The sequence below is a fragment of the Neisseria perflava genome, from assembly GCF_024170405.1.
GTDB classification, from domain to species: domain Bacteria; phylum Pseudomonadota; class Gammaproteobacteria; order Burkholderiales; family Neisseriaceae; genus Neisseria; species Neisseria perflava_B.
Map to the genome: position 1 here is coordinate 1 of NZ_JALJYC010000004.1, position 108965 is coordinate 108965.

97 protein-coding genes, 2 tRNA genes and 1 other RNA gene are annotated in these 108965 nt (G+C 51.4%); 57 read left to right on the forward strand and 43 right to left on the reverse strand.

The features are described 5' to 3' along the window. Nucleotides 1–58 precede the first annotated feature (58 nt). The 5 genes from J2T37_RS02230 to ruvB all read left to right on the forward strand — a co-directional run bounded on the left by J2T37_RS02230 (nt 59) and on the right by ruvB (nt 4285). On the forward strand, nt 59–1141 hold the full coding sequence (locus J2T37_RS02230) for a virulence factor TspB C-terminal domain-related protein (protein ID WP_253353570.1): 1083 nt from the start codon (nt 59–61) through the stop codon (nt 1139–1141). Between the two features lies 1 nt (nt 1142). Further along, nucleotides 1143–1454, forward strand: coding sequence for a DUF2523 domain-containing protein (locus J2T37_RS02235; protein ID WP_253353571.1), 312 nt, complete (start codon nt 1143–1145; stop codon nt 1452–1454). Nucleotides 1455–1458: 4 nt separating this feature from the next. Continuing rightward, nucleotides 1459–2610, forward strand: a complete 1152-nt coding sequence (locus J2T37_RS02240; RefSeq protein ID WP_253353572.1) for a zonular occludens toxin domain-containing protein — start codon at nt 1459–1461, stop codon at nt 2608–2610. 286 nt (nt 2611–2896) lie between these two features. Further along, the gene (locus tag J2T37_RS02245) at nt 2897–3208 is read left to right on the forward strand and encodes a hypothetical protein (RefSeq protein WP_253353663.1); all 312 of its coding nucleotides are present in this window, start codon (nt 2897–2899) and stop codon (nt 3206–3208) included. A gap of 45 nt (nt 3209–3253) precedes the next feature. Continuing rightward, the gene (gene ruvB, locus J2T37_RS02250) at nt 3254–4285 is read left to right on the forward strand and encodes a Holliday junction branch migration DNA helicase RuvB (protein ID WP_253353573.1); all 1032 of its coding nucleotides are present in this window, start codon (nt 3254–3256) and stop codon (nt 4283–4285) included. Between the two features lie 76 nt (nt 4286–4361). On the opposite strand, the gene gss is transcribed toward ruvB, so the two are convergent. Together gss and J2T37_RS02260 are read right to left on the reverse strand one after the other, a co-directional pair. After that, nucleotides 4362–6263 carry a bifunctional glutathionylspermidine amidase/synthase gene (gene gss / locus J2T37_RS02255; RefSeq protein WP_253353574.1) on the reverse strand — a complete coding sequence of 634 codons (1902 nt, stop codon included), beginning with the start codon at nt 6261–6263 and terminating at the stop codon, nt 4362–4364. Nucleotides 6264–6441: 178 nt separating this feature from the next. Then, on the reverse strand, nt 6442–8757 hold the full coding sequence (locus J2T37_RS02260; RefSeq protein ID WP_253353575.1) for a TonB-dependent receptor: 2316 nt from the start codon (nt 8755–8757) through the stop codon (nt 6442–6444). A 265-nt stretch (nt 8758–9022) separates the two neighbouring features. Between J2T37_RS02260 and J2T37_RS02265 the strand changes: the two genes are divergently transcribed. From J2T37_RS02265 to J2T37_RS02285, 5 genes are all read left to right on the forward strand, one after another. After that, the gene (locus J2T37_RS02265) at nt 9023–10792 is read left to right on the forward strand and encodes an ABC transporter ATP-binding protein/permease (protein WP_253353576.1); all 1770 of its coding nucleotides are present in this window, start codon (nt 9023–9025) and stop codon (nt 10790–10792) included. Between the two features lie 87 nt (nt 10793–10879). Continuing rightward, on the forward strand, nt 10880–12184 hold the full coding sequence (locus J2T37_RS02270; protein ID WP_253353577.1) for a DUF2130 domain-containing protein: 1305 nt from the start codon (nt 10880–10882) through the stop codon (nt 12182–12184). Between the two features lie 9 nt (nt 12185–12193). Then, on the forward strand, nt 12194–12799 hold the full coding sequence (locus tag J2T37_RS02275) for a hypothetical protein (protein WP_253353578.1): 606 nt from the start codon (nt 12194–12196) through the stop codon (nt 12797–12799). 9 nt (nt 12800–12808) lie between these two features. Further along, entirely contained in the window at nt 12809–14056 is a 1248-nt protein-coding gene (locus tag J2T37_RS02280; protein ID WP_253353579.1) for a multifunctional CCA addition/repair protein, read from the forward strand. Nucleotides 14057–14119: 63 nt separating this feature from the next. Continuing rightward, the gene (locus J2T37_RS02285) at nt 14120–14407 is read left to right on the forward strand and encodes a hypothetical protein (RefSeq protein WP_253353580.1); all 288 of its coding nucleotides are present in this window, start codon (nt 14120–14122) and stop codon (nt 14405–14407) included. 59 nt (nt 14408–14466) lie between these two features. Here J2T37_RS02285 and grcA read toward each other — a convergent pair whose 3' ends face one another. Continuing rightward, on the reverse strand, nt 14467–14856 hold the full coding sequence (grcA, locus tag J2T37_RS02290; RefSeq protein ID WP_253353581.1) for an autonomous glycyl radical cofactor GrcA: 390 nt from the start codon (nt 14854–14856) through the stop codon (nt 14467–14469). A 233-nt stretch (nt 14857–15089) separates the two neighbouring features. Here grcA and earP point away from each other — a divergent pair, with 233 nt between their 5' ends. Together earP and efp are read left to right on the forward strand one after the other, a co-directional pair. Further along, the gene (gene earP / locus J2T37_RS02295) at nt 15090–16253 is read left to right on the forward strand and encodes an elongation factor P maturation arginine rhamnosyltransferase EarP (protein WP_253353582.1); all 1164 of its coding nucleotides are present in this window, start codon (nt 15090–15092) and stop codon (nt 16251–16253) included. A 35-nt stretch (nt 16254–16288) separates the two neighbouring features. Then, on the forward strand, nt 16289–16849 hold the full coding sequence (efp, locus tag J2T37_RS02300) for an elongation factor P (RefSeq protein ID WP_253353583.1): 561 nt from the start codon (nt 16289–16291) through the stop codon (nt 16847–16849). A 227-nt stretch (nt 16850–17076) separates the two neighbouring features. Here the strand turns inward: efp and rpe are convergent, their stop codons facing one another. Next, complete coding sequence (gene rpe / locus J2T37_RS02305; RefSeq protein WP_253353584.1) at nt 17077–17754, reverse strand: ribulose-phosphate 3-epimerase; 678 nt, start codon at nt 17752–17754, stop codon at nt 17077–17079. A 288-nt stretch (nt 17755–18042) separates the two neighbouring features. Here rpe and J2T37_RS02310 point away from each other — a divergent pair, with 288 nt between their 5' ends. Further along, the gene (locus tag J2T37_RS02310) at nt 18043–18474 is read left to right on the forward strand and encodes a Spy/CpxP family protein refolding chaperone (RefSeq protein ID WP_253353585.1); all 432 of its coding nucleotides are present in this window, start codon (nt 18043–18045) and stop codon (nt 18472–18474) included. 82 nt (nt 18475–18556) lie between these two features. Here the strand turns inward: J2T37_RS02310 and J2T37_RS02315 are convergent, their stop codons facing one another. Both J2T37_RS02315 and J2T37_RS02320 read right to left on the reverse strand, forming a co-directional pair. Further along, a complete protein-coding gene (locus tag J2T37_RS02315) occupies nt 18557–19423 on the reverse strand; it encodes an ATP-binding protein (RefSeq protein ID WP_253353586.1) in 867 nt (288 codons plus the stop codon). 26 nt (nt 19424–19449) lie between these two features. After that, nucleotides 19450–20061: a riboflavin synthase subunit alpha gene (locus tag J2T37_RS02320; protein WP_253353587.1), complete on the reverse strand. Its 612-nt coding sequence runs from the start codon at nt 20059–20061 to the stop codon at nt 19450–19452. Between the two features lie 254 nt (nt 20062–20315). Here J2T37_RS02320 and J2T37_RS02325 point away from each other — a divergent pair, with 254 nt between their 5' ends. Then, complete coding sequence (locus J2T37_RS02325) at nt 20316–20807, forward strand: acyl-CoA thioesterase (RefSeq protein WP_301286335.1); 492 nt, start codon at nt 20316–20318, stop codon at nt 20805–20807. Between the two features lie 48 nt (nt 20808–20855). On the opposite strand, the gene radA is transcribed toward J2T37_RS02325, so the two are convergent. Beyond that, nucleotides 20856–22235 (reverse strand): DNA repair protein RadA, encoded by a 1380-nt coding sequence (radA, locus tag J2T37_RS02330; RefSeq protein ID WP_253353588.1) that lies wholly within the window; start codon nt 22233–22235, stop codon nt 20856–20858. 113 nt (nt 22236–22348) lie between these two features. Then, the gene (locus J2T37_RS02335) at nt 22349–22669 is read right to left on the reverse strand and encodes a helix-turn-helix domain-containing protein (protein ID WP_253353589.1); all 321 of its coding nucleotides are present in this window, start codon (nt 22667–22669) and stop codon (nt 22349–22351) included. Between the two features lie 237 nt (nt 22670–22906). Here J2T37_RS02335 and J2T37_RS02340 point away from each other — a divergent pair, with 237 nt between their 5' ends. After that, nucleotides 22907–23491: a glycosyltransferase family 25 protein gene (locus J2T37_RS02340; RefSeq protein ID WP_253353590.1), complete on the forward strand. Its 585-nt coding sequence runs from the start codon at nt 22907–22909 to the stop codon at nt 23489–23491. 107 nt (nt 23492–23598) lie between these two features. Here the strand turns inward: J2T37_RS02340 and J2T37_RS02345 are convergent, their stop codons facing one another. Together J2T37_RS02345 and J2T37_RS02350 are read right to left on the reverse strand one after the other, a co-directional pair. Beyond that, the gene (locus tag J2T37_RS02345) at nt 23599–25080 is read right to left on the reverse strand and encodes a S41 family peptidase (protein ID WP_253353591.1); all 1482 of its coding nucleotides are present in this window, start codon (nt 25078–25080) and stop codon (nt 23599–23601) included. Between the two features lie 264 nt (nt 25081–25344). Beyond that, a complete protein-coding gene (locus J2T37_RS02350; protein WP_253353592.1) occupies nt 25345–27117 on the reverse strand; it encodes a peptidoglycan DD-metalloendopeptidase family protein in 1773 nt (590 codons plus the stop codon). Nucleotides 27118–27268: 151 nt separating this feature from the next. Here J2T37_RS02350 and J2T37_RS02355 point away from each other — a divergent pair, with 151 nt between their 5' ends. The 3 genes from J2T37_RS02355 to ruvX are packed head-to-tail and all read left to right on the forward strand — an operon-like array spanning nt 27269 to nt 28834. Beyond that, nucleotides 27269–27817 (forward strand): CreA family protein, encoded by a 549-nt coding sequence (locus J2T37_RS02355; protein ID WP_253353593.1) that lies wholly within the window; start codon nt 27269–27271, stop codon nt 27815–27817. Between the two features lie 8 nt (nt 27818–27825). After that, the gene (locus J2T37_RS02360; RefSeq protein WP_253353594.1) at nt 27826–28368 is read left to right on the forward strand and encodes a YqgE/AlgH family protein; all 543 of its coding nucleotides are present in this window, start codon (nt 27826–27828) and stop codon (nt 28366–28368) included. After that, on the forward strand, nt 28361–28834 hold the full coding sequence (gene ruvX / locus J2T37_RS02365) for a Holliday junction resolvase RuvX (RefSeq protein WP_253353595.1): 474 nt from the start codon (nt 28361–28363) through the stop codon (nt 28832–28834). Before J2T37_RS02360 ends, ruvX begins: the two co-directional genes overlap by 8 nt. Before the next feature lie 75 nt (nt 28835–28909). On the opposite strand, the gene ssrA is transcribed toward ruvX, so the two are convergent. Next, nucleotides 28910–29271, reverse strand: a transfer-messenger RNA (tmRNA) gene (gene ssrA, locus J2T37_RS02370). Nucleotides 29272–29558: 287 nt separating this feature from the next. Here ssrA and J2T37_RS02375 point away from each other — a divergent pair. After that, nucleotides 29559–30062 (forward strand): DUF1841 family protein, encoded by a 504-nt coding sequence (locus J2T37_RS02375; protein WP_253353596.1) that lies wholly within the window; start codon nt 29559–29561, stop codon nt 30060–30062. A gap of 41 nt (nt 30063–30103) precedes the next feature. Here J2T37_RS02375 and radC read toward each other — a convergent pair whose 3' ends face one another. Then, entirely contained in the window at nt 30104–30781 is a 678-nt protein-coding gene (radC, locus tag J2T37_RS02380; RefSeq protein WP_253353597.1) for a RadC family protein, read from the reverse strand. 420 nt (nt 30782–31201) lie between these two features. Between radC and J2T37_RS02385 the strand changes: the two genes are divergently transcribed. From J2T37_RS02385 to J2T37_RS02400, 4 genes are all read left to right on the forward strand, one after another. Further along, the gene (locus J2T37_RS02385; RefSeq protein WP_253353598.1) at nt 31202–32326 is read left to right on the forward strand and encodes an ABC transporter ATP-binding protein; all 1125 of its coding nucleotides are present in this window, start codon (nt 31202–31204) and stop codon (nt 32324–32326) included. Between the two features lie 16 nt (nt 32327–32342). Continuing rightward, nucleotides 32343–33320, forward strand: a complete 978-nt coding sequence (locus J2T37_RS02390; protein WP_253353599.1) for an ABC transporter permease subunit — start codon at nt 32343–32345, stop codon at nt 33318–33320. Next, on the forward strand, nt 33320–34210 hold the full coding sequence (locus J2T37_RS02395; RefSeq protein ID WP_253353600.1) for an ABC transporter permease subunit: 891 nt from the start codon (nt 33320–33322) through the stop codon (nt 34208–34210). Before J2T37_RS02390 ends, J2T37_RS02395 begins: the two co-directional genes overlap by 1 nt. A 96-nt stretch (nt 34211–34306) precedes the next feature. Then, a complete protein-coding gene (locus J2T37_RS02400; protein ID WP_253353601.1) occupies nt 34307–34873 on the forward strand; it encodes a peptidylprolyl isomerase in 567 nt (188 codons plus the stop codon). Between the two features lie 97 nt (nt 34874–34970). Here J2T37_RS02400 and J2T37_RS02405 read toward each other — a convergent pair whose 3' ends face one another. Continuing rightward, nucleotides 34971–35393: a DUF4124 domain-containing protein gene (locus tag J2T37_RS02405; protein ID WP_253353602.1), complete on the reverse strand. Its 423-nt coding sequence runs from the start codon at nt 35391–35393 to the stop codon at nt 34971–34973. 12 nt (nt 35394–35405) lie between these two features. Further along, nucleotides 35406–35594, reverse strand: a complete 189-nt coding sequence (locus J2T37_RS02410; RefSeq protein ID WP_253353603.1) for a hypothetical protein — start codon at nt 35592–35594, stop codon at nt 35406–35408. A 102-nt stretch (nt 35595–35696) separates the two neighbouring features. Between J2T37_RS02410 and J2T37_RS02415 the strand changes: the two genes are divergently transcribed. The 3 genes from J2T37_RS02415 to glyA all read left to right on the forward strand — a co-directional run bounded on the left by J2T37_RS02415 (nt 35697) and on the right by glyA (nt 39820). Then, complete coding sequence (locus J2T37_RS02415; protein ID WP_253353604.1) at nt 35697–37325, forward strand: ABC-F family ATPase; 1629 nt, start codon at nt 35697–35699, stop codon at nt 37323–37325. A gap of 252 nt (nt 37326–37577) precedes the next feature. Then, nucleotides 37578–38369: an NAD(+) synthase gene (nadE, locus tag J2T37_RS02420; RefSeq protein ID WP_253353605.1), complete on the forward strand. Its 792-nt coding sequence runs from the start codon at nt 37578–37580 to the stop codon at nt 38367–38369. A 200-nt stretch (nt 38370–38569) separates the two neighbouring features. Beyond that, nucleotides 38570–39820 carry a serine hydroxymethyltransferase gene (glyA, locus tag J2T37_RS02425; protein WP_253353606.1) on the forward strand — a complete coding sequence of 417 codons (1251 nt, stop codon included), beginning with the start codon at nt 38570–38572 and terminating at the stop codon, nt 39818–39820. 169 nt (nt 39821–39989) lie between these two features. Here the strand turns inward: glyA and J2T37_RS02430 are convergent, their stop codons facing one another. Beyond that, on the reverse strand, nt 39990–40964 hold the full coding sequence (locus tag J2T37_RS02430) for a tRNA dihydrouridine synthase (protein ID WP_253353607.1): 975 nt from the start codon (nt 40962–40964) through the stop codon (nt 39990–39992). A 96-nt stretch (nt 40965–41060) separates the two neighbouring features. Between J2T37_RS02430 and J2T37_RS02435 the strand changes: the two genes are divergently transcribed. The 6 genes from J2T37_RS02435 to trpD all read left to right on the forward strand — a co-directional run bounded on the left by J2T37_RS02435 (nt 41061) and on the right by trpD (nt 47234). Beyond that, entirely contained in the window at nt 41061–42014 is a 954-nt protein-coding gene (locus J2T37_RS02435; RefSeq protein ID WP_253353608.1) for a nucleoside hydrolase, read from the forward strand. Between the two features lie 89 nt (nt 42015–42103). After that, nucleotides 42104–43663 (forward strand): glycosyltransferase family 2 protein, encoded by a 1560-nt coding sequence (locus J2T37_RS02440; protein WP_253353609.1) that lies wholly within the window; start codon nt 42104–42106, stop codon nt 43661–43663. Nucleotides 43664–43857: 194 nt separating this feature from the next. Continuing rightward, a complete protein-coding gene (locus tag J2T37_RS02445; protein WP_253353610.1) occupies nt 43858–44619 on the forward strand; it encodes an endonuclease/exonuclease/phosphatase family protein in 762 nt (253 codons plus the stop codon). A gap of 307 nt (nt 44620–44926) precedes the next feature. Further along, nucleotides 44927–45259, forward strand: a complete 333-nt coding sequence (locus J2T37_RS02450; protein ID WP_253353611.1) for a hypothetical protein — start codon at nt 44927–44929, stop codon at nt 45257–45259. Nucleotides 45260–45294: 35 nt separating this feature from the next. Then, nucleotides 45295–45879: an aminodeoxychorismate/anthranilate synthase component II gene (locus J2T37_RS02455; protein WP_253353612.1), complete on the forward strand. Its 585-nt coding sequence runs from the start codon at nt 45295–45297 to the stop codon at nt 45877–45879. A 317-nt stretch (nt 45880–46196) separates the two neighbouring features. Continuing rightward, nucleotides 46197–47234, forward strand: a complete 1038-nt coding sequence (trpD, locus tag J2T37_RS02460) for an anthranilate phosphoribosyltransferase (RefSeq protein ID WP_253353613.1) — start codon at nt 46197–46199, stop codon at nt 47232–47234. 76 nt (nt 47235–47310) lie between these two features. Here the strand turns inward: trpD and J2T37_RS02465 are convergent, their stop codons facing one another. Then, nucleotides 47311–48399: a metallophosphoesterase gene (locus J2T37_RS02465; RefSeq protein WP_253353614.1), complete on the reverse strand. Its 1089-nt coding sequence runs from the start codon at nt 48397–48399 to the stop codon at nt 47311–47313. A gap of 136 nt (nt 48400–48535) precedes the next feature. Between J2T37_RS02465 and J2T37_RS02470 the strand changes: the two genes are divergently transcribed. Together J2T37_RS02470 and recB are read left to right on the forward strand one after the other, a co-directional pair. After that, entirely contained in the window at nt 48536–49438 is a 903-nt protein-coding gene (locus J2T37_RS02470) for a Dyp-type peroxidase (RefSeq protein WP_253353615.1), read from the forward strand. A 448-nt stretch (nt 49439–49886) separates the two neighbouring features. After that, nucleotides 49887–53537 carry an exodeoxyribonuclease V subunit beta gene (gene recB, locus J2T37_RS02475; protein WP_253353665.1) on the forward strand — a complete coding sequence of 1217 codons (3651 nt, stop codon included), beginning with the start codon at nt 49887–49889 and terminating at the stop codon, nt 53535–53537. A 374-nt stretch (nt 53538–53911) separates the two neighbouring features. Here recB and J2T37_RS02480 read toward each other — a convergent pair whose 3' ends face one another. Next, entirely contained in the window at nt 53912–54130 is a 219-nt protein-coding gene (locus tag J2T37_RS02480; RefSeq protein ID WP_253353616.1) for a YdcH family protein, read from the reverse strand. Between the two features lie 225 nt (nt 54131–54355). On the opposite strand from J2T37_RS02480, the gene J2T37_RS02485 reads away from it, so the two are divergent. From J2T37_RS02485 to J2T37_RS02515, 7 genes are all read left to right on the forward strand, one after another. Continuing rightward, nucleotides 54356–55105 carry a nitroreductase family protein gene (locus J2T37_RS02485; RefSeq protein WP_253353617.1) on the forward strand — a complete coding sequence of 250 codons (750 nt, stop codon included), beginning with the start codon at nt 54356–54358 and terminating at the stop codon, nt 55103–55105. After that, nucleotides 55092–55451 carry a hypothetical protein gene (locus J2T37_RS02490; protein ID WP_253353618.1) on the forward strand — a complete coding sequence of 120 codons (360 nt, stop codon included), beginning with the start codon at nt 55092–55094 and terminating at the stop codon, nt 55449–55451. The genes J2T37_RS02485 and J2T37_RS02490 overlap by 14 nt, the downstream gene beginning before the upstream one ends. A 54-nt stretch (nt 55452–55505) precedes the next feature. After that, on the forward strand, nt 55506–55892 hold the full coding sequence (gene gloA2 / locus J2T37_RS02495; RefSeq protein ID WP_253353619.1) for an SMU1112c/YaeR family gloxylase I-like metalloprotein: 387 nt from the start codon (nt 55506–55508) through the stop codon (nt 55890–55892). Between the two features lie 119 nt (nt 55893–56011). Further along, nucleotides 56012–57922 (forward strand): ATP-binding cassette domain-containing protein, encoded by a 1911-nt coding sequence (locus tag J2T37_RS02500; RefSeq protein WP_253353620.1) that lies wholly within the window; start codon nt 56012–56014, stop codon nt 57920–57922. Nucleotides 57923–58151: 229 nt separating this feature from the next. Beyond that, nucleotides 58152–58889 (forward strand): methionine ABC transporter ATP-binding protein, encoded by a 738-nt coding sequence (locus J2T37_RS02505; RefSeq protein ID WP_253353621.1) that lies wholly within the window; start codon nt 58152–58154, stop codon nt 58887–58889. Nucleotide 58890: 1 nt separating this feature from the next. Beyond that, on the forward strand, nt 58891–59577 hold the full coding sequence (locus J2T37_RS02510) for a methionine ABC transporter permease (RefSeq protein ID WP_253353622.1): 687 nt from the start codon (nt 58891–58893) through the stop codon (nt 59575–59577). A 107-nt stretch (nt 59578–59684) separates the two neighbouring features. Further along, nucleotides 59685–60599, forward strand: a complete 915-nt coding sequence (locus J2T37_RS02515; protein ID WP_253353623.1) for a MetQ/NlpA family ABC transporter substrate-binding protein — start codon at nt 59685–59687, stop codon at nt 60597–60599. Nucleotides 60600–60651: 52 nt separating this feature from the next. On the opposite strand, the gene J2T37_RS02520 is transcribed toward J2T37_RS02515, so the two are convergent. Further along, entirely contained in the window at nt 60652–61554 is a 903-nt protein-coding gene (locus J2T37_RS02520) for a LysR family transcriptional regulator (RefSeq protein ID WP_253353624.1), read from the reverse strand. A 199-nt stretch (nt 61555–61753) separates the two neighbouring features. Here J2T37_RS02520 and J2T37_RS02525 point away from each other — a divergent pair, with 199 nt between their 5' ends. From J2T37_RS02525 to J2T37_RS02540, 4 genes are all read left to right on the forward strand, one after another. After that, the gene (locus tag J2T37_RS02525; protein WP_253353625.1) at nt 61754–62851 is read left to right on the forward strand and encodes a 4-oxalomesaconate tautomerase; all 1098 of its coding nucleotides are present in this window, start codon (nt 61754–61756) and stop codon (nt 62849–62851) included. A gap of 231 nt (nt 62852–63082) precedes the next feature. Beyond that, nucleotides 63083–63919: a shikimate dehydrogenase family protein gene (locus J2T37_RS02530; protein ID WP_253353626.1), complete on the forward strand. Its 837-nt coding sequence runs from the start codon at nt 63083–63085 to the stop codon at nt 63917–63919. Nucleotides 63920–64185: 266 nt separating this feature from the next. After that, entirely contained in the window at nt 64186–65526 is a 1341-nt protein-coding gene (locus J2T37_RS02535; RefSeq protein WP_253353627.1) for an MFS transporter, read from the forward strand. A gap of 228 nt (nt 65527–65754) precedes the next feature. Continuing rightward, nucleotides 65755–67626 carry a bifunctional sugar phosphate isomerase/epimerase/4-hydroxyphenylpyruvate dioxygenase family protein gene (locus tag J2T37_RS02540; protein ID WP_253353628.1) on the forward strand — a complete coding sequence of 624 codons (1872 nt, stop codon included), beginning with the start codon at nt 65755–65757 and terminating at the stop codon, nt 67624–67626. Nucleotides 67627–67854: 228 nt separating this feature from the next. Here J2T37_RS02540 and J2T37_RS02545 read toward each other — a convergent pair whose 3' ends face one another. Further along, a complete protein-coding gene (locus J2T37_RS02545) occupies nt 67855–69645 on the reverse strand; it encodes a 2-isopropylmalate synthase (RefSeq protein ID WP_253353629.1) in 1791 nt (596 codons plus the stop codon). 264 nt (nt 69646–69909) lie between these two features. Here J2T37_RS02545 and J2T37_RS02550 point away from each other — a divergent pair, with 264 nt between their 5' ends. Further along, complete coding sequence (locus J2T37_RS02550; protein ID WP_253353630.1) at nt 69910–71034, forward strand: methyltransferase; 1125 nt, start codon at nt 69910–69912, stop codon at nt 71032–71034. Between the two features lie 74 nt (nt 71035–71108). On the opposite strand, the gene gtfA is transcribed toward J2T37_RS02550, so the two are convergent. The 5 genes from gtfA to guaB form a co-directional block, all read right to left on the reverse strand. Further along, nucleotides 71109–72557 carry a sucrose phosphorylase gene (gene gtfA, locus J2T37_RS02555; protein WP_253353631.1) on the reverse strand — a complete coding sequence of 483 codons (1449 nt, stop codon included), beginning with the start codon at nt 72555–72557 and terminating at the stop codon, nt 71109–71111. A 259-nt stretch (nt 72558–72816) separates the two neighbouring features. Continuing rightward, nucleotides 72817–74697 carry an excinuclease ABC subunit UvrC gene (uvrC, locus tag J2T37_RS02560; RefSeq protein WP_437179430.1) on the reverse strand — a complete coding sequence of 627 codons (1881 nt, stop codon included), beginning with the start codon at nt 74695–74697 and terminating at the stop codon, nt 72817–72819. A gap of 105 nt (nt 74698–74802) precedes the next feature. Continuing rightward, nucleotides 74803–75075 (reverse strand): cell division protein FtsB, encoded by a 273-nt coding sequence (gene ftsB / locus J2T37_RS02565; RefSeq protein ID WP_253353633.1) that lies wholly within the window; start codon nt 75073–75075, stop codon nt 74803–74805. 21 nt (nt 75076–75096) lie between these two features. Beyond that, nucleotides 75097–76383: a phosphopyruvate hydratase gene (gene eno, locus J2T37_RS02570; RefSeq protein ID WP_253353634.1), complete on the reverse strand. Its 1287-nt coding sequence runs from the start codon at nt 76381–76383 to the stop codon at nt 75097–75099. A 347-nt stretch (nt 76384–76730) separates the two neighbouring features. Continuing rightward, nucleotides 76731–78194: an IMP dehydrogenase gene (guaB, locus tag J2T37_RS02575; protein ID WP_253353635.1), complete on the reverse strand. Its 1464-nt coding sequence runs from the start codon at nt 78192–78194 to the stop codon at nt 76731–76733. 208 nt (nt 78195–78402) lie between these two features. Between guaB and J2T37_RS02580 the strand changes: the two genes are divergently transcribed. Further along, on the forward strand, nt 78403–78840 hold the full coding sequence (locus J2T37_RS02580) for a DUF4124 domain-containing protein (RefSeq protein ID WP_253353636.1): 438 nt from the start codon (nt 78403–78405) through the stop codon (nt 78838–78840). A gap of 269 nt (nt 78841–79109) precedes the next feature. On the opposite strand, the gene J2T37_RS02585 is transcribed toward J2T37_RS02580, so the two are convergent. From J2T37_RS02585 to J2T37_RS02605, 5 genes are all read right to left on the reverse strand, one after another. Continuing rightward, a complete protein-coding gene (locus J2T37_RS02585) occupies nt 79110–80432 on the reverse strand; it encodes an anaerobic C4-dicarboxylate transporter family protein (protein ID WP_253353666.1) in 1323 nt (440 codons plus the stop codon). A 262-nt stretch (nt 80433–80694) separates the two neighbouring features. Beyond that, nucleotides 80695–81570 (reverse strand): DMT family transporter, encoded by an 876-nt coding sequence (locus J2T37_RS02590; RefSeq protein ID WP_253353637.1) that lies wholly within the window; start codon nt 81568–81570, stop codon nt 80695–80697. Between the two features lie 167 nt (nt 81571–81737). Continuing rightward, nucleotides 81738–82097 (reverse strand): DUF4870 family protein, encoded by a 360-nt coding sequence (locus J2T37_RS02595; protein ID WP_253353638.1) that lies wholly within the window; start codon nt 82095–82097, stop codon nt 81738–81740. 22 nt (nt 82098–82119) lie between these two features. Next, complete coding sequence (ybaK, locus tag J2T37_RS02600) at nt 82120–82605, reverse strand: Cys-tRNA(Pro) deacylase (RefSeq protein ID WP_253353639.1); 486 nt, start codon at nt 82603–82605, stop codon at nt 82120–82122. A 42-nt stretch (nt 82606–82647) separates the two neighbouring features. Next, nucleotides 82648–83205: a hypothetical protein gene (locus tag J2T37_RS02605; RefSeq protein ID WP_253353640.1), complete on the reverse strand. Its 558-nt coding sequence runs from the start codon at nt 83203–83205 to the stop codon at nt 82648–82650. A gap of 78 nt (nt 83206–83283) precedes the next feature. Here J2T37_RS02605 and J2T37_RS02610 point away from each other — a divergent pair, with 78 nt between their 5' ends. Then, nucleotides 83284–83634, forward strand: a complete 351-nt coding sequence (locus J2T37_RS02610) for a RidA family protein (RefSeq protein ID WP_253353641.1) — start codon at nt 83284–83286, stop codon at nt 83632–83634. Between the two features lie 116 nt (nt 83635–83750). After that, on the forward strand, nt 83751–84611 hold the full coding sequence (ygfZ, locus tag J2T37_RS02615) for a CAF17-like 4Fe-4S cluster assembly/insertion protein YgfZ (protein ID WP_253353642.1): 861 nt from the start codon (nt 83751–83753) through the stop codon (nt 84609–84611). 56 nt (nt 84612–84667) lie between these two features. Here the strand turns inward: ygfZ and J2T37_RS02620 are convergent, their stop codons facing one another. Together J2T37_RS02620 and ypfJ are read right to left on the reverse strand one after the other, a co-directional pair. Then, nucleotides 84668–85513, reverse strand: coding sequence for a 23S rRNA (adenine(2030)-N(6))-methyltransferase RlmJ (locus J2T37_RS02620; protein ID WP_253353643.1), 846 nt, complete (start codon nt 85511–85513; stop codon nt 84668–84670). 107 nt (nt 85514–85620) lie between these two features. Further along, a complete protein-coding gene (gene ypfJ, locus J2T37_RS02625; RefSeq protein ID WP_253353644.1) occupies nt 85621–86484 on the reverse strand; it encodes a KPN_02809 family neutral zinc metallopeptidase in 864 nt (287 codons plus the stop codon). A gap of 168 nt (nt 86485–86652) precedes the next feature. Between ypfJ and J2T37_RS02630 the strand changes: the two genes are divergently transcribed. The 3 genes from J2T37_RS02630 (at nt 86653) to hpnC (ending at nt 89171) form a co-directional block, all read left to right on the forward strand. Further along, on the forward strand, nt 86653–87150 hold the full coding sequence (locus tag J2T37_RS02630; protein ID WP_253353645.1) for a YbhB/YbcL family Raf kinase inhibitor-like protein: 498 nt from the start codon (nt 86653–86655) through the stop codon (nt 87148–87150). Nucleotides 87151–87269: 119 nt separating this feature from the next. Continuing rightward, entirely contained in the window at nt 87270–88049 is a 780-nt protein-coding gene (locus J2T37_RS02635; protein WP_253353646.1) for a ferredoxin--NADP reductase, read from the forward strand. Nucleotides 88050–88355: 306 nt separating this feature from the next. After that, nucleotides 88356–89171, forward strand: a complete 816-nt coding sequence (gene hpnC, locus J2T37_RS02640) for a squalene synthase HpnC (RefSeq protein WP_253353647.1) — start codon at nt 88356–88358, stop codon at nt 89169–89171. A gap of 321 nt (nt 89172–89492) precedes the next feature. On the opposite strand, the gene J2T37_RS02645 is transcribed toward hpnC, so the two are convergent. The 6 genes from J2T37_RS02645 to metX all read right to left on the reverse strand — a co-directional run bounded on the left by J2T37_RS02645 (nt 89493) and on the right by metX (nt 95746). Beyond that, the gene (locus J2T37_RS02645) at nt 89493–89999 is read right to left on the reverse strand and encodes a hypothetical protein (protein ID WP_253353648.1); all 507 of its coding nucleotides are present in this window, start codon (nt 89997–89999) and stop codon (nt 89493–89495) included. A 441-nt stretch (nt 90000–90440) separates the two neighbouring features. Next, complete coding sequence (locus J2T37_RS02650; protein WP_253353649.1) at nt 90441–91298, reverse strand: ATP-dependent nuclease; 858 nt, start codon at nt 91296–91298, stop codon at nt 90441–90443. Between the two features lie 101 nt (nt 91299–91399). Continuing rightward, nucleotides 91400–92374 carry a class 1 fructose-bisphosphatase gene (locus J2T37_RS02655; protein WP_253353650.1) on the reverse strand — a complete coding sequence of 325 codons (975 nt, stop codon included), beginning with the start codon at nt 92372–92374 and terminating at the stop codon, nt 91400–91402. A gap of 191 nt (nt 92375–92565) precedes the next feature. Further along, nucleotides 92566–93843, reverse strand: a complete 1278-nt coding sequence (locus J2T37_RS02660) for a NupC/NupG family nucleoside CNT transporter (RefSeq protein ID WP_253353651.1) — start codon at nt 93841–93843, stop codon at nt 92566–92568. Between the two features lie 185 nt (nt 93844–94028). Next, on the reverse strand, nt 94029–94610 hold the full coding sequence (metW, locus tag J2T37_RS02665; protein ID WP_253353652.1) for a methionine biosynthesis protein MetW: 582 nt from the start codon (nt 94608–94610) through the stop codon (nt 94029–94031). Continuing rightward, nucleotides 94607–95746 carry a homoserine O-succinyltransferase MetX gene (metX, locus tag J2T37_RS02670; RefSeq protein WP_253353653.1) on the reverse strand — a complete coding sequence of 380 codons (1140 nt, stop codon included), beginning with the start codon at nt 95744–95746 and terminating at the stop codon, nt 94607–94609. Before metX ends, metW begins: the two co-directional genes overlap by 4 nt. A 229-nt stretch (nt 95747–95975) precedes the next feature. Here metX and J2T37_RS02675 point away from each other — a divergent pair, with 229 nt between their 5' ends. The 4 genes from J2T37_RS02675 (at nt 95976) to pnuC (ending at nt 101341) form a co-directional block, all read left to right on the forward strand. Then, the gene (locus J2T37_RS02675; protein WP_253353654.1) at nt 95976–96176 is read left to right on the forward strand and encodes a protein MIGRI; all 201 of its coding nucleotides are present in this window, start codon (nt 95976–95978) and stop codon (nt 96174–96176) included. A gap of 258 nt (nt 96177–96434) precedes the next feature. Beyond that, entirely contained in the window at nt 96435–98681 is a 2247-nt protein-coding gene (locus J2T37_RS02680; RefSeq protein ID WP_253353655.1) for a TonB-dependent siderophore receptor, read from the forward strand. Nucleotides 98682–98790: 109 nt separating this feature from the next. Further along, nucleotides 98791–100518, forward strand: coding sequence for an ABC transporter ATP-binding protein/permease (locus J2T37_RS02685; RefSeq protein WP_253353656.1), 1728 nt, complete (start codon nt 98791–98793; stop codon nt 100516–100518). A gap of 100 nt (nt 100519–100618) precedes the next feature. Further along, nucleotides 100619–101341 (forward strand): nicotinamide riboside transporter PnuC, encoded by a 723-nt coding sequence (pnuC, locus tag J2T37_RS02690; RefSeq protein WP_253353657.1) that lies wholly within the window; start codon nt 100619–100621, stop codon nt 101339–101341. Between the two features lie 72 nt (nt 101342–101413). On the opposite strand, the gene J2T37_RS02695 is transcribed toward pnuC, so the two are convergent. Together J2T37_RS02695 and ilvA are read right to left on the reverse strand one after the other, a co-directional pair. Then, complete coding sequence (locus J2T37_RS02695; RefSeq protein WP_253353658.1) at nt 101414–102931, reverse strand: cation:proton antiporter; 1518 nt, start codon at nt 102929–102931, stop codon at nt 101414–101416. A gap of 476 nt (nt 102932–103407) precedes the next feature. Beyond that, the gene (gene ilvA, locus J2T37_RS02700) at nt 103408–104934 is read right to left on the reverse strand and encodes a threonine ammonia-lyase, biosynthetic (protein ID WP_253353659.1); all 1527 of its coding nucleotides are present in this window, start codon (nt 104932–104934) and stop codon (nt 103408–103410) included. A gap of 366 nt (nt 104935–105300) precedes the next feature. Between ilvA and J2T37_RS02705 the strand changes: the two genes are divergently transcribed. Next, nucleotides 105301–106710 carry a D-alanyl-D-alanine carboxypeptidase family protein gene (locus J2T37_RS02705; RefSeq protein ID WP_253353660.1) on the forward strand — a complete coding sequence of 470 codons (1410 nt, stop codon included), beginning with the start codon at nt 105301–105303 and terminating at the stop codon, nt 106708–106710. Between the two features lie 183 nt (nt 106711–106893). On the opposite strand, the gene J2T37_RS02710 is transcribed toward J2T37_RS02705, so the two are convergent. The 4 genes from J2T37_RS02710 to J2T37_RS02725 all read right to left on the reverse strand — a co-directional run bounded on the left by J2T37_RS02710 (nt 106894) and on the right by J2T37_RS02725 (nt 108946). Beyond that, nucleotides 106894–107466: a 50S ribosomal protein L25/general stress protein Ctc gene (locus tag J2T37_RS02710; protein ID WP_253353661.1), complete on the reverse strand. Its 573-nt coding sequence runs from the start codon at nt 107464–107466 to the stop codon at nt 106894–106896. Nucleotides 107467–107605: 139 nt separating this feature from the next. Then, the gene (locus J2T37_RS02715; protein WP_253353662.1) at nt 107606–108595 is read right to left on the reverse strand and encodes a ribose-phosphate pyrophosphokinase; all 990 of its coding nucleotides are present in this window, start codon (nt 108593–108595) and stop codon (nt 107606–107608) included. A 188-nt stretch (nt 108596–108783) separates the two neighbouring features. Next, nucleotides 108784–108859: transfer RNA gene (locus tag J2T37_RS02720), tRNA-Gln, on the reverse strand. Between the two features lie 11 nt (nt 108860–108870). Then, a tRNA-Gln gene (locus J2T37_RS02725) sits at nt 108871–108946 on the reverse strand. Nucleotides 108947–108965: the final 19 nt, after the last annotated feature.

Below are 108965 nucleotides of genomic sequence, written 5' to 3' on the forward strand. Positions count from 1 at the left end.
ATTAGCTTGTTTTGCTTATAAGGGCTCAGTCGACTTTTTTTCATGGGATTTATTCTAAATGATTTTGAATAAATCTAGTTATCTAGTACAGCCCCAAAATCAATCAGGAGATTTAACTGGTCGTCTGTGTAAGCAAAGTGGTTTGGGTACAACGGGATTTGTGTTTTGTAATGACCAAAAGAAAGCTGCCGAATCGGGTGGGCAATACTGTTTATATTCTCAACCATCGGGAAAAGGATATTCGGTTGATACCTGTTCCGATTGGGAAAAAAAGAAAAAAGAAGAAGAGCAAAAAAAAGCAATAGAAGAGGCGATTAAATCAGATTCAAAAACTTATTATTACGCAAATGGCATTTATGTCAAAAATGGAAAAGAATTATGTATAGCTTACGCAGCTTTTGTTGGTAAAGAAAATCACGGTGCTTCATCCTCTGGAAGTTCTTTTATTTGTGGCGTTTCTACGACGGTTGGCACTAGAACGACTGTTCATCAAGAGCTTCAATCTGATACGGCTATTCGCGTAACTCTTGCCGGTGCATTAGCTAAATATTCAGGCGATAACGGCGGTTGTACAGCCTATTTCAGCGGCGAAAATACAATTTCTTGTCTAAAAGATTCTTCCGGTGTCGGCGGAGATTCGTCCGGCGAAGAATCATCAGATTCAGAATCCGAAAAACCAAAAGAAGAAGAACAAGAGCAGGAAGAAGATAATCCCGTGGTCAACATGTTGGCCAATCTCTACAACATGATGAAAGAAGAAATGACGGGTTTAAAGAACGCTATAACTTCTAGCTCTTCGGGCGGAGGCAGTGCCGGAAGTGAGAACGGTTCGAAAAACGGTTCAGAAAATGGAAGTGATGAAGGCTCTGAAACGGGTGCGGAAAACGCTACTGGCGATTCGGATTATGGTGTTTTAGACGGTGTTTCAAAATCTGAATATTCCCGTGGCGGAGTTTTTCAAGAATCAGGTTCATGCCCTTCCCCTATTCCGCTGAATTTCAGCGTTTTAGGCTATGGCGTGGCTACTGAATTCTCGTTTGAACATGTTTGTACGGTGGTGGCAAAACTTCGCCCATTGATGATTATGTTCGGCTATTTGGTTGGTGCAACCATGATTACCAAAGCATTAAGGAGTTCTTGATATGCCGTGGATAGCCTCACTTGTAGCTTCTTTAATTTCCGCTTTAGGGCCATTCATAAAGGACATTTTTTTAAAAATTCTTGTCGCGCTGGGTGTTTCTCTGATAACGCATGAGGGCATTGATATTGTTGTTGAAAATCTCTTTTCAAAAGCAAATGAATATCTTGGCGAAATGGATAGTGAATTTATAGGGCTTTTTCTTTTAAGCGGTATTGGTCATGCGATAAATACCGTGATTGGTGCAGCAAATTTTGTTATCTCGTGGAAAATCACATCAAAAACTTGGACGTTTTTAGCAAGTAAGAAAGGGTAGAAAAATGATTACTTTGATTACTGGTTCTCCGGGTTCGGGTAAAACTTTGAGCATGGTTTCAGAAATTAAAAACAAAATTGATAAAGAATGGCAAGGGCGTAAGATTTTCACGGATGGCATTCCTGAGCTGACAATTCAAACTGAGCCGATTCCAGAAGGTCATTCTATCCATTATATGCATGTTTGGCTTAAATGGCCTGAAAATCATGGTTCGATTGTGATTATTGATGAAGCGCAGCGCGTATTTCCGCCCCGCTCTTCCAATCAGAAAGCTAGTGAGCTTGTCGAATGGATGCATATTCATCGCCATGCCGGGGCGGATATTTATCTAATCACTCAAATGCCTACCCGCATTGATAAACAAGTTCGCGATTTAGTCGGGGTGCATTGGCATATCCATCAGAATAGATTGGGTATGCGTCTTAAATTTTATTGGGACTATTGCGCAAATAATCCAAAATCTGAATCGAAAAATGGTCAAGTTTCCCCTTATAAATTCGATAAATCCGTTTTTGGTCTGTACAAGTCCGCTGATGTCCACACTAAAATTAAAAAGCCCAAATCAAGAGTGCTTTTCATCGTTCCCGTGGCCGTGGTCGCTTTAGCGATTTCATCGGCGTTTTCGCTGAAATTACTCAAAGGCAATCAGTCCGCGCCTGAAACTGTGGCCGAGGCTAAAGAAGACGTTAAAAAAGGGGCGGAAAAAGGCTCGGCTAAAGCTGCCGAATCCTTGGCCTCATCGCTGAAAAAAGATGAAAACCGCTCCCTAACGCCCGAACATTTTAAGCCCACGATACCCGATAAAGTCGAATCAAAGCCTATTTATGATAGTGTGAGACAGGTAAAAACCTTTGAATATCCCGTTGCCTGTGTCGATTCGGGGGCAAAATGCAACTGCTACACTCAACAGGCCACGATAATCAGCGAAATAGACGTTAAAACCTGCAAGCAATACGTTGATAAGGGTTTGCCCTTCAATCCCTATAAGCAGCCCGAACAGGAGCGTTATCACGCAAATAACGGCACAAATGCCGTTGTTTCCGCTCAGGCACAAACCCAAGACAATCAAGTCTTGGTAATGGGTGGGCAAAGCCAGCAAAATTTAATGTATGACAATCGTGTTCCGGTCGATTCATACGGTACTCCAACTAACTAAGAAAGGGAAAAATCATGAAATTCTATCTAGTCGCATTCGGTGTGGGCGCATTGGGCGCAATACTCTATATGTTGATTTTTGGCATACCTGCATTTTAAAAAAACAAGGCCGTCTGAAGTTCAGACGGCCTTAATTTCCTTCAGGCTGGGGGTTGGGGCAAAGCCCCGCAGGGTTGGCCTTATGTAACGTAACCGGCATATTATGCGAACTATGATAACCATACAGTAAGAAGCATTATCCGCTATAATATGCGCTATATTTAGTAACTAAACCAAATGTCTAACTGATTATGCTGCAAACCGATTTGCTTCTCCATAAAATTACCAATGAAGATTATCAGCGGATGATTATTCAGAACAGCCTTTCATTTGGCGCTGGAGAATTTAAGCTGTTAAACGAAATTTTATCCGGTTTTGAATTTGATGTTATTCAGGCACAGGCGTTGGCTCAGGCGGTTATGCAGCAAACGCGGTTTTATCCTAATGCTTATCATATTGACAGCGACGATGAAGATATGACCGGCATATGCCCGCATTGTATCAATCCGCCTATGCCGCCATTGCGTGATTATTTAGCCTGGCGCGAATTACGCGGCTAGCTAGTTAGCTAGGCCGTCTGAAATTTTATATTTTGAAAAATTTTTATGTTACAAACAGATAACCTGACTTCTGCGCAGTCCCAGCGGATTATTACGGCGCAAAGTATGTCTTCGCAAGAAGAATTATTAGAACGGGCTTTGCGGCCGAAAACGCTGGATGATTATATCGGCCAACCTAAGGCCAAAGAACAGCTGGCTATTTTCATTCAAGCGGCCAAAAAGCGTGGCGAGGCTTTGGATCATACGCTGCTGTTTGGCTCGCCGGGGTTGGGTAAAACCACATTGGCGCACATCATTGCCCGCGAACTGGGTGTGAATTTGCGCCAAACCAGCGGCCCGGTATTGGAGCGCGCCGGTGATTTGGCCGCCCTTCTGACCAATCTTGAGCCGCATGATGTTCTTTTCATTGATGAAATCCATAGGCTTAGCCCTGTGGTAGAGGAGATTCTCTACCCTGCCCTTGAGGATTATCAGCTGGATATTATGATTGGGGAAGGCCCTGCTGCACGCTCGGTAAAAATTGATTTGCCGCCGTTTACGCTGGTGGGCGCAACGACGCGGGCCGGTATGCTTACCAATCCGCTGCGTGACCGTTTTGGTATTGTCTCCCGCTTGGAATTTTATGAAAACAAAGATTTAGCTACTATTGTCAGCCGGTCTGCGCAGCTGTTGCAGCTGGATATGGGTGAAGAAGGTGCGATGGAGATTGCTAAGCGCAGCCGTGGCACGCCGCGTATTGCTAACCGCCTGCTGCGGCGTGTACGCGATTATGCTGATGTAAAAAGTAACGGCATGATTGATGCACACGTTGCGGATGCGGCGTTGAGTATGCTGGATGTGGATGGTCGTGGCTTGGATGTGATGGATAGAAAGTTTTTGGAAGCGATTTTGCACAAATTCAGCGGCGGCCCGGTCGGTTTGGAAAATGTGGCGGCAGCCATCGGCGAATCAACCGATACGATTGAAGATGTGATTGAGCCATATTTGATTCAGCAAGGATTTTTACAGCGCACGCCGCGCGGCCGGATGGCTACTGAACGCGCTTATCTGCACTTCGGATTGAAAATGTCTGAATAAATATTTTCCTTTTAATTTAATCAGATAATCAAGGCCGTCTGAACTTCAGACGGCCTTGTGCTTGGATGTGTTTCAGCTAAGATTCATCAGATGATAAAAAATCTTCATCTTTCAAAACGCGCAAGGGCTGCATGTCGCTGCTGCCGATGATAATCCGGCTGGAATCGGAGCGCAGGCAGCTGCCGCCGTAATGTCCGCCAACGGTAAAGGTGCAAACTTGTACATATTGGTCTTCTACCTTCGGCAGACACCAAAGCTGCTGATACACCTGTTCCTGATTGGAAAATTTGCCTTGGGTAACGTCTAATTCGTTGGTGCATTCGCCGACAAGGGTAACGTTATCGCCCCGGCGGCCGTTAATCGGTTTTTTCGCATAGCCTTTTGCAATCAGGCTGTCGGTAAGCTCGAAACTGGCTTCCAGCAGATAACGGTGGTTGGGGAACAGCTTCCACAATACCGGCAAAATGGCTTTATTGCTGGGAATGGCCGTCCACAGCGGTTCGTAAACCAAAACTTCCGGCCGTAACAATACATCAATCAGGCGCACGGTATCGCCGGGATAGCCGGTACGGATGGGTGGTGCTACCTCATGCCCGGTCGAATCTTCGCGCAACTGCTCCAGCATGGTTTCCCACGCCCAGGTTTTCCATACGGTCAATACCTGATTTTCGTCGTCGTCTTTCAGACGGCCACGACTGTCCCAATGCAGCCCTTGTGTACCATGAATGATTTTGGTGTGCACACCGGCTTTTTCCAGCGCCGATTGCATAAACATCGAATGGTAATCTTCTTCGGAATCATGGTCTTGCAAGATATGTACCAAAGGCGCATGGGTACGGTGTTTCCAACAATCGGTCAGCGCGTCGCGCAAATCTGCGCCTGGGTCTTCTCCTGCGGTCAAACCGCCCGCCTTCGCCCATTTGCCCAATATTGCCCCCGCCTCCGCATGGCAGGAAGCGGAATCGGCATTGTATTCATACACTTTCAAACCGCGCCCATCCATACAAAAATCCAAACGGCCGCTGATGGTTTGATGACGGCGGTTTTGCCACGATAAGCGCAGGCGCGGCCATAATAATTTAGGAATATTAAAATATTTCAATAAATTATCATCTTTCAAGACGCAGTCTGTTGCATGTAGATACATCAAATGCACTTCATTGGTGGCGCGGATGAGCTCGTGTTTGGCGCTTTCCGAGATGGTGAAATAGCGGTAAGGGTTGGTACGGCTGACTTGATGCCCTTGCATGGCGGTCACAAAAAGTTTTTCAAACGTATTGCTTTCATTCAGCCATTTGCCGTCAAATTGGCCTTGGTTTGTCAAATGCCCGGCGTGGATTTGCAGCAGCTCGGGCGCGGCAACAGGCTGCGGCAGGCTGTACTCGGTATCAGCCGTTTGAATCATCCAGCCGAGTATGATGGTATTGTCAAACGTATCATGCAAAGTATAGCCGTCTGCAACCGTCATCGGCAGTTCGCGCGTCCATTGCTGGCCGCTGGGCAAACGGGAATGGATAACATTTTGTTCGGCAATGCGGATTTTGTCGTCGAATACCTCGGTAATCACTGCTACATGGCCGGTACGCTCAAATTCACCGCCCTCGTCCCAAATCAGCAGCGCCCCGGCTTGCGGTTTTTTACGGCTGCCGTTGGCAAAAGCCTGCAACGGCACCAGAGCATCATTAACGACCTGGCGCAGGAAGCGTAACGAGAAAATCTCGTAAGCCATGCCCACGTCGGTAAACACCATACCGTGATTCAAATACAGATAGCGGCGGGCAAACTCAACACATTGCCATTTATAACCCATGTATTCGCTGCCCAAATAACTGCGGAAAGCTGCGTCGTCAGGATATTCTTGCCGATCAACTGTATCATAATCGGAAGAATAAATTGCAATGCCCCCGGGCGCATAACCCAACAGGCTGCCAAAGGGGTCATGGGTATAGATATTGGGAGAAATTTCAGATTCGGACATGATGGCATACACTATTTGATAATAAGTTAATAAGCAGTATATGCCTAAGCGCTCAGGCTGTCGAATACTCTGTCTGCCGGCTAATTGAACCGCCTCATTATCAAACCCCTACCCAAGACATAAAAAAATGCCGTCTGAAAATTTCAGACGGCATCGCATGTATCAGAGTCAGCAGGAATCAGAATTCCAATTCGGCTTTCAGCCAGAAAGTACGCGGCATACCCAATACGGCGAAGCTGCGGTCGAATTGGCCGCGCTGTACCTGCCAATAGGCTTTGTTAAACAGGTTTTCTACGGCAGTGCTGACGGTCAGCTTGTTTTTATTGCCCAGCTTGGTGGTGTAGCGTGCGCCGACATCAACCAAGGTATAAGACGGGAAGGCGTATTTTTTCTGCGTATCTTGGTAAGATTTGCCGAAATATTGTACACCACCGGTCAAGGTCAGGCCGTTTACCCACGGCGTATCCCATTCGACACCGGCGCGGGCAATCACGTTCGGGTTGGCAACCTGTACGCCGGTAACCAAATTATCCGCAGCATTTGGGTAATCATATACACGCGACTGCAAATACATAAAGCTCAGGTTCGGGCGTAAAGTATTGTTCAGCAGATTGCCATATACGTTGAATTCAACACCTCGGCTGCGTTCTACGCCTTGCTCGTCACCTGCTGATGCGCCGGAAGCGGTAAAGTCGGTACCTGCATATTTTCCGGCAGAGTAATCCCAGCGGGCGGAATTATGCGAACCGCGCCAGTAACCCGGACGGCGGATTTGGAAGGCATTTAAAGTCGTCACCACATCGCCCCAGTTCTTACGCACGCCGATTTCAAACTGGCGGCTGACGCGCGGCTTGGACATGGTTGTATTACCGTCATCGTCGGTTGAAATATCAGCCGGCTCTAAATCTTCCATGTAGTTACCGTAGAATACCAGATCAGGCTGCGGTACATAGGCCATCATTACCATCGGACTGAAACGGTGGGCTTTACCGGTTTCATGCTGCCAAGTGCCGCTATTGTATTTGTCGGTATAAGACACCCATTGGTAACGACCGCCGAGGGTCAGGCGGTATTTATTGTCCGCAAAACCCAAAGTATCAGAAACAGCCAAGCTGCTGACCTTAATGGCAGCATCCAAGGTAGTGGGCATTGTGGTCGGGATGGTCGGATTGTAAGCGGCCAGTTGCTCTGCGATACTGGTCGAACCGTAAGGCGTAATGGTTTTACTGCTACTGGAGGCGCTTTGCGCACTTTGCAGGGTTGTGCGGTTACGCACGATACGGTCAAATGCCGTACTCCAGTTGTGGCTGACCGGTCCGGTGTTAAATTCGCCACGCGCAGTCAGGTTCATGCTCAAGGTGCGGAAATATTGGTCGGTAAAGCGCGATTGGCCGGTGGTATATTGCGAACCATCGCAGCTGTTGCCATTGGAAGCTGCTGTTTGGTTTGCATTGTAACAGGCTGTCGGTGAGATCAACGTGCCATAATAACGCGCTTTGTTGTAGCCGATACCGCCTGAAATCTGTACCGGCGCATCCAAATCATACTCAAAAGTCATCATATGCGTTTGGCTGACGGTATTCTGCCAGTTCCAACCCGGCAACAGATTGGTATCGCCATCAGGCGCGTCAAACAGGCGGCCTTGGGCGTTTTGAATGTCCTGGATACGCGCACGGCCGCCGCTGGTTTTACGTTTGGCGTATGAGGTATCGAAAGCGACACGCAATTTTTCGCCGCGATAATCGGCATTCAAAGCATATTCGTTGTTATTTTCTTTGTAATCATCGCGCGGGGTGTCGCCGACGCGCTTTTTACCGTTGACGCGAACGCCCCACTCTTTGTTTTCGCCGAAGCGCTGCCCCAAATCAAACGTACCTTCTACGCGGCTGTCGGTATAATAGCCGACACCGATTTTACGGTTGCCCTCATCGCTGGCTTTTTTGGTTTCGATATTTACCGAACCTGATACCGCACCTTCCGGATCCATGCCGTTTACGGCAGTGGACGCGCCCTTAATCAACTGCGCCGAAGCCACGTTGACGCTAGACGTACCTTGCGTACCGTACATACCGGCCAAACCGTTGACGCTGAATTGACGGGCGTCTAATTGATAACCGCGAAAATACAGGCCGGTCAGGGTATTGGATTCACCGCCGAATTGCCACACAGACGCATCTTTTTTCGCAATCGCGTCCACCAATGTGCGTGCACCTGAATTGTCGAGCGCTTTTTCATCATAGTTAACCACGGTAATCGGCGCGGTAAACGCATTGGCCTTACCCAGCAGGCTCAGGTTGACGCGGTCGCGCAAATCGCCGTCGCTGGCAATGGAATATGAGCGGGCGGCATGCGCAATTTTTTTATCGCCTTTCACTTCAACCTGTTTGAGCTCGGTTTGGTTGGTTGTTTCAGCGGCGGTTGCAGCGGTATCGTCCTCAGCATAGGCAAATGCGCTGAGAATCAGCAGCGGCATCAGGGCTAGTTTGCTTTTCATGTCGTATTCTCTTCTGATGATTTTTTGTTGGGTAAGGTAAAAAAGTACAAAGTAATTTTGTGTAACGATTATATTTGATAACATTCGGCTTTGCCATAAAATGCGGTTAATAATGATTCTTATCGCTAAGGCATTCGCGAAAATGCAACATCGGCGCAACAAACCGCCACACCCTTAAATACCCCTGTCATTTTTGACTGTTTTGACTTTTCAGACGGCCTCAACATGCCGCTAACGACACTTTAAAAATAAGACCCCGCATATCATGGAAAAATGGCAGATTGAGCTTTACGGTACACCGCTTTGGCTGGCGCAGACGCTTTTGGGCGTGTTGCTGGTTTTGGCGGTGGTGCTGTTTTTTGCAGCCAAAACACATTTCGGGCGCGAGTTCAAATATATTTTGAAGCTGTGCCTGACCCGCCGCAGCAGCGGAAAGATTCTGGCTGCCGTGGTGTTGATGATTGTTTTACTGCTGACCGAAGTGCGGCTGAACGTATTGAGCACGTTTATGTCCAACGGCCTGTACAGCTCCATGCAAGATATGAAAATTGCCGCATTTTGGCAATTTGCAGTATTAAATGCCGGCGTGGTCTTGCTGCGCACGTTTAACGGCGTCATCAACGATTTTCTCGATCAGGGCTTGGCGATTAAGTGGTCGGAAAAGCTTAATGCAGTTTTGGTGTCGCGCTGGCTGGCGGATAAAAATTACTACCGCCTGCAAATGCGCCGCCATGCGCCGGACAATATCGACCAGCGTATCCAGCAGGACGCGCAAGACTTTATCAAATCGACGATTGAATTTGTGCGCGGTATGCTCAATTCGGTGGTGTCGTCGCTGGAATTTGCTTTTGTCTTGTGGGGCTTGGCGGGGATTTTAACCATCTTCGGCTTCGATATTCCGCGCGGAATTGTGTGGTTTGTGTTTATCTTTGTGATTTTGGCGACCTTCATCGCCATGTGGATTGGTAATCCGCTGATTCGTTACAATTATGAAAACGAAAGGCTCAACGGCGATTACCGCTATTCGCTGATTCGCGTGCGCGACCATGCCGAAAGCGTGGCGTTTTACCACGGCGAGGCTTGCGAGCAGCAGCAGTTGGGCGAACGCTTCAAGGCGATTATCCGCAACCGCTGGCGCATTGCGCGGCAAAGTGTGGGCTTGAGCGGGTTTAACGATATATTCAGCAACGGTATCCAGCTCTTGCCGATTATTTTGCAGGCGCCGCGCCTGTTTGCCGGACAGATTAAAATCGGCGATATTCAGCAGACGGTACAAGCGTTTGCGCGTTTGCAAAAAGCGCTGTCATTTTTCCGCCTGTTTTACGAAGATTTCACCGCCTACCGCGCGCGCTTGGAGCGTTTATACGGCTTTTTGTTGAGCACGCAAGACAAACACATCGCGCAAACGCCTAATATCAGCGAGATTTCAGACGGCCTTAAGCTGGATAATGTCACGCTCTACCGCCACAACGGTGAAATCCTGCTCGGCGGTATCTATATCAACGTCAAAAGCGGCGATTCGCTGCTGATTAAAGGGCCGAGCGGCTGCGGCAAGACTTCGCTGCTGCGTTCGCTGGCGGGGCTGTGGCCGTTTGGCTGCTCCGGCGATATTGCCAAGCCGCCGCGCGATGAGATTTTATTTGTGCCGCAGCGCCCTTACACCCCGCAAGGCAGCTTGCGCGAGGCGATTTGTTATCCGCATATCCAAGCGTCGCAGGAAGAATTGGCAGATGCCATGCGCAGTTGCCGCCTGAATTATCTGATTGCGCGTTTGGATAAGGTCGATGACTGGCAAAACAAACTCTCGCCGGGCGAATTGCAGCGCGTTGCTTTCTGCCGCGCCCTGCTCTCCCACGCCAAAGTGGTGCTGCTGGACGAAGCCACATCCGCGCTGGACGAGCCGACCGAGGCCATGCTCTACCGCGCCATCCGCGCCAAACTGCCCAACAGCATTATCGTCAGCATCGGCCACCGCAGCAGCCTGAATGCGTTTCACAATGTATTTTTGGATGTAGGCGCAGTACGCTGCGATTGATAAGGGCAAAGGCCGTCTGAAAAGCAAACAGCATTTTCAGACGGCCTTTCTGCTAAAATAAGCCCACACATTATCAGGAATACCGTCATGCACGAAATCAAATGCCCGCACTGCCACACCGCCTTTACCGTCAACGAAGCCAGCTATGCCGACATTCTCAACCAGGTGCGCACGCAGGAATTTCAAAACGAAATCCGCGAGCGTTTGGCGCAGAGTCAGGCGCAGTTCCAAAGCGAGCTGCGTTTGGCCGAAACCCAAGCGCAGCAGCATTTGGAGCGCAAACTGGCGGAGAAAAACCGCGCCATTGATGATTTGGTCAACCAACTCAAACAACACGAAACCGGCAGCCGCTTGGCAGTCAGTGAGGCCGAAGGCCGTCTGAAAGCGAAACTGGCCGAACAAGAAGCCGTCATCGCCCAGCTACGCGCCCAGGCGCAATCGCTGGCGGCAAGCAAAGACATGGAGAAAAAGCTGGAAGTTACCCAAGCCGTTGCCGAAAAAGACCGCCTCTTGGGAGATTTGAACGCGCAACTGGCATTGCAGGCCAAAGAGCGCGAATTGGAAAAGCAAAACCTGCGCGAGCGCTACGAAACCGAATTGAAACAAAAAGACGAAACCATCGCTTTTTATAAAGATTTCAAAGCGCGCCAGTCCACCAAAATGATCGGTGAGAGCTTGGAAATCCATTGCGAAACCGAGTTCAACCGCATCCGCACCACTGCCTTCCCGCAGGCGCAGTTCGGCAAAGACAACGACGCGGCAAGCGGCAGCAAAGGCGACTATATCTACCGCGAATGCGATTCAGACGGCAACGAAATCATCTCGATTATGTTTGAGATGAAAAACGAAAATGACGAAACCGCCACTAAAAAGAAAAACGAACATTTTTTCAAAGAATTAGATAAAGACCGCAACGAGAAAAAATGCGAATACGCCGTGTTGGTATCACTCTTGGAAGCCGACAGCGAGCTGTATAACAGCGGCATTGTCGATGTGTCGTATGCCTATCAGAAAATGTATGTCGTGCGCCCGCAGTTTTTTATTCCGCTGATTTCCCTGCTGCGCAACGGCGCGCTCAATTCCTTGAAATACAAGCAGGAAGTGGCGCAAATGCGTGCGCAGAATATCGACATCACCAATTTTGAAGAAGATTTGAACGCCTTTAAAGAAGGCTTTGCCCGCAATTACGACTTGGCCAGCCGCAAATTTCAGACGGCCATCGACGAAATCGACAAAATCATCAGCCATCTGCAGAAAACCAAAGAAGCGCTGCTGTCCTCGGAAAACAACCTGCGCTTGGCGAATAACAAGGCTTCGGATTTGACCGTGAAAAAACTGGTAAAAAAGAATCCGACCATGAAAGCGGCGTTTGAGGCGTTGGAGAAAGAATAAGAAAATATTATGTCTTACAAAAATTCTTCATGTGCTTTTTTTACCATTGCTAGAAAATTCCTATCATTAGCTCAAGTCTGTACTGATGAGTTGATAAAAGAAAGAAATCCTTTCTGTATAGTTTCTGATAGGCTCCTATCTAGCAGTGATATAGAACGGGCAACTAAATGGTCTGATAGGGTCGTTTCTATTCCCATACTATTTAATTTTTATCATGGTTTAGAATTAACCATTAAAGGTTGCTTATGCCTTCAGTTGCAAAAAACTGAAATTAAAGGTCATAAATTTTCTGAGCTTATTGAAAAGCTTAATAAAGATTTAATTGGAGAAAATTTATTTTCTTTGATTACAAAGTACACAATTAACCTTAAAGAAACTACACTTCTAGATCCAAATATAATTTTGGAATTTTTAAACGAAAATGAGATAGATATTGATTCATGGTATGAAGCATTAAAGTATCCTTCTGGCAAGGAAGGTCATAGTTTTAATCATATTGCGTTGAAATATGGGAGCAAGAGAACCTTGCCATTTTGGGAACAACTATCTAGTGATATTGACAAATTAAAAGTCTTATCTGGAGAATATTTTCATCTGCACACCCATCAACCATAAGGAATCCCCATGCAAATCTATCTTGTCGGCGGCGCGGTGCGCGATGCCCTGCTCGGATTGGAAGTGAAAGACCGCGATTGGGTGGTGGTCGGCGCTAATGCCGAAACCATGACGGCGCAGGGTTTTCAGCCGGTCGGCCGCGATTTTCCCGTGTTTCTGCACCCTAAAACGCATGAAGAATACGCCCTTGCCCGTACCGAGCGCAAAACCGCCAAAGGCTATGCCGGTTTTAGTTTTCATGCGGATGAAAGCGTGACGTTGGAGCAGGATTTGCTGCGCCGCGATTTGACGATTAATGCCATGGCGCAGGATTCAGACGGCCGCATTATCGATCCTTTCGGCGGACGGCAGGATTTGGCCGACGGCGTGTTGCGCCATGTTTCGCCTGCGTTTGCCGAAGATCCGGTCAGAATTTTGCGCATTGCCCGTTTTGCCGCGCGTTACGGCTTTGTCGTGGCGCCGGAAACCATGACGTTGATGAAACAGATGGTTGCCGACGGCGAAGCGGATGCGTTGGTGGCCGAGCGGGTGTGGCAGGAGCTGGCGAAAGGTTTGATGGAGCGGCAGCCGCGCCGTATGGTTGAAATTTTGCGGGAATGCGGCGCGTTGGCGGTGATTTTGCCGGAAGTGGACGCGCTTTTCGGCGTGCCGCAGCGTGCGGACTACCACCCCGAAATCGACAGCGGCATTCATACGCTGATGGTGCTGCAACGCGCAGCCGATATGGGCTTAACCCTGCCCGAACGCTATGCGGCGCTGTTGCACGATTTGGGCAAAGCGCTCACGCCGCCGGATATTCTGCCCAAGCATTACGGCCATGATGTCAACGGCGTGCCGCTGGTGCGCGGGGTGAACGGGCGTTTGCGTGCGCCCAAAGCCTGCGCGGAGCTGGCGGAATTGGTGTGCCGCTGGCATATCCTGTTCCATAAGGTCGGGCAGCTGAAAACCGCTACGGTATTGAAAATTTTGAAACAAACCGATGCTTTCCGCCGCCCCGAGCGTTTTCAGACGGCCTTAAATGTCTGCGTGGCCGACCAGCAAGGCCGTCTGAATTTTGAACAGGTGCCCTACCCGCAGCGTGCGCACTGGCTCTCGTTGCTGGCTGCCGCCAATACGGTGGACTCGGGTGCGATTGCCGCCGAATACCGCGCCATGAACCAAGCGCATTTGATTGCGGAAAAAATCGACGCCGCCCGCCGTGAGCAGATGGCGCCGGTGCAAAAAGCCTATCAAGCGGCATTACAAAAAAACAAATAGGCCGGATTTACCCTGTTTGTCCGTTGCGACTATAATATGCCCTTTCCTTCCCTGACCTCAAACATGACCACCGATTCCAAACACCTGCTTATCCGCTGGCTGATTGTCTGCCTGATTCCGCTGATTACCCTGCTGGCGTTTGTCGTGTTTCCGCCTGCCGACCATACGCAATATCTGATTAACGGCATTATTCTGGCTTGCGAAGCGACGTTTTTATTCAAATTCGTTTTGTTTGACGTGATTAAATTTCATTTGAAACAAGACGGCGTAATGAGACGTAAAACGGCGTGGCAGTTTGCACCGATTGTGGTGTTGATTGTGTATCTGTTCCATTATTTTGGCGCGTTTTAAATACAAAAATGCCGTCTGAAAATATTTTCAGACGGCATTTCTAAAGCGGTAATTAAAAATTACAGGCTTTTTGTGAAGGTACGGGTAATTACGTCGCGTTGTTGTTCCGGAGTCAGGGAGTTGAAACGAACAGCGTAGCCTGATACGCGGATGGTCAATTGCGGGTATTTGTCAGGGTTGGCAACTGCGTCTTCCAAAGTTTCGCGAGACAATACGTTGACGTTCAGATGTTGGCCGCCTTCTACTTTCGGACGGACATTTACATCCAACGGGATTTCTTTGTAAGATACTTCGCCCAAATCGGCAAAAGCAACCACGGCATCGGCAGCGTAGCCGCTGGCTTCAGGAGCCACCAGGCAACGCGCTTCTTGAGTGGCGTCGTCCAACAACCAGAATGAGTTCAACAAAGCTTCGTTTGCTGCGTGTGTAATTTGAATACCTTTAATCATCAGTATCACCTTTCTCTTTCATTTTGTGGGAAAAATCATTTATCGTGAGTATTGTAGTACCCTGCTCTTGAAAAATAGTTGACTTAAATCAAATTACGAAAAGCTACAAGTCCTCTATTCAAGATATTGTCTCCATTGGGAAAATATCAAGCGTTCGTGTACAATTCTTTACCCATCTGCTTTGGCGGTTTTTGCCGCTTTTCCCGTTCCCTATTTTATTATCGCCATTTTGTATGCCGACTTCTCCTTCCTCTGCGCCCTTTATCTGCTGGATTTTTTGTAATGTTATCGACAATTACGGCGACATCGGCGTGTCTTGGCGCTTGGCGCGAGCCTTACAGCACGAATTGGGTTGGCAGGTTTATCTGTGGCTGGACGATAGCGCCGCATTACAGGCCATCAGCCCTGATTTGCCTGCCCTACCCTGCGTTCATCAGGGTATTGCCGTGCGCCGTTGGCGGGCGGATTTTGCCGAAGATTTGCATGATTCGGGCACGCCGGACGTGGTTATCGAAACCTTCGCTTGCGATTTGCCGGATAATGTCTTGAATATTATCCGCCGCGTCAGCCCCTTATGGCTGAATTGGGAATACCTCAGCGCGGAGGCAGCCCATGAGCGCCTGCACCTAATGCCCTCGCTGCAAACCGGTGGGGGGCAGAAATATTTTTGGTTTATGGGTTTCAGCGAAGCCAGCGGCGGCCTGCTGCGGGAAGCGGATTTTTTAGACGGCCTTAGCGACAACGACCGCGCTACGCTATGCCAAACGCTGCAACTGCCGCCGAAAACCGCACCTGAATGGCTGCTGTTCGGCTACCGCAGCCCGATGTGGGGGCATTGGCTGCGCATGTGGCAGGAATACGGCCAGCCTGTTACCTTACTGCTGGCCGGACACCAAATCGCTGACAGCCTGCGCGATGACGGCCTGATTCCCGCAGATGCCTTGCTGCAAAACGGCGACCGTTTTCAGACGGCCTGTGTCACGCTGATAAAGATTCCGTTTGTGCCGCAACAGGATTTTGACAAGCTGCTGCAACTGGCCGACGGCTGCATTATTCGCGGCGAAGACAGCTTTGTTCGCGCCCAATTTGCTGCCAAACCGTTTTTCTGGCACATCTACCCGCAAGAGGAAAATGTGCATTTGGACAAGCTGCATGCCTTTTGGCAGCGTGTGCAAGCCTTTTATCCGCCCGAACTGTTTGCCGCCCACCAAGCCTTATCGGATGATTTGAACGGCGGCCGACTTCTCTCCGACAAAGAGCGTTTGCAAGCCTGGACAGCGCTGATGAATCAACATGCCGAGTGGCGGCAGAGTGTGGCAGAATGGCAGAAATTTCTGTTTGCCCAGCCCTCCGCGTTGGAAAAACTAGCCAACTTTGTCGAAGATACGCTAAAATAGCGCGTTATTTTTCACAGATTCAAATGGACCAGAATATGAAAACAGCACAAGAACTGCGCGCCGGCAACGTATTTATGATTGGCAGCGACCCGATGGTCGTACAAAAAACCGAATACATCAAAGGCGGCCGCAGCTCTGCCAAAGTCAGCATGAAACTGAAAAACCTGCTGACCGGCGCAGCCAGCGAAACCATCGTAAAAGCCGACGACAAATTCGACGTGGTGATTTTGGCGCGTAAAAACTGTACTTACAGCTATTTCGCCGATCCGATGTACGTCTTCATGGATGAAGAGTTCAACCAATACGAAATCGAAGCCGAAAACATCGGCGACGCCCTGAAATTCATCGTGGACGGTATGGAAGACGTTTGCGAAGTGACTTTCTACGAAGGCAACCCGATTTCTGTCGAACTGCCGACCATCATCGTGCGCGAAGTGGAATACACCGAGCCTGCGGTTAAAGGCGATACTTCCGGCAAAGTGATGAAAACTGCCCGTTTGGTCGGTGGCGCGGAAATCCAAGTAATGGCTTATGTGGAAACCGGCGACAAAATCGAAATCGACACCCGTACCGGCGAATTCCGCAAACGCGCTTAATCGTTTGATTTTAACGATTTAAAAACAAGGCAGTCTGAAAATTTTATATTTTCAGACGGCCTTGCTGTATGTAAGAATCACTAAAACAGTCTAATTACGGGTTCATGGCTAATAACCTTTGAAATGCATACAAGTATCAGGTGGCTGAGCGTAGTCGAAGCCTCAAGCAGGGCTTCGACTACGCTCAGCCACCTGTATGTAAAATACAATTTCTCAGCTATATCTGCCTACACTTTTGCCAATTCCTGCCGCATGGCGTCAATCACCGCTTTGTAGTCCGGCTGGTTGAAAATTGCCGAACCTGCCACAAACGTATCCGCGCCTGCCGCTGCAACCGCAGCGATGTTGTCGGTTTTGATGCCGCCGTCCACTTCTAAGGCAATGCGGCGGCCGCTTTTGGCTTCATATTCGTCTAACAGCGCTCGCACCCGGCGGATTTTTTCCAGCGTATGCGCAATAAAGCTCTGCCCGCCGAATCCCGGGTTCACCGACATCAAAAGCACCATGTCCAAACGGTTGAGCACGTTTTCCAATACGCTGACCGAAGTGGCCGGATTGAGTACCAAACCAGCCTGACAGCCTGCGTCTTTAATCAGGCTCAAGCTGCGGTCAACATGGCGGCTGGCTTCGGGATGGAACGTGATGATGTCAGTTCCCGCTTTGGCAAAAGCCTGAATCAAATCGTCCACCGGCTCCACCATCAAATGCACATCCACCGGCACGCTCGCATACGGTTTCACCGCCGCGCAGACCATCGGCCCGAAGGTCAGATTGGGTACATAATGGTTGTCCATCACATCAAAATGAATCAAATCGGCGCCGGCGGCAATCACCGCGCTGACCTCTTCGCCCAAGCGGGCGCAGTCAGCGGATAAGATACTGGGCGCAATGCGGTAAGTGGTCATTGAAAATCTCTCCGTGTGGTATGGGTATGGTTTGCGTGGCAAGCGGATTATTTTAACCTAAATTGCCACACTTCGGCGGAATATGAATGGATAATCTGCTGTTGCCTGTCTGAGCATTTATGAAGGAAATGGTGTAAATCATGATAGTAACCATATGAAACATAAGCGGTCATTCAATCAAAATAATATGCAATTTGAAAGTAATTAACAGAAGTTAACTTGCCTGATACTGCCTTTCACATGCTTATCCGTTATATTGTACTACCGTGCCGAAGACTAGGAATCGTTGTGTCTGCCGTATTAAAATCGCCGTTTTTTATCCAACTGCTGATCGCCTTGCCGCTGCTGCTCTCTTGGTGCGGGCTGACCCAGGCAGCGCCCCGCCCTCAGTTGGATGATTTTTACCCAAACTGCGACATCCGCCAGCTAAATTTGAGTCAAGACCAGCACAATGCCTTGCGCCGTATCCGTACAGAATACAAGCAGGCCAGCGACCGGGCTTCGCGCAAGACCCAGCGTACCGACCGTACCCGCCGCCAAAGCATCATTAAAATTTTGGCAAACGACAGCTTCGATCAGAATGCCGCACGGGATTATGTCGAGAGCCGCTATTTGTCCAGCATGGATTTTGCCGTTGAGGAATTGGCCATCCAACACCGCTTTTATCATATTCTCAACGGTTCCCAGCGTCAGCAGTGGCTGTCCAACTGCTTGCGCTAAACGGTATCGGATAATAAAAAAAGCACTTCTTTATGGAAGTGCTTTTTTTATTATGGCAGCCAAGGCCGTCTGAATTATCCCGTTAATCCAAAATCCGCTGCTCCGGCAGATGCCCTGCCCAATCGCAGGCAAACTGCCAAGCCGAACGACCGGAACGGTTGCCGCGCATTTGCGCCCACTGCAAAGCAGCTTTACGCGCCGTATCGTCAAATTCAACGCCGAAATCATCCAGCCAGTTGTTCACAGCCTGTAAATAATCGTTTTGGTCGAAAGGATAGAAACTCAGCCACAAGCCGAAACGGTCGGACAACGAGATTTTCTCTTCAACGGCTTCTTTTTGATGGATTTCGCCGCGAATGCCCGTTGTGCCTGCATTTTCATCCATGTATTCCGGCATGAGGTGGCGGCGGTTGGAGGTCGCATAGACCAAGACGTTGGCGCATCGTTGCGACAAACCGCCGTCTAATGTGGTTTTCAAGGCTTTATAAGTTTCATCGCCCGTTTCAAAAGACAAATCATCGCAAAATACGATGAATTTCTCCGGACGGTTTTCCAATAATGACAGCAGCGAAGGCAGGCTGACCAAATCCGTTTTGTCCACCTCAATCAGGCGCAAACCCTGATCTGCATATTCGTGCAACAAGGCTTTCACCAAAGAGGATTTGCCGGTACCCCGCGAACCGCTCATCAACACATTATTCGCCGGACGTCCGGCCAGAAACTGCTCGGTATTGCGTTTGAGCCGCTCGACCTGCGAGCCGACTCCGGCCAGTCTATCGATGGGAAACGTATGCGGGTTGGGCAGGCTTTCCAAAATCCCCCGCCGACCAACGCTTTGCCAACGGTAAGCCAGCGCGTTCCAATCGGTTGCGCCCTGCTCGCCCGGCAGCAGCAAATCCAAGCGGTTTAAGACCGAATTTGCTTTTTTTAAAAATTTTCCTAATTTCATGCTTATCCTTTCAGACGGCCTGACCGTTATTTTTGAGCCGCCATCAAGCGCATTACCGTATCTACAACCGCTTGCGTTTGCGGATCGATTTCGATGTTGACTTCGTCACCGGCCTTGCGGCTGCCGAACAGTGTCCGCTGCAAGGTTTCCGGAATCAAATGCACATTAAATTCGGTATCGGTCACTTCGCCGATGGTCAGGCTGCAACCGTCCAAACCGACAAAGCCTTTGGTCAGAATATACGGCTTAAGCTCGGCAGGCAAAGCAAACCATACCGTGCGGTTGAATTCGCTCTCTTCAATCCGGGTAATCGCAGTCACCGCCATGATGTGCCCGCTCATCAAATGGCCGCCGATTTCATCGCCGATTTTGGCCGCGCGCTCCAAATTAACTGAATCACCGGCTTTCAGACGGCCTAGATTGGTTTTTGCCAGCGTTTTCGCCATCAGATCGAAGCTGACGCGGTTGCCGTCAATCCGGGTAATGGTCAGGCAGCAGCCGTTGTTGGCAACCGAAGCGCCGATTTGCAAGTCATCAGCCATCTCGCTAGGCAGTTCGACAATATGGGTACGAAAATCAGATGATGGCGATTCTACGGCTGTAATGCGCCCCATCCCTTGTACGATACCGGTAAACATGATTTTTTCCTGTCATCACATATATATCTAGAATGCGGGTATTGTAACACTTTCTATCAAAAGGCAGAAAAGCGCTTCTAAATCGGGTAGAATGACTACACTCCGCTACAAATATAGTCGTTTCGTTAATTTGAAACAAGGCAGCAAGCCGCAGCAACGCTGTATCAAGCTAACGGGACGGCTATATTAAATAAATCTATTGAAAAAGAGCAATAGATTCAATAAAATCATGCCACATATCGAAAGAAAAAATCATGGAACAACGACACCACCATCTCCCCTCACACGAGCTCGTCATGTCCGAATTGATGATGCCCACCAATTCCAATTTCAGCGGCAATGTTCACGGCGGCGAACTGCTGCGGCGTCTCGATCAGGTCGCTTATGCCTGCGCCAGCAGTTACAGCGGGCATTACTGCGTAACCCTTTCCGTTGATAAAGTCTTGTTTAAAGAGCCAGTTCACATTGGGGAATTGGTCACTTTTTACGCCTGCGTCAATTACACCGGCCGCACCTCAATGGAAATCGGTATCCGCGTCGAAGCCAAAAACATCCGTACCGGCGAAGTGCGCCATACCAACAGCTGCTACTTTACGATGGTCGCCATCGACAACGGCAAGCCGGTGCCCGTGCCGCCGCTGGAAATCAAAAACGAACGCCAGCGCTGCCGCTATGAAAAAGCCAAGCAACGCCGTGCGGCCGGTTTGCAAAATCAAAACCCCTGCTCTGAAACGCCAAAAGCGTAGCAGCAGTCAAATTAACAAAGGCCGTCTGAATTTTCAGACGGCCTGATTTCAATTATCTACATTACGGCAAACATCAATCGCCTCTTGCAAACTGGCGACCCCGAAAATCTCCAAACCTGGAAATTCGTTGCGATGGCGCGGTAAATTAGCTTTGGGCACGATGGCGCGTTTGAAGCCGAGTTTTTCCGCTTCTTTCAAGCGCTCCTGCCCACGCGCCACGGGGCGCACTTCGCCGCTCAAACCGATTTCGCCAAAAGCCACCATTTTTTCCGGCAGCGGGCGGTTGCGGAAGCTGGACAACATCGCCAGAATCACCGCCAAATCCGCCGCCGGTTCGCCGATTTTGACCCCGCCGACGGCGTTTAAAAACACATCCTGATCGAAGCAGGCAATGCCGCCATGCCGGTTTAACACCGCCAGCAGCATGGCAAGGCGGTTTTGCTCGAGGCCGACGGTCAGGCGTTTGGGCGTAAAGCCGTGCGCATCATCCACCAACGCCTGAATTTCCACCAACAGCGGGCGCGAACCTTCTTGCGTAACGAGTACGCACGAGCCGGGCACGTCATCGCGGTAGCTGGCGAGAAAAATCGCCGACGGATTGGACACACCTTTCAAGCCGGCTTCGGTCATGGCAAATACGCCTAACTCGTTGGCTGCGCCGAAACGGTTTTTAATCGCGCGTATCATGCGGTAGTTGGAATGCTGATCGCCCTCGAAATACAAAACGGTATCCACCATATGCTCCAGCACGCGCGGGCCGGCGATGGCGCCATCTTTGGTCACATGCCCCACCAAAATCATGGAAATACCCATCTGCTTGGCCATGCGCGTCAGTTGCGCCGCGCATTCGCGCACCTGCGATACCGAGCCGGGCGCAGACGTGATTTGATCGGAATACATGGTTTGAATCGAGTCGATAACCACTACTTGCGGTTCGTGCTGCTTCAATGCCGTCTGAATCGCCTCCATGCGGATTTCCGCCAGAAGGTTCACGCCTTCCGTGGGCAGGTCCAACCGCTGCGCACGCAAGGCCACCTGTTGCGCCGACTCCTCGCCCGATACATACAATACCTTGCGCGTTTGCGCCATTTTCGCAATGGTTTGCAGCAGCAGCGTGGATTTACCGATGCCGGGATCGCCGCCGAGCAAAATCACCGCACCGTCCACCAGCCCGCCGCCCAGCACGCGGTCGAGTTCGCCCATGCCGGTCGGATTGCGCGGCACTTCGGCAGCGGTGACTTTTGCGAGCGACTGCACTTGCGAGGTATCCGCCGCCCACGATTGGAAACGCGCGTTTTTCGGCTCAGGAGCGGCAAGGCTCTCCTGCAAGGTGTTCCATTCGCCGCAATGCGGACATTTGCCCTGCCATTTCGGGGCGGTGCCGCCGCATTCGGTGCATTGGTAGAGGGTTTTCGGGGCTTTGGCCATTGGGTTTTCCGATAGGGTTTTTCTGTAAGCAGGCTATTATACGGCAAAGGCCGTCTGAAAAATATTTTCAGACGGCCTTTGCTTATTCTGTTTTTAATCTTTCCACCATCATTTCAACCATGCGAATCATCAGCATTCTGTCTTCCGCATCCAGCGATTGAAATCAGCGAATCGACATAACCGCTTTGGTCTTGCGTTCGTGGGCTGCTTTCTCCGAGTAAATCGGAAGCGGAACAATTGAAAATCTCCGCCAACTCGATCAGTCGCATGACATTGGGCATGATAATTCCGCGTTCGATACGGGAGATGGTTTCATTACCTATTTCTAATTTTTCTGCAATTTGCTCTTGAGTAAAGCCACTTTTCTGCCGTTGTCGGGCAATCGCTTTGCCGATGGCCTTATTGATGTCTTGGGTTTTTAAATGATTCGTCATAGCTCGCTCCATAAACTGCATGGTCGGCTACTTACTTATTTTGATTAAGGACTTTTAAATACGATAATTAGTCATTTAAATACGAATTTAAATATTATTAGGCGTGAAAAGTCTTATGATTAAAACATATGTGATTACCTTGTCAACAGAGCAGGCGCGCAATCGACATATCTGGGCAGAGTGCGATAAATGCGGGTTAAATCCTTTGCTTCTTGAAGCAGTAGATTTGAGACAGAAGTGAGGCAACTATCGGCATTGCCTTCACATAAACCAAAGAGGAAGCGGCGATGGCTTTCTAAAGGAGAGGTTGGGTGTGCATTAAGCCATCAAATGGCATATCAGCATATTTATAACAGTAATGAAAAATATGCTTTGATTTTGGAAGATGATGCGGAATTTATTGCCTCTCCCTTAGAAATTCTTGATGAGACTGTGTTGGATAGTATATTGATACAATATGAATTTGATGTATTGCTGATTGGTTATGTGAAAAAGAAACAACAGGAGCTGAAAGATTATTTTGATTGTGTCCCGATTAAAAAACGAGCAGAAATTACTTTATCCGATAGCAAATTGCAGTTTGGTACTCCGTGGGCTCAATACGCTTCGGGAACAGTCGCATATATCGTGACAAAGAGAGGCGCTGAAAAACTCATGGCTGCGAATGCAGTACCTTGTGTGACGGCTGACGATTATCTGTATTTTGAGCAATTTTACGGTGTTCGCGTATTGCATTATCGTCCGACTTTTGTTTTGGAATCAGATGATTTTAAAAGTACGTTAGGTAATGATAGGATTAAGAAGAAAAAATTTGGTCATTGATTTGTCCGCATAGTAAAAGGTCGGCTGAAAAATTTTGCAATGAATTATGTAGGATTAAAATAGCAAATGCCGTCTGAAATTTTCAGACGGCATTTTATCGGGTGTAATTACTCTTTATCGGTGGTGCTTTCTTTTTTCGGCGCAGGTTTCTTCGCCGCCAAGCCTAAAGATTTCTGCCATTCGGCCGGATTTTTTACCAGCTCCAAGGCTTTGCGCAGTTGGTCGTCTTTGGCTGGATTCGGAATACGGCGGGACGAAAGGTCTTCGTCTTTATCCTTGCTGTTTTTACCGGACTTGGCTTTGTCGGCGGCCTTTTCCGCTGCGGGTGGCGCGTTGTCGGTGTCGATTTTCCCGTTAACGTCTTCGCCGCCCAGCGGGTTGCCGATATGACCAATCAGGTCAGCCTCGCGGCTTTCATACAGGCGGTCTTTGTCTTTCACTTCCACATCCGGCACAATGCCCTGCGCCTGAATCGAACGGTCGTTCGGCGTGTAATATAAAGCGGTGGTCAGTTTGACCGCGCTGCCGTTGGACAGCGGAATCACGGTTTGCACCGAGCCTTTGCCGAAGCTTTGCGTACCGACAATCACGGCGCGTTTGTGGTCTTGCAGCGCACCGGCCACAATTTCGGAAGCAGAAGCCGAGCCGGAGTTGACTAAAACGGTCAGCGGGACGGTTTTCAGCTCTGCGGGCAGACCGTCGAGAGGATCTTTACCGGCCGCCATCATGTAATCTTCCGGCGTGGCTTTCAAAACCATACCGGCTTTGCCGTCGCGCCCTTTGGTGCTGACGACATTCGAGCCGCTCGGCAGGAAGGCGGCGGATACGCCGACGGCGCCGGTCAGCAGGCCGCCGGGATCGTCACGCAAATCCAAAATCACGCCTTTGAGCGGGCCTTTGTTTTGTTTTTCCAGCGCTTGCGCGGCTTCTTTCACGCTTTCCACGGTACGTTCTTGGAACTGGCTGACGCGGATGTAGCCGTAGCCCGGCTCGAGCAGGTGGGAACGCACGCTTTTGACTTTGATGATGGCGCGGGTCAGGTTGACGATAATGGGTTTGTCGGCATTTTTGCGCGACAGGGTCAGGGTGATTTTGGTACCCGGTTTACCGCGCATTTTTTTCACGGCTTCGCTGACGGTCATACCGCGCGTGGCAACATTGTCGATTTTGACGATGAAGTCGCCGCTTTTCACGCCCGCACGGTCGGCCGGCGTATCTTCAATCGGCGAAATCACTTTGATAAAGCCGTCTTCCTGACCGATTTCCATGCCCAAACCGCCGAACTCGCCGCTGGTGGATTCTTTCAGCTCGGAATAGCCTTTTTTGTCCATGTATTCGGAATGCGGATCGAGGTCGGCCACCATGCCTTTCATGGCGCCTTCAAACAGCTCGGCATCGGATTTGTCTTGGTAGTAGTTGGCTTTGATTTGGCCGTACACTTCCGCCATGGTGCGGATGGACTGCACCGGCAGGGATTCTTTGCTGCTGTCTTTATCGGCGGCGAAACTTTGTACGCTCAAGCTGAGGGCAACTCCGCTGAACGCGCCCAAGGTGTAGAGTGCGACTTTTTTCAAAGTGGATTTTGACATTGTGGCTGGCTTTCTCTCTTTATTTAAAAGCGTTTTTCAGACGGCCTTGCCTTATTGGGGGCAAGGCCGTCTGAAACTTTATGCGATTCGGCGCGTGGAAACAACCGTTTCAAAGTAAAAAATTGCTAGGGTTGTGGTATCAGTGTGTAGGGTGGGCAACTTAGTTGCCCACTATTTCCAAAATAAAGTGGAGGAGAATATGCGGTGGGCAACAAGTTGCCCACCCTGCGTATCTAGGATATTCCCATTCCAATTCCAAGCGTATCAGCTGATCCACGACAAGGGATTCATATTTTGGCCGTGGTAGCGGATTTCAAGATACAGGCCTTCGCCCGCATCGGGCAATGAGCCGCTGACGCCGATTTTGTGACCCTGTCCGACATTATAGCCTTTGGCAACAGTGATTTCGCTCAGGCCGGAATACACGCTGACATAGTCGTCGCCATGATCGACCACCACCACATTGCCGTAGCCTTCCAAGCTGCCGGCATAGACTACTGTACCGGCGGCAATGCTACTGACCGCCGTTGGCGCGGTTTGGTAAAACACGCCTTTCCAGACATCGCCGCCACTGCGCGGTTGACCGAACAAACCGGAGAGCAAGCCGTTAACCGGTTTTTTCAGACGGCCTTGCATGCGGCTGAAACTGTTGGGGCTGCTGATGGCAACATAATTAGCCGAAGTCGGCGCTTGCAGTTTCATGTCGTCTTCGGTCAGATTGGACATGGCGGCGCGTTCTTCTGCCGCTTTTTGCTCGGCGGCTTTGGCTTTACGCGCTTTTTCGGCTGCAGCCAAACGCGCTTCGGCGGCTTTTTTGCGCTGCTCGGCTTCTTTTTTACGTTGCTCGGCTTTTTGTTTGTCGAGGTCGCTTAAAAGATTGTTCAGGCGTTGCTCGTCGTCTTTACGCTTGCCGGCTTGTTTGGCTTCTTTTGCCATTTGCGCGTTTTGACGGCGGCTTTCCGCTTGTTCGGCAGAATTGTTGACGCCTTGTTTTTTTAAGGCCGCTTGCGCGTTGCTTTGCAGTTTTTTCAGATAACCCAGTTCGGCATTGATTTTGCGCTCTTGCGCCGCAAGCTGATTTTGCTGCTTGCCTAAGTCTTTGACCACTTGCTCATTGGCCGCGTTGATGTAGCGGGTATAGCGCAGGAAACGGGTTTTCTGGCCGGGCTCGGCATTTTTCAAAAACAGCGCCACGGCGTTGGGCTGGCTGTTTTTATAATTGCCTGATACAAAGCGGGAAATTTGCGCACGGGTATTGGAAACTTCGGCTTTCAGACGGCTTAAGTCGGTATCCAATTTTTGCAGCTTCGCCCATGCGTCGCGCTGCTGGCGGTTGATGTTTGCCAAGCTCAGGCGGGTTTGCTGCAATTCTTTCAGATTGGCGTTGACGCGCACCAAAAAGCCTTCGGTGCGTTTGTTTAACGCCTTTTTCTCTTCCAAATCGTTGGTAGCGGCGCTGACGGCGGCACGCAGTTCGTCTGAATCCGAACTAGCAGCGGCAGATTTTTTTGCAACGGATTTTTTCTCCTTCGCCTCATCGCCATCTTTGGTCTTGCTCTTGGCGCGGCTGTTTTTTACCGTTTGCTTTTTGTTGTCGTCATCAGCGACTTTGTCAGCAGCTTTGGCTTTGCTTTTCCCGGCTTTCGTTTCTGACTTGGTTTCTGCGGTTTTGTTCGCTTTAGGCGCCGCTGCATTTTTTTTGCTTTTGCCGGTTTTGCTGTCGTTCTGTTCTTCGGTGGCAGCTTTGGCTTTAGTGTTTTTATCTTTCAGCGACGTTTTATCTTTATTACTGCTTTTGCTTTCTTTGCTACTCTTGGCGCTTTTCTTTGTGTCGTCTTGGCCGTCTGAATCTTTTTTACTGCTTTTGGCTGTCGCTGCTTTTTTACTGCTTTCTTTCGGCGCAGCTTCCGCAGCGGCTTTTTTGGTTTTCACCGTTTTTTTAGCCGCAGCCGCCTTTTCTTTCGGCGTATCGTTGGCTGCGAAAGACGGTACGGAAAAACACAGCATCAGGGCGAGTAAGAGGGGTTTGTAACGCATGGCAGGGTCTTGAAATAGAAAAAAGGCAACAAGGCGTGATTATACCTGTTTGTCAGGCCGTCTGAAAACGATATTCGCAATGCTTGCAATTTGGGCAGACAGGCTTTATATATAAAGGCACTCATCTTCTTTTTTCCAACAGGATTCCATCATGCAAAAAATCTGGGCAGTCGCAGCGGCGGCTTTGTTATTGGCAGCGTGCGGCGGTAATGAAGCCGACAAAATCGGCCGCGCCAGCACCGTATTCCATATGCTCGGTAAAAACGACCGTATCGAAGTCGAAGGCTTCGATGATCCGGATATGCAGGGCGTATCCTGCTATATTTCCTACGCCAAAAAAGGCGGTTTGAAAGAAACCGTAAATTTGGAAGAAGATGCCAGCGACGCTTCCGTGTCCTGTGTTCAGACGGCCAATATTATCCGCTATAACGAAGCAGCCGTTACCAAACCGAGAGAAGTGTTCAAACGCAGCGCCAGCGTCGCGTTTAAGAGCCAGCAGATTATCCGCTACTACGACCCGAAACGTAAGGCATTTGCCTACTTGGTGTATAGCGACAAAATTGTTCAGGGTTCGCCGAAAAATTCTTTAAGCGCCATCTCTTGTTTCAACGGCACCAGTGCTGACAGCAAAGAAGCGGCCAGCCTGCCCAACAGCCAAATCCACGGCTCATGCATTATTGAAACCACTCCAGCAAAATAAGCAGATCTATGAATCTTACCAACCATTTCCTGATTGCCATGCCTGATATGGACGATCCGTTTTTTACCGACAGCGTTGTGTATATATGCGAACACAACGATGACGGCGCTTTAGGCATTGTCATCAACAAACCCTCCCCGATTACCATGGACATGATTTTTGCCGCCTCCGGCCGCAATATCCCGCAGCGCATGCAGCATGACAGTGTAATGATGGGCGGGCCGGTACAGATTGACCGGGGATACGTGTTGCACACGCCTATCGGCGATTGGCAGAACAGCATGATTGTCACCGACGACATTGCCCTGACCTCATCCCGAGATGTGATTGAAAATATTACCGAAAACGTAGATAAGGCATTGGTCAGTATCGGCTATTCCAGCTGGCGCAAAGGCCAGTTAGAGCGCGAGTTGGCCAACAACGGCTGGCTGACCGTTCCTGCCGACGAGCATATTTTGTTTGATGTTCCTTACGAACACCGTTATGCCGCCGCCTTTGCTAAACTGGGTTTCAGCCCCAGCGCACTGGCCGCAGGAGCCGGACATGCTTAAAGCAGTACGCGGCACTACCCTTGCTTTTGATTTCGGCGAAACCCGTATCGGCGTCGCGCAAGGCGATGCCGAACTTGGCATTGCACACCCCTTGGCAACAGTAACCGGCAACAGTAACGAAGCCAAATTCGAAGCCATCGCCAAATTGGTAAAAGAATGGCAGCCCGCGCAATTTGTGGTCGGGCTGCCCACGCATACCGACGGTACGGAGCACGAATTAACCCGCCTCAGCCGCAAATTCGGCCGCCGCTTGAACGGACGCTTTAATCTGCCCGTATATTGGGTGGACGAGCGCCTATCATCTTTATACGCCGAAAGCCTGCTGGCCGAAGCGCAGGTATTCGGCCGCAAGCAAAAAGCCGTACTTGATCAGGTAGCGGCGCAGGCGATTTTGCAGGGATTTTTTGAAGGCGGTGCAGCGGAATATTTCAATGGACGGGAAAATGGTGAAAACAATGAGACTTGATTTAACCTGACCCCATTCCATTGCTAATAAAAAAGCGCAAATCCATTTGGCTTGGATTTGCGCTTCTGTTTATTTTGGTGGAGGCGGGGGGAATTGAACCCCCGTCCGAAAGTCCTCTACAAAGCGTTCTACATACTTAGTCTTGCCTACTTGAAATCTTATTCCCCTTGCGCCGACAGACAGGCTCTTGGGAAACCAGTTACCTTAAATCTTATCCCCTGCCAAGTAACCCGACAGAGAACCAGTCAATGTAAAATGACGTTGCGGTAGTCTAAGCTACACAGCCCATTGACCAACTGTTGCAACGGCAGGCCTTAAGCGGCCAGTGCGTAAGTTTCGTCGTTTGCGACTATTTAGATTCAGTGTTTTACGGGAATCTGAGACCCCGGTATGCCCGCATCTGCTTCGCAACCCCCGTCGAAACCAAGATCGCCCCCTGATAGGAATAGGCGATTATACGCGGATTATGCTTTTTTGCCAACGCCATCGCAGGCCGTCTGAAAAAACGGCTGTATGGCAAAAGAGAAAACCTTTAAACTGTCGCCTTGGTGCTAGGGTCTGTTGGCATTTCATCACACGGTATCTTTTCGGCGAAAATCTGCTTCGCGGATGGAATGTCAACAAACCCTACGATACCAAACAAGCAGAATAAATTGTTTCAGACGGCCTTGGGTATAACAGGCCGTCTGAAAATGTAAAGCATAAAATACAGGATACACACCACATGTATGACGTAAACACCCACGATGTGCGCCGTTTTTTTGCCCATGTCTGGCAGCAGCGGCTGCTGCCCTTGCAGCTGGACGGTTTGCAGCAGAAAGCCTTGCGCATTATCGAGGCGCATCCCGAATATGCGCATTATTTGGACGATATTGAAAATTATCTGGATAAAAACTGGCTGCCGGAAAACGGCGAGAGCAATCCGTTTTTGCATATGTCGCTGCATTTGTCTTTGCAGGAACAGGCGGCGATTGACCAGCCGCCGGGCATACGGGCGATTCACAACCAACTGTGCGCCCGTTACAACGATGATTGGGTGCGCGCGGAACACGAGATGATGGACGCTCTGGCAGAAACACTATGGGAAGCGCAGCGTTACGGACGCGGTTTGGATGTGAACGCTTATATGACGCGCCTGCGCAAGCTGGTGGGTTTGGGGCAGGAAGATGAGGAGCGGATTAACCCGCACGAAGTGGGTCTGTCGGATAAGATTAGCGAACGAAAATAAACCATGCCGTCTGAAAATATCGGGTTTCAGACGGCATTTGCTTATTCCATCCACCCGCCTGCCCTCAGAGAACATGTCTCCTGCGCGGTAACGATGAAGTGGTCGAGCAAATCAATCTCCACTAAATCCAAAGCCTGCTGCAAACGGCGGGTAAACGCAATATCTTCTTCAGACGGCCTGGCCGAACCGCCGGGATGGTTGTGGGCAAAAATTACTGCTCCTGCGTATTCATCCAAGGCCAGCTTGACGATTTCGCGGATATACACAGTATTTTCCGCTACCGTACCGCGCGAGAGTTCGCGCATGCTAATCAGCTGGTTTTGCCGGTTGAGCAGCAAGGCGGCGCTGATTTCGACTTTTTCATGCCCCAAATGCAGGCGCAGGTAATCGGCGACGGTATGCGGGCGGCTGAACACTATATTCTGCTGCAATTCTTCGCCCAATATGCGCCGCCCGATTTCTTTTACCACGGCAAATTGGGTGTAGCTGGCCGTACCCATACCCTTATAGGCCGACAATGCTTTAACCTCCGCGCTCATCAGTTTGCCGAGGCTGCCGAATTCGTTTAACAGATAACGCGCCAAGTCCACCGCGCTCATGCCGCGCGTTCCCACCCTCAATAAAATTGCCAAGAGCTCGGCATCGCTAAGCGCACTTGCGCCGCGTTGCAGCAGCTTTTCGCGCGGCCTCTCTCCTTGCGGCCATTGCTTAATACTCATGTCTCGACTTAATATTTTCTCCGTAATGATTACGAATTTAGCGTATTTGGAATAAATGTCAAACGAAAAATGCCGTTTACATGCCAGCGGGTATAAAGCGTTGTATCGGCAGAACACTATCCGGCAAATCCGGCGGTAACCTAAATTTAATATTGCCCCTGCCCCAGGTAGGCTAATATAATGGCAAGTTCGCTTGGAAACTTTATCCACCGTTGAAAATGACACGGCGGATTTGCCTGACTGCCTCCAGCTGCGTAGAAATGGCCGTTTCCCGCCCCGTGCTGCCCGTGCGCTTTTCAAGGCTTTTTTCAGACGCCTCTATGCCGTCTGAAACGCCCCGCCAGCAATCAAACAGCTTGTTATCACCCATCGAAAATCCGTTTTGCCGGTACTCGTCTTTTACTTTGGAGTATTGCCATTATGACCGCAAATGCTGCGTCTTCAGCCAAACCTTACTTACAGATTCAGGGTTTGGTGAAAAAATTTGGTGACAATTACGCTGTCGATAACATCGACTTGGACATCTACCAACATGAAATCTTCGCCCTTTTGGGCAGCTCGGGTAGCGGCAAATCCACGCTGCTGCGCATGCTGGCGGGCATGGAGAGTCCGAATCAGGGCAAAATCATCCTCGACGGTCAGGACATTACCAAACTGGCGCCGTATGAGCGCCCGATTAACATGATGTTCCAAAGCTACGCCCTCTTCCCGCACATGAGCGTGGAGCAGAATATCGCTTTCGGTTTGAAACAAGACAAAATGCCCAAAGGCGAAATCGACGCACGCGTGGAAGAAATGCTGCGCTTGGTGCAAATGACCAAATACGCCAAACGCAAACCGCACCAGCTCTCCGGCGGCCAGCAGCAGCGTATCGCGCTGGCCCGCAGTTTGGCCAAGCGCCCGAAACTGCTGCTGCTCGACGAACCTTTGGGCGCGTTGGATAAAAAATTGCGCCAGCAAACCCAGTTTGAATTGGTCAACACGCTGGAGCAAGTGGGCGTAACCTGTATCATGGTGACCCACGACCAAGAAGAAGCCATGACCATGGCGACCCGCGTGGCGATTATGTCGGAAGGCCAGCTGCAACAAGTTGGCACACCGGGCGACGTGTATGACTATCCCAACAGCCGCTTTACCGCCGAATTTATCGGCGAAACCAATATTTTCGACGGCGTAGTGATTGAAGACCATGCCGATTATGCGGTTATCGAGTGCGAAGGCTTGGACAAACACGTGCGCATCGACCACGGTTTGGGCGGCCCATCCGAGCAGGATTTGTGGGTCAGTATCCGTCCGGAAGACATTGATTTATACAAAGAAAAACCGGATACGCTGGGCGAATACAACTGGGCGCAGGGTACGGTTAAAGAAATCGCCTATCTGGGCAGCTTCGCCATTTACCATATCCAGCTGCCCAACGGCCGCGTGATTAAGAGCCAAGTGCCCGCGCCTTACTGGTATGTGCGCAACATCACACCGCCGACTTGGGACGAAACCGTGTATGTGAGCTGGCCGGAAAACCAACCGACCCCGTTGTTCCGCTAATTGAGGGAATATCGAGATGAACTTGAAAACCTTAAAAAACAAGCTGTTCCCCCATCGCGGACGAGGTGCGGTCATTGCCGTGCCGTATATTTGGCTGCTGGTTTTGTTTTTGATTCCGTTTGCGATTGTGTTGAAAATCAGCTTCGCGGAGCAGGAAATCGCCATTCCGCCGTTTACGCCGCTGACTTCGGTTGACGAAGACTTAGGCCGTCTGAATATCGCCATCAGCTATCAAAACTATGCCGATATTTTCCAGAATTTCTGGGCGACTTTGGGGCAGATGCTCAATCCTTTCAGCAGCAGCAACGGTGAAAACATCTATCTTCTGACCTACTGGTCTTCGATTAAAACCGCGCTGACAACCACCATTATCTGCCTGCTGATTGGCTATCCGACCGCTTATGCCATTTCGCGTGCCAAACCCTCGGCTCGCAACGGCCTCTTGCTGGCGATTATGCTGCCGTTTTGGACATCTTTCCTGCTGCGCGTGTATGCGTGGATGGGCTTGCTCGGCCACAACGGGATTGTCAATAATATGCTGATGGATTGGGGAGTCATTAAAGAGCCATTGGATTTGTTTTACAACGCCTTTTCCCTGAATCTGGTGATGGTGTATGCCTATCTGCCGTTTATGATTCTGCCGCTTTACACCCAGTTGGTAAAATTAGACAGCCGCCTGCTTGAAGCCGCCTCCGATTTGGGCGCAGGGCCGATTAAGTCTTTCTTTACCATTACCCTGCCCTTATCCAAAACCGGCATTATTGCCGGCTCTATGCTGGTATTCGTACCGGGGGTGGGCGAATTTGTGATTCCCGAATTGGTCGGCGGCTCGGAAAACCTGATGATTGGTAAAGTCTTGTGGCAGGCGTTCTTCGACCAAAACAACTGGCCGCTGGCTTCCGCTGTGGCGGTGGTGATGGTGGCGCTCTTGGTGGTGCCGATCGCCCTGTTCCAACGCTATGAAAACCGCGAAATCGAAGAAGGAAGCAAATAATGCAGAAAAACAAATTGTCTTGGTTTTTGAAGCTGATGCTGCTGTTTGCTTTGGCATTCTTGTATATCCCGCTGGTGGTGCTGGTGGTTTATTCGTTTAACGAATCCAAGCTGGTGACCGTCTGGGGCGGTTTCTCAACCAAATGGTACGGCGCGCTGCTGCAAAACGACACCATTCTCGAAGCGGCTTGGCTGTCGCTGCGCATTGCGCTGGTATCGTCGCTGGCGGCAGTGGTATTGGGTACGCTGGCGGGTTACGCGATAGCGCGGATTAAGCGTTTTCGCGGCAGCACGCTGTTTGCCGGCATGATCTCCGCGCCGATGGTGATGCCCGACGTGATTACCGGCTTGTCCATGCTGCTCCTAATTATTCAGGTGCAGATGTTCCTGCAAAACAGCGAATGGCTGCAATGGCTGTATTTTGACCGCGGCTTTTTTACCATTTTCTTGGGGCACACGACTTTGTGCATGGCCTACATTACCGTGGTTATCCGCTCGCGCCTGATTGAGCTGGATCAATCGCTGGAAGAAGCAGCGATGGACTTGGGCGCGCGGCCATTGAAAATCTTTTTCGTGATTACCCTGCCGCTGATTGCGCCTGCGATTGCCTCCGGCTTCCTGCTGGGCATTACCCTGTCGCTGGACGACTTGGTAATTACCTCCTTCCTCTCCGGCCCGGGTTCTTCCACCCTGCCGCAGGTGATTTTCTCCAAAATCAAACTCGGCCTCGACCCGCAGATGAACGTGTTGGCAACGATTTTAATCGGCATCATCGGCACACTGGTCATCGTCATCAACTATTGGATGATGCGCCAAGCCACCAAACGCGAACGCGAAGCTGCCGAAGCCTATAAACAGGAGCAACTGGCTGCGGAGCAAGCCGCATCGTAAAACAGTAATGTTTGTTGCCAAAGGCCGTCTGAAAAATCGTTTTCAGACGGCCTTTTACGTTATAATCTTTCCATTACACAACCCATGCAAAACATCATGCAAAAAACATTGAAAACTTTATCCGGCGTGTTCATGCTTGTTGCCGCGCTGTCTGCCCAAGCCGAAACCCGCGCCGTGATTGAAACCAATCTGGGCAATATCGGTTTGTCGCTGGACGAGACCAAAGCACCGAAAACCGTTGCCAATTTCGTTAATTATGCCGAAAAAGGCTTTTACGACAATACCGTGTTCCATCGCGTAATTGACGGTTTTATGATTCAAGGTGGCGGTTATTCGGCTGATTTAAAAGAAAAAAATACCGACAAAGCCATTACTAACGAAGCGGACAACGGCTTGAAAAATACTGTCGGCACCATCGCCATGGCGCGTACTGCCAATCCGAATTCCGCCACCAGCCAATTTTTCATCAATACCGCCGACAACCATTTTCTAGACTTTAAAAACCGAACCACGCAAGGCTATGGTTATGCCGTATTCGGCAAAGTCACTTCCGGCATGGACGTTGTGCGCAAAATCAGCAAAATTCCGACCGCCTCACGCGGCATTCATCCGAATCTGCCTACTCAAACGGTCATCATCAAAAAAGTGGACATTATCCGCTAAACGGTTTATTCCGATAATATTGAGGCCGTCTGAACATTCCACATCCTTGCATGGAATATTCAGACGGCCTCGGTATATCGCTCTTACCTTAATATCTTCAATTTCCGCTTTCCGCCAGTGCCGCATCCAGCTTGTCTTGCGCCGCCTTAACCGCGTCTTCCAAGCCTTGTATCCGCGCCAAATAGCGCACGTAATTGCGCTCGTTGCCATAGCGTACTTTCTTGCCCTCTTCCAAAGCCTGCTGCGCTTGCGCCAATTCCTGCCGTGCGGCGGTTACTGCAGCATTTTTCTGAACGACCGAGTTGTCTTGCTCTCTAACCGGTGACGATACGGCCGGTGCGCGGTACACCGGCGCAGAAGTATAAACCGATGGCTTGCCGATGTTGCTGGCTTTGCAGTTACCGCCGCCGTCTTGCGTATAAACCTTGTGTCCCGATTTATCGGTACATTCGTAAATTGTCGCAGCCTGCGTTACGCCGACGAAAGCCAAACTCAAAAGCAATATGCTGATTTTTTTCATCTTTATCTTTCTCTAAAACCACAGCCACCATGCCAGCAGCAAAGCCGCAATCATCACCAGATTGGCAATCACAATCGGTTTCCAGCGTATCGGCCGCTGCTGTACCCTCCCGCTGCGGCGGACATAAAAAAACGGACTGAGCAGCATGGAAGCGGCACACAGCAAAATAATGACGAAATAATGAATTTTCTCGTTTTCCACGTCACACTCCGTTTCAGACGGCCTCGAGGCAAGCCCGAAAAGCTAAAATATGCTACAATTCCGCCTGATTATAACACTCTATTTCCAAAGGTTTTACCAATAATGATTTCTACCAACGGCATTACCATGCAGTTCGGCGCCAAGCCGCTGTTTGAAAACGTATCCGTCAAATTCGGCGAAGGCAACCGCTACGGCTTAATCGGTGCCAACGGCTCGGGCAAATCCACTTTTATGAAAATCCTCGGTGGCGATTTGGAGCAGACCGCCGGTGAAGTGGCGATTGAAAACGGCGTGCGCTTGGGTAAGCTGCGCCAAGACCAGTTTGCCTACGAAGACATGCGCGTGTTGGATGTGGTGATGATGGGGCACACCGAAATGTGGGAAGCGATGACGGAGCGCGACGCGATTTACGCCAACCCGGAAGCCACCGAAGATGACTACATGCACGCGGCCGAGCTGGAAGCCAAGTTTGCCGAATACGACGGCTACACCGCCGAAGCGCGTGCCGCCGAATTATTAAGCGGCGTGGGCATTTCCGAAGACCTGCACAACGCGCTGATGAGCGAAGTCGCCCCCGGTTTCAAGCTGCGCGTATTGTTGGCGCAGGCGCTGTTTTCCAAACCCGACGTGTTGCTGCTCGACGAACCGACCAATAACTTGGACATCAACACCATCCGCTGGCTGGAAGGCGTGTTGAACCAATACGATTCGACCATGATCATCATCTCGCACGACCGCCACTTTTTGAACGAAGTGTGCACCCACATGGCCGACTTGGATTACAACACCATCACCATTTACCCGGGCAACTACGATGACTACATGCTGGCTTCCGCCCAGTCGCGCGAGCGGGCGATGAAAGACAACGCCAAAGCCAAAGAAAAACTGCAAGAGCTGCAAGAATTTGTGGCGCGTTTCTCCGCCAACAAATCCAAAGCGCGTCAGGCCACCAGCCGTCTGAAACAGGCCGACAAAATCAAAGCTGAGATGGTGGAAGTCAAGCCCTCTACCCGCCAAAACCCGTATATCCGCTTTGAAGCCGACGAAAAGGCCAAGCTGCACCGTCAGGCCGTGGAAGTGGAAGGCTTGGCCAAACGCTTTGAAACCCAGTTGTTTAAAAACCTCAATTTCATTTTGGAAGCCGGCCAGCGCCTGGCCATCATCGGCCCCAACGGTGCGGGTAAGTCCACCCTGCTGAAATTGTTGGCCGGTGCGTATGACGCGCAATATTCAGACGGCCTCACCGCCGACGCGGGTAGCATCAAATGGGCGGAAAAAGCCAAAATCGGCTACTACCCGCAAGATCATGAAAACGACTTCGATGTCGATATGGACTTGAGCGAATGGATGCGCCAATGGGGTCAGGAAGGAGATGACGAGCAAGTGATTCGCGGCACGCTCGGCCGTCTGCTCTTTGGCAGCAACGATGTGGTGAAAAAAGTGCAGGTGCTCTCCGGCGGCGAAAAAGGCCGTATGCTTTACGGCAAACTGCTGCTGTTGAAACCCAACGTCTTGATTATGGACGAACCGACCAACCATATGGACATGGAAAGCATCGAATCACTCAACATGGCCTTGGAAAAATACAACGGCACGCTGATTTTCGTATCGCACGACCGCCAGTTTGTATCGTCATTAGCCACCCAAATCATCGAGCTTGACGGCAAAGGCGGCTACGAGCATTATCTGGGCGACTACGAAAGCTATCTGGAGAAAAAAGGCTTGGTGTAAACCTTTTACCTTATTTCTCAACGTTAAAAGGCCGTCTGAAACGGGATTCCGTTTCAGACGGCCTTTTTTTTCAATTAATTAATTGCTTAGGCATACAGTCGGATAATAGGCCAATCTAAACCCAATAGGTTGTAGCCGCAACCCTCCTTCATTTGCTTTGAAAACTTCTCCCCTCTTACGTGAACACCTTTCAGACGGCCTGAAAACGCGCTATATTAACGCCATCCGTACAACTTTATCAGGAATTGCCACATGCAAACCCAAGCCGTTATCCGCCATATTACCGATTGGTTGAAAAACTACGCCGAGACAGCCCGCGCCAAAGGTTTTGTCGTCGGCGTATCCGGCGGTATTGATTCGGCAGTGGTTTCCACGCTGGCGGCGCAAACCGGTTTGCCGGTTTTATTGTTGGAAATGCCCATCCGCCAGCAAGCCGACCAGGTTAGCCGTGCGCAAGAGCATATCGAAAATTTGAAACAGCACTTTGACAACGTACAAGGGTTTAGCGTGGATTTAACGCCGACCTTCGATACTTTCGCCGCTACCGTTGAAGTTGATGAAAGCGCGTTTCCCAACAAACAGCTTGCCTTAGCCAACGCCCGTTCGCGCCTGCGTATGGTCACGCTGTATTACTATGGCCAACTGCATAATCTGCTGGTGACCGGCACGGGCAACAAAATTGAAGATTTCGGTGTTGGCTTTTTTACCAAATACGGCGACGGCGGTGTCGATATTAGCCCGATTGCCGATTTAACTAAAACCCAAGTGTATGCGTTGGCTGCCGAATTGGGCGTTTCCCAAGCCATCCGGCAGGCCGTGCCGACCGACGGCTTATGGGATACCGAGCGCACCGACGAGCAGCAGATGGGCGCAACTTATCCCGAATTGGAATGGGCGATGAGCGTTTACGATACCCACCAGTCCGCCAATTTCGACGGCCGCCGGCGCGAAGTTTTGGAAATCTATACCCGCCTGCACCGCGCCATGCAGCATAAAGTCAATCCGATTCCTGTCTGCACCATTCCGCCGGAATTATTGGATTAAACGCATATTGTTTGATATGAAACAAAGACAGCCGCCGCGTTGCGCAGGCCATCTGAAAAGGCCGTGGTTTCAGACGGCCTTGCTGCTTTTTTATTCTTTCCCGCGTTGTTGACAATTTCTATAATTTTGATAAATTGCTAAAGATTGCTTTTTGCAATGCCGCAGTATCCCTTCCCATCTACTACAAAAGGATAATCAACATGTTCTCAAAAAGCGTTACCATTGAAAAATTTGACCCCGAACTGGCCGCTGCGATTGCCGGTGAAGTGACCCGCCAACAGGACCACGTTGAACTGATTGCCTCTGAAAACTACGTCAGCTGCGCCGTCATGGAAGCCCAAGGCTCGCAACTGACCAACAAATATGCCGAAGGTTATCCGGGCAAGCGCTACTACGGCGGTTGCGAATATGTCGATATTGCCGAAAATCTGGCGCTTGAGCGCGTTAAAAAACTGTTTGGCGCAGAATACGCCAACGTGCAGCCTCACTCCGGTTCGCAAGCCAACCAAGCCGTATATGCTTCCGTATTGAAACCGGGCGACACCATCTTGGGCATGAGCCTGGCGCACGGCGGCCACCTGACCCACGGCGCCAGCGTCAACATTTCCGGTAAATTATACAATGCTATTACTTACGGCTTGGACGAAAACGAAGTATTGGACTACGCCGAAGTCGAACGTCTGGCTTTGGAACACAAACCGAAAATGATTGTGGCCGGTGCCTCTGCTTATTCTTTGGAAATCGACTGGGCGAAATTCCGCGAAATCGCCGACAAAGTAGGCGCTTACCTGTTTGTCGATATGGCGCACTACGCCGGTCTGATTGCCGCCGGCGAATACCCCAGCCCCGTACCTTACGCCGATTTCGTGACCACCACCACCCACAAAACCCTGCGCGGCCCACGCGGCGGCATTATTTTGTGCCGCGACAACACCCACGAAAAAGCCTTGAATTCCGCCATCTTCCCGAGCTTACAAGGCGGCCCGCTGATGCACATCATCGCCGCCAAAGCCGTGGCCTTTAAAGAAGCGCTGCAACCGGAATTTAAAGAATACGCCAAACAAGTGAAAGTCAATGCCGCTGCAATGGCCGAGGAATTGGTTAAACGCGGTCTGCGTATTGTTTCCGGCCGCACCGAAAGCCACGTATTCCTGGTTGACCTGCAACCGATGAAAATTACCGGTAAAGCCGCCGAAGCCGCGCTGGGCAAAGCCAACATTACCGTTAATAAAAACGCCATTCCAAACGACCCGGAAAAACCGTTTGTCACCTCCGGTATTCGTATCGGCGCTCCGGCCATGACCACTCGCGGCTTTGACGAAGCAGATGCCCGCAAACTGGCCAATTTGGTTGCCGACGTTTTGGAAAATCCGGAAGACGAAGCCAACTTAGCGCGTGTACGCGAGCAAGTGACTGCATTGTGCGAAAAAAATCCGGTTTACGGCGCGTAAATCCTGATTTAAATGCCGCATAGCAAGAGGCCGTCTGAAACAAATAAATGTTTCAGACGGCCTTTTTGTATTTAACGTAATTTCGGATAGTCAATTCGGCAATCACGCCCCATACTTGAATAATAAGCCGTAAGGCAGAGTAAAACGGTTCTCAGACGGCCTTTCCAACTCAAGCCATATCGCTTTTCAATTCTTCTTCAAACGCCACCAAAATCCGTTTCACCTCATCTGCCTCCTTAACCGCCCTTACCCGCTCAAACAAATCCTGCGCTTGGGCAAATTCCTTTTTCATCATGCCCAGCCATTGTTTCAGCCGTGCCACGGGATATTTATTGTTGGCTTCTTTCGCCAAACACAAATCAAAAAATAAGTTAATCCAGCCCGCAACTTCAGCAAAATCCGTTTCTTTAACCGCTTCACCGCGCTCGTATTGTTTAATCTGCCGCGCCAAATCAGGGCGGATAACCGCGCCGCGTCCCAACATCACGCTGTCGCAGCCGCTGGCTGCTTTAATACCGATATAATCTTGCAGAGTAAACACATCGCCGTTGGCCGTAACCGGAATCGCCACTGCTTCACGGATTTTGCGCACCCAATCCCAATGCGCAGGCGGTTCGTAACCCTCTACTTTGGTACGCGCATGAACCGTCAGCCTGCATGCGCCGCCCTCGGCAATCGCCGCCGCGCATTCCAAAGCGCGGCTGGTATCTTCAAAACCCAGCCGCATTTTACCGGTCAGCGGGATATGCGCAGGCAGACGCTGGCGCAGCGTTTGCACGATTTGAAAAATCAATTCCGGCTCTTTGAGCAATACCGCCCCGCCTTTGTGTTTATTGACCGTCGGCGCGGGACAGCCGAAATTTAAGTCGATTTTATCCGCGCCAAAGCGCACCGCTTCCAGCGCGTTGACCGCCATATTGTCGGCGTCGCTACCCAAAATCTGTACGGTACACGGCACCCCGGCAAAGGTTTTATTGCCGTTGGCGATTTCCGGCACATATTTCAGCCAAGTCTGGCGCGAATGCACCGTGTGCGTAATGCGCACAAATTCGCTGACGCATTCGTCGTAACCGCCGATACGGGTCAGCAAATCGCGCATAATATCGTCGCACAAGCCCTGCATGGGCGCCAAAATCAGTTGCATAGTCAAAAAAGGCCGTCTGAAAAATGAAGTGCGTATTGTATCCGTATATCGGTTAAAATACATCCTATCCGAACTTACCCCTTCGCAGGTTTCCGCATGACTGAAAAAATCCGCCTGATTATCGACACCGACCCCGGCCAAGACGACGCCGCCGCCATTTTGATGGCGCACGGTTTGGCTAAACGCGGTTTGATTGATTTTATCGCCCTGACTGCCGTGGCCGGTAATGTGGGTGTCCACTATACCGCCACCAACGCCCGCATTATCTGCGACTGGGCGGGGCGGGAAGATTTTCCCGTGTATGCGGGCGCGGCCAAGCCGCTGCTGCGGCCGCTGTTTACAGCCGAAGAAGTACACGGCAAAACCGGCTTGGACGGCGTGGAACTGCATGATCCCGTTTGCCCTTTGCAGCCGCAGCATGCCGTGAATTTTCTGATTGACACTTTGCGCCAAGCCGAAGACAACAGCATTACCATTTGCCCCATCGGGCCGCTGACCAATATCGCGCAAGTGTTCAGCCTCGCTCCGGATTGTGCTCGCGCCATCAAGCAGATTGTGCTGATGGGCGGCAATTATTTTGAAGCGGGCAATGTCACACCGGCCGCCGAATTTAACTTTTTCGTTGACCCGCACGCGGCGCAAATCGTCTTGCAAAGCGGCGCGCCGATTGTGATTTTGCCATTGGACGTGACCCACAAAGCGCAAATCACCACCGAACGCATGGATGTCTTGCGCCACTTCGACAACGCCAACGGCCCGCGCCTGGCGGGTATTTTGCAAAGCTACGAGCGTTTCGATATTCAAAAATTCGGCTTGGACGGCGGCCCGCTGCATGACCCCTGCGCCATTACTTACGCCGCGTTTCCCGAATTTTTCAGCGGCCGCGACTGCCATGTCGCCGTGGAAACCCAAAGCGAGCTGACCCTCGGCGCTTGTGTGGTCGATTGGTGGGGCACTACCGGCCAAACGCCCAATGCGCGTTGGATTACCGAAGTCGATGCCGACCGCTTGTTTGCCCAATTGGCCGAATCGGTAAAACAACTGCCGTAAACCTTTTCATTTAACGCATTTCATTTATAGGTATAGGCAGGCAATGCCACGCGGCATTACCGCCCCATTTTTCAGACGGCCTGATTTTTATGACCCAACGTATCCCCGCCACCGCCGCTATGCTGGTGAAAAATTCCGAACGCTATCTTGCCGAAGTATTGACCGCTTTGGCCGATTTCGATGAGGTTTTGCTGCTCGACAACGGCTCAACCGACCGTACATTCGACATTGCGGCGCAGTTTGCCAATGTCAGCTATTACAAACATGATTTTATCGGCTTCGGCCCGATGAAAAATCTGGCGGCGCGTTTGGCGCAAAACGATTGGATTTTCAGCATAGACAGCGATGAAGTGGCTGACAGCGAATTGATTGAGACCGTCCGCGCGGCGGTAGCCGAAAATCAGCCGCAGGCGGTGTATTCCCTGTCGCGCCTGAACCATTACCACGGCCGTCTGATAAAATCCTGCGGCTGGTATCCCGACATCATTCCGCGCCTGTATCATCGCGGCTTTACCCGCTTTTCCGACCGACAGGTGCACGAAGCGTTAGTTTTGCCGTCTGAAACAGTCAAGCAGCGGCTGGGCGGCTTTCTCAAGCATTATTCCTTTGACAACGCCGAAGGGCTGATTCAAAAAATGCAGCAATACAGCACGCTGTATGCCGAAGAAAACCGCTACAAAAAAGCCGCTTCGCCGTGTAAAGCGCTGCTGCACGGCGGCGTGTCATTTGCCAAAAACTATCTGCTCAAACGCGGTTTTGCCGACGGTTCAGACGGCCTGACCATTTCCGTGGCCAATGCGCAAGGCTCGTATTACAAATACATCAAACTTTACGAGCGCAACCGCGAGCTGACCGTCTCGCTGATTATCACCACCTACAACCGCCCCGACGCGCTGGATTTGGTGCTCAAATCCGCGCTGGCGCAAACCCGTCTGCCCGATGAAATCATCATTGCCGACGACGGCTCGACGCAGGAAACGGCGGAGGTGGTGGATTTTATCAAACGCCGCACCGGTGTTCCGATAAAACACACTTGGCGCCCCGACGACGGTTTCCGCGCTGCCGAAGCGCGCAACCGCGCATTAGCGGCGGCAAGCTGCGATTACATCATTATGATAGACGGTGATATGCTGCTTGATCCCTCGTTTGTCGCCGACCATATAAAAATGGCCTTAAAAGGCCGTCTGATACAGGGTTCCCGCGTCATGCTGACACCGCAGCGCACGCAGGATATTTTAGACGCAGGCGAACTGCCGCGCCTGAGCGTGTTTGACAGCGGCATTGAAAAACGCGCCTCCACCCTGCGCTGCCGTTGCTTATCTGCCCTGGTCGGACACAAAGGCAGCCAAAACCACAAAGGCATCAAAACCTGCAACATGGGCTTTTTCCGCGCCGATGCGCTGGCGGTCAACGGCTTTGACAACGAATTTGTCGGCTGGGGGCGCGAAGACAGCGAATTTGTCGCCCGCTGCTACCACAATGGCATGAAACGCCACAACCTCAAATTTGCCGGTATCGCCTGCCATCTCTACCACCGCGAATCCGAACGCGACGCTCTGCCGCAAAACGACGCGCGTTTGCAGGGAACCCTCAATACCCGCAAAATCCGCTGCGACAACGGCGTGGATGCGTTTTTACCCGAAGCGTAAATACCTGCCAAGGCCGTCTGAAAAACCTTATTTCAAACCGTTCGCATACCAACCGGGTCGGATGATTCCAAAATCTGACCCGTTTTCAGACGGCCTACGCGCCTGATAAAATTTTACCTATCCCGTTCAAAAGCCAACCTTGGCGGTGCTATACTTAAATAACAGAATAAAAACCGCACACAGTGAGGCGTATTATGTCCCCCCGCCCCGTTACCGTTACCTCTTACAATATGCATAAAGGCATGTCGGCGCTCAACCGCAAAGTCCAACTCGACAGCATGGCCGACGAGCTGAAAAGTTTGCATTCCGATGTTTTGTTTTTACAGGAAGTGCAAGGGCAAAACCTGATTCGCAGCAACAAACGCGCCGATTTTCCCGATTCGCCGCATTACGATGTTGTTGGCGACCGTTTGGCCTTTAATCGCAGCTACGGTAAAAATGCCGTGTATCCCGAAAAACACCATGGCAACGCCATTCTCAGCCACCTGCCGATTGATACCCGCAATAACCTCGATATCAGCGTCAACAAGCTGGAGCAGCGCGGCGTGTTGCATTGCGAAGTATTGCCCGAAGGCTGGGAAACGCCGTTGGTGTGCCTTTGCGCCCACCTCAACCTGCGCGAGCCCGACCGCGTCAAACAATATCAAGCCATTTTTGAATATGTCAGCCAGCAAGTGGATGCCCACAGCCCGCTGATTATCGCCGGCGATTTCAACGATTGGCGGCAAAAATCCGCCCTATCTTTGGGCAAGGCTTTGAATTTGGACGAAGTGTTTGTGGACAGCAACGGCAAACGCCCGAAAACCTTCCCTGCGCGTATGCCGGTATTGAGCCTCGACCGTGTTTACACCCGCAACCTCGATATTATCGAAACCCAAATCCACAACGGCAAAAACTGGCAGAAACTCTCCGACCACCTGCCCCTGAGTGTCAAAGTCAAGCCGAAGCTGCCTTGATTACGTCATCTTGCGCCTGATTCTGCGGAAAAACATTTCTATATTCACAAAAGGCCGTCTGAAACAGGTGCAAACCCTTTTCAGACGGCCTCATTTGCTGTTATATTTAGCCCATACGAGTTTAGGGGCTGTTGGCATTTCATCCGCGAAGCAAGATTTGTAGTGGAAAAGTGCGGATGCAAGGCGGAATGCGCAGCGAGGTTGAACACCTTGCGAGCATTTCTAACGCACTAGGCGCACTTTTCCACTACAAATATTGCCGCGTAATGAAATGTTAACAGCCCTAGAGCATTTAGGACGAAACGTGATGGATACCGAAGACTATCTCAGCCGGATGCCGTTTAACGTCATCTTTATCGACCCGATGCACACCAGTTTCAAAGCAGGCAGCGAACGGATTAACCAGCAAATCCACCATTATCCGCTTGCCCACGAACGGCTGCACCAGCCCAAATTCGCCGCCAAAATCCTAGAAATGGCGGCGCACCGCTGCAACATGCGGGTTGTCGTGCGCAAAGCCGATGCCCAAATCAAACATGATTTGCACTACATCGTCCGCAACGGCGTCTTTGCCACCGATGAAAAGATGTGGTCGTTTATTAATGACCCCGTCAACCTTGCCTTGGTGAAACACCAATAACCACAAAGCTTGCCACACTCCGCAAAAGGTTAAAAATGCTTTTATTTATCGACAATTATGACAGCTTCACCTACAACATCGTGCAATATTTCGCCGAGCTGGGGCAGGAAGTTGTCGTGCGCCGCAACGACGACATCACCTTGGACGAGATTGCCGCGCTCAAGCCGCAATATCTGATTATCGGCCCCGGCCCATGTTCGCCCAAAGAGGCGGGAATTTCCGTGGCGGCCATGCAGCATTTTGCCGGCAAACTGCCGATTATGGGCGTTTGCCTCGGTCATCAAACCATAGGCGAAGCCTTCGGCGGCGACATCGTGCGCGCGCAAACGCTGATGCACGGCAAAGTCTCGCCCGTATTCCATCACGGCAAAGGCATGTTTAAAGACCTGCCCAATCCCGTGACGTGTACCCGCTATCACAGCCTGGTCATCGACCGCCACACCCTGCCCGACTGTTTGGAAATTACCGCTTGGACAGAAGACGATGAAATCATGGGCGTGCGCCATAAAGACTACGCCATCGAGGGCGTGCAGTTTCACCCCGAAGCGCTGCTGACCGAACACGGCCATGACATGCTGCGTAATTTCTTGGAAGAATTTAAAAATTTTCAGACGGCATGATTAAGAACCTGTATTCAAAAGATTGATAGATGGATTTTTTTGGATAATCATACGAATACAAGGTGATATTTATACAAATCTGGACGATTGGCGTAAAAGTCCAACGCAGTAGGCGTGTGATTAGGCAACAAAAAGACGCTGTCAAGATTTTGAATACAGGTTCTAAGATACGCAAGGCCGTCTGAAAACCGGCGGCAATGCATTACAACCATTTGAATTTAGTTTGGTAGCGCGTTACTGCGGCTGCCTTGTCTCTACCTAAATTCAAACGGTTATATTCAGACAAATAAGAAATAATATAGAGAAAGGAAACACCCGTGATTACCCCCCAGCAAGCCATTGAACGCTTAATCAGCAACAATGAATTATTCTATGATGAAATGGTTGATTTGATGCGCGAAATCATGAGCGGCCAAGTACCGCCAGAGCAAGTAGCCGCCATCATTACCGGTTTGCGGATTAAAGTCGAAACCGTATCGGAAATTACCGCCGCCGCCACCGTTATGCGCGAATTTGCCACGCCCGTGCCCGTTGCCGACAAATCCTCTTTGGTCGATATCGTCGGCACCGGCGGCGACGGTGCCAAAACCTTCAATATCTCCACCACATCCATGTTTGTCGCCGCCGCCGCAGGTGCGAAAGTGGCCAAACACGGCGGACGCTCGGTTTCCTCTTCTAGTGGAGCAGCCGATGTGATTGAAACCATGGGCGTATCTTTGAATTTATCGCCGGAACAAGTTGGCCGCAGCATTGATGAAATCGGTATCGGCTTTATGTTTGCGCAAAACCACCACGGCGCTATGCGCCATGTCGCGCCGGTGCGTCGCTCGCTCGGTTTCTGCAGCATTTTCAATATTCTCGGCCCGCTGACCAACCCGGCAGATGCGCCGAATCAGGTATTGGGCGTATTCCACATTGATTTGTGCGGCATTCTGTCGCGCGTGTTGCAACAGCTCGGTTCGGAGCATGTTTTGGTGGTAAACGGTTCAGACGGCATTGATGAAATTACCATCACTGGCTCGAGCCATATTGCCGAACTGAAAAACGGCGAGATTTTGGAATACGACATCCGTCCGGAAGACTTCGGCCTAGAATCCCGCCGCAATTTGGATGACATCCGCGTTGCCAACAGCCAGGAATCTTTGGAAAAAATGCATTCGGTATTAAACGGCGAACCCGGTGCGGCGCGTGATATTGTATTGCTGAACGCCGCTGCCTGTCTGTATGCGGGCAATGTCGTTTCTTCCTTAGCCGAGGGCGTGGAAGCTGCCAAAGCCGCCATTGATTCGGGCAAAGCCAAAGCCAAACAAGAGGAATTTGTGGCCTTTACCCAAAAAATGGCGCAATCTGCTTAAACTTTTGTATTCATTAATTAAAAGGCCGTCTGAAAAATTTTTCAGACGGCCTTTTGCTATGGAGTGGCAATTACTGTTACCGCCCTTTCACATCAATAATCCAAACCTCTGATTGCGAACCCAAGCGCAGCGGAATGCCCCAAAAGCCGTAGCCGGAAGTGACGAAATAATGGCCGTTGCCGATGGCTTCGTAGCCGTAGGCCAAACGGTTGAGCGCGCGCACAATCAGATTGGCGGGGGCGATTTGGCCGTTGTGGACATGGCCGGATACTTGAACGTCCACCGGCAATTTCGCATGTTGCTCAATGCTGCTCGGGCGGTGGTCGAGCAGGATAACGGGTAAATCGGTATTTTGGCCTTGCAGCAGCTTGGCCGTTGTCGGGCGCTTGACATCCGAATCATCCACGCGGCCGACCAGCAGCAGATTATCCACGCGCAATACTTCGTTGTTTAACACGCGGATACCGGCTTTTTCCAAAGCCTCTTGAATCTGCTTTTGCGCACCGAATAAATCGTGATTGCCCAACGTGGCATACACACCTAAGGGCGCGTGCAGTTTCGCCAGATGCGGCGCCATGTTTTTTTCGCGGAAGGCTTTGACGTTGTCATCCATCAAATCACCGGGCAGCAGGATAATGTCCGCCTTTTCGTGTTGCATGGTGTCGGCCAGCCAATCGAGCTGTTTGCTGCCGAAGAGTACGCCCAAATGCAAATCGCTGGCCATGCCGATACGCAGCGGCTTGTCCATTTTCTTATTATTAATGGTAACGGTTTGATAACGGATAACCGGCGTATAGGCATTGTGCACGGCAAACGCGATCAGGCCGATGACAAACAGCGGCGCAAACAGCCGCAGTGCGCGCGACAGGGATTTTTGCGGGATTAATTTACGTAGCAGCAAATGCAGCAGGAAAGTTGCCAGCGCCGCATACATCACAAACAGCAGCAACACCATCCAAAATGCCATCACGCGGAAAATGCTGTGTCCCAGCTCCAGCAGCAAACCGGCAATCAGCGCATTGGTAATCAGAAACGCCCCCGCCATCAGCCAGCGGCGGCCGCTTTTGCCGATAACAGGCGCAAACAGCCATTGCAGCGAACGCCCCAAACCAAAGGTAAAAACCTGCATTAGCAGCAAAATAAAAACAAACATGCCCGAGCGCATTAGTGAGTTCCCATAAAAATCAAGCGCCTGATTTTAGCATAAGCCCTTGCAAAGCGAGGCCGTCTGAAAAGCAAACGGCGGTAAAATCCGCTATACTAGCGGCGCTGAAAAATAACGCCATTTAAGGAATCACCGCATGAACCCACAAACCGCCATTATCCCCGACCACTGCAAATCAGGCGTGTTTATCGAAGCCGACATCCGTATCGGACAAGAAGCCGCCGTCAAAGCCGCCTGCCGTCAGAGCCTGGAAGCCTTAGCCCAACTGCAAAGCCGTTTTCCCGACGCGGCTTTGGGCTTAACCATCGCTTTCGGCAGCGAAGCGTGGAAAGTATTCGGCCATACCGCAGAAGGCAGCGAAATCAAGCCGTTCCGCCCTTTGGGTAACGGCTTGGCACCCGCCACCCAGCATGATCTGCTGGTGCACATCCAAGCCTTGCAGCAAAACGCCGCCTATGCGCTGGCGCAATCGGTATTAGGCGCGTTCGGCGACAGCATCAGTGTCACCACCGAAGAGCACGGCCTGCGCCTGCACGAAGAGCGCGGCTTAGACGGTTTTGTCGATGGTACGGAAAACCCGCAAGACGAAGCCGTTGCTGCCGCTGCCATTATCCCGCAAGGCAAACCCGATGCGGGCGGCAGCTATGTGTTGCTGCAAAAATACCTGCACGATCTGCCCAAATGGGATGCCGTCGGTACGGCCACGCAAGAGGCCGACATCGGCCGCACCAAAGCAGGCGATGAAGAGCTGGATAAAAGCGTGCGCCTGCCCGACTCCCACCTCGGCCGCGTGGATTTGAAAGAAAACGGCGTCGGCCTGAAGATCGTGCGCCGCAGCCTGCCTTTCGGCAAAATCTCCGGCGAACACGGCCTGATGTTCATCGCCTACTGCCACACGCTGCACAATATCGAAGCGCAGCTTTTGAGCATGTTCGGCGAAACCGACGGCAAAACCGACCTGCTGCTCAAACACCTCTCCACCGCCGTATCGGGCGCGTATTACTATGCGCCGCCGGTGGAGCGTTTGCAGGATTTGTAACAAACGCACAGGCCGTCTGAAAACAGCGTGAAATCAGCCCGAAATCGTACTGAAATAGCAGGCAACTAGACACAGTCTAAGCCTGCTTAACGTGAGTTTGGGATAAACCAATAGAATATCTTTTTGAATTTCAGAAACATATTTCACTAGGTTGACAGAATCCGTAGGATTCGTCATTCCCGCGCAGGCGGGAATCCAGGAGCCAAACACTTCTGTAATGTTTTCAAGGAATCAGAAGATCAAGCATCTGGATTCCCGCCTGCGCGGGAATGACGAAATCTGGCGATTTTCTGTCTGCTTAAAACTCATACCATAATAAAAATATCTCAAGTCATTATTTCGAACTCACGTTGCTTATTTAAAGCAAATACCCGCCATGCCGTCTGAAAGTGATTTTTCAGACGGCATTTGTTATGATAAACGCCTTACATCCCCTATCCGCCACACCATGACCGCAACCGTCCAAGCCTTTGACCCCCTTACCATTCCCGTATCCGGCACCAACCTGATTGAGGCCTCCGCAGGCACGGGCAAAACCTATGGCATTGCCGCGCTGTTTACGCGCCTGATTGTGTTGGAGCAAATGCCGGTGGAAAGCATATTGGTGGTGACCTTTACCAAAGCCGCCACTGCCGAGCTGAAAACCCGTTTGCGCCTGCGCTTGGACGAGGCTTTGCAGGTCTTGGAAAGCGTGCCGGATGCGGCGGAAGATTCAGACGGCCTTGCCTCCTATTGCGCGCGTGAACATGCCGGCGATGAGTTCCTGACCGCGCTGCTGCAACAGGCGCTGGCGCAGGAAAGCCAAGCGCGGCTGATTGTGCGCCTGAAAGCGGCCATCGGCCAGTTTGACAACGCGGCGATTTATACCATCCACGGCTTTTGCCAGCGCGTGTTGCGTGATTATGCCTTTTTGTGCCAAGCACCGTTTGACGTGGAATTGGCAGAAGACAGCCGCGATCGTCTGCTGATACCGGCGCAAGATTTCTGGCGCGAACGGGTCAGCAACAATCCGACTTTGGCGCGCTTGGTGTTTGATAAACAATACACGCCGCAGAAAATGCTGGCGCAAATCAAAACCTTTGTCAGCCGCCCGTATTTGGTTTTCAGACGGCCTGAGGGCGATTTGCAAAGTGCGCAGGAACAGGCGGCAGGAACATGGGAAAAAGTACGTAGCCGTTTGGCCGCTTTGGAAGAAACCTTTTGGCGCATTTTTCCTTCTTTGAGCGGAACCTATTACAAAAAGCCTACCTTTACCGCTCTTTTCGAGAGTTTGAAACAGGCGGCAGAATCAAGCAATCTGCCTAAAGCACATGATAAATTTCCCATGTTTGCCGCCGATGTCTTGGAAGAGAAACAAAAAAAAGGCCAGTCTCCCGAACCCGCCGCCTTTGCCGACTTGCAGGCGCTTGCCAATCTCGGCCGCGATTTGCTGGCCGTGGCCGAGGCCGAACAAGCAGCGCTGACCTGCCTGCAACTCGACCTGCTGGATTACATCAACGCCGCGCTTGCCGAGCAGAAAAAATCCCGCCGCGAACGCGGTTTTGACGATTTGCTGCTGGATGTGCACTACGCCCTTACTGCCAATCCCCATGCCGACGCGCTGGCGCAAGCGGTGGCGGATAACTGGCGCGTGGCCTTGATTGACGAATTCCAAGATACCGACCCGCTGCAATACGAAATTTTCCGTAAGATTTTCATCAGCCAAGAGCGCCCGCTGTTTCTGGTAGGCGACCCCAAGCAGGCGATTTACAGCTTTCGCGGCGCCGACATCTACGCCTATCTGCAAGCCGCGCAAGACGCGCAGGCGCATTACACGCTGGCGGTCAACTACCGCAGCCATGCCAAGCTGATTAACGGCATCGGTGCGCTGTTCCGGCAGAAAAAACGCCCGTTTGTATTGGCGGATATTGATTATGCCGATGTTGGGGCGAAGCGTGCCGACAGCCGTCTGAATCCGCCGCGTCCCGCCATCCAAATCCGCTGGCTGCACAGCAGCGACACCGAGCCACTGCATAAAGACGTGTTGCGCCAACGTGCCGCCGAATATTGCGCCGACGAAATCGCCCACGCGCTGAACGAAGCGGCGCAAGGCTGTCTGAATCTGAAAGACAAACCGCTGCAATCGGGCGACATCGCTGTTTTGGTGCGCACCAACAACGAAGGCATGATGGTGGCGCAGGCATTGAAGCGGCGGCGTATCCAAAGCGTGTCGATTGCGCGCAACTCGGTATTTGCCACCGAAGAAGCCCGCGCCTTGGCTTCGCTGCTGGATTTTTGGCTCAATCCGCGCCAAGCCGAGCCGCTGCGCTTTGTGTTGGGCGGCGTGTTGTTCCGCTACACCGCCGAGCAGCTTTACGCGCTCAACCACAACGAAGCCGATATGCTGGCTTGGATGGATTCCGCCGCCAATGCCGCCGCGCAATGGCAGCAACAGGGCTTTTACGCCGCCATGCAGCAGTTTGCCGCCGACCACCACATCGAAACCCACCTGATTTCAGACGGCAACGAGCGCAGCCTGACCAACTACCACCAATTATTGGAACACCTCGCCGCCGAAGATGAGCAAAGCCACAGCCCCGCCGCTTTGCAGCAATGGCTGCTGGCGCAAATCAGTTTGGCACAAAACGGCGGTGACGCGGCGGAAAACAAAATCGTACGCTTGGAAAGCGACGAGGCGCTGGTGAAAATCGTGACCATGCATGCATCCAAAGGTTTGCAGTATCCGCTGGTGTATTGCCCGTTTGTGTGGGACGCGGCCGACAGCAAACCCGACGACTGGCAGATTCTGCACCGCCGCAATGCCGACACCGAGCTGCTGGCCAAGCACCAGCTTGACGAAACCGATACGCTGCAACTGGCCGACGAAACCGCCGCCGAAAACCTGCGCCTGCTGTATGTTGCGCTGACCCGCGCCGAAGAGCAGTTGAATATTTACGCCGCCTATTGCAAAACCACCGCCGACAACAGCTTTGCCTATCTGTTGGAAGGTACGCCCGAAAGCAGCCGTGAGGCGGTGCGGGCGGTTTATGAAAATGAAAGTAAATCAGCACCGAAAAATGCCCCCAAGGGCGAAGGCGCACGCATGAAAATGACCATGCTCAAAGCCAACTGGCTGCGTTTTGCCGAAACGCAAAGCAATAATGAAAATATTGAATTTGCTTTCACGGAAGATGTGCCACAATCCAGCACCGCGCAGGATTGCCGCGATATTCAGACGGCCTACCGAGCCGCGCCGCTGTCCGAACGCGGATTCCGCTTTATCCGCCACACCAGCTTTACCGGCCTGAGCCGCCACGTCAAAGCGGTAGACAGCGAACGCGAAGAGCTGCAACCGAGCATAGACCCCGCCGAAAGCATGACGAGGCCGTCTGAAAACCGCCCGTCTGCAGCCGATGACGGCGACCCGCTCGATATCCACCATTTCCCACGCGGTACTAATGCAGGCGTGTGTTTGCACGAAATTTTGGAGCAGTTTGATTTCAAAAGCCCCGCCGACATGCAATCCGAACAAACCGCCGCCACCTTAGAGCGTTACGGCTTTGACTCTCAATGGCTGCCCGCCGTCAATACCATGCTCGACCACTGCCGCACCACGGCGCTGACCGGTGCAACCGCCTTGGCCGACATACCGCCGCGACAGCGTTTGGCCGAGATGGGCTTTACCTTATACATGCAGGATTTCAACCTGCCGCAACTGCGCCGCTGGTTCGCCGACCCTGCGCATAAGCTGCCGCCCGAATGCACCTCTGCTGCCGATCTGCTGGATTTTAAAGACGTAGCGGGTTTTCTCAGCGGCTTTATCGACATGGTGTATCAGGATTCAGACGGCCGCGTGTGCATTATCGACTACAAATCCAACCACTTGGGCTCAGGCGAAGCCGCCTACACGCCGCAGGCCATGAACGAAGCAATGGCGCACCACCACTATTATCTGCAGGCGCTGATTTACGCCATTGCCGTGGCGCGTTATTTCAAACTGCGCGGCCAGCCGCTGCCGCAAATTGCCGTACGCTATCTGTTTCTGCGCGGCATAAATGGCAGCGACAACGGCATTTGGCAGTGGGATATTGACACGGCGGATTTGGCCACATGGCTGTAAGCGCGATAATAAATAACATGAGTTTGGGATAAGCGTTTTAAATATTTTTATTATTTTTAGAACCATAAGGCATTCCAGCAGACAGAAAATCGCCAGATTTTCGTCATTCCCGCGCAGGCGGGAATCCAGAAGCCAAACACTTCTGCAATGTTTTCAAGGACTCAGAAGGCCAAGCATCTGGATTCCCGCCTGCGCGGGAATGACGAATCCTACGGATTCTGTCAATCTAGCGAAATACGTTTCTGAAATTCAAAAATATATTCTATTATCCTATTTCGAACTCACATTAATTAAATCGTTAATCACATATAAACCAAAAGGCCGTCTGAAACTGGGTTTCAGACGGCCTTTACATTTATCAGCAGCCTTACGGATTATTTACCGTCGGCTTTGCGCAGGATGGCGTACAACTGGTCTTTCAACTGCAATTTTTGTTTTTTCAGCTCTTCGATTTCATCTGAACCGCTGGTAACGGGGTCATTGACCAAACCCGAAATTTTGTCGTCCAACTCATTATGCTCGTCAAACAAACGGGCAAAGTGTGCGTCTTCCTGTTTCAGTTTGGCAATCAAATCACGGTATTCCGGGAACATATCTTCTTCCTCTCTTTGGGTTAATTGACGGGTTGTTCAAAAAAATCATTTCTCACTTGCATTATAGCAAAGACAGCGGTTTTATCCAGTCTTTGCGCCGATAAAAAGCGTCATAATTCCTGTTTTGAATCAAATGAAACGATTTGCCGCAAATTCTCCGCCCGCCCTAGACGGGAGGCCGAGCTCGGCATACAATCGGAAACCAATATTCAAAAGGATACCGCTATGAAAAATGCTGTTGAAACCATGAAAAACCACCGCGCTTTCCGCCATTTCAAAATCGGGGAAAGCATGCCGCAAAGCGATGTGCAGACCATCATCGACTGCGCCCGCCAAGCGCCCTCTTGGATGAACGGCCAACATTACACCATCATCAACATTACCGACCCGGAATTGCGCGCCAAAATCAGCGCCTTGCAACCGGCCAACCCGCAAGTCGGCACTTGCGCCACCCTGCTGATTTTCATCGCCGATTTGCACCGCGCGGATTTGTGCTCGCAAGCCTACGGCGGCAGTTTTGCCTCGGTCGGTCATTCCGACAGCCTGATTACCGCTGTAACCGACGCTTCTTTGGCCGCGCAAAACGCCACGGTTGCCGCCGAGAGCCTCGGCTACGGCACCTGCTACATCGGCGGTATCCGCATGATTGCCCCCTACATCATCGAATTGCTGGGTCTGCCGCGAAATACCTTCCCTTTGTTTGGCCTGTGTATCGGTACGCCCGACATCGAAATGCGCATTAAACCGCGTCTGCCGGAAAACACTGTTTACGCCGAAAACCGCTATCCCGATGACAAAACGCTTTCAGACGGCCTTGCCGACTATGAAAAAACCATGAGCGCCTTCGCCGAAGCGCGCGAAAGACTGCCGTACCGCGAGAAATTCGCCCGCTATTACAGCAGCAGCGAGCCGAAAAACGAACCGCTGATTTACCGCCAAGGCTGGCTCACTAGCGCAAACGATGAAAAAGTTTAAACATATTTTCGGCGCGGACGGACAGTTTGTTTTACTGGAAAACCGCAATTACTGGCTGGCCGTCAACGACGCCGATTGGCAGAATGCCCCCCCCATCGGCGCCGATGTCATCATGCATGATGAAGCGTTTTACCCGACCGGCAGCGACTATCCCGAAATAGAGTTGCCCGACAACGTCAAAATCTTCAGTGAGGAAGCCCGCCTGCTGGAACAAAAACGGCTGGACGCTTTGGCTTTGGAAGAGTTGGCGCGGGATTTGAAAGCCGCCAACGCCGGTTATGATTTGGAACGCCTGATTGCTAAAATCGACTTCCATCTGACCGGACAAGACAAATTATTCGATTGACCCAAGGCCGTCTGAAACCGTTTTTTCAGACGCCATAGCCGTTTACATACGCCCATGCGCCTACACCATATCGCCCTGATTTGCGCCGATTACGCCGTCAGCAAAGATTTTTACACCCACATACTCGGCCTGACCGTTTTGGCCGAGCATTACCGTGCCGAGCGTGATTCTTACAAATTGGATTTGGGTATCGGCAGCCATTATGTTTTGGAGCTGTTTTCTTTTCCCAATCCGCCGCCGCGCCCCAGCTATCCCGAAGCCTGCGGCCTGCGCCATTTGGCTTTTGCCGTTGACGATGTTGTGACCAAGCGCAACCGGTTACTGCAAAGCGGTGTACCTTGCGAACCCGTGCGCATTGACGAGTACACCGGCAAAGAATTTTTCTTCTGCCAAGACCCCGACGGCCTGCCGATTGAGTTTTACCAAGACGACACGCCGTAAAATACTTTGCAGAACAGCAAAGGCCGTCTGAATATATTTTCAGACGGCCTCTGCCCTTAAAATCAGCCCCGAAATCGGGTAAAATACGCTCTTTCTTTTCTATATCACGACACCGCCCCATGAATATCCTCTCCGTTGAAAACGCCTCCTTCGCCGTCGGCCACGTCGCCTTGCTCGACAAAACCTCATTCCAACTCGACAGCGGCGAAAAAGTCGGCCTTATCGGGCGCAACGGCGCGGGCAAGTCATCGTTTCTGAAAATCCTCGCCGGCGTGCAAAAGCTCGACGACGGCCAGATTATCCAGCAAAACAACCTGAAAATCGTGTATGTGCCGCAGGAATCGTTTTTTGACGCGCAAGCGAGCGTGTTTGATACCGTGGCCGAGGGTTTGGGCGAAATGCGCGATTTGCTGCGCCGCTACAACCAAGTCAGCCATGAGCTGGAAAACGGTAGCAGCGAAGCCTTATTGAAAGAACTCAATGAGTTGCAATTAAAAATTGAAGCGCAAGACGGCTGGAAGCTCGACGCGGCGGTGAAGCAGACCATAGGCGAACTCGGCCTGCCGGAGCAGGAAATCATCGCCAATCTTTCCGGCGGGCAGAAAAAGCGCGTCGCGCTGGCGCAGGCTTGGGTGCAAAAACCGGATGTTTTGCTGCTGGACGAGCCGACCAACCATTTGGACATCGACGCGATTGTATGGCTGGAAAACCTGCTCAAAGCCTTTGACGGCAGCTTGGTGGTGATTACCCACGACCGTCGTTTTCTCGACAACATTGCCACGCGCATTGTCGAACTCGATCGCGGCATTTTGCGCTCCTATCCGGGCTCGTTCTCCAAATACAGCGAGAAAAAAGCGCAGGAATTGGCGGTAGAGGCCGAACACAACCGCCTGTTTGACAAATTTCACGCGCAGGAAGAAGCGTGGATACGCAAAGGCATCGAAGCGCGCCGCACGCGCAACGAAGGTCGCGTGCGCCGTTTGGAAGAATTGCGCCGCCAACGCGCCGAACGCCGCAATATCCAAGGTCAGGTCAACTTCAAGCTCGACAGCGGCGAGAAAAGCGGCAAAATCATCGCCGAATTGGAACACGCCTCTTTCCAATACGGCGACAAAGTCATCATGGACAAATTCTCCGCCATCATCCAGCGCGGCGATAAAATCGGCTTAATCGGCCCCAACGGTATCGGCAAAACCACCTTTTTAAAGCTGATTTTGGGCGAACTGCAACCGACTTACGGCCATATCCGCATCGGCAGCAAGCAGGAAGTGGCCTATTTCGACCAATTCCGCAGCGCCTTAAACGAAAACGACACCGTGTTTTACACCCTCGGCCAAGGCAATGATTTTGTCGAAATCGGCGGCAAAAAACGCCATGTGATGAGCTACTTGGAAGATTTCCTGTTTCACCCCGCGCGTGCGCAAAGCCCCGTTTCCTCACTTTCGGGCGGTGAGCGCAACCGCCTGCTACTGGCAAAATTGTTTACTAAACCGGCCAATATCTTAGTGCTCGACGAGCCGACCAACGATTTGGATATTGATACGCAGGAATTGCTGGAAGAGCTGCTGCGCGATTATCAGGGCACGGTGTTTTTGGTGTCGCACGACCGTATGTTCCTCGACAACGTCATCACGCAAAGCATTGTCTTTGAAGGCAACGGTCGTCTGAAAGAATACATCGGCGGCTATGATGATTATATCGACGCGAAAAACCGCGAAGAAGCCGTGGCCGCGCAAAACGCGCCGAAAATTCAGACGGCCTCAGTCGAAGAAAAAGCCAAACCCAAGGCCAACCGCACGGTTAAATTGTCCTTTAACGAGCAGCGCGAACTGAACGCCCTGCCCGATGAAATCGCCGCGCTGGAAGCCGAGCAAAACGACATCAATGCGCAGCTTTCCGACCCGGAAATTTTCAAAGATTACGAAAAAGCCGGTGCGCTGCAAAGCCGTGCCGAAGCAATCGAAATCAGTTTGTTGGAAAAATTGGAGCGTTGGGAATTATTGGAAGCCAAACAAAACGGCGAACAATGATTTGATTCGGCAGGGCTGCCAGGCTACCCTTCCGATACGCGCTGCCCAATCTTGACAAAATCACGCATTACGCTTACGATTCTGTCCAAGTTATTTTATTTCATGCCGATTTGACACAGCTTGCGGGCAAAACAGCTAAAGCGTTGACTCTATCAAGGATTACCTGTCAGCCCGCTGTTTCGACATCGGGCTTTGTTGTATCCAGCATTTTGTTGCATTTGGAAAAACAATGATTATTTTGGACAATGTTTCCAAGCGGTATCAAACCCGCGACAAATCTTGGTTTACCGCCGTCGAGCCGACCCATTTGGAAATCAAAGACGGCGAAATTTTCGGCCTGATGGGTTATTCCGGCGCGGGCAAATCCACCCTGCTGCGCCTGATTAACCTGCTCGAACGCCCCGACAACGGCACAGTCAATGTCTGCGGACAGGAGCTCACTTCTCTCAATGCCGCCGAGCTGCGCAAGGCGCGGCAGAATATCGGCATGGTGTTCCAACAATTCAACCTGTTGAGCAACCGCACCGTGGCCGACAACGTGGCCTTCCCGCTGGAAATCGCCGGTTGGCCGTCTGAAAAAATTAAAGCGCGTGTGGCCGAGTGTTTGGAAATCGTCGGCTTGCAGGAGCGTGCCGGACATTACCCTTCCCAACTTTCCGGCGGCCAAAAACAGCGCGTCGGCATCGCCCGTGCGCTGGCTTCCAATCCGCAGGTGATTCTGGCCGACGAGCCGACTTCCGCGCTCGACCCGATGACCACACGCAGCGTGTTGGAATGTTTGGAAGACATCAACAAACGCTTCAATGTCACCATCGTTATCGTGACCCACGAGATGAGCGTTATCCGCCGCTTGTGCGACCGCGCCGCGCTCTTGGACAAAGGCCGCGTGTTGGAAGTGGTCGAAGTGCACAACAACCAAATCCACGCCCAATCCGACATCGGGCGCGAACTGATTCGGGAGGATTGATATGGCCGATTTAACCTTTAGCCAAGCCGTTGCCACCATTGTCAGCATGAAAGGCGAAATTATTCAGGCATTGGGCGAAACCTTTTTGATGGTCGGTTTGTCCACGCTGTTTGCGGTGGTGTTCGGTACGCTGTTGGGCGTGTTGCTGTTTGTCACATCCAACCCGCAGCTGCATTACAACAAGCCGCTGAACTTTATCTTGGATAATCTGGTCAACTTAATGCGCGCGTTTCCGTTTGTGATTCTGATGATTGCGCTGATTCCGGTCACCCGCGCCATCGTCGGCAGCACCATCGGCCCCGTGGCCGCCTCGCTGGTGTTGAGCGTATCCGGTCTATTTTACTTTGCCCGCTTGGTGGAGCAAAACCTACGCGAAGTGCCGCGCGGTATGATTGAAGCCGCCGCCAGCATGGGCGCAACGCCGCTGACCGTGATTCGCAAAGTCCTGCTCAACGAAGCCCGCGCCGGCATGGTATCCAGCATTACCGTTTTAGCCATCGGCCTGCTCTCGTACAGCGCGGCAGCAGGTATGATCGGCGGCGGCGGCCTCGGCGACTTGGCCATCCGCTACGGCTACTACCGCTATCAGACCGAAGTGATTATTTTCATCGTGGCGGTGTTGGTGTTGCTGGTGATTGTCATGCAGACCGCCGGTAACTGGATTGCGCGTAAATTGGACAAACGCTAAAATCCTTATCTTTTATGCCGTCTGAAAATTTTGCGGTATTTTTCAGACGGCCTGATTCAAACCTGTCTGTGTTTTTTATTGATATTGTGTCAAAAAAGGAGTCTTTCATGCACGCTTCCACTCTGTTTAAAACCGTTTCCGCCGCTGCTTTGGCCTTGGCTCTGGCTGCCTGCGGCGGCCAAAAAGAATCCGCACCGGCCGCTTCTGCCGCTGCGCCTGCTTCCGACACCACGGCGGCGAAAAAAGAAATCGTCTTCGGCACCACCGTCGGCGACTTCGGCGACATGGTAAAAGACCAAATCCAACCGGCTTTGGAGAAAAAAGGCTACAAAGTCAAATTGGTTGAATTTACCGACTATGTGCGCCCGAATCTGGCGCTGGCCGAAGGCGAGTTGGACATCAATATTTTCCAACACAAACCTTATCTCGACGATTTCAAAAAAGAGCATAAATTAGACATTACCGAAGCCTTCCAAGTGCCGACCGCGCCGCTGGGTCTGTATCCGGGCAAACTGACCGCCCTGGATCAGGTCAAAGACGGCAGCAGCGTATCCGCGCCGAACGATCCTTCCAACTTCGCCCGCGCCTTGGTGATGTTGAACGAATTGGGTTGGGTAAAACTGAAAGACGGCATCAACCCGCTGACCGCCTCTAAAGCCGACATCGCCGAAAACGTGAAAAACATCAACATCGTCGAGCTGGAAGCCGCGCAACTGCCGCGCAGCCGCGCCGATGTGGATTTCGCCATCGTCAACGGCAACTACGCCATGAGCAGCGGCATGAAACTGACCGAAGCCCTGTTCCAAGAACCGAGCTTTGCCTATGTAAACTGGGCAGCCGTGAAAACCGCCGACAAAGACAGCCAATGGCTGAAAGACGTCACAGAAGCCTACAACTCCGACGAGTTCAAAGCCTACGCCCACAAACGCTTTGCCGGTTACAAATATCCGGCCGTATGGGGTGAAGGCGCTGCCGCTGGTGCAAAAGCCGAGGCTGCTTCTGCCGCTTCCGCTGCGAAATAAAACGTAAGCGCCTAATCAAAAGGCCGTCTGAAAAATATTCAGACGGCCTTTTTCAATCCCCCAGCATTTCCAAGCACAAACCCTTCACCATCTTATCCACCTCTTTCTGAGTGCGCGTCAGCGAACGCTTGCCCGAAGTGGCCAAAAACAGGCGGCTGACGAAAGCCGGCGTATGAATCGGAATTACGCGGATTTTGTCTTGGTAGGCCGCCAAATCCAGCGAATATTTGGATAAAACGGTATAGCCCATGCCTTCTGCCACCAGTTGCAGCATGGTTTCCACGCTGTCGATTTCCAAAATAATGTTGGGCACAAAATTGTGCCGCGCCATTTCCTGCTCCACCAGCAGGCGGAATGTATTCGGCGCAGACGGCATAATCAGCGGCAAGACCGCCAAATCCGCCGCTTCCAGCGGGGCTTCATGTTCCAAACGCTCGTCGTGTTTCGGCGCAATCAGATACAGCTTTTCTTCATACACCAACTGCTTTTCAATATCCGGCGAATACGGCGGATCGTACAGCAGCGCCATGTCGATTTTGCCTTGCAGCAGGCGGTCTTGCAGCTGCGTGCTCAAACCTTCGGTAATGCGCAACTGCGCATCGGGTAGCTCGGCACGGAAGCGCCGGATTAAGGGCAGCGACAGCAATTTGGCGGGCGTCGGCGGCAGCCCCAAAACGATGTGCCCGCTTAATTTGCCGCTACTCAAGTTCAAATCTTCTTTCATCAGCTCGATTTGCTGCAAAATCATGCGGCAATGGCCGAGCAGAATACGCCCGGATTCGGTCAGCGATACGCCGCGCCCATGGCGGATGAGCAGATTTTGCCGCAATTCGGTTTCCAAAAGGCGGATTTGGCGGCTCAATACCGGCTGCGCCACACCGAGGTTGTCGGCGGCGCGGGTATAGCTGCCCTGCTGCGCCACCGCCTGAAAATATTTCAACTGTTTCAAGTCCATGTCGGTTCTCTGTCGAGGTATGGGGATGAGGCGTGACTGCTGCGCTCCGTCGTTTTCAGACGGCCTGGAATACGGCTCAGCCTCAGCCCCTCTATTTTCGTTATAACTGTTAGTCAGTATAGCAGCTTTCCAAACAAAAATTTACCTATAATAATCCACTACACCCTACTACAAAATCATTTTGCAAAGGATACACCCTATGGCCGCCCAAACCGCCGTTCCCGCCATGCTGATGCGTGGTGGCAGCTCCAAAGGCTTGTTTTTCGCGAAAGACGACCTGCTCGCCGATGAAGCGGTGCGCGACCGCGTCTTGCTGGCGGCGATGGGTTCGCCCGATCCGCGCCAAATTGACGGCGCGGGCGGCGCCCATCCTTTGACCAGCAAAGTCGGTATCGTATCGGTCAGCAAGCAAGCAGGTGTGGACTTGGAATTTCTGTTTGCCCAGCTCCAGCCGAAAAACGACATCGTCGATACCAAACCCAACTGCGGCAATATGCTGGCGGCGGTCGTCCCCTTTGCGCTGGAAAAAGGCATGATTGCCGCGCAAGGCGGAGAAACCACGGTGCGCGTCTTGACCTTGAACACCGGTATGTTGAGCGATATTACCGTGCAAACGCCCGACGGTATCATCAATTATGATGGCGACGCCAAAATCGACGGCGTTCCCGGTACATCCGCGCCCATCCGCATCCGTTTTTTAGATACCGAAGGTTCGGTGGCAGGCAGCCTGCTGCCGACGGGCAATGTGCGCGATACTTTTGAAATTGACGGTTTCGGCAAGCTAGAAGCCACCTGTATCGACAACGGCATGCCGATGGTGCTTGTCCGCGCTGCCGATGTCGGTCGAACGGCTTACGAGAGCGTAGCCGATTTAAACGCTGATGAAGAGCTCAAAGCCATTTTGGAAAAACTGCGTCTGACCGCTTCGCTGAAAATGGGTTTGGGCGACGTTTCCGCTAAAAACTACCCCAAAATGTGTCTGCTCAACCAACCGGTTGACGGCGGCGCCATCCATACCCGCTGCTTTATCCCGCATGTCTGCCACGACGCCGTCGGTGTGTTGGCGGCGGTGACGGTAGCTACCGCCTGCGTTTTGGAAGGCAGCGTGGCCGACGGTTTGGCCGTGGCGGATAATCCGTCTGCCATGTCGGTGGAACACCCCAGCGGCGAGTTCAGCGTGGCATTGGAAACCGACGGCAGCGGCAAGGTAACAGGCGCGGCGTTAATCCGCACTGCCCGCAATATCATGCGCGGCGAGGTGATGATTCCAGCAGCGGTATGGGACGGCAAACGCTGAAACCTGCCTCAGGCCGTCTGAAAAATATTTCTATTTAATATCATATTCAGACGGCCTAAATTGTTTTTCTATGAATATTCCGATATTTTTTGATTTGTTATTGCGCAGAAAATGCCATTTAATGTAAATTAGCAACTTGCTGCAAAATTTAACAAGCAAACTTTCCCCGGCGGCCGCCTGTTGCGTTCTGGAGACCGTCTGAATTGAAGACGCATATTCAAAGGACTTTCTATGAACATCAACGGCCTTACCCAAGTCATCGCCCACATCGGCTATCCGACCCAAACTTTCAAATCGCCGATGATTTACAACCCCTATTTTGCCGCCGACAACATCAATGCGCTGGTGGTGCCGTTTTCCTCGCAAGCGCCGGTGTATCCTGAATTTTTGCGCTCGGTATTTACCTGCAACAACGTCATCGGCGCACTCATTACCATGCCGCACAAAGTCACCACCATCGGTCTGGTTGACCGCCTCACGCCGACCGCGCAGATTGCCGGTTCGTGCAACGCCGTGCGCCGTGGCGCAGACGGCAAGTTGGAAGGCGATATGTTTGACGGCGAAGGTTTCGTGCGCGGCGTGCGCCGCAAAGGGTTTGCGCCGGAAGGCAAATCCGCGCTGGTGGTCGGCAGCGGCGGCGTGGGTTCGGCGATTGCCGCTTCCTTGGCAGCGGCGGGCGTGGCGCGTTTAGCTTTATTTGATGTCAACGCAGCAGCGGCCGAGGCGCTGGCAGGCCGTCTGAAACAGCATTACACCGGTTTGATTGTCGAAACCGGCGGCAACGACCCGCAAGGTTTTGATTTGGTGGTCAACGCCACTCCGATGGGCATGTACGACGGCGACCCCATGCCGATGGATGTCGAACGTATTGCGCCGACTACTTTTGTCGGCGAAGTGGTGCTTAAAAGCGAAACCACTGCGTTTTTAGCCGCTGCCAAAGCCAAAGGCTGCCAAGTTCAAGTCGGCACGGATATGCTGTTTGAGCAGATTCCCGCCTACTTGGAATACTTCGGTCTGCCGACCACCACCGCCGAACACTTGCGCGAAGTGGCCACCACCGAATACTGAGAACCTGCATTCACAATCTTGACAGCGGCTTTTTATTGCCTAATCACACGCCTACTGCGTTGGACTTTTACGCCAATAGTCCACTATTGGCGCAAAAATCCGCCTTGTATTCGTATGAATATCCAACAAAAATCCATCTGTTAATCTTATGAATACAGGTTCTGATTCCGCTTCAGACGGCCTCGATACATGAGGCCGTCTGAAAATTCCCTGCAACAAGAGGCATAGCGCATGGCAGCAACCGCTGCAAAAAAGGAGAAACAAAAATGTCGCAAAACCCGAATGAAATCAACGTCCGCACGCTGCTCGACAGCCGCGATGTGAGCACCTACCAAAAACTGGTGATTTTCCTCTGTTTCCTGATTGTCGTGATGGACGGCTTCGATGTGGTGATTATGGGCTTCGTCGGCCCCAGCCTGAAAGAAGCGTGGAATTTGAGCAACAGCGATTTGGCGCCGGTATTGAGTGCCGCCCTGTTCGGCCTGACCATCGGCGCGCTGACTGCCGGGCCGTTCGGTGACCGCTTCGGCCGCCGCAAGGTATTAATTGTCAGCGTATTTATCTTCGGCCTATTTACCCTACTGGTGGCCTGCGCCACGCAGATTTGGCACATGATTGTGTTTCGCTTTATCGCCGGTTTCGCCATGGGCGGCATTATGCCGATGGTAGCAACGCTGGCTAAAGAATATTCGCCCGAACGCCGCAGCGCCCTGCTGGTAACCATTGTATTCGCCGGTTTTACCGTCGGCGCAGCGGGCGGCGGTTTCTTGGCAGCCTGGCTGATTCCGCATTGGGGCTGGGAAAGCGTGTTTGTATTCGGCGGCGCCGTTCCGCTGATGTTGAGCGTGTTTATGTTCTTCAAACTGCCCGAATCGCTGGCCTTTATGGTACACAAAGGTGCAAACACCGCCGCCATCCGCAAAGTTGTCGAACTGTGCGCCCCGGGTTCGACTACGGATAAAAGCACCTTCTTCATCCCGACACCGGTAGCCGTCAAAAGCGATACCAACCCGATTAAAACCATTCTCAACGGTTATTACGGCAAGGGGACAATTCTGCTGTGGGTGGTGTATTTCAGCCACCTGTTCTTGGTGTACCTCTTGGGCAGCTGGATGCCGACCATGATTAAAGAATCCGGCATGACTGCCGCGCAAGCGTCGATTATTTCCGCCATGTTCCAACTGGGCGGCCCGCTGGGTTCGGTCTTGCTGGGCTGGTTTATGGACCGCTTCGAGCCGCACCGCGTGTTGTCGCTCTCCTATTTCAGCGGCGCAGTCGTTTTGCTGCTGATGAGCAATTTGGGCGCGGAATACTTCCTGCTGTGCCTGACCTCGTTCTACATCGGCGCAGCCTTTAACGGCGGCGGCACCGGCATGAACGCCCTGTCGAGCAACTTCTTCCCGCTCTCCGCCCGCGCCACCGGCAACAGCTGGATGCACGGTATCGGCCGTATCGGCGCCATTATCTCCGCCTTCGCCGGCGCTTGGATGCTGAATGCCGGTTGGAATTTCGCCACCGTCGCGCTGGCACTGACCATCCCCGCGCTGATTAACTCCGCTGCGCTGACTGCTAAATATTACCTCTACCGCAACAAAAAAGAGGTGTAATATTTAAAAAAAACCAAACAGTTTTAAAATAATGGCAATTTATTTCATATATAAGAAATAAATTGCCATTTTATTTTGCATAAATCCCTTATCCGGCATATCAGCCGCAAACTAATTGGGCTACAATAAGGCCATATTTTATTTTTGCTTAGATACAGGCCGTCTGAAAATTGATTTGCCATCGTTTGTTTTCAGACGGCCTACCCCTCACCCGCCAACGGAGTTCCCATGAAACACTGTATCGCCACCGTATCCCTCAGCGGCACGCTGCCGGAAAAACTGCAAGCCATTGCCGCCGTCGGTTTTGAAGGCGTGGAAATTTTTGAAAACGACCTGCTGTATTTCAACGGCTCGCCCGCCGACATCCGAAAAATGTGCCAAGATTTAAACTTGGAAATCATGCTGTTCCAACCCTTCCGCGATTTCGAAGGCGGCGCACGCGACAAACTGGCGCACCAAATCAACCGCGCCGAGCGTAAATTCGAGCTGATGGCCGAATTGGGGACTGACCGCCTCTTGGTATGCAGCAACGTGTTGCCTGATACTTCTACCGATGACGCGCTGATTGCCGACGATTTGCACCGTTTGGCCGAAACCGCCGCCAAACACGGCATGCTGGTAGGCTACGAAGCGCTGGCATGGGGCAAACATGTGTCGTCCTACCGTCATGCATGGGATTTGGTAAAAAACGTCAACCATCCCAATCTCGGCGTAGTGCTCGACAGTTTCCATACCCTCTCCATCAACGACGATTTAAGCTGTCTGAGCGAAATCCCGCCGGAAAAAATCGTTTTCCTGCAGTTGGCCGACGCGCCGCTGATGAAAATGGACGTACTCGAATGGAGCCGCCACTACCGCAATTTCCCCGGTCAGGGCGATTTGGACGTGGCCGCCTTCCTTGCGCCGATTGTCGCCAACGGCTATACCGGCCCGCTGTCGCTGGAAATTTTCAACGACAAATTCCGCGCCGCACCAAGCGTGTCCACCACTTCCGATGCCATGCGCTCGCTCTTGTTTTTGGAAGAGCAGACCACAGGCCGTCTGAAAACGCAAAAAATCACGCCGAAAGCGGAACTGTTTACCCCGCCCGCCGCGCCCGAATTTAGCGATACCGAGTTCCTCGAATTTGCCGTCAACGACGCCGCCGCGCAGCGTTTGGACAACATCCTGCGCCAATTCGGTTTCCAAAAAACCGGCCTGCACAAAAGCAAAAATGTCGCCCTCTACCAACACGGCGGCGTCAACCTGATTCTCAACGCCGAGCCGGATTCTTTGGCCGACGCATTCTTTAATGTCCACGGCACGTCCGTCTGCGCCGCCGCCTATAAAGTCCGCGATGCCGATTCCATGTATGAGCGCGCCGTAGAATACGGCAGCATTTTCTACGAGGGCAAAGTCGGCCCCAACGAGCGGCACATCCACGCCATCCGTTCGCCCAATGGCGGCTTGCAGTATTTCGTGGACAACGACATTTACAGCGTCGATTTCCACTTAACCAAGTTCCAAGGCGAGCCGAAAATCAGCCGTATCGACCATACTGCCTACGGCCTCGCCAACGACGCGATGGATAGCTGGACGCTGCATTTTGCTGCTATTTTCGGCTTCGACATCGAATCCGATATGACGCTGGCCGACCCTTACGGCCTGATGAAAAGCCGTGTTTTGCGCAGTCCCAACGGTCGCATCCGCCTGCCGCTGAACATCTCCGACAACCAAAACACCATTGTTTCCCGCTCGATGGCCAACTACAAAGGCGCAGGCCTGCAACACATCGCCTTTGCCAGCGACGATATTTTCGCCACGGTTGCTTTCCTGCGCAGCAACGGTGCCAAATTATTGGACATCCCGCAAAACTACTACGACGATTTGCAAGCCCGTTTTGATTTGGACGATGAATTTGTCGCCAAATTGCGCCAGCACCATCTGCTGTATGACGCCGACGGCAAAGGCGGCGAGTTCCTGCACGCTTATTCGCCCCTAATTGAAAACCGCTTTTTCTTCGAGGTATGCCAACGCCTCGGCGGTTACGACCAATACGGCGCGGTGAATACGCCGGTGCGCTTGGTGGCGCAGGATTTGTACTGGAAGCAGCAGGATTGATACAGTCGTCTTGTTATAGTCGTTCTACTTTAGTTTGATACAGCGTTGCTGCGCCTTGCCGTACTATCTGTACTGTCTTCGGCTTGCTGCCTTGTCTCAATCTAAATTGAAACGACTATATTTTGAGACATGGCGCAGTAACGCTGCCATCCAGCCAAATTAAAACAGCGATACAATAAATTTGAGGCCATCTGAAATTTCAGACGGCCTCAAATTTATCAAATAAGATTAAATCGTACCCACGCCTTGCGCTTTGGTTTTCGCTTCGCTAAATTCCAATTTGCTCAAAGCCGACAGATACGCTTTGGCGGTTGCCACCAAGATATCGGTATCCGCGCCTTGTCCGTTGACCACGCGGTCACCGCGTTGCAGGCGGACAGAGGTTTCACCTTGGCTTTCCGTACCTTGGGTAACGGCGTTAACAGAATAAATCTGCAAAGTCGCGCCGCTTTGCGCCACGCTTTCAATCGCTTTGAAAATCGCATCCACCGGGCCGGAACCGTTGGCAGTGGCGCGGTGTTCCACGCCGCCGACGCTGAACACAATCTCCGCTTTCGGCTCTTCGCCGGTTTCGGTGGTGATTTTTTGCGAGATAAAGCGGTATTGGTCTTGCGTTACGTTCATTTCGTCGGAAACCAGCGCATGCAGGTCTTCGTCGAAGATTTCGCGTTTTTTGTCGGCCAGCTCTTTAAAGCGGGCAAAAGCGGCGTTCAGCGCCTCTTCGCTTTCCAATTCAATGCCCAACTCGGCCAATTTGGTCTTGAACGCATTGCGACCTGACAATTTACCCAAGCTCAGGCGGTTGGCCGACCAGCCTACCGATTCGGCAGACATGATTTCGTAGGTCTCGCGGTGTTTCAATACGCCGTCTTGGTGAATGCCCGATTCGTGCGCAAAGGCGTTGGCGCCGACAATCGCTTTGTTCGGCTGCACCGGATAGCCGGTAATGGTGGACACCAATTTAGAAGCCGGTACGATTTGGGTAGTATCAATACCGGTTTCCAAGCCGAACAAATCGCGGCGCACTTTCAGCGCCATCACGATTTCTTCGATGGAAGCATTGCCCGCGCGTTCGCCCAAGCCGTTGACGGTACATTCCACTTGGCGTGCGCCGCCTTTTAATGCGGCCAGCGAGTTGCCGACGGCCAAACCCAAATCGTTGTGGCAATGCGCCGACCAAATCACTTTGTCGCTGCCTTGCGTTTTCTCAATCAGTTCGCGGAAAAATTCTTCGGTTTTAAACGGAATCGAATAGCCGACGGTATCGGGAATATTGATGGTGGTGGCACCGGCTTCAATCACCTCGCCGCAGATTTCGGCCAAAAAGTCGATTTCCGAACGCAGCGCATCTTCGCAGGAAAATTCCACATCATCGGTGTATTCCTTCGCCAGTTTCACCGCTTTAACCGCCGCCTCAATTACCTGCTTCGGTTTCATTTTCAGCTTGTATTCCATATGAATCGGGCTGGTGGCGATAAAGGTATGGATGCGCTTGTGCGGTGCGGGGGCAATGGCTTCACCGGCTTGGCGGATGTCGCGTTCAACCGCACGCGCCAATGAGCAGACGGTGGTTTTGGTCAGCGTTTTGGCAATTTCGTTGACCGCCTCGAAGTCGCCCGGACTGGCCGCGGCAAAGCCCGCTTCAATCACATCAACGCCCATTTTTTCCAGCTGGCGGGCAATGCGGACTTTTTCTTCTTTGGTCATGGCGGCACCCGGCGACTGCTCGCCGTCGCGCAGGGTGGTATCGAAAATAATAACGCGGTTGGATTGTGTCATTTCGGTTCTCTCCAGTGAATCTTGTTTTTTTAAAAAAGCGTTCAAATCAAGCGGACGGCCTTGCGCTTCGGCCAGCGCAGTCAGCTTTTGCAACTGCGCCAGCGGCAACGAGCCGCGCGTGCGCCATTTATAGATGGCGGCGGTGGAAGCCGCATTGTCGGGGTCGTGTTGTTTCAGGGCTTCCGCCAATGCGTTTACACCGCCGAAATAAGCGACCAAACGATCGATGTCCAGCTGCATGGTGTTCCTTTGTCTAATTTCTGCCGTATCAAGCGGTAAGTGATGGGTTTCATTATACCCATATTAGACAAAACGGCAATATATTTTCCTTTAAAACCGCATAAATATTTTCAAAAATAGAATTTATTTATACATTTTGTCTAAATTATCCTGATAGGCCGTCTGAAAACAAAGAGAAAAATATTGCGAACCCCGCCATGTCTTCCCATGCCCATCTCCTTGGAAATATGGTACATTCCCCCTTTTCCCTTCCTTTTTTCAGTTATGCCGCACACCATTCCGACCGACCGCCGTTCCGACATCGAATGGCGCAACGAAAGCACGCAAAAACCGCCCAAAGCCGCCGTATATTGCCATGAAACGTCTGCCGCCGACATCTTGAAGGCGGCCTATGACCAAACCGCCACTATTTGGACGGGCGATTTTCACAATGCCAAGCAGGTGTTGGCCGCCATGAAAAAACGCGTGCGGCAAACGCTGGGCAAGGCAAAAAAACACGCTGATGACGACCCGCAAGCGGCGTTCCACCGCCACCGCATGCAGCAGGCGCAGCAGAGCCGCATTTTGAATATGTTGGCAGTGGAAGTCGGTGCTGGTTTTACGCTGGATTTGCCGCGTGCACCGGATATTACCGCCGCCCTGACCGATGTTTATGGCGCAGCAAATACGCAGCCGTTTTTGTTGCCGCTTAATCAACTGCTCGGCTTTATCGGTGCGCACGAATGGCATAAAAAAGGCATTCATATTCCGCAATTGGATGGGAAGATTCATGTGCCCTTCGGCGTGTTTTCGCCCATACGCGGCGAGTATTTGGACTTAATCGCGCAAGCGCCGCTGGCAAAATCTGTTCAGACGGCCTTCGACATCGGTACCGGTTCGGGCGTGATTGCCGCCCTGCTCGCCAAGCGCGGCGTTCCCCATATCATCGCCACCGACACCAACTCCAAAGCCATCGCCTGCGCCTGCGCCAATTTGGAGAGATTGGGCTATGACAGACAAGTGGCCATTCAAGCGGTAGATTTGTTTCCCGAAGGCTGCGCCGATTTGATTGTTTGCAACCCACCGTGGCTGCCCGCCAAACCGACTTCCACCATCGAAACCGCCTTGTATGATCCCGATAACGCCATGCTGCGCAGTTTTCTTGATGGCGTAAAAGCGCATTTGAATGTCGACGGCGAGGCCTGGCTGATTATGTCAGATTTGGCAGAACACCTGCACCTTCGTCCCGCCGGATATTTGGCACAATGTTTTCAGACGGCCGGTTTGTCGGTTATAGAGGTATTACAGACCAAACCGCTACACGCAAAAGCTGCTGACCCAAACGACCCGCTGGCCTTTGCCCGTATGCAGGAGCAGACGTATTTATACCGTCTGAAAATACAATCCTAAGAAGAAACGAATAAAAAATGCCGTCTGAAACAGATTTTGTTTCAGACGGCATTTTTTAACTCATTAAATCCAAATTACAACGTAACCGCTTTGCTCTCACCGTTAACGGTTTCAGTAATGGCAAAAGTATGCGCTTTGGTATCGGCCACCAAGCGGGCGCTGACGCCTGCTTCGGCATTCTTCCAAGTGATTTCGATTTCGTTCTCGCCCAAGGCTTTCACGGCAAACTCACCGTCGAAGGCTTTAGAAGTATTGCGGAATTTCAGCAGATTAAACAGCTGCTGCACCACCGGACGTTTAACGGTTTCGTTAATCTCTTCCAAAGAGTAGTAATGACGGTTGATGTTGCGGCCTTCTTTGGTACGCTCCAGCAATTCGATGTCGTTTTCACCGGCCAACAAGCCCACGTAGTAAATTTGCGGGATACCCGGCGCAAAACATTGCAACACGCGCGCCAAAATATACGCTTGGTCGTTGTTGCCCAAAGCGGAATAGTAGGTGCAGTTGATTTGGTAGATGTCCAAATTATTGTATTCGGCGCTGCTGTATTTTTTCTTCACATTCGCGCCTTGTGCATACAGCGCCTCGCGGGTGGCTTCGCATTCTTCATCGGTCATCAAATCTTTGACATCGACCACGCCGATACCGTCGTGGGTATCCAAAGTAGTAAACTGTTTGCGCGGGCAGATTTCCATCCAGTGTACCAAGCGGTCAACGTGGCCGCTGAACAAGGTGTGCAACACCAACATCGGCAGCGCAAAATCATAAACATAATAATCATGCTCGGCGATTTTCAGCTGGATGGTGTAATGCTCGTGAATTTCCGGCAATACGGTCACATTGTGCGCTTCCAATACATCGGTACACTCTTTGAGCGTTTCCCAAATGTCAGGCTCGACAAAGAAGCAGTTGGTGCCGATACGTTTGTTGGCATAGGCAAATGCGTCCAAACGGATAATCGACGCGCCTTGTTTGCTCAAAAATTCCAAATTGTCTTTGATGAATTTTTTGGTGGTCGGCGTGGTGACATCCAAGTCAACTTGTTGCTCGTCAAAAGTACACCATACTTTTTCAGAAGTACCGTCGGCAAACTCGGCCATGCGGTAAGGCGCACGCGGTTTGCGTTTGTAAATCAAGTCAACCTGCTCTTCGGTCGGCTCGCCGTTGGGCCAGAAATTTTTATAACGGATAAACAGATCGCGCCATTCGGAAGCGTCTTTTTTCGCCAAAAAATCTTTAAAATAAGGAGATTGCGCAGAAATATGGTTTACCATGAAGTCAAACATCAGATAATAATCTTCAGCCAATGCGCGCACGTCTTCCCAGCCGCCGAAAGCCTCATCCACTTTGGTGTAATCCATCGGTGCAAAACCGCGGTCACCCGAAGACGGGAAAAACGGCAGAATGTGCACACCGCCGACCACGTCTTTCAACGGGCCTTCCAAAACGGTTTTCAAATCCTTCAGATTGTTGCCTAAACTGTCGGCATAGGTAATGAGCATGGCTTCATTTTTTACTTGCATGGTTATCCTTCCTAGTACTTAAAAATATCAGTGCCACAGAAATAACCATGACACGCAAACGGTGTGCATGATAGCAAACCCGCTTACCGCTGCAATACTTTTAACTAATTTTAAATTTTTTTAGCTATTTTGATTATCAAAAAGTGATTATCAGCAAGTTTAGTGCGGGAGAATGGGAATTAACACAGATAAAGGCCGTCTGAAAAAATTTCAGACGGCCTTTCCATATCCAATTTTATTTGGTGTATTCCAAAATCAATCAATGCAAATGCTCATAAATCTTCTCTGCCAAGGCCGCGCTGATTCCTTCGACCTGCGCCAAATCGTCCTTGCTCGCCGCCACCACGCCGCGCAAGCCACCGAAGCGGGTCAGCAGGGCTTTTTTGCGTTTCGGGCCTATGCCTTCGATGTCGTTCAGCGATGAGGTCACGCGGGCTTTGTCGCGTTTTTTGCGGTGGCCGGTGATGGCGAAGCGGTGCGATTCGTCGCGCACGGTTTGCAGTAAATGCAAGGCGGGGCTGTGCGGCGGCAGTCTGAAAATCTCGCCGGTAAACGGTAAAATCAGCTCTTCCAAACCGGCTTTGCGCTCGGGGCCTTTGGCGATGCCGACCAGCGGGATATGCAGGCCGAGTTCTTCCCATACGCTGACGGCCACGCCGATCTGCCCTTTACCGCCGTCAATCAACACCACGTCCGGCCATTTTACTGCTTCGCCGTTGGCCTCGGCTTCCTGCATTTTGCCGTAACGCCGCGTCAGTACTTCGCGCATGGCGGCGTAGTCGTCGCCGGGTTTGGCGGTGGTGATGTTGTAGCGGCGGTATTGCGAAGGCTGGATATTCTGCTCGTCATACACCACGCAGCTGGCAACGGTAGCTTCGCCCTGGGTGTGGCTGATGTCGAAACATTCTAGGCGGCCCAGGCCGTCTGAATCCATATTCAAAATCCGCGCCAATTCGTCTAAGCGGTATTGTTGGCTGCTTTGTTGCAGGCGACGTTGCTCGATGGCGATTTTGGCATTTTTTTCCGCCATGTTCAGCCACACTTTGCGCTCGCCTATGGTTTTGCTGACAAACTGCATTTGCTTGCCGTGTTCGCTGTTTAGCGCTTCTTGCAGCGATTCGGGCAACACAAAATTGCTGATGATAATGTCGGGCTTGGCCTTGCCCAGATAATGCTGGGCAACGAAAGCCTCGGCGTAATCTTGGCCGTTTGGCTCGGGATCATCTTTGACATCGGGAAAAAAACTCTTGTCACCGACATGCCGTCCGCCGCGTATGCTGACCCAATGGATACAGACGAGGCCGTCTGAAACTGCCAGCGCCAGCAGGTCGATATCGTTGGGGTTGTTCGGATTTTTACTGTCGATAAACTGCTGGCTCTGCATTAAGCCGAGCGATTGGATTTGGTCGCGGTAACGCGCTGCTTCTTCAAATTCCAGCGCGGCGGCGGCCTGATTCATTTTGTGGTGCAAGACCTGAATCAGCTCGTCGGTTTTGCCGCTGAGAAAAGTCGCCGCCTCACTGACATCGGCGCGGTAATCTTCGGCGGAAATATGCCCCGCGCACGGGCCGGAGCAGCGCTTAATCTGATACAGGAGGCAGGCGCGGTCGCGGTGTTCGAACACGCTGTCTTCGCAGGTGCGCAGTTTGAACACTTTTTGCAGAATCTGAATGCTGTCGCGCACGGCATTGCCGTTGGGATACGGCCCGAAATATTGGTTGGGCTTTTTCAGCGTGCCGCGATGATAGGCCATTTGCGGAAATTCATGGCCGGAGAGCATAAGATAGGGATAGCTTTTGTCGTCGCGGAACAGGATATTGTATTTCGGCGACAGGGCTTTGATAAAATTGTTCTCCAAAATCAAAGCCTCGGCCTCGGAGCGCGTGACCGTGGTTTCGATATGGTGCACCTGTTTCACCATAAGCTGAATGCGCGGCGACAGATCGCTTTTTTGAAAATAGCTCGACACCCTCCGCTTGAGGTTGACGGCTTTGCCGACGTATAACACATTATTGTTATCGTCAAACATGCGGTACACACCCGGCAGATTGGGCAGGTTTTTCAGGAAAATTTCAAGATTAAAGGATTCGGTTTGCGGCACGGTCGGTTCTTTTAATTGATATGCAGTAGTAGAAGATATTACCATCAGATGGCAAGATACATTGGTTATATCAGGTGTTTCCCCAAAAATAAAAGGCCGTCTGAAAATAATTTCAGACGGCCTTTGGCTTACTTTGGCGCTTGCTTAACGCTCGATAAAGCGGTAATAGGTTTCGCCCTGCTGAACGTAACCCAATTCCACACGGGCGATTTCGGAAATGGCTTCCTGACCGGTCGCCAAATCCTGCACCTCGGCAGCTAGGAAATTATTGCGCAAAGCGAGTGTCAGGTTTTTTTCTTCCTGCACCGAAAGCTGCTCCTGCAACTCTTCCGTATGCCCGACACTGCCTTTGCCAAACCACAGGCTGTATTGGAAACATACCAGCGCAATCGTTAAAACAACAGTCACCCACTTCATGCTTTAATATCCTGCCTTAACCTATTTGCTCAGTTGGTAGAACGCAGCTTTGCCCGGGTAGTAAGCGGCTTCTGCCAATTCTGCTTCAATGCGCAACAGTTGGTTGTATTTGGCCATGCGGTCAGAACGGCTCAATGAACCGGTTTTGATTTGCATGCAGTTGGTGGCCACGGCCAAGTCAGCGATGGTGCTGTCTTCGGTTTCTCCGGAACGGTGGCTCATTACGCTGGCGTAACGGTTACGTTTAGCCAAATCAACGGCTTGCAGGGTTTCGCTCAAAGTACCGATTTGGTTTACTTTTACCAACAACGCGTTAGCCACGCCTTTTTCGATGCCTTCGGCCAAGATTTTCGGGTTGGTCACAAACAAGTCGTCGCCGACCAGTTGTACTTTGCTGCCCAGTTTGTCAGTCAGCAGTTTCCAGCCGTCCCAGTCGTTTTCGTCCATACCGTCTTCGATGGAGATAATCGGGAATTCGGCAACCAAACCGGCCAAGTATTCGGCAAATTCGGCGCTGGTCAAAGCCAGACCTTCGGCTTCCAGATGGTATTTGCCGTCTTTGTAGAATTCGCTGGAAGCGCAGTCCATCGCGAACAATACATCTTCGCCCGGTACGTAACCGGCAGCTTTAACGGCTTCAACCATCAGCTCCAAAGCTTCTTTATGGGTGTTCAGGTTCGGTGCGAAACCGCCTTCGTCGCCCACGGTAGTCGGGTAGCCGCGTGAATCACAGATTTTTTTCAGGGCGTGGAACACTTCCGCACCGCAACGCAGGGCTTCGCGGAAAGATTTCGCGCCGACCGGCATAATCATAAATTCTTGAATGTTCAAGGTGTTGTTGGCGTGTTCGCCGCCGTTGATGACGTTCATCATCGGAACCGGCAGCGCCATCGGGCCGGCACCGCCCAAGTAGCGGTACAGCGGCAGGCCTGAATCTTCGGCTGCGGCGCGGGCAACGGCCATAGAAACGGCCAAAGTTGCGTTGGCACCCAAACGGCCTTTGTTGTCGGTACCGTCCAAGTCGATCATGATTTTGTCGATGTAAGACTGCTCGTTGGCATCCACACCGATCAAGGCTTGGGCGATTTCGTTGTTGACATGCTCAACGGCAGTCAATACGCCTTTACCCAAGTAACGGCTTTTATCGCCGTCGCGCAATTCCAGGGCTTCTTTTTGACCGGTAGAAGCGCCGCTCGGTACGGCTGCGCGACCCATCACGCCGGATTCCAACAATACGTCACACTCTACGGTAGGATTACCGCGAGAGTCCAAAATTTCGCGGGCAAAAATATCAACGATTGCGCTCATGAATGTCTCCAAAAATATAGGAAGGGAAAAAATACTGCTTTATAAAATTAAAACGGTATTCAAGATGGTTTTCAGACGGCCTCTCGGCCGTTTTCCACATTGCCTGCCGCAATCATTCAGGCAGGCAATGCGCTAACTTTGAAATTATATTACAAAATAGATTATACCGCTTAATCTGTGTCAATATTGTGTCTTTTTCGATTAAACGGGTTGGCATTTGTCATTGCCATGTAGCCGAATAAGTGTACCATTTTTTCAGGCTTTCTGATATGCCCGTATGCAAAAAGGCCGTCTGAAAACGTATTCAGACGGCCTCGATGATTAAACCATAATCCTAAACTGCCGGATTAGCGGTGGTAGTTTGGCGCTTCTTTGGTAATCTGCACATCGTGAACATGTGATTCGCTCATACCGGCGGAGGTAATTTCCACAAATTCGGCTTTTTCGTGCATGTCGGCGATGGTGGCGCAACCCAAATAGCCCATGCTGGAGCGCAAACCGCCCAACAGCTGGTGGATGATGTTCACAATCGGGCCTTTGTACGGCACGCGGCCTTCAATACCTTCCGGCACATATTTGTCGGCGCTGTCGGTTTTGTCTTGGAAGTAGCGGTCGGCCGAACCTTGGCTCATTGCGCCCAGCGAACCCATACCACGGTAAGATTTGTATGAACGGCCTTGATACAGCTCGATTTCGCCCGGCGCTTCTTCCGTACCGGCAAACATACCGCCCAACATTACGCTGGACGCACCGGCAGCCAATGCTTTAGACAAGTCGCCGGAGAAACGCACGCCGCCGTCGGCAATCAGCGGCACGCCAGTGCCTTTCAAGGCTTCTGCCACATTGTGAATCGCGGTCAGCTGAGGTACGCCGACACCAGCCACGATACGGGTGGTACAAATCGAACCCGGGCCGATACCGACTTTCACGGCGTCCGCGCCGGCCGCCACCAAATCCAACGCAGCTTGCGCGGTGGCGATGTTACCACCGATAACCTGCACTTGCGGGTAAGTGTCTTTTACCCATTTTACGCGGTCGATCACACCTTGGCTGTGACCGTGGGCGGTATCGACCACAATCACGTCCACACCGGCTGCAACCAGCGCATGCACACGCGCTTCGGTGTCGCCGCCGGTACCGACAGCCGCGCCGACGCGCAAACGGCCTTCGGCATCTTTATTGGCATTCGGAAATTCGGTGGTTTTGATGATGTCTTTAACGGTAATCAGACCTTTGAGCTCGTCTTGGCCGTTTAATACCAAAACGCGCTCAACTTTATGCTGGTGCATCAAATCGCGGGCTTCGTCGATACTGGTACCTTCGGCCACGGTCACCAAACGCTCGCGCGGGGTCATAATAGCAGATACGGGCAAATCCAAGCGGTTTTCAAAACGCAAATCGCGGTTGGTCACGATACCGACCACTTTGCCGTTTTCCACCACCGGCAAGCCGGACATTTTGCGTTTGCGCTCGGCGCGCATTTTCAGCAAATCGCCAATCAACACATCGGGCGCAACGGTTACCGGATCTTTCACGATACCGCTCTCATGGCGTTTCACTTTGGAAACGGCATGGGCTTGCTGCTCGGGGGTCATGTTTTTATGGATGATACCGATACCGCCCTCTTGCGCCATAGAGATGGCCAAACGCGCCTCGGTGACGGTATCCATGGCGGCGGAAAGCAGAGGCGCGTTGAGTGTAATATCGCGGGTGAGTTTGGTTTGAAGTTTGACGTCGCGCGGCAGCACGGTAGAGTGTGAAGGAACCAACAAAACGTCGTCAAAGGTGTAGGCTTTTTCAATGATACGCATAATGCTCGGGCTTTCAGTTTGTGCAAGATGCACGGCATTATAGCACTTTCTGTGCTGCATAAACAACGGCAGTTTGCTTTTTGCGGCTGTTTTTTGTAAAAGCGCACATCTGCCGCCCAAGCATGAAAAAATTTCCCCATCAATCATGCCAATCTGCTTAAAGCACAGTAAAATCGCCGATGAACAAATACCAATAAGGGAACCCGTAATGAAAAATATTCCGATGGCTGCGCTTTTGCTTTTTTGTTTGTCGGCACCCGTTTTGCAGGCAGCCGAAGTTTATACTTGGAAAAACCGCAGCGGCAGCAACACCTACTCCGACGTCCCCAACCGCTTGCAACCGGCACTCACCGGTAAAATCAATGTGCGCACGCAAACCGTTTCCCTTCCGGCGGCGGCAAGCGGCAATACGGCGAAAAGCGGTTCGATTGCCGAGCAACAGCAGCAGTTGAATAATAAAATCACCCAAGCCAACAAGCAGATTGAGGAGCAAAACCAAAAAATCGCCGAAGCTGCCCGCCAACAAAAAGAAGACAACTGCAAAACCGCCCAGCTTAACCGCCAATTTGCTGAGTCCGCCCGCGCCAACAACCGCAGCGCATTGATTCAACGCTATGATTCGGATATTGCCAAATATTGCAATTAAGCGCGTTGGGTTTGAATGACATTGGGTGAAACAGACAAGGTCGTCTGAAAAACATATTTCTACCTGATTGTTGTTTTCAGACGGCCTTGGCATAAGCGCATTCTGATTTCAAGATAAACAGGTAGGCTGCGAAACACGGTGATAATCTGGAAGCCGTAGCCATTGCGAGCGCGTGCCAGTGATTCCCAGCCTGGCCGCAGCCTGCGCCCCAAACCTCAAAGGCCGTCTGAAACGAAAATTGTTTCAGACGGCCTTTTGCTATAAACGGTTTACAGCAGAATATTGGCAAACAGCAGGCCGAAGCCCAAGCTGAAGGCCATGCTCAGTAGGCCGGGCAGCATAAAGCTGTGGTTGAAAATGTATTTGCCGATTTTGGTCGTACCCGTGCTGTCGAAGTCGATGGCCGCGATAATCGGGCCGTAGTTCGGGATGAAGAAATAGCCGTTAACCGCCACAAACGTGCCGATCATAATCGGCGCGGGAATGCCCAGCGTAATGCCGATGGGAAACAGCGTCGCCACGGTCGCGCCTTGGCTGTTGACCAATACCGACAACACAAACAGGGCAAAGGCGAATGTCCACGGTGCGTTTTCCACCAAATGTTTGACGGTTTCCTGCACCTCGGCCAAATGGCCGTGCATCAGGGTATCGCCCAGCCAAGCCACACCGAACACCGCAATCACCGCACGCATACCAGCATGGAACACCGAGCCTTTGGTAATCGCGTCGCCGTCGGGTTTGCACACCAAGATAATCAGCGCGGCGGCCGACAACATCACGATTTCAATGGTATGCGCCATGCCCATCGGTTTGCCGCCCTCTTCAAAGACGGGACGCAGCTCGGGCATTGCGCCCATCAGTACCACCAGCAAAGCGGCAAAAAGAAAAATACCCACCGACCATTTGGCCTGTTTGCTGACGGGTGCGCCGCTATCGGCCGCCAATTCGGTTTCATGCGCTTTCACATAGTCGGGATTTTGCAGCAGCGCCTGATAATGCGGGTCGTCGTTCAACTCTTTGCCCATTTTGTTGACAAAAACGCAAGCCAAGCCGATACCGAGAATCGTCGCCGGAATGGTCACTTTCAACACATCCGCCAGAGTAACATGCTGCGGCTCGAGGTAAGTGACCGTGGCCACCACCGCCGCCGCAATCGGGCTGGCGACAATGGCAAATTGCGAGGCAATCACCGCCATCGTCAGCGGACGCTCGGGGCGCACACCGTTGCGGCGGCTTACTTCGGCAATCACGGGCAATACCGAATAAGCCACGTGCCCCGTACCCGCCAACACGGTAAAGGTATAAGTTACCATTGGCGCGATAAAGGTAATATGTTTCGGATTTTTATGCAGCACTTTGGTGGCGATTTTAATCATATAGTCCAAACCACCGGAAGCCTGCATCGCCGCCGCCGCCGACACCACCGCCATAATCATCAGCATCACGTCAATCGGCGGGCTGGTCGGCTCCAGCCCGAAACCAAACGCCAATACCGCCAAACCGATACCGCCCAACACACCCAAGCCGATACCGCCGACTTGCGCACCAATCAAAATACACAGCAGCACAACGGCAAACTGGATAAAAAACATGGCTGACATAGCAACTCCGTAAACAAATCACACAATGCCGTCTGAAATATTTTGCAAGATTTTGTTTTCAGACGGCCTTTTCCCTTTTGGCAGGCGCAAAAAAAGCCGGGCTTTCCCCTGCTTGGCACTATACCCTGCGCAACGGCAGGGGCGGATTATACCCGAGCTTACGATTGTTAACCATTTTTTAGTGTGATTGTTCTACACATCATACCGAAAAGGCCGTCTGAAAAATTCAGACGGCCTTTGCTGCACTCGGCGGCTACATCCCCACCCAAGCGCGTATCGGTTCCCAATAGAATAAGCAGACAATCGCCACCAGCGCCACGCTGATACCGGCGGCGTTGATACTGCTGATTTTTTCCTTAAACGCCAACGCGCCGACCAGCGTACCCAATACGATTACGCCCATGTTCATCCCGGCAAATACCAAAGTCGGATTGTCGCTCATCACCCGATGTGCGCTGATGTAGGTGACGATATTGAGAAAATTCAAACCGCCGAGAAAAATCCCACCAATAATGCCCTCTTTCGTCCATTTTGTACCTTGGGAAAACAGATAGCCGAACATCAACACCGCCGCCACGCAAAACGCCACCAGCAGATTACCCGCAAACGCCGTACCGCTTTTGGCAACCTGTTTGAACAAAATATCAATCACGCCGTAGCCCGCCCATACGCCCAGCAGCAAGCCGATTTGCGTGGTCAGATTGCCCGATTTCTTTCCGCCGTCCGATTTCCACAGCAGGCAAAACAGCGCCACAAACGCCAATACAATCCCAATCAGACGGCCTTCGGTCAGCTTTTCGCCGAAAATCAGAAACGACGCCGTAATCGGCAGAAACAGCGACAAACGCTGCGCCGCATCCGATTTGACAATCCCTGCACTATCCACCGCCTTACCCATCACCACAAACACCGTCGGCAGCAACACGCCCAGCGCGGCAAACAGCCACCATGTCGGCAAAAACTGCGCCGGAGTGCTCAAATCAGGCTTGAGAACCGCCACCGTCAGCGCCACCGCCATAATATAATTCACCGCCACCGCCTGCGGAATTTGGATTTTCTGCTTGCGGGCGATTTTCAACAATACCGACACCAGCACGCTGCAGGCAATGCTGGCCAAAAGATACATCATGCGTTTCCCTTTGATATAAAAAATATTTTCAGACGGCCTTTACGGTTACAAAGGCCGTCTGAAAAATCAAAACAGCAAATAAACCGGCAAAACGATGCCGCTTGGTTTTCCAACCTAAAATGACTTAAATTCCCGTTGGGATTTCATCCCAACCTACCCCAAACGCCTCACAGCCAGCCGTCCGGCACAACGGTTTTGCCGTCGTACAATTTCACAAAACCAGCCACCACACGGTAGATAAACCAAATGCTGACGATAAACAACACCACCGCGCCTACGCCCAGCCAAATGGTCAGGCCGCCGATAACATAACCGGCCAAACTGAGCCAAAACGTGCGAATCAGGTAGGTAATATGGTTTTCATACAGCGAATTGCGCATATCCTCGCGTTTGACATAAGCCAAAATCACGCCGACCACCGATGAAAAACCCACCAGCAGCGACAAAGCATACAGGCCGTAAATCACCATCATATACATGCGGCGGTTGTCCGGCTGCGGCGCATTATGTTCGATAATCTCGTTCATCACATTTATCCTTTATGAAAAATTACGCGTCCACCGCCACATCCACCGTTTGCGGATTGAACGTCTGCAAATCCTGCGGCGCGATGGCAACGACAAAGCCGCGCTTGCCGCCGTTGATATAAATTTTGTCCAAATCCCAAATGCCGCGCTCGACATACACCGGCAGCGCCGTTTTCATGCCAAACGGCGTCGTGCCGCCGACCAAATAGCCCGTCCATTTGTTGGCCTGCTTCGGGTCGGCCGGTTCGATGTGTTTCATGCCCAATTCGCGCGCCAGATTGCGCGTGGAAATATGCTTGTCGACGTGCATCAATACCACCAAACCCTGCTTTTTCTCATTTTGCAGCACGATGGTTTTGATGACCTGATATTCGTTCAGATGAAACAACGATGTAATCTGCGCCGTACCGCCATGCTCCTCATAAGCATACAGCAAGGGCTCGAAATCAATTTTGTGCGCCCGCAAAAAGCGCACGGCAGGGGTAACGGGATAATCGGTTTTGCTCATGGGAAAGAAAATATTTTAAGAACTATTTAAGCTCTATTAGTTTTAAAGACCTATTGCTGCTTTAAGCCAGCTTACAACGGTAACAGCAGAGATATTGTTAATTGCATTTTCTGTGAGTGTATTTAATGCAGCATCTTTGATTTTCATTAACTCAGATATTAAATAGCCTTTTTCTTCCTCTGGTATATCTGATTGATTAATTTTTTCTTTTAATAATGCTTGAATTGACTCATTATGCAATTTGATGGTAATAGTATCAAAAATAGCCGACAACCCTCCATCTTGCTCTAGAAAATCTATACCTTTATGAGTAATTTGCATATGGCACATCCACATATCAAAACCCTCATTACTCATATCAATTAATCCATGTTGGTCTAAATAAATTAGATTTTTAATAACTTTATCCGCAAATTCATCTCTTTCACTCTGCTCAATACCAAGAATTTCAGCTTCCTTCGCAGGCCTATAAACAGAAAAATCAAAATTTTTATCAGACCAAATAAATTTTGTTAATTCAAATTGAGAAACTGGTTGACCATAAAACTCCATCAAGGATTCTAGAATTGTTTTCTGCATTTTTCTATCAACCCAAGACATCCTGTAATCCTCATGCACTATAATGATTATTATATAATATCATATCCCTCTAATTTCTTTCACGTTCAGGAGCAAAACATGAGCATTCAATATCACGGCCAAACCGAGCGCTACGCCGAAGCCACCGTTGCCAACGGTTTTGTATTTCTCGCCGGTATGGTACCGGAAACCGCGAGCGCCGATGTGACCGCGCAAACCGCCGATGTCTTGGCGCAAATCGACCATTGGCTGAACCAATGCGGTTCGGACAAAACCCGTATCCTCGAAGCCACTATTTTCCTGCGCGATATGAACGACTACGCCGCCATGAATACCGCGTGGGACGCTTGGGTTGCCCCCGGTCACGCCCCCGCCCGCGCCTGCGTGGAAGCGAAATTGGCCAAAGCGGAATGGGCTGTGGAGATTAAAGTGTCAGCGGTGCAGAAATAAAGCTACCATGCCAAATCAGGCCGTCTGAACAGATTTGTCTTTCAGACGGCCTTTTAATCCGCCGCTTCCGCCCTCATATCTTGCGCAACCGTTTTCAGGATTGATAAGGATTGATTATGCAAACCCGCCTTCCCTTTTTCGCCGTTGTACGCGTCAGCGGCGACGACCGCGCTGCGTTTTTACACGGACAGTTGTCCAACGACATCGAACACCTTGCGCCCGGCCAAGCCTGTTATGCCACCTACAACACACCCAAAGGCCGCGTGATTGCCAATATGCTGGTGTTAAACCGTGGCGACGATATCCTGCTGGCAATGGCGGCGGATTTGGCCGAGGCGGTGGTGAAGCGTTTGCGCATGTTTGTTTTACGCGCCAAAGTGGTGTTTGAGCCGCTGCCCGATTTCGGCGTAGCGGGCGAGTTGGACGACAACGCGCAACCGCTGCCTGCTAATGAGCCGCATTTGGCCTTCGGTGCGCAAGAATCCAACGGCGTTTATACCGTTGCCCTGCCGCACGGAGGCCGTCTGAAAATCGGCATAGGCGACAGTCTGCCCGCATACGATAATGCGGATGAAAACACCTGGAAGCTGCACGAAATCCGCAGCGGCTATCCGTGGATTAGCGCCGCCACCAAAGAAACCGCCGTGGCGCAAATGCTGAACCAACACACCATCGGCGGCGTGCATTTTCGCAAAGGCTGCTACCCGGGTCAGGAAATCATCGCCCGCGCCCAATATCGCGGCCAAGTCAAACGCGGCTTGGCGGTGTTGAGCGGCAAATCTTTGAAAGCGGAAGGGATTGCGGTGTTGTCCGACGGTGAAGAAGCGGGTGTTATCATCAATACCGCGATGACCGATACGGGCAGCTTGAGTTTGGCGGTGATTAAATTTGCCGCAGCGCAAGCGGCGTTGACGGATTCAGACGGCAATGGATTAAAGCAGGAAAAGCTGTTTTTTGAAATTGAGCCTAACGCATAAAATATCAGTATTAAAAAAGCGCGGATGTATTTATCCGCGCTTTTTTATTTAATTTTCTAGCGAATTCGGCTATCCAGCACAAACCGCGCCCCGACGTCCTGCGCCAACACTTGCGCCAACACCGGCAAATTGCGTTGCAACTGCTCCGCCAGCAGATACGGCGGATTGATGATAAACATGCCGCTGCCGTGCATACCGAAACCGTCGGCGCGGGGCGCGTGCACATGCAGCTCGGCGTGCAGGTAATTATCGGGCGACAGTTTCGCCAGTTGCTCAGGCAGTTTTTGGCTCTCTTTACGGTTGAGGCAGGGATACCATACCAAATAGCAGCCTGGTTCAAAGCGTTTTTGCGCTTCTTTCAGGGTATGCACCACGCGCTGATAATCTTGTTTTTCTTCATACGGCGGATCAATCAAAATCACGGCGCGGCGGGTCGGCGGCGGCAGCAGCGCAATCAGCCCCTGATAGCCGTCGCCCTGCGCAATCTGGCCGCGCCGCCCCAAACGGGCTTCGCGCATATTGTTTTGCAGGTGTTGGAAATCGGCGGGGTGCAACTCAAACAGGCGTAATTTATCGCTGCTGCGGGTCAGCGCCTGCGCCAGCCAGGGCGAGCCGCAATACAGGTTTTCTTGCGGCAGAATATCGTTCAGACGGCCTAAAAAATCTTGCAATTCCGGCGGCAGGTTTTGCGCCTGCTTAAGCAACTCGATTCCCTGCTTATATTCGCCGACTTTCTGCGCTTCGCTACTGCCCAAATCATATAATCCGGCGCCGCTGTGGGTGTCGATATACCAATAGGGTTTGTCTTTGCGGTTAAAATAATCCAGCGTGAGATAAAGCACAAAATGTTTGAGCATATCGGCATGGTTGCCGGCGTGGAAAGCGTGGCGGTAGCTGAGCATAGAAAGGCCGTCTGAAAAAATAATGGTTGCAGATTATAGTGTATTTACCGCCCAAACCACAAAGGCCGCCTGATTTCAGACGGCCTTTGCCTATCACGCCGGGCGTTTTAGCTGGCGTTGGCGGCGAAGGTATTGCATTGGTTGATGTCGCCGCTTTCCAAACCGCGTTTGAGCCATTTCATGCGGTCTGCGGATGAGCCGTGGGTAAAGCTGTCGGGCACGGCATAACCTTGCGCCTGTTTTTGCAAACGGTCGTCGCCCACCGAGGCGGCGGCGGCCATCGCTTTTTCAATGTCGCCGTCTTCAAACAGCTTTTGGCTGACCGCAGAGCTGCCCCATACGCCGGCGAAACAGTCGGCCTGCAATTCTAATTTTACCGACAGCGCATTGGCCTGTTTCTGGCTCGCGCCCTGCTGCGCCTGATTTACCTGCGGCAGAATGCCGAGCAGGTTTTGCACATGGTGGCCGACTTCGTGGGCAATCACGTAGGCAAAAGCCGCGTCGCTGGCCGAGCCGAGCTTGGTGCGCATGTCTTCGTAAAACGACAAATCCAGATAAATCTTACGGTCGCTCGGGCAGTAAAACGGCCCCATCGCCGCTTGGCCGGTACCACAGGCGGTGGAAGTACCGCCGGTATAAAGCACCATCGTGGTCGGGGTATATTTTTCGCCGTGTTTGCTGAAATAAGCGCTCCACGTTTTTTCCGTATCGCCCAACACCACGCGCGATAATTCGTTTAACTTGGTTTCTTCGCTGCTGCTCAAAGTCGATTGCTGACTGGTGGCGCTGCTCGTACCCAGCGACGGCGTACCAACAATACCGCTCAAATCCACGCCGTAATATGCGCCGACCAGCAACACAATAATGCCGATAATGCCCGGCGTTTTGCGTCCGCCGCCACCGCCGCCGCTACTGCCGCTGCTGCGGCGGTCTTCTACATTAGAACTCTGTTCGCGTCCTTCCCATTTCATTTTTGCTTTCCTCAAACAGTTGGGTGATTTTGCCGCCATTATACGGCAGCGCGGCGCATTTTTGTCAGCAAACCCGATAAGCGGAGGCCGTCTGAAACGGAATTGTCGTTTTTTTCAGACGGCCTTTCGGGTAGAATAAAGCAGTTCATCAGCCGATAAGGAGCCAACATGAAAGTGACCATCCCCGCCCTCGTCAACGGCGAATTTCCCGACCAATACGGCAAACGCGGCAGCCAATTCAGCCCCGGCGGTATGCCGACCTACTCGATTCCCTTCGACATCAGCGACGCCCCCGCAGACACAAAATCCTTTGCCGTGGTTTTGGAAGACAAAGACGCAATTACCGCCAGCGGTTTTGTGTGGACCCACTGGCTGATTGCCGATTTGAAACGCACCTCCGTTGCCGAAAACGAAAGCCAAAGCGCCACCGACTACACCCAAGGTGCCAACAGCTGGGCCAGCGTATTGGGCAAACTCGATTTGGATGAAGCCTCCTACTACGGCGGCATGGCGCCGCCCAACTGCCGCCACCGCTACGAATTAATCGTGTATGCGCTGGATACCGAATTAAACCTGCCGCGCAGTTTCCGCTTCAATGATTTGCACTTCGCCATGCAGGGTCATATCCTCGAGAGCGCCAGCGCAATGGGCACTTACGACGTGTAAACCCTCCCCAAGCGGAATCCTATCGCGGCATTCCGCTTTTTCTATGCCCTTTTTCTTTCAGACGGCCTTGCCCTATAATAAAGGCCGTCTGAACACACACATCATCCAAAGGAAAAGCAATGGCCGCCGCCCCCGAAGCCAAATTCACCGAAGAAACCGTGTTATGGGTCAAACAGCACACGCCCAAGCTGATGACCTTTGCTATCACCCGCCCCGAATCCTACCGCTTTGCGGCGGGGCAGTTTTCCCGCCTCGGTTTCCGCGATGGCGAAGGCTATATCTGGCGCGCCTACTCCATCGTCTCCGCCGAATACGCCGACACGCTGGAATATTTCGCCGTCCTCATTGAAGGCGGCCCGATGTCGGCCAAATTTGAGCAAATGAAAGCGGGCGACACCATTCTGCTTGATAAAACCGCCACCGGTTTCCTGTTGCCCGAGCGTTTTCCCGACGGCAAAGATTTGGTGATGTTGTGCACCGGCTCCGGCATTGCGCCGTTTCTCTCCATTTTGGAGCAACCCGAAATCTGGCAGCGTTTCGAGCGCTTGGCGCTGGTACACTCCGTCTCCCACGCCGACGAGCTGATTTTCAACGAGCGTCTGGCCGCCCTGAAAGACCATCCGCTGATTGAAGAATATTACGCCAAATTCCAATTTATCCCCGTGACCACCCGCGAAACTACTGCGGGCGCACTCGGCATGCAGCGCATTCCCGAACGGCTGAAAAACGGCAGCCTAGAAGAGCGCTTGGGCTACACTTTCAACCCCGCCGACACCCGCTTTATGATTTGCGGCAACCCCGCGATGGTTAAAGACACCTTCCAAGCCCTGCTGGATTTAGGCTTCGCCATGCACCGCAACCGCGTACCCGGCCAGATTATGATGGAAAACGGGTTTTAAGCGGCAGACAATCTAATGATGATTGGGGTAATATAGCCGCTCAAATCATCCTGAAATACTTGAAGTTCCTACTGACTGTCCTCTCCCCCGTGGGGGAGAGCTAGAGAGAGGGCAAAATGGTTGCAAATCAGGAAACGTTGCTTAAATCATAAGCGTTTAGCCCTCTCCCCATCCCTCCCCCACAGGGGAGGGCGCGCATTGCTGAAACTTTAAGCACTACTCAACTCACCATCTATTTTATCTATTTTTCAGACGGCCTCCATTATCTGAGGCCGTCTGAACATCCTTTTAAGAAAACACACCGCCATGTCCGTCAACCACTACGAAAACTTCCCCGTCGGCTCCCTCGCCATGCCGCGCCGCCTACGCAAGCCGATTCACGCCATTTACGCCTTTGCCCGCACCGCCGACGACATCGCCGACGAAGGCGAAGCCGACAACGCCGCCCGTTTGCAAGGCTTACAGGATTTGGCAGCCGAGCTAGACCGTATTGCCGCCGACCAAGCCCCGCAAACGCCCCTTATGCAGCGCCTGCAAAACGAAGCCCTGCGCCCCTTCGCCCTGCCGCTTGAGCCGTTTTACGATTTACTTTCCGCCTTCAAGCAAGACGTGGTGAAAAAACGCTACCAAAATTTCGGCGAACTCGTCGATTACTGCCGCCGCTCCGCCAACCCCGTCGGCCGTATCCTGCTCCACCTCTACGGCGAAACCGACCCCGTCAGCATTGCCCGCAGCGACGGTATTTGCACCGCGCTGCAACTCATCAATTTCTGGCAAGACGTCGCCGTCGATTGGCAAAAAGAGCGCGTGTATATCCCGCAAGACGACTTGCAAAAATTCGGCGTCAGCGAAGCGCAAATCGCTGCCAGACAAGCCGATTTCGCCTTTCAGCGGCTGATGGCCTACGAGAGCGACCGCGCCTTTCAAATGCTCAAAGCCGGTTCACCTCTGGGTACGACGCTCAAAGGCCGTATCGGTTTCGAGCTGCGCATGATCGTCGTCGGCGGACAACTGATTCTGCAAAAACTCGACGGCTGCAAATACGACGTATTTACCCAACGGCCGGTATTGGATAAAAAAGATTGGCTGATGATTGTGAAACGGGCGTTGTTAAAGAAATAGCGGTTGGCAGTAGGTTGGGATGTTATCCCAACAAAAATTTTATGGATATTGGGTTAACCGATGTTGGGTTTGCAATCCAACCTACTTCCAAGCAGGCTACGCTTGTCTTATCCATCAGTAGCGTGCATGCCCTGCATGCACGCGTTGGTTAATTAAATGCGGCGCAGCCACAGGATGAATTTACCCCGAAATAAAATTATGCCGTCTGAAATATTGGGTTTAAGAAAAACCAAATCTTTCAGACGGCATAAAAACATAGCCCAAACAACGCGTGCATGCTGGGGCATGCACGCTACAATGTGATTTTAACGTGTGTGCAGGCTACGGCTTGCTACACATAAGATTCTCCAAAAACTCCCTTACCTTTGGATATTTTTTATCAGCATCTATTAATAAACTTGTCATTCTTTTATTGCCTGATATTTTAAATTGTGATGCTAGCCCTCCCTTCATGCTCGGAGTAGAAAAGCTCAGAGAACCCAATCCATCCGGATTCTTATCTTTTAACAAGTTATCCATTAATGCCAATATACCTTCATCAGCAAATCCTTTATTTGCTAATTTTTTCTCTAACTCCTTAAAAGAAAATTTAGATATAGATTCTTTTTTACTTAGTAATAAATTAGCAAGATAGAAAACTAACTCTGGATAAATAAAATCTTCTATTTCCAAATTACTTTTAACTTTTTGAAGCTTATCTGTATCAGGAATGTTTCCATCTCTCGTAGGAATAAATTCACATTTAATTTGGATATTTTTAAAATGACCCTGCTTCTTATGAATAATTTCATAACACTTCCTTCCTTCTTCGTCATTGTCAAATAGCAAAGTAATCTTTGGCTTTTTCGCTGAGTCTGAATACCAGCTTTCATAAAATTCTAATTCTCTATCATACTTTGAGACCCCTCCAATAGCTAATATCCTTTTTGTAGGAATGTTAAAAATTTTACATAATTCAATTATATACCTTTCATCACATTCCCCTTCTACAAATATATTATTAGTATCTAAAAGATCTGTTTTATCCTCCTCTAATCCTAGATATTCTCTAATCTTTTTGGCACCATCTTCCTCTGATAAATCAATAGAAATAGTATTAATTGGATTAATGAATTCTTTTGTTCTCTTATATAATTTTTCTTCACCAATTTTTTAATCTAATAAAATTACATTTATTAAACTAGATGAATCTATAAATTCAGGTGAATGAGTTGTCACAAAAACTTGGTGGCTTGTTGCAATGTTATTTAATTTTTCTTTTAACTTTAATTACAGCCCCCTATGAATAAATGCGTCTGGCTCATCTATACAGAAGATGACATGCTTAGATTTTGCAATTTTTTCAATAATTTTTTGATGTAGTAAAATAAAGCCTAATTTTTGTAGCCCAGATCCTTTGCTTTCATTATTAAACCCTGCTTTATCATCTATATAGAAATTAATATCTTCTGAAATTAAATCTTGAAATTTATTAACCTCCGCAGTGCTCCTAAATTCAACAGCCCAATTACTATTAAATTCTTGAAACAATGGGTTTATCTCTTCCGCCAATTGATTTAACACCTCAATTAATCCGTTATTGTACTCATCAAAAGAGGTTTTCAATTTTCCCTTAAGGCCTGAAAATCTGGCTTTATCAAATGCGATATCATAAACATCGTTAATTATTAGATTTATTAACTCAGGAAATGACACATTAATGGCGGGAATAAAAAGAAATACGAATTTCTCTAAAAACTTTCTAATATCCCCTTCATTTAGTGCTTCCTTTGGTTTTCTTTTGCCAATGCCATCCTTCCAGATAAACCCTTCCGTTTTAACATTAATTTCTCCGTTTAGAATTTGTATTTTCCGATTAATTTCATATATTTTACACGATGGATCCTCAAAATAAATCGTAATTTCAGTTGCAATAGACCCTCCTCTAGTATGCTGTTTTAGATATGGAACATCATTCTTAAATATATAGCTACCTGGATTAAAAAATAAGCTCAACACCCTTAAAACGTTTGTTTTCCCAACATTATTAGGGCCACAAATACTGATAAAATTATTGCTTGTATTAATATCTAATTCTATATTGTTAATAGATCTAAATCGTTTAACCCATATTTTCTTTATTTTCATAATAATCTCTCATAAAATTAAATTATCAAAAAAAGCCATCTGAAAACCAACACCCTATTTTCAGACGGCCTTTCCCTTTTATCTATTTAAATCCACACCCTTTACTGCTGGTGCAGCTTATTCACATACTCCACTTCTTCCTTGCTGCCCATTACCACCGCGACGCGCTGGTGCAGGCCGGTGGGTTGGATGTCGAGCATGCGCTCCAATGCGTTGCTGGCGGCGCCGCCGGCCTGTTCCATAATCAGGCTCATAGGGTTGGCTTCGTACATCAGGCGCAGTTTGCCGGGTTTGCTTAAATCGCGTTTGTCCTGCGGGTAGATAAAGACGCCGCTGCGCATAAGGATACGGTGGATTTCGGCCACCATGCTGGCGACCCAGCGCATATTGTAGTCTTTACCGCGCGGGCCGGTTTTGCCGGCCTGCAATTCGCTGATGTATTGCTGCATGGGCGGCAGCCAATGGCGCTGGTAGGCCATATTGATGGCAAATTCAGCGGCTTGCTCGGCGACTTGCGGGTTTTCTTTGGTAAGGATAAATTCGCCTTTTTCATTTAGGGTAAACACATACACGCCGTGTTTGAGGGTAAACACAAGCTGGGTTTGCGGGCCGTATAAGACATAGCCGCTGGCGGCTTGGTTGCTGCCTTTTTGCAGGAAGGATTCGGTGGTCAACTCGCCTGCGGGTTTGGGCAGGATGGAGAAAATCGTGCCGATGGAGAGGTTGATGTCGATATTGGATGAGCCGTCGAGCGGGTCAAACAAGACCAAATAGCCGCCGTTTTCATTGGCGGCGACAAAGGTATCTTCTTCTTCGCTCGCCATGCCGCCGACGTTGGGATTGGTTTTTAACACGTCAATCAGGATATTGTTGGCGATAACGTCTAATTTTTTCTGGTCTTCGCCTTGTACGTTGCCCGTACCGGCCATGCCCAATACGCCGGACAAATCGCCCAAGCGCACTTTGTCGCTGATGTCTTCGCAGGCAGCAACTACGGATGCTAAAACGCTGCCTAATTCGGCAGGAATATTGTATTGTTGCAGGTGTTGCGGTAAGAATTGTGCAAATGTTGTCATGTCAGATTCTTTCTATTTCTGTAATCATTCAAAATTAAACGGCATGCCGTCTGAACCTTGTAGCAGATTGTAATCCAAAACGGTGGCGTAATCCAATAGCGCAATGCCGTTTTGAAAGATATGAATGATATGCCTCAACAAAAAAACAGGCCGTCTGAAAAATCATTTCAGACGGCCTGTTTTTAAAGGAATCAGCCAATCACCGACGTACCCGACAAACCAATAAACAATCCGGCAATCACGGCGCTCATCAGGTTGGAGAGCGAACCGGCCAGCAGCGCTTTGAGCCCTAAGCGCGCTACGTCTTTGCGGCGGTTGGGCGCCATGATGTTGAGGCCGCCGACCAAAATGGCAATCGAGCCGAAGTTGGCAAAGCCGCACAGGGCAAAGGAGATAATCGCCTGCGTGCCCTCGCTGAGTTTGACTGCCGACTCGGGCAACAGATATTTGACAAACTCGGAATAGGCGACAAATTCATTAATTACCAATTTTTGCCCGATAAGCGAACCGGCAATCCCCGCTTCGTTCCACGGCACACCAATCAGCCAGGCCAGCGGCGAAAACAGCCAGCCCAAAATCATTTGCAGCGTCAAATCGCCGTGACCAAACAATCCGGCCACGCCGCCGATAATGCCGTTAACCAAAGCAATCAGGGCAACAAAAGCCAGCAGCGAAGCGCCTACGCAGATGGCGATTTGCGAACCGGTAATCGCGCCGCTGGTAGCCGCGTCGATGATGTTGGCTGATTTGTCGTCGTCTTCGTCACTTTCAATCGCGGCATCGGTTTTGATGGTTTCGGTTTCGGGTACCAATAATTTGGCAAACAGCAAGCCGCCCGGCGCCGCCATAAACGAGGCGGCAATCAGATACGGCAGCGGCACGCCCATCTGCGCATAGCCGCCCAATACCGAACCGGCCACGGAAGCCAAACCGCCGCACATAATGGCAAACAGCTCGGAAGTGGTCATATTTTTGATATACGGGCGCACCACCAGCGGCGCTTCGGTTTGGCCGACAAAAATATTCGCCGCAGCCGACATGGATTCGGCTTTGGATGTGCCCAACAGCTTTTGCAACGCGCCGCCAATCAAGCGGATAATCCAGCCCATCACGCCAACGTGGTACAACACCGCCACCAGCGAGGCGAAAAACACAATCATCGGCAACACGCGGAAGGCGAACACAAAACCGCCGCCGCCGAAAAGCTCAAACATTTTGTCCGACACCATGCCGCCGAGCAGAAAACTCACGCCCTCGTTGCCGTAAGAAATCACTTTGCTGACCGCATCCGACATGCCCAGCAGAATGCTGCGGCCGACCGGCACATACAGTACCAGCGCGCCCAGTAATACCTGAATCAAAAACGCCCCGGCCACGGTACGGATTTTGATGGCGCGGCGGTTGCTCGAACACAAAACCGCAACGGCAATCAACACTGCCATCCCTAACAGGCTGTTTAATATATTCATTTACACATCCTTAACTGTATCTGAAGATTTCAGACGGCATTATATAAACAATGTAGGTTTATTACAATTTATTGTTGGCCGCATAGGCGGCTAATCCGCCAATATCTGCGCGGAGTCAAATTCCGGATACGGCAAAGGCCGTCTGAATCCTGTGTTCAGACGGCCTTTGCCGTAAGCCTGTCTGGTCAGCCCACGCGGTAAAACGCCAGGCTGCCGAGCAGGTTCGGCAAATGCGCCACCCGCTTGTTGCCGGTCATCACGGCGCGCTCCAGTACTCGGATGTTGTTTTTGGCGCACAACAACTCGAAATCTTTGAGCGTGCACAAATGGATGTTCGGCGTATTGTACCAATGGTAGGGCATGCGCTCGGATACGGGCATTTTGCCGCCGAGGGCGATTTGCAGGCGGTTGTGCCAATAGCCGAAATTCGGAAAGGTTACAATCGCCTGCTTCGCCACGCGGGTCAGGCCGCGCAGGAACAATTCGGTATCGCGCATGGATTGGATGGTCTGGCTCAATACAATTACGTCAAACGTATTGTCGCCGAACTCCAGCAAACCGCGTTCCAAATTGGCCTGAATCACGTTGACACCGCGCGCAATCGAAGCAATCACGCCGTCGGTTTTGATTTCCACGCCGTAGCCGCTGCATTGCTTGTGTTCCACCAAAGCCGCCAGCAGTTCGCCGTCGGCGCAGCCCAAGTCGAGCACGCGGCTGCCGGCAGGAATCCAATCATAAATCAGTTGTAAATCGTCGCGTAAATTCATGATTGCACATCCTTAAACACATTGTTCATATACGCCGCCACCGCGCGGATATAGGCTTCGTCTTCCATCAAAAAAGCATCGTGGCCGTGCTTGGATTCAATTTCGATATATTGCACCGGCTTGCGGGCGGCAATCAGGGCTTTGACCAATTCTTTGGAACGCGCGGGCGAAAAGCGCCAGTCGCTGCTGAAGCTGGCGACAAAAAATTTGGCCTGCACGTTTTGCAGCGTGCGCGTCAGGTTGCCGCCAAAATCAGCGGCGGGGTCGAAATAATCCAGCGCTTTGGTCATTAAAAGATAAGTATTGGCATCGAAACGGCCGGAGAATTTGTCGCCCTGATAGCGCAGATAGGATTCCACTTCAAATTCCACGCCGTAGCCGTATTGATAGCCGTCGGAACGCAGCTCGCGGCCGAATTTGGCGCCCAAGCCGTCTTCCGCCAGATAGGTGATGTGCCCCATCATGCGGGCAATGCGCAGCCCCCGGCGCGGGATGGTTTTGGCGCGGGTGTAGTTGCCTTCGTTAAAATCGGGGTCGGTCAGAATGGCTTGGCGCGCCACGTCGTTAAAGGCGATGTTTTGCGTGGAGAGTTTGGGCGCGGAAGCGATGACCAGCGCGTGTTTCAGGCGGTCGGGGTAGTCAATCGCCCATTGCAGCGCCTGCATGCCGCCCAAGCTGCCGCCGACCACGGCCGCCCATTGGCTGATACCAAAATAGTCGGCCAACGCCGCCTGTGATTTGACCCAGTCTTTTACCGTAACCATCGGAAAATCCGCGCCATATTCGCGGCCGGTTTCCGGGTTTTCCGATACCGGGCCGGTGCTGCCGTGGCAGCCGCCCAGATTGTTCAGCCCCACCACAAAAAAACGCTCGGTATCAATCGGTTTGCCGGGGCCGACCATGTTGTCCCACCAGCCGGGATGTTTGTCTTCGGGCGTGTAGTAGCCCGCCACATGATGGTTGCCCGATAGGGCGTGGCAAATCAAAATGGCGTTGCTTTTGTCGGCATTGAGTATGCCGTAGGTTTCCACCATCAAATCGAAGCGCGGCAGCGTGTGCCCGTCGGCCAGCGCCAACGGCATTTCAAACGGAATTTTCTCGGGCTTGACGATGCCCACCGATCCATTTTTCATCATGATTCTTCCAAGGTGTGCGGCAAAAACGGTATTATAACGATTCAAACGGCGTTTTGCACAATATCAAGGCCGTCTGAATCCGTTTGGGCAAACGGTTTGCCGCCGGCCGCGCCGTAAAACCGCCGCTGCACCGTTTACCCGACCTGACGACCCGATACCTGCCGCCTGCCCGCTGCGCCGCAACCTCCGCCGTTTCAGATGGCCTCTGCTCCGAAAGATACCAGCCCCCATGATAGGCCGCCTACTCCGCCTTTTCTTTTTCTTTGCGCTTGTGGCGCTGATTGTCAGCCGCCTGTTTAACCGCAGGCAAAAACGCGCCTTGCGCGAAGTCATGCAAATCAGCGCCTGGGTATTGCTCGGCGCAGCAGCAGCAACTTTGATTTGGTATTTGATGTTGCTTTATTTCAAGCATATTCCCGATTCTTACTAAATCCGTCGCCACCCCATCCCGCTGGTTAACAAAGCCGTCTGAAATTTTTTCATACGGCCTTTTTGATAAATGATTCATTTATTGATTATTTTTAACGAAAATAAAATTTGTTGTCATTATGCAACTAAAGATAAAAAATTTGTGTGCTAATTTTTGATTCCAATTCCTAATAATAATAAAATAACAAAACTTCATACGCATTTAATTGCATTGTCCTAAAACTACAACCTGTTATTTATTCTAAGAGATTTGCCCATTATGCCAACCTCAACCACCCGTCCCGCTTTCCGGCTATCCGTCCTTTCCTTACTGCTGCTGGCCGCTGCCCCGGCCTTTGCCGACGACACAGCCGCCGACAAAGAAAAAAACGCGGCGCAGACCGAGCTGAAAACCGTGAACGTCAGTGGCCAAAACCGCTCCACCCGCACGGAAAACCGCGACAGCTACACCACTTCCGCCATGCGCACCACCACCGGTTTGGCGCTGTCGCCGAAAGAGACGCCTCAATCGGTGAGCGTGATTACCAAAACCCAACTGGAAGACCAAAACATCAGCACCATGGAAGACGCGCTGAAAACCACCACTGGCGTCAACGTGGTCAAAGATTCCGGCCGCTACCGCTATCTGTCGCGCGGTTTCTACATCAACCAAATCGAGGAAGACGGCCTAGCCACCACCGTGGCCGGCGGCGCGTCGGGCAATCCCTACCGCGATTCGCAGAGCATGACCGATTTGGCGGTGTACGACCACATCGAAGTGGTGCGCGGCGCCACCGGCCTGACCCAGTCCAACAACGAACCGGGCGGTACAATTAACGCCGTACGCAAAAAACCGACCGCGCAAACCCAGCGCAGCGTCTCTTTGAGCGCCGACCGCTTCGGCACGGTTCGGGGCGTGGGTGACCTCTCCGGCCGCCTCAACGAAGCCAAAACCCTGCGCGGGCGCATGGTCGGCGTATTGGAACGCGACAATAGTTTCAAAGACAATGTGGACGGCAAAAAGGGCATGCTCTACGGCGTATTGGAAGCCGATGCGGGCGAAAACACCAAACTCACCGCCGGTGTTATGTACCAGCGCAACGAATACACGCCCGACAATTTCGGCGTGCCAATGGGCGTAAACGGCGGCGAATCCGGCCTGTCGCGCGATACTTATCTGGGCTACGATTGGAACAACGCCGTTTATAAAAAATTTAACGTCTTCGCCGAAGCTGAACATTATTTTAACGATGATTGGAAGCTGACCGCCAAAATCAACCATTACAACAACGATTCCGACAACCGTTTCGGCGCCATCTACAACAGCTCAACCAGCTATACCGGCCTGACCGCCAACGGCACGCTCAGCACGCAAAACCTGCAACGCTATGTCAACAAAGGCAAGCAGACCGCGTTGCAATTAAACTTAAACGGCAAATACTACCTGCTCGGCCGCAGCCACGACTTATTCTTGGGCTACACCTACTCGCACGAGAAAAACGACACCACTTGGCAGCGCATCCGCAACAGCAGCGCATACAGCCCGTTTACCTTTACCGGTACCGAAATCGCCTCGCCCGACTGGTCGCAATACAATGACCAAGTGTTCTACAAATCCAGTATCAGCTCCAACGCCTTTATGATGGGCACGCGCTTTAATCCGACCGACAAGCTGCACATCATCGCCGGTACGCGCTACACCCGCTGGCGCGCCAGCAGCCTGACCGACTACAACTGGTGGAACAGCAAAGCCGATTCGGATACTGATGAATATGTGGCTAACAGTAAAAACCGTTTTATCCCCTACTTCGGCATAACCTACGACATCACGCCGCAGCAAAGCGTGTATGCCAGCTACACCAGCATTTTCAAACCGCAGACCAATTTGGATTACTACGGCAAAATGCTCGACCCGCTTATGGGCATCAACTATGAAATCGGCTGGAAAGGCGAATGGTTCAACCGCACGCTGAACACCTCTGTGGCGCTCTTTCACGTGACCCAAAAAAACCGCCCAATTTACGTAACCGACCAAAGCCACAAAAACGGCGGCTACTACACTTCCTTGGGTGAAGTGCGCAGCCAGGGCTTTGACGTGGAAGCTTCCGGCAACCTGACGGAAAACTGGAAAGTGTTTGCCGGCTACACCTTCAACAACAGCAAATACCGCCAAACCGAAAGCAGCCGCTACACCGCCGCCAGCAATTTCAGCGTGTTTACCCCGCGCCATATGTTCCGCCTGTACACCAGCTACCGTTTGCCGGGCAAGGCCAACAAATGGACCATTGGCGGCGGCATGACGGTGCAAAGCGAAACCACCAGCATTTACAGCGTGCATCAGGGCGGCTACACGCTGTTTAACGCCAACGTGCAGTACGAGCCGACCAAAAACCTGCAACTGGCCTTGGTCGGCAGCAACCTGACCGACAAGCGTTATTATGAAAACAACCGCGTTCGCACGCTGGGCATGAACAACTTCTACGGCACACCGCGCAATGTGGCTTTCAAATTGAATTGGAAATTCTAAAGCCGTCTGAAAAACACCAAGGCGCGCCTTTGCGTCTAAGCCGTGAGGCCGTCTGAAGTATATTTCAGACGGCCTCACGGCTCTATCCTTTCCCTGTACAATACCCGCCATGAATACCCTCAAACGCTTCTTTTCACTCGCCGCCCCGTTTTGGTTTCGCCAAACCCAATGGCGCGAATGGCTGCTGCTGGCGGCGGTGGTCGGTTTTTCCCTAGGCGTGGTGCAGGTCAGCGTTAAAATTACCGCTTGGAACAAAACCTTTTACGACGCGCTGGCCGATTTCAACGGTGCCGTCATGCCCGCGCTGATTGCCGAGTTTCTCGGCTACATCGCCTTAGTCACGGCCTTTGTGGTGTGCGGCAACTGGCTGCGCAAAACGCTGCTGCTGCGCTGGCGCACCCATCTGACGCAGCAATTCGAGCGGCAATGGCTGGCGCAAGGCCGCCACTACCGCCTGCAAATCACAGGCGAGCCGGACAATCCCGACCAGCGAATTGCCGAAGATGTGTATCTGCTATCAGAAAAAAGCATTGATTTATTTAAATATTTCATCATGAATGCAGCCAAGTTGGGCGCATTCGTGGCGGTTTTGTGGCAGCTTTCGGGCGTGCAGACCTTTCAAATCGGCGGCAAAACGCTGACGGTTTACGGCTATCTGGTGTGGGTAGCGCTGGTATGGTCGGCATTGTGTACCCTTGCCACCCACCTTATCGGGCGCAAACTGCAAGTGCTGAATGTCGAGCGCCAACACCGCGAGGCCGACTACCGCGCCACGCTGCTGCGCATTCGCGACCACAGCGAACAAATCGCGCTCTATCGCGGCGAAGCAGCGGAGCAAGGCCGTCTGAACGGGCATTTTTCGCGGATTCAAAGCAACTGGAGGCAGCTTATCGGGCGCGAGTTTAAGCTGGAAACCTTTACCGCCGCTTACCTGCGCCTGAGCATGTTTATCCCGATTATCGCCACGCTGCCGATGTATCTGGCCAAAACGATGACTTTCGGCGACATGATGCAGGCCAGAAGCGCGTTTGGAAATGTACAGGACGGCTTCGGCTGGTTTATGGACTACTATAAACGCATTATCGAATGGGCGGCGGTGGTCGAGCGTTTGGCCGGTTTTCAGACGGCCTTGGCGCAGGTATCGGGCGATGAACCGCCGCCGCATGACATCCTCACGCCGTCTGAAACTGTTTCAAACACCACGTCAAGCAAACACGCACCGTCGCTGCTGACCGTGCAAAATCTAACCGTCCACACCGCCGAAGGCCGCGTGCTGCTGCAAAACCTGTCCGCACACGCCGCCCCGCGCGAATGGCTGCTGCTGGACGGGCGCAGCGGTATCGGCAAATCCACCCTGCTGCGGGTGTTGGCCGGATTATGGCCGTATTATCGGGGGCATTTTCAGACGGCCGCCGACGCGCTTTTCCTGCCGCAACGCCCCTATCTGCCGCAAGACAGCTTGCGCCGCCTACTGGCCTATCCCCGCGCGCCGCTGCCCGATGACGAAACGCTGAAACACATTCTGCGTCAAGTCGGTTTGGCACAGCTGGCCGACAGCCCGCCCGATGAGATACGGGAATGGCATAAAATCCTATCCGGCGGCGAACAGCAACGCCTCAGCCTCGCCCGTGCCCTGCTGCACCGCCCCGCCGTTTTGCTGCTGGACGAAGCCACCAACCAGCTGGATGACGACTCAGCTTTGGCTTTAATGCAGCTGCTGCAAAGCGAACTGCCGGATACCGCCGTCATTGCCGTCAGCCACCAAGCCGATGTCAAGAAACTGTTTGATACCCGCTTGGATTTGACGGCGTTTGCCACCGGCGGAGAGGCCGTCTGAAACGCTGTTTTTCAGACGGCCTGCCATGCGATAAACGAATATTCCGCCATTGCAAGCGGTGTTATATACTGATGCCGTTTAAGTTTTAAAGGAGAAAACAATGTGGCAATGGTTGAAAAGCGAATTGTTTGATGGCTGGACAAAATTTGAAGCGGTCTGGCTGATGCTGTTTCTGGCGATTCAAATCGCTGTTTTTGTGATTCAACCCGATTCCCTGCTGGCGACCATCGCCGCGATTACCGGCATTTTGTGCGTGGTGTTTGTCGGCAAAGGCAAAATCAGCAATTACTTTTTCGGGCTGATTTCCGTATCGCTGTATGCATATATTTCCTACACCTATACGCTGTACGGCGAAATGATGTTGAACCTGCTGGTGTATGTACCGGTGCAATTTATCGGCTTTGCCGCCTGGCGCCGCCACATGACGCGCGAGCATACCGCCAATGCCGCACATGCTGAGGAAGTCGTTGCCAAAGCGCTGAATGCGAAACAATGGCTGATAGTCATCGCCGCTTCGGTGGTCGGCACGCTGGCCTACATTGAGCTGCTCCGCTGGCTGGGCAGCGCCTTGCCCGCTTTGGACGGGGTAACGGTGGTAATTTCCATCGTGGCGCAGATTTTGATGGTATTGCGCTACCGCGAGCAATGGCTGCTGTGGATTGCGACTAATATCCTGACCATTTCGCTGTGGGCTGTGGTGTGGGTAAAAAACGGCGAAACCAGCCTGCCGCTGCTGCTGATGTATTGCATGTATTTGTGCAATTCAATTTACGGCTATTACAACTGGGCAAAAATGGTGAAAATGCAGCGTTCTGCGGTCTAGGATCTACCAAGGCAAAAATGCCGTCTGAAAAATTTTTCAGACGGCATTTGTTTAACAGCACATCATCAATGGTTAAAAATTGTCCGGATGTTCCAAGCGTTCCATTTCTTCGCGGATTTCCGCCACGGTCGGTACGCTTTCGCCTTTTTCAGTATCGGCGTGGCTCATTTTTTCCACCAGCGTTTGCGGCTCATACACCGTCAACACTTCGCTGCCGTCGGCTGCGGTGCTGACGACATATTGGAAGCCTTGGCGGTTCAATTTATGGCACATGCGCTGATACCAACCGGCAAAGCCTTCTTTAGGCTCGTTTTCATTGTGGTAAAACGCATTCATAACCTGCGGCAAACCCAAACCGCACACCACGCCCGAGAGCAAAACGGCGATAAAGGTGTAGCCGATAAGAATATCGCTATACGGTTGCAAAACCTCGACGGTAGTGGCTACCGCCAATACCAGCGCCAGTGAAATGCCGCCGCGCACGCCGCCCCACGACAAAATCGTCAAACTGCCGTTAAAACTTTTGCGCCGCACGCTCGGGAAGAAGGCAAAGGCCAAAAAGTTGCCGGCAAAACGGGCGATGTGCAGAAAAATAAACGATGCAATGCCGCCCAGCAGCAGGGTCATATCAAAATCAACGATAAACAGTTCCAAACCAATCAAGGTAAACAGGAATGCATTAATAATGCCTTCCACCAAATGCCAGAAATGGTTGACTTCATTGATGTCTTTTTGCGACAAGATTTCCTGCCATTTGTTACCGACCACCAAACCGGCCACCACGCAGGCAATCGGCGCGGACGCATGCGACAGCAGCGCCACCAGATAAGAGCCGGTTGCCAGCAGGCCGGTGGTCATAATCAGCGATTCGATGCTTTGTTTCAGGCGCAGAATCAATAGCGTAACTTTACCGGCGACAAACCCGATTAATACGGCCACCACCACCTCCATCAGCAGCAGGCCGGTCACGCCGCCGACGGTAACCGTGCCGCCTTCGGCCAATTTCAAAATCGCCATAAACAAGGCGATACACATCGCGTCGTTAAACAGCGATTCGCCTTCGAGCTTCACCATCAGATGATGCGGCGCGCGTACCGAGCCGAGCACGCCTTTGATACCGACCGGATCGGTTGCACCCAAAGCCGCCCCCATCAACAGCACGATGGTAAAATTGATGTCTTTATAGCCGATTGCCCACAAGAAGGCATAAGTCAGGCCGGAATAGATAAGGGCGCACAGCAGCAGCGCCAAAGTTGCCAGAATACCGATGGGTTTCCAGTATTTTTTCAAGTCGGACGCTTTAAATTTCAACGCCGAGGCCATCAGAATAAAACAGATTACGCCGTTGACCAGAAAGTCATAAAAATTGAATCCGCGCACCACGGCTTCGATTTTGTCGATATTGATGGACACAACATCGCTTTGATTCATCAAACCGGCCGACCATTGCAGCAGAAACACAAACCACGCCGAGACAATCGGTACGCCAATGGCGTCGGGCAGCCCTAAGCGGTGTTTGTTAAACAGCGTTGTCGCCATCGACAACAGGAAAATCACGACTAATGCTTCAAGGAAAAGATAACTGCCCATCGGCACTCCTTTATTGTTATGGATTGATGTGTATCGCCGAGCAACTCGCATACATACAGCCATCTGATGTTTGTATGCATGCACAGTTTATCGGTCATATGGTGAAATAAGTAAAAAACCAAACCGCGTAGGTTGGGATGAAATCCCAACGGGCATTTAGGCAAATTTTGGGTTTACAACCCAACCTACGCCGTATCTATGGTTTGGTTTCCAATTAATCGTACTATGAAATGCGTATTTTAGCGGATTGGCGCCGTTTATCGTAAAAAAATCAGAGGCCGTCTGAAAATCATTTTCAGACGGCCTCGTCAGATATAGTAGTTTCAATTTAGTTTGAGACAAGGCAGCAAGCCGCAGACAGTAAGATAGTACGGGTCGGCGAGACTTGCTGCTTCGGCAGCTTAGTCAAGCCTCCTCTTTGAGCAAGGCGCAGCAACGCTGTATCAAACTAAAGTGGAACGACTATACAACCGGATTTACGACAAAAACAGCCGATAAGCAGCATTGTCGGTTTCATCATGATGGATGTAACCCAAGCTGTCGAGGAAGGTATCAAATGCCGCGCTGTCTTGCGGCGGCACGTCAATGCCGACCAAAATACGGCCGTAGTCCGCGCCGTGGTTGCGGTAATGGAACAAGGTCAGGTTCCAATCGCTCTTCATGTGGTTGAGAAAATCCGCCAGCGCGCCCGGGCGTTCGGGGAACTCAAAGCTGTAAAGGCGCTCGTTGGCGACTTTATCCGTGCGGCCGCCGACCATATAGCGGATGTGGATTTTAGCGATTTCGTTGTCGGTCAAATCTTGGTTGGGCAAACCAGCGGCGTTCAGTTGCTTACTGATAACTGCCAAATCTTTCGAACCGGCCGTCTGAATACCGACAAAAATATGCGCCTGCTTGTCGTCGCCGTAGCGGTAGTTGAACTCGGTAATATTGCGGTCGCCCAACACATTGACAAACTCGCGGAAACTGCCCGGCTGCTCGGGAATGGTAACGGCGAAAATGCCTTCGTTACCCTCGCCCAACTCGCTGCGCTCAGAGACATGGCGCAAGCGGTGGAAATTCATATTCGCGCCGCTGACAATGGCAATCAGGTTTTGGTTTTCGGCACGGCTGCGCGCCACATATGCTTTCAAACCGGCCAAGGCCAGCGCACCGGCAGGCTCGGCAATGCTGCGGGTGTCGTCGAAAATATCTTTAATCGCGCCGCATACCGCGTCGGTATCAACGGTAATAATGTCATCCAACAAATCATTGCACAAGCGGAAAGTTTCTTCACCCACCACTTTTACCGCCGTGCCGTCTGAAAACAGGCCGACATCTTTCAAAGCCACGACCTTACCCGCTGCTACGGATTGCTTCATGTCGCAAGAATCATCGGTTTGCACGCCGATAACCTTGATATCTGGGCGCACTTGTTTGAGGAACACCGCCACACCCGCCGCCAAGCCGCCGCCGCCGATGGGTACAAACACTGCGTCGATTTTATCCGCGCGTTGGCGCACGATTTCCATACCGATGGTACCTTGTCCGGCAATTACATCGGAGTCGTCAAACGGCGCAATATAGGTCAAACCGTCTCGTTTGACCAATTCGACCGCATGGTCATAGGCATCGTTAAACGACACGCCTTTCAGCACTACTTCGCCGCCACGGTTTTTCACTGCGTCGATTTTAATCTGCGGCGTGGTTTCCGGCATCACAATCACGGCGCGGCAGCCCAAACGCTGCGCCGACATCGCCACGCCCTGCGCATGGTTGCCCGCGCTGGCGGTAATCACGCCACAGGCGAGCATTTCTTTGGGCAAGTTTGCCATTTTGTTGTAAGCACCACGGATTTTAAAGGAAAAGACCGGCTGCAAGTCTTCACGCTTGAGCATAATATTGTTTTTCAAGCGCACAGACAGGCCGCGTGCCTGCTCCAGCGGGGTTTCAACGGCCACATCATAAACGGAGGCTGTCAGGATACGGATAAGATAATCGGAATAGGAAAGTCGCGTGTTCATGATAATGTAGTAATGTAAATGCTGTTGTTTATTGTCCGTAAGGTAAGCAGCGGCAAGAGGCAGCGCTGTTTACCCGTATTCGGATAAATCATTTCAAAGCGTGTCAATAAAGGGACACGAAAGGTTAAACCATACCCCCGAGGCCGTCTGAAAGCAAGAAAAATCTTAGCAAATCAAGCATGAGTCGGTATAATGTCGGCCGTATGTCCTTAAGCCTGAATGCTGCGATATTAAGCTATTACCATGATTCTTATGATTAATGGCAAAACACACATCACGCAGCACCCGGCATGATTGATTTTCAGACGGCATTTGCCCGTTCTCCCTTTTTCTGCAAACGCCCGCAAACGGATTAACCCCATAGTGATGAAGAAAACCTTACTCAGCCTGACGCTTGCTTCCCTGCTTGCCGGTCAGAGCGTAACTGCTGCGCCGCAAAAAACGGCGTCGGCTCCTCAAAACCCTGCCTCCGCAGCCGCTTCAGAGCCAGCCAACCAAGCCGCCTCAGCCGTGCAACCGGAAACGCTCATGCCCGGCATCAACAGCCCGACCACGCCGCCCGATATTGCGGCGACTGCCTACATCGTCAAAGATTTGTACAGCAATCAAGTATTGGCATCCAATAGTGCCGATACGCCTATCGAACCTGCTTCGCTTACCAAAATGATGACGGCTTATCTGGCGTTTAAGGCATTGGATAACGGCACGTTAAAAGCCGATCAAATGCTGACCGTTTCCGACGTCGGTTGGAAAGTGGAAGGCTCGCGCATGTTCCTCAACCCGAAAATTCCCGTCAGCGTCAGCGACCTGATTAAAGGGATGGTTGTCCAATCCGGTAACGATGCCGCCATTACGCTGGCCGAAGCGATGGGCAACGGTTCGGTTGATGAGTTTGTCAAACAGATGAATGAAGAAGCCAAACAGCTGGGCATGAGCAAAACCCATTTCAACAATCCCACCGGCCTGACATCAGGAGGACATGTTTCGACCGTAACCGACATGGCGACGCTGGCTTCCGCCTTAATCAAAGATTATCCGAAATACTATCCCGTATTTTCAATCAAATCGTTCAAATACAACGGTATCGAGCAACCCAACCGTAACTTGCTGCTCTTTCGCGATTCCAACGTGGACGGCCTGAAAACCGGGCATACCGAAAGCGCGGGCTATAATTTGGCCGCTTCCAGCAAACGCAACGGCCGCCGTATCGTATCGGTTGTCGTCGGCACCGAATCCACCGAAGCGCGCGCTTCCGAAAGCAGCAAGCTGCTCAATTGGGCGTTGCAAGCATTTGATACGCCTAAGCTGTATAACGCCGGCGAAGCCATCTCCCAAGTAAAGGTCTATAAAGGCAGCAGCAATGCGGTCAACATCGGTTTTAACGACGTGACTTATGTAACCATTCCGCACGACAGCGGCAACAGTATCAAACCGATTCTAGAAACTGTTCAGCCGGTATTGGCACCGATTCAAAAAGGCCAGGTATTGGGAAAATTAAAAATCATGAAAGGTAATGAAGTACTTGCCGAAAAAGATGTGGTTGCCCTAAATGCCGTTGATGAAGCAAACTGGTTCGGCCGTACCTGGGACAGTATTGTCTTATGGTTTAAAACCACATTTGGCAGCAGCGTCAGCGAGAAACCGGCTGCTGGGAAACCGGCTGCTCAAGACAAAAAAACTACACCGCAAGTTCAAAAGACCACCCAGGCTACGGCTGCTTCCTCTGAGCAAACTCAGACACCGCCGCAGCCTGCAGCTTCTGCACCGCAAAAATAAAGCGGCACAGCTGAAAAGGCCGTCTGAACAATTAAAACCATACCTTATCGGATGTGTTTTTGATTTTTCAGACGGCCTTTTACCTTCTATTGGCATTTAACTTTTGAAATGCCTGTATTTGACAGCCAAATTCCAGATGTACAAAAAGCCCGCCATTGCGACGGGCTTTTTGTACAATCAAAATTAGCGTTTTTTACCGGTAACGGTTGCAACAGCCAAGTTTTCATCACGTTTCAGAGAAACGCTTTCTACGCCTTCCGGCAGTTTGATGTCGGACAAGTGCAGAATGTCGCCGGCTACAACAGATGCGCAATCCAGTTCCAAGAAAGCCGGAATATTCGCAGGCAGAGCCAATACTTCAACAGAAGTGTTCAGCAGAGAAACACGACCGCCTTGCAGTTTAACGGCTTGAGAGTTTTCAGCATTCACGATGTGCAGCGGTACGCGGATACGTACGATTTGATCGGCTTTAACGGCTTGGAAGTCGATGTGTTGCACTTCACGACGGAACGGGTGCATTTGGAAATCGCGCACGATAACGTCTTGAGTGGCACCGTTCAAAGACAGTTTAATCAAAGCGGTGTGGAAAGATTCTTTTTCCAATGCGTAGAATACGGTTTTGTGATCGACAGAGATCGCAACCGGCTCTTGGCCTTCACCGTACAGAATCGCAGGGATTTGACCTTCGCGACGCAGGCGGCGGCTCGCACCAGTGCCTTGAGCTTCACGAACGGCAGCTTGAATTTCGTATGACATAATAAAAGTCCTAATTAAAAAATAAAAATAACGTACCGAAGTACAGAAAATCGCCATCATCGGCCGCGACCAGCTTAAGACGGCATGGCTTAAAATCACCTGTATCTTTAAAAGATACAGGTGGCTTTTAATTCGTTATTTACGGCAGATAAACCCCACCGCCCATGACTTCCAATTCTTCATTGAACAGGTAAGACACAGATTCTTCGTTACTGATACGGCGCACCGTTTCGGCCAGCAGACCGGCCAAAGTTACCTGACGGATACGCTCACATTTTTTCGCTTCTTCCGACAACGGAATAGTATCAGTTACCACCACTTGGTCAATATCGGACGAAGCAATACGCTTAATGGCTTCACCGGAGAATACGGCATGCGAAGCATAAGCCAATACGCGCTCGGCACCGCGTTCTTTCAAAGCGGATGCCGCTTTGCACAAGGTATTGGCGGTATCAATCATATCGTCAACAATCAGGCAGGTACGACCTTGAATATCGCCAATGATGTTCATCACTTCGGCAACATTGGCTTTCGGACGGCGTTTGTCGATAATCGCCAAATCCACATTCAACGATTTAGCAACAGCGCGTGCACGAACTACGCCACCAACATCCGGACTAACCACAATCAGGTTTTCAATGCGCTGCTGACTGATGTCATTGAGTAAAATCGGAGTAGCGTAAATATTATCTACTGGAATATCAAAGAAACCCTGAATTTGGTCGGCATGCAGGTCAACCGTCAACACACGATCAATACCGGCGGAATACAGCATATTGGCGACCAATTTAGCCGAAATCGGCACGCGTACAGAACGCGGACGACGGTCTTGGCGAGCATAACCGAAATACGGAATGGCGGCGGTAATACGACCGGCAGAAGCACGTTTGAGCGCATCGGCCATGGTCAGAATTTCCATCAGGTTGTCATTGGTCGGCGCACAAGTCGGCTGCAAAATAAATACGTCGCGACCACGGACGTTTTCCAAGAGTTCAACGGCCACTTCGCCGTCTGAAAATTTGGTTACGGAGGCATCCCCCAATGAAATGCCCAGATGTTTTACCACGCGTTGCGCCAATTCCGGATTTGCATTACCGGTAAACACCATCAAATTATCATATGCGGCCATATCTTCTTCACCTGAATTTACGTTGAATTTTTGCTCGGAAAACATCATGCTTCCTTCTGCGCTACGGCTGGAATGCCCAAGGCCGACATTATACGCAGAAATTCCGCACAAAACAAAGTATCATGCTGAATTTTATTGCACAAACTGCAACATAAAAGAGCGTGTAAGATAGCTTACACGCTCTCGTATGGCTGGGGAGGAAGGATTCGAACCTTCGCATGCTGGATTCAGAATCCAGAGTCTTAACCGCTTGACGACTCCCCAAAATAAGGGGCTGGCTGGGGAGGAAGGATTCGAACCTTCGCATGCTGGAATCAAAATCCAGTGTCTTAACCGCTTGACGACTCCCCAACAAGGTTGTGGCTGGGGA

What these genes read in the sequence shown, in the direction of transcription:
- J2T37_RS02610 (WP_253353641.1), top strand. Translation starts at nt 83,284, where the DNA reads ATGAGCATTCAATATCACGGCCAAACCGAGCGCTACGCCGAAGCCACC.
- J2T37_RS02485 (WP_253353617.1), top strand. Translation starts at nt 54,356, where the DNA reads ATGAAAAATGCTGTTGAAACCATGAAAAACCACCGCGCTTTCCGCCAT.
- J2T37_RS02260 (WP_253353575.1), bottom strand. Translation starts at nt 8,757, where the DNA reads ATGAAAAGCAAACTAGCCCTGATGCCGCTGCTGATTCTCAGCGCATTT.
- J2T37_RS02440 (WP_253353609.1), top strand. Translation starts at nt 42,104, where the DNA reads ATGACCCAACGTATCCCCGCCACCGCCGCTATGCTGGTGAAAAATTCC.
- eno (WP_253353634.1), bottom strand. Translation starts at nt 76,383, where the DNA reads ATGAGCGCAATCGTTGATATTTTTGCCCGCGAAATTTTGGACTCTCGC.
- earP (WP_253353582.1), top strand. Translation starts at nt 15,090, where the DNA reads ATGCCGACTTCTCCTTCCTCTGCGCCCTTTATCTGCTGGATTTTTTGT.
- J2T37_RS02405 (WP_253353602.1), bottom strand. Translation starts at nt 35,393, where the DNA reads ATGAAAAAAATCAGCATATTGCTTTTGAGTTTGGCTTTCGTCGGCGTA.
- J2T37_RS02510 (WP_253353622.1), top strand. Translation starts at nt 58,891, where the DNA reads ATGGCCGATTTAACCTTTAGCCAAGCCGTTGCCACCATTGTCAGCATG.
- J2T37_RS02545 (WP_253353629.1), bottom strand. Translation starts at nt 69,645, where the DNA reads ATGCAGCTGGACATCGATCGTTTGGTCGCTTATTTCGGCGGTGTAAAC.
- J2T37_RS02455 (WP_253353612.1), top strand. Translation starts at nt 45,295, where the DNA reads ATGCTTTTATTTATCGACAATTATGACAGCTTCACCTACAACATCGTG.
- J2T37_RS02605 (WP_253353640.1), bottom strand. Translation starts at nt 83,205, where the DNA reads ATGTCTTGGGTTGATAGAAAAATGCAGAAAACAATTCTAGAATCCTTG.
- ybaK (WP_253353639.1), bottom strand. Translation starts at nt 82,605, where the DNA reads ATGAGCAAAACCGATTATCCCGTTACCCCTGCCGTGCGCTTTTTGCGG.
- J2T37_RS02325 (WP_301286335.1), top strand. Translation starts at nt 20,316, where the DNA reads ATGGAACAACGACACCACCATCTCCCCTCACACGAGCTCGTCATGTCC.
- J2T37_RS02620 (WP_253353643.1), bottom strand. Translation starts at nt 85,513, where the DNA reads ATGCTCAGCTACCGCCACGCTTTCCACGCCGGCAACCATGCCGATATG.
- J2T37_RS02320 (WP_253353587.1), bottom strand. Translation starts at nt 20,061, where the DNA reads ATGTTTACCGGTATCGTACAAGGGATGGGGCGCATTACAGCCGTAGAA.
- J2T37_RS02530 (WP_253353626.1), top strand. Translation starts at nt 63,083, where the DNA reads ATGAACATCAACGGCCTTACCCAAGTCATCGCCCACATCGGCTATCCG.
- J2T37_RS02230 (WP_253353570.1), top strand. Translation starts at nt 59, where the DNA reads ATGATTTTGAATAAATCTAGTTATCTAGTACAGCCCCAAAATCAATCA.
- J2T37_RS02680 (WP_253353655.1), top strand. Translation starts at nt 96,435, where the DNA reads ATGCCAACCTCAACCACCCGTCCCGCTTTCCGGCTATCCGTCCTTTCC.
- ruvB (WP_253353573.1), top strand. Translation starts at nt 3,254, where the DNA reads ATGTTACAAACAGATAACCTGACTTCTGCGCAGTCCCAGCGGATTATT.
- J2T37_RS02430 (WP_253353607.1), bottom strand. Translation starts at nt 40,964, where the DNA reads ATGCAACTGATTTTGGCGCCCATGCAGGGCTTGTGCGACGATATTATG.
- rpe (WP_253353584.1), bottom strand. Translation starts at nt 17,754, where the DNA reads ATGACCACTTACCGCATTGCGCCCAGTATCTTATCCGCTGACTGCGCC.
- J2T37_RS02445 (WP_253353610.1), top strand. Translation starts at nt 43,858, where the DNA reads ATGTCCCCCCGCCCCGTTACCGTTACCTCTTACAATATGCATAAAGGC.
- J2T37_RS02315 (WP_253353586.1), bottom strand. Translation starts at nt 19,423, where the DNA reads ATGAAATTAGGAAAATTTTTAAAAAAAGCAAATTCGGTCTTAAACCGC.
- gss (WP_253353574.1), bottom strand. Translation starts at nt 6,263, where the DNA reads ATGTCCGAATCTGAAATTTCTCCCAATATCTATACCCATGACCCCTTT.
- J2T37_RS02335 (WP_253353589.1), bottom strand. Translation starts at nt 22,669, where the DNA reads ATGACGAATCATTTAAAAACCCAAGACATCAATAAGGCCATCGGCAAA.
- J2T37_RS02350 (WP_253353592.1), bottom strand. Translation starts at nt 27,117, where the DNA reads ATGCGTTACAAACCCCTCTTACTCGCCCTGATGCTGTGTTTTTCCGTA.
- gloA2 (WP_253353619.1), top strand. Translation starts at nt 55,506, where the DNA reads ATGCGCCTACACCATATCGCCCTGATTTGCGCCGATTACGCCGTCAGC.
- J2T37_RS02390 (WP_253353599.1), top strand. Translation starts at nt 32,343, where the DNA reads ATGAACTTGAAAACCTTAAAAAACAAGCTGTTCCCCCATCGCGGACGA.
- J2T37_RS02595 (WP_253353638.1), bottom strand. Translation starts at nt 82,097, where the DNA reads ATGAACGAGATTATCGAACATAATGCGCCGCAGCCGGACAACCGCCGC.
- J2T37_RS02375 (WP_253353596.1), top strand. Translation starts at nt 29,559, where the DNA reads ATGTATGACGTAAACACCCACGATGTGCGCCGTTTTTTTGCCCATGTC.
- guaB (WP_253353635.1), bottom strand. Translation starts at nt 78,194, where the DNA reads ATGCGTATCATTGAAAAAGCCTACACCTTTGACGACGTTTTGTTGGTT.
- J2T37_RS02535 (WP_253353627.1), top strand. Translation starts at nt 64,186, where the DNA reads ATGTCGCAAAACCCGAATGAAATCAACGTCCGCACGCTGCTCGACAGC.
- ilvA (WP_253353659.1), bottom strand. Translation starts at nt 104,934, where the DNA reads ATGAACACGCGACTTTCCTATTCCGATTATCTTATCCGTATCCTGACA.
- J2T37_RS02675 (WP_253353654.1), top strand. Translation starts at nt 95,976, where the DNA reads ATGATAGGCCGCCTACTCCGCCTTTTCTTTTTCTTTGCGCTTGTGGCG.
- J2T37_RS02490 (WP_253353618.1), top strand. Translation starts at nt 55,092, where the DNA reads ATGAAAAAGTTTAAACATATTTTCGGCGCGGACGGACAGTTTGTTTTA.
- hpnC (WP_253353647.1), top strand. Translation starts at nt 88,356, where the DNA reads ATGTCCGTCAACCACTACGAAAACTTCCCCGTCGGCTCCCTCGCCATG.
- J2T37_RS02415 (WP_253353604.1), top strand. Translation starts at nt 35,697, where the DNA reads ATGATTTCTACCAACGGCATTACCATGCAGTTCGGCGCCAAGCCGCTG.
- J2T37_RS02270 (WP_253353577.1), top strand. Translation starts at nt 10,880, where the DNA reads ATGCACGAAATCAAATGCCCGCACTGCCACACCGCCTTTACCGTCAAC.
- pnuC (WP_253353657.1), top strand. Translation starts at nt 100,619, where the DNA reads ATGTGGCAATGGTTGAAAAGCGAATTGTTTGATGGCTGGACAAAATTT.
- J2T37_RS02235 (WP_253353571.1), top strand. Translation starts at nt 1,143, where the DNA reads ATGCCGTGGATAGCCTCACTTGTAGCTTCTTTAATTTCCGCTTTAGGG.
- efp (WP_253353583.1), top strand. Translation starts at nt 16,289, where the DNA reads ATGAAAACAGCACAAGAACTGCGCGCCGGCAACGTATTTATGATTGGC.
- J2T37_RS02400 (WP_253353601.1), top strand. Translation starts at nt 34,307, where the DNA reads ATGCAAAAAACATTGAAAACTTTATCCGGCGTGTTCATGCTTGTTGCC.
- J2T37_RS02395 (WP_253353600.1), top strand. Translation starts at nt 33,320, where the DNA reads ATGCAGAAAAACAAATTGTCTTGGTTTTTGAAGCTGATGCTGCTGTTT.
- J2T37_RS02265 (WP_253353576.1), top strand. Translation starts at nt 9,023, where the DNA reads ATGGAAAAATGGCAGATTGAGCTTTACGGTACACCGCTTTGGCTGGCG.
- recB (WP_253353665.1), top strand. Translation starts at nt 49,887, where the DNA reads ATGACCGCAACCGTCCAAGCCTTTGACCCCCTTACCATTCCCGTATCC.
- ygfZ (WP_253353642.1), top strand. Translation starts at nt 83,751, where the DNA reads ATGCAAACCCGCCTTCCCTTTTTCGCCGTTGTACGCGTCAGCGGCGAC.
- ruvX (WP_253353595.1), top strand. Translation starts at nt 28,361, where the DNA reads ATGCTTAAAGCAGTACGCGGCACTACCCTTGCTTTTGATTTCGGCGAA.
- J2T37_RS02695 (WP_253353658.1), bottom strand. Translation starts at nt 102,931, where the DNA reads ATGGGCAGTTATCTTTTCCTTGAAGCATTAGTCGTGATTTTCCTGTTG.
- J2T37_RS02360 (WP_253353594.1), top strand. Translation starts at nt 27,826, where the DNA reads ATGAATCTTACCAACCATTTCCTGATTGCCATGCCTGATATGGACGAT.
- J2T37_RS02550 (WP_253353630.1), top strand. Translation starts at nt 69,910, where the DNA reads ATGCCGCACACCATTCCGACCGACCGCCGTTCCGACATCGAATGGCGC.
- J2T37_RS02275 (WP_253353578.1), top strand. Translation starts at nt 12,194, where the DNA reads ATGTCTTACAAAAATTCTTCATGTGCTTTTTTTACCATTGCTAGAAAA.
- J2T37_RS02705 (WP_253353660.1), top strand. Translation starts at nt 105,301, where the DNA reads ATGAAGAAAACCTTACTCAGCCTGACGCTTGCTTCCCTGCTTGCCGGT.
- J2T37_RS02660 (WP_253353651.1), bottom strand. Translation starts at nt 93,843, where the DNA reads ATGAATATATTAAACAGCCTGTTAGGGATGGCAGTGTTGATTGCCGTT.
- J2T37_RS02450 (WP_253353611.1), top strand. Translation starts at nt 44,927, where the DNA reads ATGGATACCGAAGACTATCTCAGCCGGATGCCGTTTAACGTCATCTTT.
- J2T37_RS02505 (WP_253353621.1), top strand. Translation starts at nt 58,152, where the DNA reads ATGATTATTTTGGACAATGTTTCCAAGCGGTATCAAACCCGCGACAAA.
- J2T37_RS02710 (WP_253353661.1), bottom strand. Translation starts at nt 107,466, where the DNA reads ATGTCATACGAAATTCAAGCTGCCGTTCGTGAAGCTCAAGGCACTGGT.
- metX (WP_253353653.1), bottom strand. Translation starts at nt 95,746, where the DNA reads ATGATGAAAAATGGATCGGTGGGCATCGTCAAGCCCGAGAAAATTCCG.
- J2T37_RS02655 (WP_253353650.1), bottom strand. Translation starts at nt 92,374, where the DNA reads ATGACAACATTTGCACAATTCTTACCGCAACACCTGCAACAATACAAT.
- J2T37_RS02590 (WP_253353637.1), bottom strand. Translation starts at nt 81,570, where the DNA reads ATGATGTATCTTTTGGCCAGCATTGCCTGCAGCGTGCTGGTGTCGGTA.
- J2T37_RS02345 (WP_253353591.1), bottom strand. Translation starts at nt 25,080, where the DNA reads ATGTCAAAATCCACTTTGAAAAAAGTCGCACTCTACACCTTGGGCGCG.
- J2T37_RS02685 (WP_253353656.1), top strand. Translation starts at nt 98,791, where the DNA reads ATGAATACCCTCAAACGCTTCTTTTCACTCGCCGCCCCGTTTTGGTTT.
- J2T37_RS02480 (WP_253353616.1), bottom strand. Translation starts at nt 54,130, where the DNA reads ATGTTCCCGGAATACCGTGATTTGATTGCCAAACTGAAACAGGAAGAC.
- J2T37_RS02470 (WP_253353615.1), top strand. Translation starts at nt 48,536, where the DNA reads ATGAACCCACAAACCGCCATTATCCCCGACCACTGCAAATCAGGCGTG.
- J2T37_RS02355 (WP_253353593.1), top strand. Translation starts at nt 27,269, where the DNA reads ATGCAAAAAATCTGGGCAGTCGCAGCGGCGGCTTTGTTATTGGCAGCG.
- J2T37_RS02635 (WP_253353646.1), top strand. Translation starts at nt 87,270, where the DNA reads ATGGCCGCCGCCCCCGAAGCCAAATTCACCGAAGAAACCGTGTTATGG.
- radA (WP_253353588.1), bottom strand. Translation starts at nt 22,235, where the DNA reads ATGGCCAAAGCCCCGAAAACCCTCTACCAATGCACCGAATGCGGCGGC.
- J2T37_RS02630 (WP_253353645.1), top strand. Translation starts at nt 86,653, where the DNA reads ATGAAAGTGACCATCCCCGCCCTCGTCAACGGCGAATTTCCCGACCAA.
- J2T37_RS02580 (WP_253353636.1), top strand. Translation starts at nt 78,403, where the DNA reads ATGAAAAATATTCCGATGGCTGCGCTTTTGCTTTTTTGTTTGTCGGCA.
- J2T37_RS02385 (WP_253353598.1), top strand. Translation starts at nt 31,202, where the DNA reads ATGACCGCAAATGCTGCGTCTTCAGCCAAACCTTACTTACAGATTCAG.
- glyA (WP_253353606.1), top strand. Translation starts at nt 38,570, where the DNA reads ATGTTCTCAAAAAGCGTTACCATTGAAAAATTTGACCCCGAACTGGCC.
- metW (WP_253353652.1), bottom strand. Translation starts at nt 94,610, where the DNA reads ATGAATTTACGCGACGATTTACAACTGATTTATGATTGGATTCCTGCC.
- ftsB (WP_253353633.1), bottom strand. Translation starts at nt 75,075, where the DNA reads ATGAAGTGGGTGACTGTTGTTTTAACGATTGCGCTGGTATGTTTCCAA.
- J2T37_RS02240 (WP_253353572.1), top strand. Translation starts at nt 1,459, where the DNA reads ATGATTACTTTGATTACTGGTTCTCCGGGTTCGGGTAAAACTTTGAGC.
- radC (WP_253353597.1), bottom strand. Translation starts at nt 30,781, where the DNA reads ATGAGTATTAAGCAATGGCCGCAAGGAGAGAGGCCGCGCGAAAAGCTG.
- gtfA (WP_253353631.1), bottom strand. Translation starts at nt 72,557, where the DNA reads ATGCAAGTAAAAAATGAAGCCATGCTCATTACCTATGCCGACAGTTTA.
- J2T37_RS02435 (WP_253353608.1), top strand. Translation starts at nt 41,061, where the DNA reads ATGACTGAAAAAATCCGCCTGATTATCGACACCGACCCCGGCCAAGAC.
- J2T37_RS02715 (WP_253353662.1), bottom strand. Translation starts at nt 108,595, where the DNA reads ATGGCCGCATATGATAATTTGATGGTGTTTACCGGTAATGCAAATCCG.
- J2T37_RS02520 (WP_253353624.1), bottom strand. Translation starts at nt 61,554, where the DNA reads ATGGACTTGAAACAGTTGAAATATTTTCAGGCGGTGGCGCAGCAGGGC.
- J2T37_RS02515 (WP_253353623.1), top strand. Translation starts at nt 59,685, where the DNA reads ATGCACGCTTCCACTCTGTTTAAAACCGTTTCCGCCGCTGCTTTGGCC.
- grcA (WP_253353581.1), bottom strand. Translation starts at nt 14,856, where the DNA reads ATGATTAAAGGTATTCAAATTACACACGCAGCAAACGAAGCTTTGTTG.
- J2T37_RS02585 (WP_253353666.1), bottom strand. Translation starts at nt 80,432, where the DNA reads ATGTTTTTTATCCAGTTTGCCGTTGTGCTGCTGTGTATTTTGATTGGT.
- J2T37_RS02540 (WP_253353628.1), top strand. Translation starts at nt 65,755, where the DNA reads ATGAAACACTGTATCGCCACCGTATCCCTCAGCGGCACGCTGCCGGAA.
- J2T37_RS02525 (WP_253353625.1), top strand. Translation starts at nt 61,754, where the DNA reads ATGGCCGCCCAAACCGCCGTTCCCGCCATGCTGATGCGTGGTGGCAGC.
- nadE (WP_253353605.1), top strand. Translation starts at nt 37,578, where the DNA reads ATGCAAACCCAAGCCGTTATCCGCCATATTACCGATTGGTTGAAAAAC.
- J2T37_RS02280 (WP_253353579.1), top strand. Translation starts at nt 12,809, where the DNA reads ATGCAAATCTATCTTGTCGGCGGCGCGGTGCGCGATGCCCTGCTCGGA.
- J2T37_RS02465 (WP_253353614.1), bottom strand. Translation starts at nt 48,399, where the DNA reads ATGCGCTCGGGCATGTTTGTTTTTATTTTGCTGCTAATGCAGGTTTTT.
- ypfJ (WP_253353644.1), bottom strand. Translation starts at nt 86,484, where the DNA reads ATGAAATGGGAAGGACGCGAACAGAGTTCTAATGTAGAAGACCGCCGC.
- J2T37_RS02500 (WP_253353620.1), top strand. Translation starts at nt 56,012, where the DNA reads ATGAATATCCTCTCCGTTGAAAACGCCTCCTTCGCCGTCGGCCACGTC.
- J2T37_RS02285 (WP_253353580.1), top strand. Translation starts at nt 14,120, where the DNA reads ATGACCACCGATTCCAAACACCTGCTTATCCGCTGGCTGATTGTCTGC.
- J2T37_RS02650 (WP_253353649.1), bottom strand. Translation starts at nt 91,298, where the DNA reads ATGAAAATAAAGAAAATATGGGTTAAACGATTTAGATCTATTAACAAT.